We start from the raw sequence: 89863 nt of genomic DNA on the forward strand, positions 1-89863 counted from the left end.
ATTGCGGGATGGAGCAGTTGGTAGCTCGTTGGGCTCATAACCCAAAGGTCGTCAGTTCGAGTCTGGCTCCCGCTACTACAAAACCGATAGATTTAAATTCTGTCGGTTTTTTTTACCGATAAACAAGTGATTGCAAATCACTCAAAATATATTGCGGGATGGAGCAGTTGGTAGCTCGTTGGGCTCATAACCCAAAGGTCGTCAGTTCGAGTCTGGCTCCCGCTACTATTAAAGCCGAAAGATTTGTTTCTTTCGGCTTTTTTTTAACTTTGCCATCATCTTATTCACGATGATTACAATTCGATGAGCAAACCAGAAGTCAAAAAGAACTTTTTCCGGAAATTACGCAACAAGTATCGTTTGGCCATATTCAACGAGCAGACTTACGAAGAGGTATGGCAAATGCGATTGTCAAGATTAAATGTGTTTACCGTGGTGGGTTCTTCCGCGATAATATTAGTGTTGTTAATTATTCTTTTGATTGCATATACCGGCCTTAGGGAGTATATTCCGGGTTACCCTGATGGAAACCAGCGCAGGATGATGGTGCGCAACGTTAACAGGGTAGACTCGTTAATTTCGGAGATTGAAAAACGAGACCGGTTTTTTCAATCCATCAAGTCTGTTGTGCAAGGAGAAGTGCCCTATTCGGAAGAAGAAACCTTGGATGATACCGGGGGTGGGAAACCGCAAAAAGTGAGCTTTGAAAAAAGCAAAGAGGATGAAGCTTTCAGGCAGCAGGTGGAGGCCGAAGAAAAATTTAATCTATCGGTTTTGCCCGATGAAAAAAAGATCCCGGAACTGAACCAGATTTATTTTTATTCCCCATTAAAAGGTATTGTGGTCAAGAAATTTAGGGAAAGTGAAAGTCATTACGGAATCGACATCGTTTCCAAACCTGGCGAAACGGTACTGTCAATTATGGACGGAACGATTATTTTTTCCGGCTGGACGGTTGAAACGGGATATACCATGATGGTTCAGCATAGTAGCGATTTGTTATCTGTATACAAGCATAACTCAAAGTTGCTGAAAAAATCAGGCGATAAAATAGCAGCTGGTGAGGCCATTGCCAATGTGGGCAATTCGGGGGAGTTAACCACGGGGCCACACCTTCATTTTGAACTATGGTATCAAGGCAATGCCGTGGATCCTACAGAATACATAATTTTTGAATAAATATAGCCGGTAACATATGAAGAAGAGGATAGCGGTGCTGGGTTCTACCGGATCCATCGGAACACAAACCTTAGATGTAATTTCAAAACATCCAGATAAATTCGAAGTCGAAGTATTAACGGCCAATAACCGCATCGGCAAATTGGTGGAGCAGTGTCGTGCTTTTATGCCCAATACGGTTGTAATTGGCAATAAGGCTAAATATAAGCAGTTGCAGGAAGCGCTCGAGGATCTGCCCATTAAAGTATATGCGGGAGGCGATGCTATAGCTCAAGTCGTGGAAATGGGGACGGTTGATGTAGTGTTAACTGCCATGGTTGGTTTCTCTGGGCTACAACCTACCATGAACGCCATTAAAAACAGAAAACCCATAGCTTTGGCCAATAAAGAAACCTTGGTGGTGGCCGGGGATATCATCACCGAAATGGCCGCGAAAAACAAAGTGCCAATTCTTCCTGTCGACTCTGAACATTCTGCTATTTTCCAATGCTTGGTAGGGGAGTTTCAAAATCCGATCGAAAAAGTTTACCTGACTGCTTCCGGTGGGCCATTTAGGGGAAAAGATCGCCATTATTTAAGCAAAGTAACACCCGAGCAGGCTTTAAATCATCCCAATTGGGAGATGGGAAACAAAATTACCATCGATTCGGCCAGTATGATGAATAAGGGACTGGAAGTGATTGAAGCTCGATGGCTGTTTGGCTTGGAGGCAGAGCAGATTGATGTTATTGTGCATCCACAAAGTATTGTGCACAGTATGGTGCAGTTTACCGATGGTTCCATGAAATCGCAAATGGGATTGCCCGACATGCGACTGCCCATTCAGTATGCATTAACCTATCCCGAAAGATTCGAGGTGGATTTTCCGAGGTTTAATTTTATGGACTATCCAAATTTAAGTTTCGAAAAACCGGACCTGGAATCGTTTAGGAATTTGGCGATTGCCTATGAGGCATTGCGCAAAGGCGGTAACATGCCATGCATAATAAATGCGGCCAACGAAATTGTGGTAGATGGCTTCCTGGAAAAGAAGATCGGTTTTTTAGAAATGTCGGATGTCATCGAAAAAACGATGGCAAGGGCTAGCTTTATTCAAAAACCAACTGTGGATGATTATTTCGAAACGGATGCCGAGGCCAGAAAAATAGCACAATCATTAATCAGTTGTTGATATGGTCAAATAAAAATGTAAGATAAAGGTTGTTAGGAGATTGCATTTTCATAATTAAACTTGAATCTTGTGTTTGGATACTTAATACAAAATAATAGCAAAAAAGGAATATATTTGTAGCTCAAAAAAATGAAAATAATTTAGATGGATATTGTTATAAAAGCAGGGCAATTGTTACTAAGCCTTTCGATATTAGTTATACTGCACGAGTTTGGCCATTTTTTCTTTGCCAAACTTTTTAAAACCAGAGTCGAGAAATTTTACCTTTTCTTCGATCCTTGGTTTTCGTTGTTTAAGGTAAAAAAAGGTGAAACGGAGTACGGTATCGGTTGGCTTCCATTAGGGGGATATGTAAAAATATCCGGAATGATTGATGAGTCAATGGATAAGGAGGCCATGAAGGAAGAGCCTAAACCATACGAGTTTCGCTCAAAACCAACGTATCAGCGTTTGTTGATTATGATTGGCGGGGTATTGGTTAACTTTTTATTGGCGTTTTTTATTTTTTGGATGGTTCTTTTCAAGTGGGGAGAATCCTATATTCATGTCGAGGATGCCAAATTTGGCCTAACATATCATGAACTGGCTCATGATATAGGGTTGCAGGATGGTGATGTGGTTACTTCTGTGGATACTTTCACGGTAAAATCAGCTTCTGATATTTTGTCGTTTATTTTATTGGAAGAAGCTAAGGAACTAACAGTTAAAAGGGAAGATTCAATCTTTGTACTACCCATTCCTTCCGATTTTGGGAAAACGGTCCTTGATCAGGAAGTAAAAAGCCTGGCGGCTATCCGAATGCCTTTCTTGGTGGATTCTGTGCTTATGGGAAGTAACGCATTTGAGGCCGGAATCAAGACCGGAGATAAGGTGATTTCTGTCAATGGGCAAGAAGCCGAGTATTATAGGCAGATCACCAAGTTATTAGGCGAAAATAAAGAACAGAGAGTTACTTTGGGAATTGTTAGAGACGGGCAGACCGAAAGTATTAGGTGCTTGGTTTCTAAAAAAGGGACCATTGGTGTGTATGCTAAACTGCCAAGCACATTTTTCAATGTTACCAAATTAACCTATGGATTTTGGGAAGCACTGCCGGCAGGCGTTTCAAAAGGTATTAATACGTTGATTGGTTATGTGAAACAACTAAAGCTGGTATTCTCGAAAGAAGGCGTTAAACAAATAGGCGGTTTCGGGGCTATTGGCGGATTGTTTCCGGCAACATGGAACTGGTCCGCGTTTTGGGAATTGACGGGTTTTCTATCGGTCATTCTGGCCTTTATGAATATCTTACCAATTCCGGCCTTGGACGGTGGCCATGTGTTGTTCTTGTTGTACGAAATGGTATCGGGTCGTAAACCTAGCGATAAATTCCTGGAATATGCAACGATCGTCGGTATGGTTATTTTGTTCAGTTTGCTTATATTCGCCAACGGGAACGATATATTTAGGGCATTTTTTAAATAAGTCCTGATTAATTGTTATTTTTGAAAAAAAAGAATTTGTTATGGAACTTAATGCAATATATATCTGCGGCTTCATGGGAGGCTATGAGTGGATTTTAATCATTTTAGCCATTGTGCTTTTGTTTGGTGGTCGTAAGATTCCTGAGCTGATGAAAGGGTTAGGACAGGGTATGAAGGAATTTAAAAATGCCCGTAACGAAAACCAAGCGGATGAAAAAACTGAAGATAAAAAAACTGAAGATAAAAAATAGGGATATTAACACTCTTTCCACTATTGTAAATAAACAAGGCCGTTTCCTTTATGGGAAACGGTTTTTTTTTGTTTGATTTTAAGCAGGAAATTCACTAACTTATAGGTTCTGTTGAACTTAAAGCTTTTTGTTATGAAAAATATTTTGGTTGCAGTGGATCTAAAAGAAGGAACAGATAAAATTCTGGATAATGCATTTGAACAGGCCCAAAATTTTAAGGCTAGATTATGGATCGTTCACATTAGCGCACCGGAACCCGAATTTGTGGGGTACGAAGCCGGCCCGCAGTATATTCGGGATATGAGAGCTACGGAATTAAAGAAGGAGCACCATGAGTTAAAACGGTTGTCCGATAATGTTAATTTTAAAGGGGTAGAAGCAGAGAGTTTATTGATTAATGGGGGTACAGTGGAAATGCTGGCTGCAGAGATAGATAAATTACATGTCGATTTGGTAGTGATTGGGCATCATAAGCATGGTTTTCTGCACAATGCTTTCTTTGGAAGGACAGATGTTTCTTTATTAGACAACAGTAAGGTGCCTGTGTTGGTTATTCCGACTTGATGAAATTTGTATCCTTATTTCATAAGTCACGCATATTATTGTTCTTTTGTGGCAACTACTTTGCCGTTTTTATATTGGGTAACAGACACTAAGTTACCTTCCTCATCGTAATGGTGTTTTTCACCGTTGAATAAGTTTCCTTTAACAAAGAAGCCTTTCTTGTCGATCTTACCATTGAGGTGTACAACCGTATGAAAACCAGTCTGGGTAAACCGGACGCTACTGTTGTTTTGCTCGTTTTGTGCCGGTTCTTCAATTTTTGCAATTTGCCCGTTGTTGTATGTTTTTTCCAGAACAAGTTGCCCGGAATCGTTGTATACTTTTAGCGTACCATCGGTCTTTCCGTTTTCCCATTTGCCCTGGTACATTTTTTTACCATTGGCATGGTAGTAGACTTGTTCGCCTTCGCGCTTACCGTTTTCATTGTAATACCAGTCGTATGATAATTCCCCCGATTCGAAGTAGTATTGATAACTTCCTTCCCAGTGATCTAGCTGCCAATTGCCTGATTCGCGAAGTGTTCCATTTTTGTAATAAAAACGTGCCGTACCTTTTGCTTCTCCATTTATAAAATTTATTTCATGTTTTAAATTTCGGTTTTGGTAATATGCTTTCCAAATACCTTGTTTCAGATCATCAACATATACCCCTTCTTCAACAACCAATTCATTTTCGGTAATAACCCAGCGACCTTGTTTCAAACCGGCCGCATCTACCTGATTTAAATTATTTTTGGAGGTCTGTCCCATTAAGTTAATAGAAGCACAGTTTCCCATGTGAAATGAGAATACCAAACAACAGAATATGTTTTTTAGTATATTTAGCATAGTGTAATTGCAGCAGCTCCTGTTGCAAAGGAGTACGTTCGAAATAATAACTTTTATACTCTTTTTGCTAAATAAGGTTATAGGTAAACGGTAATATTTTATCAATATTTTTTTTTAATGATAAAGGTGTAATGCACCTTAAGTATACTTTAGCCTGTAATTCCTGTAGTTTGTAAACGTGTATGGTGAATTAAGTATTATTTTGAAATAAATCAGCAAATAACAATTCAAAAATCGCTACTTTGCGATTAATAAAAAAAAGATGCCCATGGGTGGTAAGAAGAAGACTAAAAAGAGAAGTAGAGGATTAAAAAAAAATCAAATAGTAGGCCTTGTTCAAGGTATATTTACAAATAACCCAAAACATACGTACAACTACAAGCAGATATCGGAACTGTTAGGCTTAAAAAAGATGACTTTGAGGCAAACAATTGTGGAGGTTTTGTACGAATTGTTGGAAAGTGGATTTTTAACCGAGGTTGCCAAAGGTAAATTTAAGTTATTGTCGCGCGGCGCCTTTGTGGTAGGTACAGTAGATGCTACCAGTTCTGGAGCGGCATACATTGTTCCGCAAGACGGCATTGGAGATGATGTTTTTGTGAGCCAACAAAACCTGCGGAATGCTATAAACGGTGATTTGGTGAAAGTGCATACTTTCGCTAAGCGACGAAGAAAGTCATTGGAGGGTGAAGTGGTTGAGGTGATAGAGCGTAAGCGTAATACCTTCGTCGGGACAGTGGAAATATCAAAGAACTTTGCCTTTTTGGTGACCGATAAAAAGGTCATGTTCAAGGATTTGTTTATTCCAATGGGTAAACTAAAGGGAGCGAAACATGGTCAACTGGCCGTGGGTAGAATTACCGACTGGGATGATTATACCAAGAACCCATTTGGCGAAATAGTTGATGTCCTGGGTGATGCGGGAGAAAATAATGCGGAGATACACGCAATATTGGCTGAATTCAACTTGCCATATGAATATCCTCAAAAGGTCATTGAAGCAGCCGAAAAAATCGACGAGAATATAAGCAACGAAGAAATAAAACTGCGTCGCGACTTCAGAAAAGTAACCACTTTTACAATTGACCCTAAGGATGCCAAGGACTTTGACGATGCCTTGTCGTTGCAGAAACTGCCCAACGGTAACTGGGAGGTAGGCGTGCATATTGCAGATGTTACCCATTACGTAAAGCCCAAAACAATTATTGACAAAGAGGGCTATGAACGTGGCACGTCGGTTTACCTGGTGGACAGGGTGGTGCCTATGTTGCCGGAAAGCTTAAGTAATGGTATATGCTCGTTGAGGCCCAATGAGGAAAAGCTGTGTTTCTCGGTGGTGTTTGAATTGGATGATCAGTCTAACTTGATTGATACCTGGTATGGGAAAACCATAATTTTTAGCGATAGGCGGTTTACCTACGAAGAAGCACAGGAAATTATAGAAACAGGAGAGGGCGATTTTAAAGAGGAGGTTTTAATTCTGGATAAACTGGCCAAAGGACTGAGGGAACAGCGTTTTGCCAATGGAGCTATTTCCTTTGAACGAATAGAAGTTAAATTTGACATCGATAAGGATGGAAAACCTTTGAGTGTGTTTTTTAAAGAATCAAAGGATGCCAATAAATTGATTGAAGAGTTTATGCTGCTGGCCAACAAAAGGGTGGCTGAATTTATCGGGAAGAAAGAAATATCCAAAGGAAAGGGGGTAAAGCCCAAGACTTTTGTTTATAGGGTGCACGACAATCCAGATCCCGATAAATTCGAGAACTTTGCCCGATTTGTGCGTAAATTCGGATATGAGGCCATGCCTATGGGGGAGGAGCGTATCAGTAGTTCTATCAATCGCTTGCTAAAGCAGGTAGAAGGAAAGAAAGAACAGAATATTATTGAAACTTTGGCTATTCGTACCATGGCCAAAGCATCTTATTCAACGCATAACGTAGGGCATTACGGGCTAGCTTTCAGGCATTATTCTCACTTTACATCGCCAATACGCCGATATCCCGACATGATGGTTCATCGCTTGTTGGAATCATATATGGAAGGAGGTAGATCGGCCAATGTAGAAAAAACAGAGGATCAATGTAAACATTGTTCTATGATGGAAATGACGGCAGCCGAGGCTGAACGAGCCTCCATAAAGTTTAAGCAGGTAGAATTTATGAAGGAGCACGTGGGCAATGAGTTTTCCGGTGTTATTTCAGGAGTTACCGAATGGGGGTTTTATGTTGAACTTGACGAGAACAAATGTGAAGGTATGGTTTCCATCAGAAACCTGGATGATGATTTTTATCGCTTCGATGAGGAAAACTACTGCATCGTTGGCCGAAAGTTCAGAAAGAAATATCAATTGGGCGACCCCGTTACGGTTCTGGTGGCCAAAGCCAATCTGATTAAAAAGCAGTTGGATTTCGAACTGGTATCGCAATAAAAGGCGGTGTTTTGCGATTGCAATCGCAAAACACCGATTTAATGATTGATCAGGCGTATCCTAACCATACATTTGAGGTTATCCATCCAATATATTTTGCGGATTTTATTTGTGAAGGAATGCAGATCCGTATGCACGTATTAACTTCTGAACTATCGACTTATTGTGTCGCTGGCCTTTTGTTTGGTTCTGGCATTGAGTTTTGTTTCGACCGAGAGCAAAAAAATTACACTACCGAAGTATATTAAGAGGTGAATGTCTTTTAAGTACAGCTGAAAATTCGTACATTTGTATAGAAATGTTAAAATCCCAATACGCCGTATGACAACTGAAAACCTTAATTACAACGAATCTGTAAGAGTTTCGATATTAGAAGCTGCACAGGGCTTGTTTGCTAAGTTTGGCTACAAGAAAACAACGATGGAAGATATTGCCCTTGAGCTACATAAGGGGAAGAGTTCTTTGTATTATTACTTCAAAAACAAAGAAGAAATCTTTCAAGCGGTTATTGATAAGGAACAAGGAGAATTAATCTCTAACCTAAGGGTCGTGGTGGAGTCCGATAAGAATCCCCAAGAGAAGTTGAACGATTATGTCCTGACACGAATGAAGACCATCAGTGAGCAAGATAACTATTTTAAAGCGCTCACGGATGAAAGATTTGGGGGGATTGAGTTTGTTAAGGCCGTAAAAGAAAGTACCGAAAAAGCCGAAGTTGAAATGATAGAGACTATCATTAACGAGGGGGTGGCTGATGGATCGTTTCAGATGAAGAACGTGCACATGGGCGCCATGGCCATTGCTCTTGCCCTTAAGGGTATTGAAATACCTATGTTTAAGGCCACCAATAAATATGAAGATATGGTGGAGCAGGTGCAAAATACACTCAACATTTTATTCTTTGGATTGATAAAAAGGTAAAATGTCATTGTTAATAAAGAAATAAGGCCGTATTTTACGGCCTTTGTTGTTTAAAAAAATTAAAGTATGCCTATAAAAATCCCGGATAAGTTACCGGCACGTAATGTCCTGGAAAGCGAAAATGTTTTCGTGATGGACGAATCGCGTGCAAGCCATCAGGATATTCGTCCTCTAAAAATAGTTGTTTTTAACCTGATGCCTTTAAAAATCACTACCGAGGCTCAGATTATGCGCGTACTTTCAAATACACCATTGCAGGTGGAAGTAGATCTCTTAATGACCAGCACGCACGCTCCCAAATCGACACCCAAAGAACATCTGGTCAACTTTTACAAGACCTTCGAGGAGGTAAAGGGGGATAAGTATGATGGTATGATTATTACCGGGGCGCCTGTTGAACATTTGGAGTTTGATGAGGTGACATACTGGGAGGAGCTAAAGGAAATTATGGAATGGAGCAGGCGAAATGTGACCAGCACCTTGCATATTTGCTGGGGAGCTCAGGCGGGCTTGTACTATCATTACGGGGTTCCAAAATACCAGCTCAACGAAAAACTCTTTGGGGTGTTCGAACATAAGGTGAAGGATAGGAAGGAGCCGCTTATGAGAGGTTTCGATGATGTATTTTATGCGCCACATTCCCGATTTACCGGTGTTCGCGCAAAAGATATCGATAAAATTCCGGGTATTAAAATCCTGGCGGAATCGGATGAGGCAGGAGTTCATATTGTTGTTTCGCCGGATAAGCGATTGATTTTCGTTACAGGCCATGCAGAGTACGATCCGTTTACTTTGCGCGAAGAGTATTTCAGGGATCTGGAAAAAGGGGATAATATTTCTATTCCTAAAAACTATTTCCCTAACGACGATACGTCCAATGATCCCATTGTTCGATGGAGAAGCCATGCCAGCCTGATGTTTACCAATTGGTTAAACTATTACGTGTACCAGGAAACCCCTTATAAACTGGATGAAATTCACTGATTAATCAGAGGTGAATAGTCGATGGTTAGCGGTCAAAGTGCACTGAATGTTAAGTGTGGACTTTTAAACAAGAGACAAGGATATAGTGATGGTAACTAACGGATATTTTTATGTTTATGGTTTGGTTTACGAACGACCAAAAGCTGGTGACCAATGATCAAAGTATGACATTTGCCATAAATTGCAATAGTATTTTGTTTTAATTTTGATACTCATAATTTAAAAAAGCAGACAAATGAATGTTCCTGAAAATTTAAAGTATACAAAAGATCACGAGTGGATTTTAATTGAAGGCGATAAGGCAACTGTTGGAATCACTGATTTTGCGCAAGGCGAGCTGGGTGATATCGTTTTTGTTGAAATTGAAACCGAAGGAGAGGAATTAGATAAAGAAGAGGTTTTTGGTACCATTGAGGCCGTTAAAACTGTTTCGGACCTTTATATGCCGGTCAAAGGTACCGTGCTCGAAGTGAACCCTGAATTGGAAGATCAACCGGACCTAGTAAATAAAGCACCATACGAAGGTGGTTGGATGGTAAAAGTGCAAGCTGAGGATGCAGCCGATTTTGATGCGCTTTTAACGGCAGATCAATATAAAGAACTGATTGGGTAGAAACTCCAATTAACAAAGATATTTGAGCCCGGAGATTTTTCTTCGGGCTTTTTTGTCTGCGAATTTTACGAATTAACACGAATTGTTGTTGCATGACCTTGGGGATATGTTTTGGGGCTCGTAGCCAAACGTCAATTACATTCTCTAATGCTGATAACCTAAAAAAAATCCCTGCTCAAACCAACGAACAGGGATATTATTTAATTATGAGAGGTAAGTTATTCCACTACTATTTTTTCGGTAAATTCCTGACCGGCATATATAACTTGGATAAAATAGATACCAGTTCTTAAATCAGAAATATTTATGGTATTGGTAAGTTCTTTAGATTGATAAACTTTTACCTTGCTCATTGAATTGTTAAAAAAGTTAATAGTAACTCTTTCTTCAATTACATTATTAGCCATAATATTTATAGTTAAATACCAAACATATTAATGAATTAGTTTTATGAGGTTTATCAGTTTTGTGGTTTTGGTGTTGTTTGTTATATATTTTTAAAGTGGTACAGAACTGGTAGTTTTTGATAACCTGACAGCGCCTTGGACCTGACAGCATTAAATCAATAGCACAAAAAAATCCCTGCTCAAATAAATGAACAGGGATTGAATATTATAAGTCTATTCCCGCCAAAAATAAATTTTAGGTGGCAGGATGTCGCTTCACTCTAAATCTATAAGTCTTACAATGTTCTTGAAACCTCAACTTCTTCAAAGGCTTCAATAAAGTCACCAACTTTAATATCGTTGTAGTTAGCAATGCTCACACCACACTCGTAACCCGAGGCAACTTCTTTCACATCGTCTTTAAAGCGTTTCAGTGCTGCCAAGTCACCGGTATAGATAACGATTCCTTCACGAATCAAGCGGACTTTGGCATTCCGCCTTATTTTGCCTTCCTTAACCATACAACCTGCAATGGTACCTACTTTGGTGATTTTAAATGTCTCGCGCACTTCAAGTGTAGAAACAACCTGCTCCTTGATTTCCGGAGAAAGCATACCTTCCATGGCCGATTTAAGCTCCTCGATAGCGTCGTAGATGATAGAATACAGACGGATGTCTATTTCTTCCTTCTCGGCAATCTTTCTGGCGGCCAATGACGGACGAACCTGGAAACCGATGACAATGGCGTTGGAAGCTGTGGCCAGCATGATATCCGATTCCGATATCTGACCCACGGCCTTGTGAATCACGTTCACTTGAATTTCATCGGTCGAAAGCTTGATCAACGAATCTGAAAGTGCTTCGATAGATCCATCCACGTCACCCTTAACAATAACGTTCAATTCCTGGAAGTTACCGATAGCGATACGACGGCCGATCTCGTCAAGCGTAATATGCTTCTTGGTCCTCATTCCCTGCTCACGCTGCAACTGCGTACGTTTGTTAGTGATTTCCTTGGCTTCGCGCTCGCTTTCCATCACGTTAAACTTTTCGCCGGCTTGTGCTGCACCGTTCAACCCGAGCATTAGCACCGGTTCCGAAGGACGGGCAACCTCAACTCTTTGGTTACGTTCATTGAACATCGCTTTAACGTGTCCCATATAACTGCCAGCCAAAATAATATCTCCTACCCGCAAGCTGCCTGATTGCACAAGTAACGTGGTTACGTAACCACGACCTTTATCCAGTGATGATTCAATTACCGAACCAACAGCTCTTTTCTCTTTAACTGCTTTAAGCTCTAATAAGTCCGCTTCCAACAACACTTTTTCCAAAAGTTCGTCGATGTTAACACCGTTCTTAGCAGAAATTTCCTGGCACTGGTATTTACCGCCCCAGTCTTCCACCAGATAGTTCATATTAGCAAGCTCTTCTTTAATCTTATCAGGATTGGCTCCCGGCTTATCAATTTTGTTGATGGCAAATACGATGGGTACACCAGCCGCAGAGGCATGGTTGATGGCCTCTATGGTCTGAGGCATCACGTTATCGTCCGCAGCAACAATAATGATGGCAATATCAGTTACCTGAGCACCTCGAGCACGCATTGCCGTAAAGGCCTCGTGACCCGGAGTATCCAGGAAGGTGATTTTTCTGCCTGAATCCAGAGATACGGAATATGCGCCGATGTGCTGCGTAATACCCCCGGCTTCACCTTGAATCACATTAGCTTTACGGATGTGGTCAAGTAACGAAGTTTTACCGTGGTCAACGTGTCCCATCACAGTTACGATAGGAGAACGTTCTTCCAACAGGCTTTCATCTACCTCTTCTTCCTCTTCAATAGCTGCGGCTACCTCAACGCTAATAAACTCAACGGTATAGTCAAATTCTTCTGCTACAAGCGAAATAGTCTCGGCATCCAAACGCTGGTTGATAGATACAAATAATCCCAGACTCATACATGATGCAATAATCTGGTTCACTTGCACATCCATCATCGAAGCCAACTCGGCCACCGTAACAAATTCTGTGACCTGGATCACATTTTTTTCCTGGTGTGCCAATTCTTCCTCTGCCATTTGCTTCTGGCTGACGGCATCGCGTTTGTCTCTACGGTGACGGGAAGCTTTTGATTTACCTTTGTTGGCCGTTAACCTGGCCAATGTATCTTTAATTTGCTTTTGTACATCTTCCTCGCTAATCTCAGCTTTAACAGGACGACGATGTGCCGGTTTGCCCCTGCGAGGTCCTTTGTTATTCTGATTGCGATTATCTTGGTGGCGTTGTCCTCCCTGGCTGCCTTGTCCTCGGTTTGGCTTGCTGCCGCCTGGTCCACCAGAGCCTTGCTGTGCGCCTTGTCCTGGTTTTCTTTGTCCCTGTGGCCTTTGACCACCTTGCTGGTTGGACTTTTCGTTTATATTTACGCGTTCTTTGTCCTTGCGGATTCGTTTACGCTTTTTCTTCTTTTTATCGGCGTTGTTATCCGATTTAGTAGGGACAGTCGGTAATTTAATTTTCCCAACCACCGTTGGTCCGGAAAGTTTTTTGACAAGGGTAGGTTTAAATACGGAAGCGCCCTCTGTAGTTTCTTCTTTACTACCCGCTTCTTTTTTGGCCGGTTTTTCTTCTGTTGGTGTAATATCCGTTGGTTTATCTACCTCAGCCTTTGGCTCAGTTTTCGGTTTTTCTTCCACAACAGAATCCTTCGCCTTTGCTTCTTCTTTTGAAGTTTCAGGTTTTGTGGTTTCCGGTTTTTCCTGTGTTGGCGTAGCTTTTTTCTTTTTACTTAAAGAATCTATATCGATTTTCCCGACCACTTTAGGCTCCTCAATATTTTGTTTGGCAGTTGATATATGAGGCGTTTCCACTGGCTTCTTATCTTCTTTCTTTACTTCCGGTTTTTTTGCCTCCACAGGCTTCTCCTCGGTTTTTTCATCGGGAGTAGCAGGAACGACAGGCGTATCAACAGGAGTTTCCGTTTTCGGTTCTTCCTTCTTCGGCTCCTCCGCTGTAGTTTTGGCCACCGTTTTTTTCTTGCTGAACTGGTCCAGGTCAATTTTGCCCAATACCTTCGGCTCCTCCGTTTTAGGAGTCTCAACCTTTTCAACTTTCGGTTCTTTCTTAGCTCTTTCCTGTTCCGGTTCCGGAGTTGGGGCTAAGTCCTTTCTTACATCTTCAATGGAGATGGTCTCTTTGTGAGACTTTTGTTTGCTAAGCTCTTCCGATCTTTTACGAACATTAAGGTCGGTGTTATATTCGTTTTGAATATGATTGTACATTTCATCCGACACCTTCGTGTTAGGGTTCGTTTCAACGTCGAACCCTTTTTTATGAAGGAATTCAACAATGGTGTGAATCCCTACGTTAAATTCTCGGGCTACTTTACTTAGTCTATTTGATTTGCCAACTGCCATATTGGGAATTAATGATTTACTCTAAATTCTTTACCTAAACTATTGAACTTGCAAAAATAATAGATTTATTCAAATTCTGCGCTCAATATCTTTATTACATCTTTAATGGTTTCTTCCTCAAGATCTGTTCTTTTAACCAAATCTTCAATGCTAAGGTCTAATACCGATTTGGCGGTATCGCAACCGATGGCTTTGATTTCGTCAAGAATCCATCCTTCTATCTCATCCGTAAACTCGTCCAAGCTTACATCTTCGTCGTCCACTTCCATTTCGCGGTAAACATCAATTTCGTAGCCTGTTAATTGGCTCGCTAATTTAATGTTTAAACCTCCCTTACCAATGGCAAGGCTTACTTCGTCGGGACGTAAATATACTTGTGCTCTTTTGTCTTCTTCAAAAAGTTTGATGTTGTTAATTTTAGCGGGGTTCAGCGAACGTTGTATAAACAGCTGAACATTGGTTGTGTAATTAATAACGTCAATGTTCTCGTTACGCAACTCTCGAACAATACCGTGTATCCTCGACCCCTTCATTCCAACACATGCTCCTACCGGGTCTATTCGTTCATCATACGATTCTACCGCAACCTTGGCTCTTTCGCCTGGAACACGAACAATCTTTTTTATGGTGATTAATCCGTCAAAAATTTCAGGTACTTCTAATTCGAATAATCTTTCAAGGAATACAGGGGAAGTACGCGAAACGATAATTAACGGGTTGTTGTTCCTGATCTCTACTTTAACCACTACAGCCCTTAGGTTATCCCCCTTGCGAAAAAAATCAGAAGGGATTTGCTCTGCTTTTGGCAAGATCAATTCGTTACCTTCGTCATCCTGAATAAGAATCTCTCTCTTCCAAATTTGGTATACCTCTCCGGTAATAATATCACCAATCCTATCTTTGTATTTATGATAGATATTATCTTTTTCAAGTTCTAAAATACGGGCAGATAAATTCTGACGAAGACTTAAAATTGCCCTTCGCCCAAAATCAATAAAACGAACCTCGTCGGTAACTTCTTCTCCCACTTCGTAATCTTCGTCGATCTTTTTGGCGTCCGTTAATGAAATCTGCAGGTTGTCGTCCTCTAACTCATCATCAGCAACAATTTCACGGTTACGCCATATCTCAAAGTCTCCCTTGTCCGTGTTGATAATAACATCGAAATTTTCGTCAGTCCCAAAACGCTTAATCAAAACGCTTCTAAAAGAGTCTTCGAGCACTCTGATCATAGTTGCTCGGTCAATGCTCTTCAGTTCTTTAAACTCCGAAAAAGTATCAATTAAATTAATGTTTTCCATGACTTTTTATTTGCCGGCTTGTTAAAACGAAACAATTATTTTTACCGATTTAACCTCGTCGAACTTATAGTTGTGATTAAATAACTTCAATTCTTTTTTCTTTTTCCCTTCAATTTTAACCTTTTTCTCTTCTTCAACCGAAAAATGATCTTCGTACACCTGGGTAAGTTTCCCTTTGAAAGGAGCGCTTTCAAAAGGTGTGACTTCCACTTCCCGTCCAATGTTTTTTTTGTACTGGTTTAAGACCTTTAGCGGTTGTCCCAATCCTGGTGTCGAAACTTCCAGTTCAAAATCTTCTTCTTCGCGGTCGAACGACGATTCAATCAAACGGCTTATCTGAATGCAGTAGTCAATATTAATCCCATCCATACTGTCAATCAACACCATTATCTTGTTCGTGGCAGAAACTTTTACTTCAACAATAAAACAACCATCCGCCTCGATCTTTTCCGTTATAATTTCAAGAATCTGTTCCTTTGTAATCATCGCCTATTGGTAATAAAATAGGGGACATCCGCCCCCTATCCTTAAGATATTTAGTTAAAACCGCTGCAAAGATAGTTATTATGCAGTTAATATGCAACATGTGATAAAAGCTAATGCGATATCAAGGGTTAAAATATGACTTGTACTATTTCTTTTGTTGGTTATGAGGTTGATTTAATTCCTGTTTTTCCCCATAAAATTCTATATTGCGGACATATCATTAATCATTGTTCTTTGTGGAAAGAGATTATCCATTTAATAAACTGAAAATCATAAACGATCCGGTTTATGGTTTTGTAAAGATTCCTTTTGATTTTATTTATGACCTTTTGCAACATAGATATTTCCAGCGGCTTAGGGGAATTAAGCAATTGGGGCTTACCTCTATGGTGTACCCGGGAGCCATGCACAATAGGTTTCAGCATGCGGTTGGGGCCATGCATTTGATGACTCAGGCAGTGGGTGTGCTACAGTCAAAAGGCATTGAAATAACAGAGGAAGAATCTCAGGCAGTTCATATGGCCATTTTACTACATGACATAGGGCACGGACCTTTTTCTCATGTTTTGGAACACTCCCTGGTGGAAGGAATTACCCACGAAGAGATTTCCCTGATGTTTATGGAGCGGTTGAATAAGGAGTTTGAGAACCAATTAGGCCTGGCTATCGAAATATTTAAGGATAATTACGTTAAAAAATTCTTGCACCAATTGGTGAGTAGCCAATTGGATATGGACAGGCTGGACTATTTAAGGCGGGATAGTTTTTTTACAGGGGTTACAGAAGGGGTAATCGGTTCGGATAGAATAATTAAAATGCTACATGTGCATAACGACCAGCTGGTTGTGGAATCGAAGGGGATTTATTCCATAGAAAAATTTTTAATTGCCAGAAGGTTGATGTACTGGCAGGTTTACCTGCATAAAACTGCCGTGGTAGCCGAAAGTATGTTGGTGAATGTTTTGAGACGTGCCAAATATCTCATGCACAACGGTATTGGCATGTTTGCGACGCCCCATCTGCAATATTTTATGGCATCCGATGTAACATTTGACATCTTTATGAAAGACGAAACAGTATTGGAAAAATTCTCTTTGCTGGATGATGGCGATATTATGTCGGCCATTAAAATATGGACGCAACATGAAGACTTTGTATTGTCATCTTTGTCTAAAGCAATTGTAAATCGCGATTTATTGCATATTGAGTTACAAAATAAACCCTTCAATAAACAAAGAATAAAACGCATTAAGGAAAAAATAGGAGAAGAGTTTAATTTAAGTAAGGATGAAGTTGGGTATTTTGTGACTACGGATGTTATAGAAAACCATGCCTATAGCTTGACCGATGAAAAAATTAACATTTTATTTTCAGGGGGTTCTTTAAAAGATGTTTCCACTGCATCGGATATTTTAAATTTATCGGTGTTAAGTAAGAATGTAAGAAAAAACGTCCTGATTTATCCCAAATCGGTTCGGAATTGGGCCAGCAAATTATAATTAAACGGTATGGTCGAATGGTTTTAATTAAGCTTAGCTTTTTAGCCGGGTTTGAAAAATAGCCCGTGCAATGGGGTTTAATGAAGATAATATTATTAGATTTGCAGCAAATTTTTTAAAATGGAATTCTCAGCTAAGCAAATTGCAGAATTAATTAACGGGAAAGTTGTTGGAAACCCGGAAGTTACGATTTGTAACGTTTCGAAGATCGAAGATGGTAAACCCGGAACCATTTCCTTCTTAGCCAACCCAAAATATACAAAGTACATATATGATACCAAAGCCTCCGTGGTTTTGGTAAACAACTCTTTTATACCAGAAAGGGAGGTGCAAGCCACCATGATTAAAGTGGAGGATGCATATACTTCTGTTGCCAGGTTAATGCAGATGTATGCTGAAATGAAGCCGCGTAATACGGGTATCGAAGAACCATCGTTTATTTCAGAATCCGCTACCTTGGGAGATTTCCCATACGTAGGTGCTTTTGCTTATATAGGAGATAATGCAAAAATTGGTAACAATGTGAGTATTTATCCCAATGTGTATATAGGCGACAATGTTACAGTAGGTGATAATTGTATTTTATATCCTGGAGCTAAAATATATCACGAATGTGTAGTTGGTAATAACTGTATTTTGCATGCAGGATCGGTTGTGGGTTCAGATGGATTTGGTTTTGCACCTCAAGCGGATGGTGAATTCACCAAGATTCCTCAGCTTGGAAATGTGGTGCTGGAGGATGATTGTGAAATTGGAGCAAATACAGCTTTAGATAGGGCTACGATAGGCTCAACCGTTTTGAAGAAAGGTGTTAAGTTGGATAACTTTGTTCAAATTGCACATAATGTAGAAGTGGGCGAGAATACGGTAATTGCCGCAATGTCGGGGGTGGCGGGTTCAACGGTAATTGGAAAAAACTGTATGTTTGGCGGACACTCGGGCGTTGTGGGACATTTGAAAGTGGCTGATGGAGTTAAGATGGGTGCTTATACCGGTATTGCCGGTAACGTAAAAGAAGAAGGTGCGGTACTCAGAGGTACGCCGGCTTTTGAGGCCAAAGCTTTTGCGCGGTCCTGGGTAGCCTTAAAAGGCCTTCCGGATCTGGTGAAGGAGGTACGCGAGCTAAAACAAGAAATAAAAAAATTAAAAGGCGAAGAATAAACTATTCAAATACGAGTAGTTGTTTGGCGATGAAATTTTTAATATGGTAGAAAATCAGAATACACTGGCAAATAAAGCTACCCTTAAAGGTACGGGGTTGCATACAGGAGCAATGGTAACTATGGTGCTTAACCCTGCGCCTGAAAATCACGGGTTTAAGTTTAAAAGAACCGATCTTGAAGATAAACCCATCATAGATGCATATGCCGAGAACGTTACTTATACACAAAGAGGGACGGTACTGCAAAAGAAAGATGCCTCGGTAAGTACGATTGAGCATTGTTTAGCGGCATTGCGCGGTTTAGGGGTAGATAACTGTTTGATAGAGGTCGACGGACCTGAGATTCCTATATTGGATGGTAGCGCAAAACATTTTGTGGCAGCTATCAAAGAGGTAGGAATTCAACCCCAACAAGCGGAAAGAAAATATTTTGTGGTGAAAGAAAAAATGGTTTTCGAAGATAAAGAAAAGGGCATCAAGCTGGTTGCCATGCCTGATGATTCTTTTAATATCGACACCATGATTTCATTTGATAACTCAGTGTTTCTGGGAAGCCAGTTCGCGTCGCTATCTTCGTTAAAAGATTTTGAGGAAGAGGTTAGTGCCTGCCGTACTTTTGTTTTTCTGCACGAGGTTGAAATGCTAATGCAACATAACCTGATTAAAGGAGGTGATCTTAAAAATGCAATTGTAATTATAGATAGAGATGTAACACAAGAGGAACTGGATCGGTTGGCTGACTTATTTCATCAACCCAGAGTGGAGGTTAAACCCATAGGGATCTTAAATAACCTGGAGCTGGAACATCATAACGAACCTGCCCGCCACAAACTGCTGGATGTGATCGGGGATTTGTGTTTGGCGGGCTTACCCATCAAGGGTAAGATCATAGCCACCCGTCCGGGACATCAGTCCAATGTGGAATTTGCCAAACTAATTCGCACCGAAATCAGGAAGCAAGCCAACAAACCGGAAGTGCCCCATTACGATCCCAACAAAGAACCTATTTGCGATATCAATAAAATAACCAGTATGTTACCACATCGCTATCCATTCTTGCTAGTGGATAAGATCATCGACATACAGGAAGATTTTGTGGTGGGAGTTAAAAATGTGACGTTGAACGAACCATTTTTTCAAGGGCATTTTCCAACAGAACCCGTTATGCCGGGTGTATTGTTGGTAGAAGCTATGGCGCAGTGCGGAGGAATATTTGTGTTAAACCAAGTAGAGGATCCTGAAAATTATTCCACCTATTTCATGAAGCTGGATAACATTAAGTTTCGTAAGAAAGTGGTGCCGGGCGATACGGTTATTTTTAAACTGGTATTGCTAACACCGATGAGACGGGGTGTGGCTAATATGAAAGGTACCGCGTTTGTCGGTGATTCGGTGGTTGCGGAAGGTGAATTTATGGCCAATGTAGCACGCAACAAAGTTTGAAAGAGCTAAGGTACTGGAATGATAGAAAAGTCGATTCCCGTTATTTCCGTATTTAAATCAAGTATATATCAATTCGTTAAGCATTACGGGCAATTAATAGCTTATTATTTTTTTTATTAGGATTCTTCGATTATTTTCGCAGCTGGAAAAATTGGGAAAGCGTATAAAACTTAGGTACTAAAACCTAAATATGAACGACATTATTGAATTAGGAGAGAAACCAACAGCTCAGTTGGAGCGCGAACAGTTGGAGAAAAGTAAAACGAAACACATGAAACAACCATTGGCATACATCCACCCTGAGGCAAAAATAGCGCCTAACGTGGTAATTGAACCCTTTGTTACCATCGACAAAAACGTGGTCATTGAGGAAGGAACCAGAATTGGTTCCAACGTTACTATTTTAGAGGGGGCAAGAATTGGTAAAAACTGTAATATATTTCCGGGAGCGGTTATTTCAGCAATTCCTCAGGACTTGAAATTTGCCGGTGAAGATTCTGTAGCTATTATTGGCGACAATACTACCATTAGAGAATGTGTTACCGTTAACCGGGGAACCGCTTCAAGGGGAAAGACCGTGGTAGGAAGTAATTGTTTGTTAATGGCGTATGTACACATTGCCCACGATGTTATAGTTGGAAATAATGTGATAATAGCCAATGCCACCCAGGTGGCAGGGGAAGTTCGAATAGATGACTATGCCATTGTGGGCGGTTCTTCAGCCGTGCATCAGTTTGTTCATATTGGGGCGCACGTAATGATACAGGGTGGTGCCTTGTTAAGCAAGGATGTGCCTCCTTACGTAAAAGTGGGTAACACCAAAATGTCATATGGTGGTATCAACTCTATCGGATTGCGAAGAAGGAGCTACACCAATGAACAAATTACAGGAATCCAGAATATTTATCGGGTTCTGTACCAAAGCGGATTGAACAACTCGGATGCCATAGATAAAATTGAGGCTGAATTACCAGCCTCCAAAGAGCGCGACGAAATTGTTTTGTTCGTGAAAAACTCGCAAAGAGGAATTATCAAAGGGTATGCGTCAGTTTCTGAAAGATAGAATAAACCTTAGTTAAAGATATTAAAAACCGGTCTGATGAAAATTAGATCGGTTTTTTTTATGGAATAATATGAACGTGGGCATCCTTCATACAGAACAAACTTTTAAAATATTAAGTTATGAAGACAACGTTATTATTATTCGGTTTTTTGGGCCTGTTTATAGGGGCGCACGCAGCAAAAGTGATTTCAGGTATTGTGTACGATGAAACTAAAACTCCCTTACCTGGCGTTTCAATTGTTGAAAAGGGCACAACAAATGGAACCACCACTAATATGGATGGTGAGTTTACTTTATCGGTAAGAAGCGAGAATGCGATTGTAAGTTTTATGTTTATTGGGTGTCAAACACAGGAAATAGCCGTTAAAGGAAAAGATAAACTTGAGGTTGTTTTAAAAGCTGATATGGTTTCAATGGATGAAGTGGCAGTGGTTGGATTTGGTAAACAGAGCAAAAAAGATATAACAGGTGCCTTAAGCGGCAGGGTTGCTGGTGTTAGTGTGAATGAATCAAGAGAAAGCGGACAAGCGATTAGGATAAGAGGATATTCTTCTGTATCGAAGAGCAAAACAGCTTATTGTCTCCCTCCGCAACCATATCCGGTTTCAACCGAGGATTATGCCTCGTTTAACGAAAATAAATTTTTGGATCCCAAGGCAGAACCGCTTTCTACTTTCTCGGTAGATGTGGACCGGGCATCATATTCAAATGTACGCAGGTTTATTAATCAAGGTTCGTTGCCGCCAGTCGATGCGGTGCGTATTGAGGAGATGATCAACTACTTTAACTACAACTATGCCGGCCCTAAAGATAATCACCCATTTGCCATTCATCAAGAAGTTGCTGCGTGTCCTTGGAACGAGCAGCACTACCTAATGAAAGTGGCACTTCAGGGCAAGCGCATGGAGAAAGAAAACCTACCACCTTCGAACCTGGTATTTTTATTGGATGTGTCCGGCTCCATGCGGGCGGCCAATAAATTGCCATTGTTAAAATCCGCCCTCAAAATGTTGGTCAACGAACTCAGAGACGAAGATAAGGTGTCGATAGTGGTTTATGCCGGAGCTGCAGGCGTAGTTTTGGAGCCAACATCCGGTAACGAAAAAAGAAAGATTATTGAAGCACTGGATAAATTAAATGCAGGTGGCTCAACGGCAGGTGGAGCCGGACTTAAACTGGCTTACAAAATGGCGCACAAAAATTTATTGGAAGAGAGCAACAACAGAATAATTCTGACGACCGATGGTGATTTTAACGTAGGCGTGAGCAGTAACTCCGAAATGGAAAAACTGATTGAAGGTGAGCGTGATAATGGAATATTTATAACGGTTGCCGGATTTGGAATGGGCAATTATAAAGACAGTAAAATGGAGATTATTGCCGATAAAGGAAACGGAAATTATTTTTATATCGATAATATTCAGGAAGCCCGTAAAGCATTGGTAGAAGAGTTTGGCGGTACTTTGTATACGATTGCCAAGGATGTGAAATTTCAACTTGAATTCAACCCAATGCATGTGGCAGGCTATCGTTTAATTGGTTACGAAAACCGCTTGTTAAACAAAGAGGACTTTAACGACGACAAGAAAGATGCTGGCGAAATCGGAGCAGGCCACACAGTGACTGCGTTATACGAGATTATTCCTTTAGGAGCGGAGGATATCAAGGATTATGTGCCCGGTGTGGATGCCTTGAAGTATCAGGCCTCTAAGAAAAAGGAAATCCAGGGAAATAATACATATTCCGATGAATTGCTCACCTTAAAGTTGCGCTATAAGCAACCCGATGCCCCAAAAAGTACGCTGTTGGTTGAAACCGTTAAAAACAAAGTGCTTTCGTACCAAAAATCTAGTTCCGATTTTAAATTTACGGCTTCGGTTGCTGCCTGGGGAATGAAACTCCGCAATTCCGACTACATTGAAAACGTAAACTATGATGATATAATAAAGTGGGCCAAAGCTTCCCGTTCGGAGGATAAAGAAGGATATCGGGCCGAAATGATCAGGTTAATGGAATCGGCGCAGGTACTCGCTGACGCCGTAAGTTTACGATAGATTACCGCTATTATATGGGTAGATGACTTAAAATTTGATGTATATTAATAACCTTTACCAAAGTTTAAAACTTTGGTAAAGGTTATGTAAGTAATTGACTAATTAAAAAAATAGCCTTAAATTTCGAGCTTAAGTAAATTGTTGATAATTAACTTGAACCAAAATTTTTAATCGAACCAAACTTTTAAAACCATGAACTCATCAACTAAAGTGTTTATAACTGCTGTTATATTGCTATTTGGAACCAGCATCTATGGTCAGTACGGAATCACTTATTACTCCTTTCACAACTTATCATTTCACACCTATCTTACGAAGATTAAAACCAACGATTTAACGGGGGAAATAAAGATCGGAACCAACAGGGAGTTTGAAGATATTACCGCAGAGTTGGATTGCTTTTTAAGGTTCGAAGAAAAAGAATATCACCGATTTTCAGTAGGCATGGGTTTTTTGATAGAGCCATTCACCAAATACGATTCCGATTTTGGATTTGTCTTTCCTGGTTCTGTCGAGGTTTTTCCGTTTCAGGGATTTAAGAAAGTATCATTTTTAATAGAAGCCGCACCTTTATTTTATACTGATGGTGAAACAAACTTAAGAAGTATGATAGGGGTGAGGTATTGTTTTTACTAATAAAGAACCGTAAATAGCTACATTACACAACGTTTTTTAAGAGGAGGAGAGTTGTAAGAATGGCATGTATAGTTTAAGTTGTAAGAATCAAGCAACCTTTATAATTATTCTGCGTCTACGACATAACAAATCATCAAATTTTCCATAATCATGAAGACAATCATTCTTCTAGCGCTATTATTTGTAGGCTTTGCGTTGCAAGCTCAAGAGGCTATAACAAAATCAAGAAAGTCCCAGATCGGTTTCATCTACTCTTCCTTAGGAGACAATGTTGTTTCGGGTGACGCATTAATAGGTGGACCTAGCTACGATGGGGATGGGTTTTTTACTATAGGAATTAGCTACCTTAAGCCTTTAAGCAATTGGTTGGATTTAGAAACTGGAATAGATTATTCTGAACACAAGATTTCTGTTAGTAATGCTCCAATGCCCGGGAAAGTATATAACTCTCGAAGAGAAATGTCTTTAATTCATGTTCCTGTTGCCCTAAGAGCCATTTTTTTAAAGTACTTTTATGTAAATGGAGGTATGCTATTAGGAATGGATATAAGCGATAATAGTCCAATTGATTCGCAAGGTGGTATTGGTGCTTTATTTGGATTGGGAGCAAAATATGATTTTAATAATGGGTTAGGAGTTTTTGTAAATCCTTATACAAAATTCCATGCCTTGTTGGGATTTGGTCTGGATAATAACCGAAAAAGAATTAATGAGTCGGGATTTAGATTTGGGGTAGTTTTTTGAAAATAAAAGCAATCCCAATTAATTTAAACTAATTTGCAACCATCTTTATTTTTAGTTGTCGTTGAACCGTAATAAAACTGATAATTGAATTTAATCTTTTGAACCAGAGAAAAGATGGACACTATAAAAATACTTATCCTCTTAATAGGTATCACATTTCTTTTTGAGAATAAAGCAAGGGGTGATAACGAATCGCCTACCGACAAAGACTTGGTTGTGTTGAGCGGACATATAAAAGATGGAGCCACTGGTGAGTTGCTGATTGCGGCCACCGTATATTTCAAAAACCTGAAAACGGGTACCGTATCTAATCTTTACGGTTTTTACTCGTTTAGCGTATCTGCCGGAACATATGAAGTTGAATTTATATATCTGGGATATAAAGCGGTTGCCAAGACCATAGAAATAACCGGTAATACCACCTTAGATATCGAGCTTTTTGCAGATACGGAGACCATTGAAGAAGTGGTGGTGACCTCAAAAAAGGCCGATGCCCATGTGCGCGATCCGCAAATGAGTGTTCAGAAATTGCAAAACAAAGATATAAGGGCGGTACCTGCCTTGATGGGCGAGGTAGATGTAATAAAAGTGCTGCAGTTGATGCCCGGGGTTCAGGCAACCAGTGAAGGCTCGAGCGGTTTTAGTGTGCGGGGAGGTAATCCCGATCAAAACCTGATATTGCTGGATGAAGCTATTGTTTACAATGCAGGTCATATGTTAGGGTTTTTCTCGGTTTTTAATAACGATGCCATCAAGGATGTGCAACTTTACAAAGGAGATATTCCTGCACGGTATGGCGGACGTTTGTCTTCGTTGGTGGATGTGCGGATGAACGATGGCAATAATAAATATTGGGAAGGCAACGGAGGTATTGGTGTCATTTCATCCAGGTTAACGCTTCAAGGGCCTGTTGTTAAAGATAAAACATCGGTTATTTTAAGCGCACGACGTACTTATGCCGATATGTTTTTGCCATTGTTCGGAAACGAGGACAATAGGGACAACAAGATATTTTTTTACGATATCAATGCCAAGATAAAACATGTGATCAACAACAATAATCGGGTGTATCTGAGCTTTTACACCGGGCGCGATGTATTCAAAGAAACACGCTCCAGTATCGATTACGGTAACCAAACTTTTACACTTAGGTGGAACCACGTTTACAACCCTAAGTTGTTTTCGAATATTACGCTGGTAAACAGCAACTACGATTATCACCTGGAAGCCAATGACGAGACTTCCGGTTTTAGGTGGGACAGTAAACTGACCGATTATAGTTTGAAGATTGATTTTAACTATTATCTGAATCCCAACAATACCCTTAGTTTCGGGGGGCAGAGCATTTATCATGGGATGGAACCGGCAACGGCCATGGGAACAGGAGATAATGCCTTGATGAACAGAATTGAAGTTCCGGATGCCAATGCGCTGGAACATGCTTTGTACATCGGCAATTCGCAGAGTATAGGGCGATGGGGCTTAAGATACGGATTGCGATTTTCAGGCTTGCAGAATATTGGTCGTGGTACCGTCTATGCATTTGACGAAAACTACGAGGAGATCGACAAAAAAGAATACGAATCAGGCGATGTTTATAACAGTTACTGGGGATTGGAGCCGCGGTTTGGATTGTCGTATATGCTCAATCACGTTACTTCGTTAAAAGGAAGCTATGCCCGCACCCGTCAATACCTGCACCTGGCCAGTAATTCCACTTCCGGAACCCCGCTGGACGTTTGGTTTATGTCGTCACCAAACATTGAGCCGCAGATAAGTGATCAGTTCTCGGTAGGGTATTTTAAAAACCTGTCGGGCAATACTATTGAAACATCGGTTGAGCTCTTTTATAAGGACATGCAAAATACCATCGATTTTAAGGATCATCCGGACTTGCTCCTGAACGAAAAAATGGAAGGAGAATTAAGGATTGGTAAGTCATGGGCTTATGGAGCCGAGCTGTTGGTAAAGGTAAAAAAGGAAAAGTATAATGGTTGGATTGGCTATACCTGGAGTAGGTCGTGGAGGGAGATTCCGGAAATAAACGAAGGCAACAAATATCTTTCACCATATAGCCGAAACCATGATATCTCGGTTGTGCTTAACCGAAAGGTAGGTAAACGGGGTCACCTGGGGATGAACTGGATATATACCAGCGGTTCTCCAATGACAGCACCAACAGGTAGAATGTTTGTGGGGGGCGATATTATCCCCATTTATTCGTCACGAAACGAAGAAAATATGCCCGATTATCACCGGATGGATATTTCGTATACGCTTAAAGCCAAAAACAAAAAGAACAGAAAATGGCAGGGGGAATGGAATTTCTCTCTGTACAACGTATATGGGCGTAAAAACGCCTGGTCTATTTACTATGAGCAGGATGATGACAACCCTTATGAAATCAAGGCGCAGAAAACCTATCTTTTTCAATATGTTCCATCTGTTACCTATAACTTCAAATTTTAAGTCATGAGCAAGATACTTTATCTTACAGTTATATTCCTGGTAATATCCATGCTTGGGTCCTGTACCGAAGAAATTGAGATGGATTTTAAAACGGATAGGCCGCAGTTGGTGGTAGATGGTTTTTTTACCGATCAGGCGCAGGAGCACTTTGTTAAACTGTCGATTACTTCCGAGTTTCAACGCGATAAGCCGAGCCCGCCGGTATCAGGGGCTGTGGTTACTTTAACGGATGGGCAAAACGAAATTACCTTAAGCGAGCTTTCAGGGGTGCAGGGGACTTATGTAATTCCCAGATATTACATTGGGGTTTATGGCAAAACTTACACCCTGAATATTTCAAATGTGGATGTGAACAATGATGGTGTTACAGAAGAATATGAGGCCAGTAACGCGATGAACCCCATTGCCCCAATTGATTCTATATTTCTGGATTGGACCACCACGCAAGGGCAAAAGCAATGGCAAATACTCTTGTTTACTCAGGAACCTGAAGAAACAAAAGAGTACTATGCTTTTACGGCTTATTTGAATAATGAACTGATCACACCTCAATTATCGGAAATAGAGTATGCCGACGATAAGTTTTTTAACGGGAATGATGTGAATGGCGTATGGGTACAGAGCGTTGTAGAGGAAGATAATGACGGCGACCTAACCGGTAATTTCCTGAAGGAAGGTGATTGGGTAAAACTGGAGATGCAGAGCATCAACAAGGATTACTACGATTTTTTACTGGCTGTGGATGAAGAAACAGGGATACAGGTGCCATTGTTTAGTGGGCCGCCAGCAAATGTCCCTACCAATGTGAGCAACGATGGCAGAGGTTTTTTTAGGGTGTATTCGTTGGTACAGGACTCTATTCGGGTTACCGAGGACATATTGGCCAGAAGAAAATGATAATAAGAAAACTACTTTGGCTGTTAAATTAGTTTAACCAGATTAATTTCTAAGTTTTCGTGATGGGAACGCAAAATGCATAGAGAAAAAATGAAGCGTAAATTTTTAGTTCGCAGTAATAGTGATCTATTTCGAGAACTATAAATTCAGCATTTATCTTTTATCACGGTAAATTGTGTTCGTAATAGAATTTCTAATGCATATTGCGGGATTAATCACAATTGCACGGCTTTATTAAATGCGAGGGGTGTTTGATAAGGAAATCTTTCAAAACGCCTACCCTTAGGTCTAAAAATCAATATAGTTTATTTTTTTGTGGTTTATGTCTAGTTTATGTTGGGTGCAAAAATAGGCCTGTCGTGTTTTTATTCAACAGCTCAGGTTAATTGAAACCCTTGATTTGCCTATACTTGTATTCATAACAACATTGAATATTTTTAAATCAAGACAGAATGAAAAAACTACACTACTTGTTTTTGGTTCTAACAGTTGCTTTTATGGCTTGCCAGAATCAACACAACAAATTCGAGAGAGAAACAGACTTTAATTTTGGGTGGAAGTTCGCCTTACAAAACGATACTGCTATACCTTCCCAGATTCCAATGGCCGATGCGGATTGGAGAGAGGTGCGTTTGCCGCACGATTGGAGTGTGGAAGCCTCCTTTGATTCAACACTTGAAGGCTGTACCGGTTATCTGCCCGGAGGGGTGGGGGTTTATCAAAAACATTTTGCCACTCCCGGCCATAAGGATGAGAAAAGCACCTTTGTTTTATTTGATGGTGTGTATAACAACGCCACTTTTTGGTTGAATGGAAAGCGTCTTGGAGAAAATCCTTACGGTTACTCCCCGGTATATTTCGATTTAACCGACCACCTAACTACCGATGGAAAAGATAATGTACTTACAGTACATGTTGATCATTCACGTTATGCCGATAGCCGTTGGTACACAGGAAGCGGCATCTATCGTCATGTAAAGTTATTGGCCCTGGATAAACTGCACATTCCTGTTTGGGGTACTTACTTAACTACGCCGGAAGTGGCAGCCGATAAAGCAACGGTAAGGCTGGAGGTGACCGTTGAAAACGATTTGGATAAAGAAAGCGCATTTATTCTTTCCACCTCGTTGGTGGATGCAAGTGGTGCCGCTGTTGCCAGTGCCAATACGGATTGCAGCCTAAAAGGAAGCAACAAAAATGCTTTCATTCAAAATTTCGTGGTAAAAAATCCTGCCCTGTGGTCACCGGAAACACCTTACATGTATAAAGCCATTACCAAAGTGATAAAAGATGGTGCTGTTGTAGATGAATATGACACCCCATTCGGAATCAGAAATGTTCGTTTCGAAGCGAAGAAAGGTTTCTTCCTAAATGGAAAATTTACAGATGTGAAAGGGGTTTGTCTTCACCACGATGGAGGATTGGTTGGGGCAGCCGTTCCCCGGGGAGTGTGGGTTCGCCGGCTGAAAGAACTCAAAGCGTGTGGCGTTAATGCCATCCGTACCGCGCATAATCCATATTCTAAGGAGTTTTTGGATTTATGTGATGAAATGGGTTTTTTGGTGCAAAATGAAATCTTCGATGAATTTGATTATGCCAAAGATAAACGTCAGAACTACCACGATCGTCACGACGACTATATAACCCGAGGTTATGTGGAGCATTTTCAGAAATGGGCCAAGAGCGATTTGACGCGTCAGGTACTTCGCGACCGTAATCACCCCAGTGTATTTATGTGGAGCATAGGCAACGAGATTGAGTGGACTTATTTACACTATCGCTATGTTACCGGTTTTTGGAAAGATCCAAACGATCCGCAGAACTCAGGTGCATACTGGGGAAGCGAACCAATGTTTTCCCCGGAAGAAATGAAGAAACGTTACGATGAATCGGAAAAGGGAGAATATATTTTGACCGAAACAGCCGAGAGACTCAATAAGTGGGTAAAAGAGCTGGATCCAAGTCGAACAACCACGGCTAATTTAGTGGTGCCGCAAACCAGTATGGTCAGCGGATATGCCGATGCTGTGGACGTAGTAGGTTTTAGCTACAGGAACAAGGATATCGCCTGGGCTCAAAAGCACTTTCCGAATAAGCAGGTTACTATTAACGAAAATCCGGGTACCTGGGACGATTGGAAACAAGTGCTGGAAAACCCGGGGGTATTCAGTAATTTTATGTGGACGGGTATTGGTTATATCGGAGAGCGTCATGGCGACTGGCCTTCGAAAAGTGGATGGTCCGATCTGTTGGATATCGCAGGTTTTAAAGTTCAGGGATGGAACTATTTTAAGAGTATATGGATCAATAAGCCACATATTTCTATTGGCACCCTGCCATTAAAGGAGTCGGGATTTAAAATTTCGGGGTTCTCGGCACAACAGCTTCCTAATAACAATGGATCGTACCGTTGGAGGGATTCAAGAATGCATTGGAATTACAAAAAGGGGGAAAAGGTAATGGTGGAAGTTTGTTCTAACCATTCTATTGTTGAGCTATTAATAAATGGTCGCACCTTGGGGCGCAAGAGTATGTCCGAGTGCCCTGACCGCATATATCGTTGGACCGTTCCGTTTGAAGAAGGTACACTAACGGCAAAAGCCGGTTTTGACGGAGAAGAGATTATTGCAGAACTTCATACGACTTCTGAGCCTGTTGGCATAACATTAACTGCCGACAAAACTAACTTGCAGGCCGATGCCTACGACGTAGCGCATTTAGTTGTTCAGTTGGTGGATGCAGAAGGACGTGCAATAAAAACAGAAAATGTAAAGGTAGATTTTGAAATTGAGGGAGATGTGCGATTATTAGGTGTGGATACCGGAGCCGACGATAATATTCAGGATTTTCAATCGAACACTATTGTAACCAATAAAGGTAGGTGTTTGGCGATTGTTCAATCGAATAAAACAAAAGGTAATGTAACAGTAAAGGCTAAAGCAAATGGCTTTGAAACACGGGCAGTAGTGATAAATATTCGGTAAACTTTATTATACGGCATAAGCGACAAAGAAAAGCCAGATGGATCTTATTGTTCATCTGGCTTTTTAATTATTATCTCGATACTTACTTGTCGTAGTTTATAGTGTATTTCAATGATTAATTCACTAATAAAATTTATGGTTTATAACTTTTTAAATTTCCTGCAAATGCAACCTGCCCCAGGCATTAAGAAAAACTCCTCCCCGTGATTAATCTGAACGACATAAAAAGAAAAGAATGTTTACATCAATGCGTCAAATATGTTGTTTTTTAAATAGGTAGTGAGTGGTGCATGAAGAAGATGCTGCAATGGCTAAGGAAGACGTGGAAATAAATGAGGTGCGAAGCGGAGCGATTATAGCTTGAATTACGTTTGAAAAAGCTTTAACTTTAATAGGATAAACGTTATTCAGCTAAAAAAATTATGCCATGAAATTGTTTACATCATTTCTTTTAATGTTTGGTGCCATGTTGCTAAATGTTAGCTTATTGGGCCAGGTGAAATTATTTTATATGAATGGGTATGATTACCTACCTAATAGTGGAACGATTTATTCTTGTTTGAGTGATGGAACAAATCAAGAGGTTTGCTTTAATGGGGTTGACCATCTAACGGATATAGCCGTGGACTATTCGGTAAATCCCCAAAGAATATATTATATCGAAAACGGCGCTAACCGCATCAGGTCGGCCAATTTAGATGGAGGTAACATTCAGGATGTGATTACGGATATTGCAGGACTCACAAGCATTCCAGATCTTTTCGTTACAACCAGTTTAACCATTGATGCTGCGAACCGTAAGGTTTATTTTACGATTAACAGTGGCAAGGATGATCGGATATATGAGGCAGATATGGATGGAACGAACCAATCCATCGTGATGATAAAACAATATGTTAGTTTTGAATCCACCAATGAGGATTTACGTTCAATCACTTATTATGGAAACAAACTGTATTATATAAGAAGTAATAATATTAATTTCGACATTATTTACTATTGCAATACCGACGGTACTGATCACAACATTTTTGTTTGGACAATGACTCCGGGTATCAGCATGTCAAATCCCTACGACATGGCTGTAGGCAGCGGATATGTATACTGGACAGACTCGGGATCAGATGTTATTTACCGAATAAATATCGACAAAACCAGTCCGGTACAAATTGCCACAGGAGTTACTGCCCGGGATATCGCTGTCGATACCGAGGAATCAAAAATTTATTGGACAGAGAACATTACCGCAGGAAGCAGCAAAATAGTGCAGGCTAACCTGGATGGTAGCAGTAATGTTGATGTGATTACAATGGGCATCTTTACGCTGGCGGGTTTAGTCGCAAACCCGGAAGGAACAGTGTCTGTCGAACAATTAAACACAACAATCAGAATTAAGGCACGATGTTACCCTAATCCTGTAACGTCAAATGCAATAATAGAATATACTCTCGTTAATCCTTCCGATGTAAAAGTGTCGGTTTACAACATTTCCGGCAAAGAAGTTACAGTGTTGATCAACAAAAGGCAACCTGCAGGTGTGCACCTGGCACAGATGAATACGGAAAAACTGCCTTCGGGTATTTATTTTTGTAATATTGAGGTGAATGGCAACAGAAAAGTGATTAAGCTAGTGGTAAGCAGATAAACACAAATTTATCAATGCTATTTAACCCGGATTATGTATTGGAGGTTCGTCATGAGCATTGCAAGTACAATAAAACAAGGCATTACTGAAACGAGGCATAACATCGTTCTGGTGAGTTGAAGTGATGCAACGAAGTGCCTTGTTTTAAAGTAATTTCAATGTGTAATAGAATTTCTAATGCATATTGCGGGTTTAACCCACTCTGTTGCTTTAACTGGTTATAAGACAGGGGAAGCACTGTTTCGCCGATGTCGGGATGGGGGTATGATGATTATATAGCAGTTAATTCTGTCGTCACACGGTTAATGCAACTTACCCGAGATAATATTAAAGAACTCCTCCCGTGTAGCAATATTTTTTAGGAATGCGCCGGTAAAATCCGATGTTGTCGTAACCGAATGTTGCTTTTGCACCCCTCTCATCTGCATACACATATGTTGCGCCTCAATAACAACAGCTACCCCTAACGGTTTTAGGGTGTTTTGGATGGCATCCTTGATTTGGGTGGTCAACCTTTCCTGAACCTGCAACCGGCGGGCAAAGGCTTCGGCCACCCGGGCTATCTTACTCAATCCGGTAATGTGGTGGCGGGGTATATAGGCTATGTGCGCTTTTCCAAAAAAAGGTAGCATATGGTGTTCGCACATGGAGTATATCTCTATATCTTTTACCACAACCATCTGCTGGTAATCCTCCTTGAACATGGCCGACTTAATAATTTCTTCAGGATCCATTTGGTAGCCCTGAGTCAAAAATTGCATGGCCTTGGCTACTCTTAAGGGGGTTTTTTCCAGACCTTCGCGGTTTACATCTTCACCCAATAATTTTAAAATCTCGCTATAATGAGAAGATAAGCTTTCTGTAGTGCCATCGTCGTAGCTTTCAACCTTGCTATATCCACCCTCTCCATTTAAAGTAAATTCCATGTGTAGTACTTTGTTATGCGCTAATTTAACCAGAAGGCAAAATTCATAAAAAAAATCAGGAATACATCTGGTTTATTCAAATTTCTTTTTCATCTTTTCGTTATAGCTGGATATCAGATATTCCCATTCTGCCTGGGTGATGTAAGGCCGCCTTGGTTTTTGCAGGTTTTTGAGTTTGGAGCGGTCAATTTGCTTAGATAGAGCCGTGTTGCTCACTCCTGCCATATGACCGGGTTGCACCTGTGTTTGGTAGGCGATATCGTTTGATCGGGCCTGTATAAAGTTCTTCTGGTTCATTTCTGCGTCCCATTTGGTAACAGGTTGTGTTTTGGCCTGATAGGTTGACATGGCCACATTGTTTTGCGCCGCCACATCGTCTGCCGTACTTAACAAAGGCATATTGCGTGCCGCCGCATTAGGGTTGATGATTTGGGGAATAATCACTACCTCCGATAATTTAATGGTATCGCGACTCAAGAAAATCCCCATTAAGTAATTCTCGTTTGCCAGAGAGTCATTTACCTGAACGTTAAGCGGTTTAAATCCTACATACGAAAAATGGACAATGTCCCCCGCTTTGGCCCAAAAAGAGAATTGACCGGATTCATTGGCCGTATATCTGATTTTTTTGTTCACGGTGTATTTGGCATAGGGAAGCGAGAACAAACTGTCACCTTCCATTATAACACCCCTAAACAACAACGAATCAAGGTTGACTTGTGCTCCGGCCAACATAGTAAATACCAAAAAAATAAAGGTCAATTTTCTTTTAGGACTCATGGCGGACAAATTTTGTTGTTCTTAAAATCAGTACATCTATCTTGTAAAACAAATAAACGGGAAAATGTTTTACTCAAGAATAGGTATAAAAGTCAATAGGTTCCTTTAAATTGATCGTTTGGTAATGCTAAAAAAACTGACGACACGTATAATATACTTTACCTATTTAAAAGGAATCATAATTATAGTTTTACTATAATATCTTGGAGGCTGCGTTTAGGTACGTGATGCACTTCTTTCATATCGCGCCAATACTTATGATCCTTGTTAAACTCCTCGATTACGACTTCTTCCTTAGGAACCCCTAATGCAATAACCTGTACAATCTTTAAGTGGGCAGGTATCTCCAGTTCTCGTTGCAATTGAAGGCGCTCAACAGATCCGATGATGCACCCGCCATATCCTTTTTCAACAGCTCCCAGTAAAATACTTTGGGATGCAATACCATTGTCGCTAAAGAAGTTGGATGATATAGCGGTGTCGTTCACCATGATAATGTACGCCGACGGGCGCTCTCCTTCTTCAGGTCCATGCCATTCCGTTAAATACCCGGCCCACGACAAATGCTTGAAAATAATGCTGTTTTTTTCAGGGGTATTGGACAAAACGTATTTAAGCGGTTGGGCATTTCTGGCCGAAGGCGATAGGCGAGCTAAATCAACAAGTTCGCTAAGTATTTCTTCACTTATACTTTTGTCCTGATAAAATCGTCGGTAGCTTCGGTTTTTTAGTATTAGATCTTTTAACATATTAAGGATATTTTTGTGAATTAATCCAGATTTATTTTTCAGTATAGAGTTTAGCCTAATGTAATAATTTATTTTAAAAAAAACGCAGAACGGTTCTGAATAAACATCATGTTATCCAGAACCGTTCTTTAAGATATATAGAATCTAACTTTATGTTAGTGTTGCGTCATGTCTGAAAGGACGGCTATACTTACTTTTTCTCCTTTTGAAAAATGCAATAATAAATGTAACTAACCCGAAGTTCTATACATGACTTGATACTAGAGTCTTGCTCCAACAACGTCCCAGTCAATTAATTCCCAAAAATTGGCAATGTAATCCGGACGTTTGTTCTGGTAGTCTAGATAATAGGCATGTTCCCAGACATCGCAGGTTAATATTGGTGTTAAACCTTCAGTCATAGGGTTGCCTGCGTTACTTGTTTGAACTATTTTTAGTTCTCCGTTCGCATCTTTTACCAGCCATGCCCATCCCGAACCAAATAAGGTGGCAGCAGCCTTTCCGAAGGCAACTTTAAAAGCATCGAAACTTCCGAATGTTTTGATGATAGCTGTTGACAGGGGGCCGGAAGGTACTCCTCCTCCGTTGGGCGAAAATGAAGTAAAATAAAATGTGTGGTTCCATACCTGAGCGGCATTGTTGAAAATCCCGCCATCAGCTTTTTTGATGATAGTTTCCAGGTCGGCGTTTTCAAAAGCAGTACCGCCAATTAGATTGTTAAGGTTGTTTACGTAGGCCTGGTGGTGTTTTCCATAATGGAATTCAATGGTTTTTCTGCTAATGGTTGGCTCAAGAGCGTCTGCGCTGTAAGGTAGTGTAGGTAATTCAAATTTCATGACCGTTTGTTTTATGTAATTTGTCTTTAGTAAAAATGTGTTTTAACCCGAAAAAAGGTTTAGCAAAACACCATTAACAAATTTATAAAAACCAATATGAAATCCTAAGGATATTGTAGGAAATTGAAGAATTAAAGCTTTGCCTCTTTCTAATAGTAAAAAAATGAACGTTGGAATAATTTACGAGTATGTTTCTATACAAATCATAAAATTTTTACATTTGTTCCGAAATGAATCCTCACTATGCATAAAACCTTTGCCGTCATCGCATTCGTGGTGCTTACTTTCATTAGTGCCAATGCTCAGTACGAAGTCGCATTTAGCAATAGTTACCCTCCCTATCAATTTATGAATGAAGAAGGAGAGTTGGTTGGGTTTAATATCGATATTTTAAACGCCATTAAAGATCTTTATAAGTCAGATATTCATATTTCCGGAGGAGCATGGGAGGCTATAAATCAGGCACTTGAAAATAGCGGGACGCAGGCCGTTGGTGGTGTTAACTACCCTGGGAGTCCGGATAATGACTACATATATACGAGGTCTACGATAAATACTTCTCACAGTTTTTTATATAATACTCAATTTCATAGCAGATTCTCACTTGAACGATTCAGATCATTGAAAGAACCGCTTGTGGCTTTGTGGGAACATGACGTGTTGATTCATTACGTACGATCCATCAATCCATCGGTTAAATTTTTATTTGTAACGGATTATGAACAATTGAGTGCCGCCCTCGATAGAGCCGATGTTACTTGTGCCTTTGCACAAAGGGTAGCGGGTATTTACCAGGCCAAAATACAGGCTAAAGATTACGTAAGTGCCTTGGATCATCACATTTTGGAACGTGGCATGGGATTTAAAGTTTTAAAGACAGCTCCTGAATTAGCTGCGCTTTTGAATAATGGATTAGAGGTTATATTGGCAAACGGGGAATATCAAAAGATTTATGACAAGTGGATCACGGAATATGATCAAAGCCATAACGAATGGCAGAAATATTATAAATACACCGTGATTGCCAGTACCATCATTTTAATCCTTTTTCTGCTTTTGCTAATTGTAAACCGGATTTTAAAAGCAAGGGTCCGAAGCAGGACCAAGGACTTGCAGTATCAACTGGATCTGAATTCTCAAATAATGAAAGAGTTAAAGCGGCAAAAGATCAGAGCTGAGGAAAGTGAAAAAATGAAGACGGCATTCCTGGCGAATATGAGTCACGAAATAAGAACACCAATGAACGGTATTCTCGGATTTACCGAGCTTTTAAAAACAGATGAATATTTGTCAGAGGAACAATTGCATTTTATTAATGTGATAGAGCAAAGTGGCAACCGGATGCTGGGGACGATCAATAATATCATCGACGTTTCAAAACTAGAATCAGGTGTTGAAGAACCGAGTTACAATGCGGTTAATATCAAAGGGATATTAATGCAGCTTCAGTCTTTTTTTACACAGGAAACAAAAGTCAAGGGAATAAAGCTAAACGTAGCAGAAAAGGGGGTGATTTCAACCAAAGGCTTTGTTACCGATGAATATAAACTTAATTCAATACTCACCAATCTAATAAAAAATGGTATTAAGTTTACCAGACAAGGATACGTTGCAGTCACATATTCGGTAAATCAGGAATGTGCCGAATTTTGGGTGGAAGATACCGGTATAGGAATAGCGTTAAGCCAACAAGCCGATATTTTTGATCAGTTTGTGCAAGCGGACACTTCCTATTCCAGAAATTTTGAAGGTTCAGGCTTGGGGTTGTCTATTACTAAAGGATACGTCAAATTGTTGGGTGGTGAAATAACCATAGAATCCGAACCTAAAAAAGGAACAACTTTTTACGTTCGTATTCCCAATCATAAGTTGTAAGGTACTCAAATATTACTGCGCGATACACGCTGTTCTGCCCTTGCGTCGTGTTTGTCGCCACATTGCGTTGCTGAGACATGACACTAGGCACAACTTACCTGACCGCTGTTTTTAAACTGTTTCACTGTCATGCCATAAACCTTCTTAAACGATTTGGACAAGTGACTGCTATCGGTAAAATTGAGTTGGAATGCTATTTCTTTCAAAGAAAGGTCCGTATGTAAAACCTTGGTCTCAACAATCCTTAGCTTCGACTTTATGATGTAATCCGCTAAGCTCACACCGGCCTGTTTTTTAAAGTACTGCGAGAAATACGATTTTGAGATACCAAATTTGTCAGCCAAAAAGGGTACCCTAAGTTTGTCGCTGTTAAAGATGTTGGTGTTGATGAACCTCAAAATTTCACCAAAACGGTTATCTATTTCGTTGGCCTGGTCCACATATCTTTTTTCTATACTACGCGCCAGTATATTAAGGATGGATGCTACGGAGCCGGCAATTATCGAATCCGAATAATTATCGGAAGCCAGATATTCCTGATAAATGGATTTTATATTGTCAATAATGAAATTCCGTTCCCTTTCGGTAGGGATAATATCTCCGGGTACCTTATTGTAGTTTGCTGTGATGTATGCAATTTTATCGAACCACTCATTGTAATTCGTCAACCCATCATCTTTTAAAAAGAAATTATCGGTAAAACGTACAAAGTAAAATCTTGAAGGCTCATTGATTTTAAACGAGTGGCAATCTAAGGGAGGAAGTAAAAAGATATTTCCTTCTTTATATTCAAACTCATGCTGATTGATGCATTGAAAACCTGAACCTTTATCAACATATACTATTTCAAAGAAATTATGCTTATGAGGTCTTTTCTCCCATGAGGATAGTTCTTCGATATGAATTTCAAATAATTTTTTGGAGAATTCTGTAAACATGGTAATAAAATTGGTTTTATTGTGCGAATATAGGTAATAGATGACAAATATGATGTTATTGTGATGTTAAGGAAGCTTAATCCTGATTTATACCAATATTAATACAATGTTCTGAAAGTTAAATACAACATTGTTATTTAAACATAAAACAGCTATAGATACAATTTTTTCCGTGAAAAGTACAATACTGAAGTATCATCTTCATGTAATTTTGCTGACGCAGATAAGATATAAAGACAATTTAGGAACTAATATCAAAAAGGGGGAATATGAAGAAGTTAACTGTAAGTGATGTAATTAATATTATTCTGGCGGCAGTTGTCATCATTTTATTACTGACAAAATAAAGAAGATGAGGACAAGCAAAGGAATAATTCAAAAGGTTTATGCCACCTTGGTTATTGTGTTATTAGTGGGTGTTTTGGCAATGCAAAACGAAAAGGTTTTTGGGATTGAAATTTTTGCCGATAAAACGGAGGGAAAACAAACGGGAGGTTAAGGATATTTCTTTATCAACAACTACAAAAAAAGAAGCTATACTCTCGGTAATTCACAGTCGTAAAAGCGTAGGGAGTTATACCGATAAGCAGTTTCCAAGGAGGATTGAACTACGATTTTAAAGGCGTGTATGGGAACCCCAACAGGAGTTGAACAACCAAAGGATAAGTTCGATGCCAATAACATCCATTGGGGAAAGTAGTAACAAATAGATCGTTAGATTGTTATGTGATAGAATTTAGAGCTGATTTACATGCATCTAATACATCCAATTCAATTTCATAACTGATAGTTACAAAAAACAAAAAAAACATAAAAATATGAGAACATTATTATTACTTGCATGTGTTAGCCTTATGGCCTCATGCACAAACTCAAAAGTAGCAACGGGAAAGAAAACCGCTCAACAAAATACAAAAGCAAGCTATGAACTTGTACTGGCATCGGAAGTAAAGTGGGACCACCTGAATCCTAAACGAGGTGATTTAGCTCCAAAAGCAGGCACACTTTGGGGAGATAGAAAAGGGAATGAGCCAACCGGCTTTCTATTGAAACCAACAGATGGTTTTTCGTCACCGCCACATATACACAATATTTCTTACCGGGGAATTGTAATTGAAGGCTTAATTCATAACGACGATCCGGAAGCTGCAAATATGTGGATGCCTGCTGGTTCTTTCTGGACACAGCCTAAGGGCGAGGTGCATATTACTTCTGCAAAAGGGACTACTTCATTGGCCTATATCGAGATTGAGGAAGGACCTTATTTGGTACTTCCTGCCGATGAACATTTCGATAGTGGGGAGAGGCCTGTTAACGTGGACAGGTCAAACATTGTGTGGTTAGATGCATCGGATGTTAAATGGATCGACCAACCAGAAACAGCTGCCATGTCTAATGGGCCAAAAGTTGCCTTTCTATGGGGTAAGCCTCAAGTCGATGAGTTGAATGGAACGCTTATAAAATTACCTGCCGGATTTAGCGGAAAGATAGTAAGCCACGGTTCAAGCTTTCGCTCAGTATTGATTAAAGGTGAGCCGCAATATCAGGTTGGCGGAAAAAACGACGTTAAGATACTTGAACTAGGTAGTTATTTTGCATCTACGGGTGGTGGAGTTCACCAAATTACTTCAAGCGCTACAAGTGAATGTGTATTTTATGTACGTGCGAATGGAGCGTGCGAAATTATTCCTGCAAGGTAGTCAGTTTAATTCTTAAAATTGAACCACGAAGTCACCGAGCGTGCAAAGTATCATTTGTTTTTTACATGCTTGGTGTCCTTGTGTTAACAGAAAGCATCCTACTGGAAATTGAAGGTATGGGATTAAGAAAAAAAGTACAGAGCTAAAAAGCATTAGGAGATCCTGGTGCTTTTTCTTTCTTTTTGATAGAGGCACGGTTTGTTGACGATTGAAATGCAGGTGCTAATTCAGCCTGTGTAAGCAGTTAAAAAGGTATTTGTTGTTTATCCAATAAATGTACAATTATAACCCTTTCGCATACAACGGTTGATAGTGGTAAGCAAAGTAAATTTGTATGGTAAATTAACCAGCGGAACTCAGCGAATTCATCGGTGTTAATTTGCGAGAACTTGAAAAAAATAAAAATACTATTATGAGTAAATTAACTATTGTAGCAAGAATTTTAGCCAAACCGGAAAAACAAGAATTAGTAAAACATGAACTGCTAAAACTTATTGATATCACCAGGGCCGAAGAGGGATGTATCAATTACGACTTGCATCAGGACAATGAAAACAAAAATTTATTCCTGTTTTTCGAAAACTGGGAAAACCGTGATTCTTTGGAAAAACATGCCAGTAATACACACTTTGTTGCCTTTCAGGAAGCAACAAAAGGTGCTATTGAAGAATTTATTGTAAACGAGATGACGCATATTGCTTAATTATGTCCGCATTTTATGGTATACATTAACAAAATAATCCAATGAAAAATATATTAATCACAGGAAGCACCGACGGTATTGGTAAGCTGGTTGCCATTAAACTGGCAAGTGAAGGTCATTCGGTTTATGTGCATGGCAGAAACGAAGGCAAAGTCGAAAAAACAGTTGCAGAAATAAAATTTTCGACTAAAAACGAAAATGTAGATGGTTTTGTGGCTGACCTGTCTGATTTAGATGCCGTGAAAAGGATGGCTGAAGAAGTGAATGCAAAATTATCACATATTGATATTTTAATTAACAATGCAGGTATTTTCAAAACTGCTGAAATATTGAATAAAGACGGATTGGATCTGAGGTTTGTGGTTAACTATGTTGCTCCTTATATGCTAACCAAAGAATTACTGCCGTTGCTGGAAAAAGGAACTGATGCACGTATCATCAATTTAAGTTCTGCAGCACAGTCGGATATTTCCTATGCTGCTATGATTGGTAAGCAGCGTGTCTCGTTAAACGCTTCGTATGCCATGAGCAAACTGGCACTGACCATGTGGAGTTTTCGTTTGGCCAAAGAATTGGAAAAGGTCGCGGTAATTGCAGTGAACCCCGGTTCGTTACTGAATACAAAAATGGCTAACGAAGCTTACGGTCAACATTGGTCGCCTGCCGAAAAAGGTGCAGATATTCTATACGACTTGGCAGTTGATGAGGCCCATAAGGGTGTAACAGGGAAATATTTTGATAATGACAGGGGAGGGTATGCCAATGCACACCAAGATGCCTACAACGAGGATGCCATCAATCAATTGATAGATTTTACAAACAAACTTTTGAGAAACTAGAGCGCAAAGAAATTCGGATAGGATTGAAAAGATTAATATGATTGAATGTTTAACGTAAAGATAACTTGTAAATCCTGTTAATCCTGTCCAAAAATAAATTAAAATGAATTATACAGGACCAGTATATAGACCTCCTTACGAGTCGAACACACTATTGCTACAAGTAACCGTAGGATGTGCGCATAATCAATGTACGTTTTGTACCATGTACCGCGATGTGAACTTCTCGGTAGATAAAATAGATCAGGTAGAGAGGGACCTGAAAGAAGCCAAGCAGTTATACCCAAACGTAAAGCGGGTGTTTTTGGTTAACGGAGATGCCTTTGTGCTTTCAGCGAGGCGTTTAAAAGTGATTGCCGAAAAAATACATGATTACCTGCCTCAGGTTGAGGTAATAACAATGTACGCTTCCATCAATAATATTATGGGTAAAACAGATGAAGAGCTGGCTGAGTTGGCCAAATTGGGTATTGGTGACCTATGGATCGGGGTAGAAACCGGGCATGCCGAAGCACTCAAATATCTTAACAAAGGTGCTACGCTTGAGGATGCGGAAATTCAGCTGGAGCGTTTGAATAAGGTGGGGATGACCTTCTTTTATGGCTTTATGTTTGGTGCTGCCGGCAAAGGAAAAGGTATTGAAAACGCTCAAGCCAATGCAAGACTGATCAATAAGGTAAAACCTGTAGGAATTGTTCCAACTACATTAAGCCCCAACGAAGGAACCATACTGGCTAAAGATATAGCCGATGGAAAGTTTGAATTGGCTACCGAACGAGAAGTGCTCGAAGAGCAAATTAAAACATTAGAGTTGGTGGATGTGCCAACCTACTACATGGGGATACATATCATAAACACCGTGAGCTTCGATGCAAAACTGCCCGGTGACAAACAGGGAGCCATTGACAGGATTAAAAATGCCATTTCCGATATGGAAGAGGCCCTTTTGGAAAGTGTGCCCGAGCGTCATTCAATTTAATAAGAGGGAACGGGAAAGCATTGGAGTAATCTTAAATGGCTTTAATTACACATTGTGTTTACAACAAGAAATTGATTAATAACCAGAAAAACATAAAGAATGGATGCAATTGAAATGATTAAAGAGCGCCGTAGCGTTCGTAAATTCAAGGATGAAAAGGTAGGTCATGAAACCATGAAAGAGATTGTTGAGCTGGCCAGATGGGCTCCTTCCTGGGGAAACTTTCAGGTAGCAAGATATACCTTGGTGGATAACAGAACGGTAATCGAAAAACTGGCAGCGGATGGGGTTGATGGTTTTGTTTATAACGTGAACACGTTAAAAGAAGCCAAAGGGGTTGCCGTATTGAGTTTTGTAAAAGGTAAAAGTGGCAAACTCGATAAAGACGAGTATGTTACCTCTAAAGCCAATGTATGGGAAGTGTTTGATGCGGGTATTGCTTGTCAAACATTCTGTTTAGCAGCTCACGCAAAAGGTGTGGGTACTTGTGTTATGGGAGTGATTAATGATGAGAAAATATCAGGAATTGTTGGGCTGCCCGAAGAAGAAACTGTGGCCGCACTTATTGTTTACGGTTACGAAGAAGGTGAACACCCAAAGCCTACTCCTCGTAAATCAGTTGAGGAAATTATGCGCTTTGTGTAAACAGAATATGGTTTGTTGGGGGAAGTGACATCCCGTGGCCAAAGGTATAATGGCAAGGGCTCTTCCCTCAGCTGTGAGCTCAGGGAAGCACTCTCCTAAGTTGGAGGGATGAGGGTAAATATTCACATAGTAATATCGCTACGCCTTTTTGCGTGTCGCTGAAGCTGTAGCGGACTGCCGTCGGCTATGGCCTTTGGCATCGGACGAGGAGCAATGCCTAGGCGTTCATCTTCTATTATTTAAAATCTCTTATCTTTGCAGCCAATAAAAAAATAGGATCATGGAGATAGATATGATATGTTATTGCCGCAATGTAAGCAGGGCAACGGTTCAAGCGGCCATTGAAAAAGGCGCCAAGTCGTTGGAAGATATTCGTTGGAGTACCGATGCCTGTAAGGATAACCAATGCGAAAAAATGCACCCCAAGGGCATTTGTTGCGAAGAAGAAGTGAAGCAAATGATTATTGACCATCATGGTCATATCGAGGGACCTAAGTGTACTTGTGGCTGCTCTTAAGGATGAAGTTACCACTCGCAATACCAATTGTTAATAAATAATGTCCCAAACAACATTCCTGAACCCGGAAATTTCGGTGGATTTTGGGAATGAAAGGAAGAAGTGAAATTGGCATCTGTTAGGAGGTCATAACAATAAGTGTTGTGATTTACAATGTGAGATCGTAAATGTAGATTAATATCTCAGTAAGTGCATCAGTGGGCTATTTGCTCGCTGGTCAACTGTTGGATTATTATCTGTTACTTATCAATAAATATTAACTATAGTATTTGTAGTTTTCGCTTAAACGGTGTTTAAAATCAAACATTAAACATTTGGTATTGCCATCAATTCTGTAGTTTCTTTTGCAGTAACTTCAACTCCTATAATTTTAAATAATACCATATTGTTCATTGACAAATGACTGATTGACCAATGACTAACAACAAACACCTCAGGAATATTCTGGAATTGAATATAGCCATTGTTTTTATGAGCACTTCTGGTGCTTTGGCCAGGTATATTGAATTGCCCGTTCCTGTAATGATAGCATCCAGGGCTTTATTAGGAGGTGTTTTTATATACCTGTTTTGCAGATGGAAAAAGTTCGATTTAAAAATTCGGAAACAGGATAGAGGGGTACTTGTATTAAGCGGTGTGCTGATGGGCTTACATTGGGTCACCTATTTTTACTCGCTGGTGTTATCGAGCGTTGCGATGGGTATGATATCGCTGTTTACCTTTCCGGTAATCACCTCGCTATTGGAACCGCTTATTTTAAAAAAGAGATTTCAAAATGCGCAGATCCTGTTAGGGTTGATGACCTTGGTGGGTGTCTATTTCCTGGTACCTGAGTTCGACTTAAAGAACGATTATTTTAAAGCCTTATGTGTAGGTGTTCTTTCTGCAGTATTTTATTCACTTAGAAATATTATTACCAAATCAAAAGTTCAATCTTATAATGGATCGGTAGTGATGATGTATCAACTGATAGTTATTGCAGTTGTGTTTTCTCCCGTATTTTTAATTTGCAAAGATTTTAAACTTGCAGACCAATTGCCTGGCATATTATTGCTTTCGTTATTGACCACAGCCATTGGGCATACACTGTTTTTGTACAGCCTAAAAAACTTTTCGGTTACTTCAATTAGTTTAATGAGTAGTTCCCAGCTATTATACGGGGTTTTGATAGGTATCATATTTTTAAGTGAATATCCAAGGTCGAGCTCCATAATAGGGGGGATTATTATATTTGCCACTGTAGTACTGGAAAGCTTGAGGACCTATAAAAAACAACCATCCAATTAAACACAGCGCTATGATTCAAGATATTCACCCACATCAGTTTGACAATAGATTTGTGGCTAAGATGGAATTCAATGAGAACGATTATGTTTTCTGTTTTAAGGGGAATGCTTTAATGATGAAGCAAAGCGGAGAGTCGCTTGAAATTCCTACAAAAAAGGATATGAACGGATGTGCTTCCGATGGGGTTTTTCTTTTTACTTTTAAAAATACGCCTTGTTTTTTGGTGCGGGATTGCACAGCACAGCATGAAGAACGGTTTGTATTTCACGACATTCACTTTCGAAATCCCTTTTCGGAAAAGGAGCTCGATTGGGTTACCAGCGTTGCATTGCAGTTAAAAAACTGGTACGACCAGCATAAATATTGCGGTCAATGCGGAACTTTGACAGAACCAAGATTAGACGAGAGAGCCGTTGTGTGTCCTTCGTGTCAAAATACTAAATACCCTACTATTTCTCCGGCCATTATTGTGGCGATTATTTGTAACGATAAAATTTTGTTGGCCAGAGGAGCACATTTTCCCGAAGGGTTTTATTCGTTGGTGGCCGGATATGTAGATGTGGGAGAATCCATCGAGGATGCTGTTGTCCGTGAGGTGCAGGAAGAGGTGGGGGTGGAAATAAAAAATATACGCTATTACAAAAGCCAGCCCTGGCCGTTTTCCGGGTCTGTGATGATCGGTTTTGTTGCGGAAGCAGCGGAAGAACAGACTATCCGGGTGGATAATAGAGAAATTTTAGAAGCCGATTGGTATGATCGAAATGATCTTCCCAACTATCCCTCCAATCGAAGTATTGCCGGCGAAATCATCGATAAGTTTAATATCGGAGAATTGTAATACGCTTCCCATTAGTGTATAACGTGTTTTATTTCCCTTGACTTACTTCCTTGTAAATAGTAATTTTGCTATAAATAGATTTGTATCTGTTTAATCCGCAATATGCATTAGAAAATCTATTACACATTGAAATTGTTTCAAAACAAGACACACCGCTGCTTCACTTCAACTCACCATAACGATGCTATGCCTCGTTTCAGTAAAGCCTTGTTTTATTGCACTTTCAATGTTCACGACGAAGTTCTATGCATAATCCGGGTTTAAGTATGTCTTCGTCAGGCAAATGGTACTGACAAGGCGAAGCAGTGTAAATGCCATGTGATGTAACCATCCGATAACAAAAGTCTAATTTCAGAAACCGGGTAAAAGTTGATGATAAAACGTGATTGGTGGAAGAACTGTGATATTGGGCAAAAAAGCGATTCCGAGATTGTAAATATTGATCGTTTGGAGGACCAGATTGCCCCGTTGGCTGAGAATGTATTGAAAACCCGAGAACTGATTAGCTGTTTGGAAATGTGCCACCACAAGGCAGAAAGATGGGTCCACAACATACTTGAAGCAATAGGGACAGAACAGGCAAATAAAGGATTAGGCACACGGACCCCAGGCCAAATTCATCCAAAAGAAACACTGTCGAAGCGAGTTTCTGGTGCCTTATCGGTATGGGGTGCCGGATGTCCCATTTCATCGATCGATTGGCCCATTGATTCTATACAGGCATCTGTGATTCATACTTGTTTGGAAAAACGTACCCCTTTAAAAGAATGGCAGGTCCAGCGTGTCATCGAAAAAATACGCAGTTGGACCGGCTGGCCAGGGTCAGAACAAGATCCAAGTACCCAATATGCATGGTTGGTGGTTGGCCAGAACAACTGTCCGGAATACTATAGGGAACATGAAGATTTTTGGCGACACACCATTGAAACCATGCCTTTTGACGACCTAAAAGGATTAGATGGAGGAAGTTTCTCATTGGGTTTGGCTATCTACCTTCTTTGGACTTGCCACTGGAAGTTTGTAGAAAACCTGCAGATTATACTTGAGGTTATAGGTGGAAACCTTAAGCCCCAAAGGCCTTTTGCAGCTTGTGCATGGAATATATCCTTATCGCCACTTCGACCTCGTATGGAAGTTGTCTGTAACAGTCTGAAGATTTTTTGTGGCGAACAAGGGTCTGACAAAAAAAATAGACACAGATGTGTTGTCAATACTGGGTGAACCAACGTATGAAATGAAATGGTTGGCCGCTTCCGTAGAAAAAACAATACGGCTTCAATTGAAACTATCAAACGATTAAAGAAAATAACAAATACTGCAAGCAATACCATGTCGTTCATTAAAAAACTGCCCATACATGGTTGGATTGGATTCGCATTAATCGCAACCTTCTGGAGCCTGAATTGGTTCCTTTCTGGTCTGCGCGCGCACTTGATGTTTTTTCCATTGTGGTTTGGCTATTGCCTAGCAGTCGACGGCCTTACTGTTGTCCGAAGGGGAAACTCCATTTTTACGCGGGACCGTTTGTTGTTTTGGGAAATGTTTTTGATCTCCATACCCGTTTGGTGGTTGTTTGAGTTACTTAATATTCGCGCCCAGAACTGGTTTTACGATGGACGTCAGTTTTTTACTGATTTACAATATGCTATTCTGGCCTCATTAAGTTTTTCAACAGTTATACCTGCCGTTTTTTGCACGGCCAACCTGATTACCACTTTTAAATGGCATTCAAAAATCAAGACCGGATTTCGGATTATTCCGACCCCTAAAAAGATGCTTAGCATTTTTATGCTGGGCTGGCTCATGTTAGCCTTATTACTCATCTTTCCAAGATACTTTTTCCCGCTTATGTGGTTGTCGGTTTATTTTATTATTGAGCCGGTCAATGTTTGGTTAAAGCATAAATCATTGTTCGACCATCTTGCCCGGGGCGACTGGCGGCCGTTGATTGCATTATCCGTTGGATGCCTGACTTGTGGCTTGTTTTGGGAAATGTGGAATTTTTATTCCTATCCCAAATGGCTCTATAAAATACCGTTTGTCGATTTTTTACATATTTTTGAAATGCCATTGTTAGGGTATCTGGGGTATTTATCTTTCCCATTGGAACTGTACGCGTTTTATAATTTGGTAACCGGATTTCTGAAAAGAAAAGAAAGCTGGAGTTTGTAAACATAATTCCCGGAGACTTATACTTCATGGAACTTCACGAAGTAAGATACTGTCACTAACAATTTAATGTCCTGTCATTAAACAGACCCGACCATATTACCATAACTATTTATAAATCATCCGGTGACAAATATTAGCTACATGGGTAAACGAAAATCTATCTGTCGGCACCTATGACTTTTTATTTTATAACCAAAACATAGTATCCGGAACTTATTTATACAAACTTACAACCGGTTCCGGGTACACTCAGATCAGAGAAATGCAGATAAAATGAAAAAAATTATTTTTGGAACATTACTTTCTTTTTCCATTTTATTGGGATGTAACAGAGACGTTGCTTTTGTTAAGCATGATGTTGCGATATCCGGTGATACTGAACGAATCGCGTATAACGTATATGGAACCGGGGAAACTGCGTTGATTTTTGTTCACGGTTGGAGCTGTGATAGTCGATACTGGAAGAATCAGACATCTGTGTTCTCAAAAGATTATAAAGTGATTGCAATCGACCTTGCTGGACATGGTAATTCTTCAACAAATCGAGTTGACTGTACCATGTTGTCATTCGCTAAGGATATTAAAGCAGTAATCGATAGGGAGAAAATAAATAGAGCTATTTTGATCGGTCACTCAATGGGTGGAAGTGTGGTAGCAAAAGCCGCGCAACTGATACCCCAAAAAGTAATTTCTATTATTGGTATTGACACCTTTCAAAACGTTGCTGAGCAATTACCTCAACATGCTTTTGATGAAATGGTAAAGCCTTTTGAAGATAATTTTGTGACTGCTGCACAAAGTTTTGTCCTGGCCATGTTTCCTCAGGAAACTGACAAAGAATTAGTTCGTTGGATTAAAGAAGACATGTCTTCTGCCCCTAAAAGCATTGCCTTAAGTGCTTTTCGCAATTATATAGAGCAATATGTAAACAGCGAAGCCATTCAGGTTTTTGAAAGTATAACGATTCCTGTCGTATCGATTAACGCTCGGCTATGGCCAACGAATACACAGGAAAATAAACGACATATCAAAAACTATAAGCTTTTTTACATAGAAGAAACCGGACATTTTCCAATGATGGAAAAACCCGAAGAATTCAATAAGCTTTTAACAGAAGCGCTTCAATATATCAGGCTAGAACTATTACAAGAATAAACAGATGAAACTGGCATGGCCAGGGCAAATAATTGGGCACACAGGAGCATGATTGAAATTTGCACTGGTTATCAGAGTTTTGCTAATCTTTAAACATATGAAAGCAATGGTGTTAAAGAAGCTTTGCAGGCTTCGAGAGAATCCGACCCCGCTGGAGTTGACCGAGCTGCCTGATCCTGTACCTGCAAAGAACGAGATTCTGGTAAAAGTATCGGCTTGCGGTGTTTGCCATACCGAATTGGACGAGATTGAGGGACGCACACCACCGCCTCATTTGCCTATTGTTCTTGGTCATCAGGTGGTAGGGCGGGTCGAAGCTGTCGGTAGTAACACCAAAATCTTCAAAATCGGTGACCGGGTGGGCATCGCATGGATTTATGCTGCTTGCGGAACCTGCAAGTTCTGCCTGTCAGGCAATGAGAATTTGTGCGAACACTTTAGGGCAACAGGCAGGGATGTTAATGGTGGCTATGCCGGGTATATGACTGTCCGGGAAGGCTTTGCCCATCACCTTCCCGATAGTTTTGAGGATTGTGAGGCCGCCCCATTGTTGTGTGCCGGAGCCATTGGTTACCGCTCTTTGAGATTGACGGGGATCAGGAATGGGCAAAATCTGGGCCTGACCGGATTTGGGGCTTCCGCTCACCTTGTCTTGAAAATGGTAAGGCATCGATATCCGGATGTAAAAGTCTTTGTTTTTACAAGGAGCGAAAAGGAGAGGGAATTTGCCAAAGAGCTTGGCGCAGTCTGGGCAGGCCAAGCTATGGAGGAATCTCCGGAAAAACTGGATTGCATTATTGACACCACACCGGCTTGGAAACCAGTGGTTGAAGCATTGAAAAATCTGAAACCCGGCGGAAGGTTGGTCATTAACGCGATCCGTAAGGAAAAAGCAGACATAGATTATCTTTTAAAGTTAGACTACCCTACACACCTTTGGCTCGAGAAGGAAATTAAGAGCGTAGCCAACGTCAGCCGAAAAGATGTAAGCGAGTTTCTGGCACTTGCGGCGGAAATGCATATCAAACCCGAGGTTCAGGAATTTGCGTTAGAAGATGCCAACAAAGCATTGGTTGAACTCAAAACCAGAAAGATCCGTGGAGCAAAAGTGTTGAGAATGGATTGAATCCACTTTGTCGGCCATTGACAGGAAGAAGTGCAAAGAATGTTGTTCAACCCGGATTAGAGGTGCGTAATGAGCATTTATATTACCATAAAACAAGGCATTGCTAAAACGAGGCATTACTTGTCCCGATTACTTTCGGGAGCATTGCTACAGTGAGTTGAGGCAACTCAGTGAAACGCCTTGTTTTGAGGTAGTTTAATTGCATAACACGAGTATAAATGCATATTGCGGGTTAAAGCCAACCAGGTTTTCGAGTTAATTAAAATTGCGGGCATCCTAAACTCACAAAAGACTTAAATAGCTATCTGGATGTTCAAAGGGAGAAATGTACTATTCTGGATCGGGGGCTTGAAGGCATGATTGGGGAATTAAAAAAATCGTCATGAAAATATTCTCAGAAATAAAAATGAATCTTGGCAAACTGGCAATAATTAGTATTCTATACACTGTGTTCAGCAGTTTCATCGTATTGTATGAAAATGCCATTCTAACGTCGCCTTATAGTATGGGTGCGAGCCAGCTATATAAGGCAAATACACAATTATTAATAAATATTTTGATTGGACTATTTGCTGGTATATTTGGCGGTTCATTATTGATATTTGTTAATAGTAAATATTTCAGGAGAAAGTCGTTTAAGCATACAATGTTAACCACGGCAGTGGGGTATATTTTAATTTTTGTGATCATCACTTTGGGTATAACTGCCGTAATTTCCTGGAATATATCTTCAAACCATAGGGAATATTTTGAAACCTTAAAGCGTAGCTTAGAATTTATTGTTACACCTAACCTATTTATTTATTTTATCATGTGGGGAACAATCACCCTTTTTACACTCTTTATGTTGCAGGTGAATGACAAATTTGGCCCAGGCATATTACTGAAATTTATAAGGGGCAAATACCACCACCCCAAAAAAGAACAAAGAATTTTTCTGTTCTCAGATATGCGATCATCTACCACAATAGCTGAAAAATTGGGAAATGAAAAATATTTTAATTTGTTGAACGATGTTTACTCTGATATAACAGAGGCAATACTAGTAAACAAAGGTGAAATCTATCAATATGTAGGCGACGAAATAGTAATTACCTGGCCATTGATAAGGGGTGTTCAGGATGGCAATTGTATTAATTGCTTCCTGGAAATCCAACAAAAACTTATTGATATGGGATCAATTTACATGGACAAATATGGGCTGATACCAGAAATGAAAGCAGGGATTCACCATGGTCAGGTGATGGCCGGTGAGATAGGGATGGTAAAAAAGGAGATTATCTATTCCGGTGATGTTTTAAATACCACCGCACGTATTCAGGAATCATGTAATAAATACAATGTGGATATGCTGATCTCTAAGGAAACTTTTGATTTGATTCAAAATCCCGAAATCTATGAGTTGAAAACTTTAGGCAGTATTGAATTAAGGGGAAAAGAAAGGAAAGTGGATCTGAATACGATTAAAATGACATGATCTCCTACGAGACCACACTTCCATAAAATAAAACTGAAATTTTCTATGCTTTTAATAGACAATGGCTTTTGTGCTGCTTTCGCTATTCCCCTCATTCTTGTTGTAGCAGCAGGAAGTCTATTTTCTATTGCAAATAAGCGGATGAAAGAGGGTGCATTTTGGGGCTCTACATTCATGATTACCTCTTTTGTGCTTCATTATGGATTAATTTTTATTGTATTCCTTGCTAATATTTTTCTTGTTACCAGAATAGATTTCTGGCTTTTATCAGTAATTTTAAAATGGATCGCAATTCTATTGTTTTCTTATTATTTAGTTGGCTCTATAATCGAGGGTTTTTAGCAATTCAATAAACGTAAAGCTGATAGCCTTGGGAAAAGGCTAATTTCAGGTATAGGTATGACCGTTGGTAACTTCTTCGCCTGCATTTATGTCATAGGTGAGGTTACATTTTATTTAATTCCTGTTTTGGATATTTATATTATTATTAAAATATTTTTTGCTTCCACAAGTAATATAGGATCAACATCTATACCTTTTCGGGTATATTATTCCCTAACAACGATAGAGTTATACCCGATAAGTTATAATAAGTAGTGTTCCATTTATGGCATACCCCCCTTTAAAACTACTATTTCTAATTGAGAGAACTTTAATTATTTACGTAAGGTTTTTATGACACATGACCAGTTCTAATGCAGGGTATTAGAACTCCATATATCGACAACAAGTTTCCATGAACCGTCTGCATGTTTCCTGTAAATTGAAATATCCTTCCCTTTCTCAACATGGGGTGCGTTTTCCCCATCACCTAACACAATCTCATAGGCATACCAAATATAGGCCATATCGGCATCCTCCGATACAATAACTGAATATGGATCATGAGATATTTGCAACTTCGGAAATTTAAGAAATTCACCAAGCATCTGTCTGATTGCATCTTTACCTTCCACAGCTGGTGCATTTGGAGGCATCATTTTAGCATCATTACTAAGAAAGCTCAACCAGGTCTCCACGTCACGTTCATTTATAGCTGCAACTAACATACTGTCAACTTTGTAGATGGCAGCTTCTTCTAATGCTAAATCCACCTTTTGTGTACATCCAACAATTGTAAATAACTGTACTACAATCGAAATTACAAACACTATACACAAGTTTGTTTTCAAAATCCGGAAAAGGCGGAAATGCTTTTTATTAAAGCCAGAAAAGTCTTCTGACAATTTAGGTGATGTTACTGAATTTTTCATGGCGGCTTGCTTATTAAGTCAGAGAATGGTTACATTGCTTTGAAAGATAATAATACAAAGTTAAGATATTATCTACCTAATATCAAGAAGGATAGCACTATGAATTAGCCTTCTCCGTCGCCAGGACTTTTGAGCGTGAACATAACCGCCAGATATGACTTCAGAACAAAGGATATTCATCGTTCATTACTTTTGTTTCATCGGAGTAATTTTATTTCTATATACAAAACGAATGTAAAGCTTGTCAATATTTACTCTAAATATTCGTAATATATGGAGGATAGGATACATAGGGCATGCATTCAGTTCCCTCTCTCTCCGCTGAAAGGATAAAGCCCGCTTCCATTGTGGAGATCGAGGCTTGTTGTTTTAATGGGGACCTCCAAGCGGAACGCCTGAGTAAAGCAATTAAAAACACAAAACCGAAACCACTGACCGGAGGCGAGGTGAATGGAATAATCTTTGCAAAACAAGCAGATGGCATACATCATTTCTGGACCTTTAGCTCAAAATCATAATCTCGTGCAAATCCTTGAACCTTCAGTTACAGATTGTCAGGAATCTAATTTAGTGGATATTATTATTACTGATGAGTGTAAAAATTCAGCAACAATAGACAGTCAATTGCAGAGTCTTGCCGAGCGATTGATTCATTTATCAGTAAAGGGATATATCAAACCGCAAAATTTTCTTGGCATTGGGGGACATAAAATTTTCAGAGACAATGTATGGGGCAGGCTTAGACCACTTTGGCAAGCAGATCATAGATACTATAAGAAAAATGGGTGGTATGATTTCCCACAGAGAGATATCAAATTGAGATTTATAACTACTAATGATGGTGGCAACCAAAATACCATTGTAAGAAAAAAATACTACGCAAATATAATGAAATTTCCTGCTCAAAGATATGGAAAGATAATTGAAAAGATTACTCAGCCATAATAAGGGGGATTTAAATGAAATCCAATATGATAAACAAGTTAGACTTCTTACTTGGCAATTGGAAGATGATATATAATATTCCTAAAAGTTCGTTTGGGGAGGCATCTACAAGTGTTGGAACCGGAATTTTCAAACGGGCTTTAAATGACAAGTATGTTTATTTTGATTACTCTTCTGCCATTGAAAGTGATACAGATGAAGCGCATGCGATATTTGCCTGGGATGAGAAAGCAAAGCTGTTTCGGTTATGGTGGTTTGAAAATTCAGGAAATTTTTCAATCGCAACAGGTGAATTTATTAATGACGAGACTTTATTTCTAAACTGACACGATAGTCTATTAGCACAAACTTTCAGAAAAATTGATCCTGATAAAATAGAATTAAGAATGCAAAATCCAGATTCTTATGGTAATTGGGAATTAATAATGGAAGTAACATTCACCAGAAAATAGCATTAACTCTGATATTAAATTTTAGAAAGGAGAAAAACCATGAAAACGGATCAACCAAGAATTAAAGAACTGGACACAAGGGAAGTTGCATGTGTTTCATTTGTAGGTGATTTCGTAGGGAAACAGGAAATCTTTTCTGACCTATTTAATAAGCTTTGCGGATGGGCCGGAACCAAAGGGTTAATTTCGGAAACATCTGTATTCTTAGTATCCTATGAAAACTGCTCGAAAACGACCCCGCCCGAAGAATTTAAATTAGACATCTGTATGAGCATTCCTCAAGATATAGAAGCTGAGGGTGAAATTCAAAGAAAGTCTTTGCCTGGCGGACAATATGCAGTGCAGCATTGTGAATTAGCCGGACCTAAGGAATACGAAACTGTTTGGAACAAATTAGAAGATTGGGCCGATAAAAACAATTTTGAGATGGATATGTCCAGACCAAGCTATGAAATTTATCTAAACAATTCTGACGAACATCCAGAGAAACAACAAATTCTTGATATTTGTCTTAGCGTAAAACTAAAAGGATAAAAAAACTATAACAACTCATTCCGCCCGACTTCTTACTTGCTAACTAAATTGGCTTCGTATTACAAAAGTGTTTATCTTATTGAATAAATAGTATAAACTGATGAAAGCAAGATATATTGATTTTGGAGAAATCGAGATTAATGGTAAGGTATACGATTATGATGTAATCATAGAAAACGGCAAGGTTAGTAAACGCAAAAAAAAAGCTTCCAGGCCATTCCGGGACAGGTTTGGTCATACTCCGCTCTCTGTTGATGAAAACATACCCTTGGAAGGCAAACAGTTGATTGTCGGCACTGGTATATATGGCCGTTTACCTGTCATGGGAGAGGTGCTCAAAAAAGCCGAACAGCGAGGTGTTGAAATCAAATGCATACCAACAGATGAAGCTTGTAAACTTATTTCACAAAAGGAGGATAAGGAAATTCATGCGATATTGCATGTAACTTGCTAATAAGTGCCTGAGTTTAAACGTATGCATGGTTAAATGAAAATTAATAATCTCATGAAAGCATTTGTTTGTAATAAATACGGACCGCCCGAAGTTTTAAAGGTCAAAGAAATGCCAAAACCAGTTCCGAAGGATAATGAGGTATGTATAAAAAACTTTGCGACAGCAGTAACCGGAAGTGATGTGTTGATTCGGGGTGCTGATATGCCTTTTTTTATAAGGCTGATGTTTCAAGTGATGATAGGTTTTAAAAAACCGCGAAAGCCTATACCTGGACTTGTTTTTGCCGGGGAAATCGAATCAGTTGGTAAAGCGGTGAAACGATTTAATAAAGGAGATCAGGTTTATGGATTTACCGGTTATAGTTTTGGAGCTTATGCGGAATATATATGTATTTCGGAAGAGGATTCGAAGCTGGGGTGTATTGAGATTAAGCATCCTGGGATGAGTTATGAGGAAGCGGCAGCAGCCGTTTATGCAGGTGTTTTAGCTCCGTATTTTTTGGAGAAAGGCAATATACAAAAAGGACAAAAGGTTCTGGTCTATGGTGCTTCGGGAGCTATAGGGACTGCTTCAGTGCAACTTGCAAAGAACCTTGGCGCCGAAGTTACCGGTATATGCAGTACAAGAAATATTGAACTGGTGAAATCTCTTGGGGCTGATCAAGTAATTGATTATACAAAAGAGGATGTTGCCAACAGTAAAGAACGGTACGATTTTATACTGGATGCTGTGCCTTATGGCAAGATTGACAGGAAAAAGCTAAAGGCTCAGTGTAAAAACGCACTCTCCCCCAATGGAAAACACGTATCAATTGATGATGGATCTCCAAAATTAAAGGCTGAATACCTGGAGCAACTCAATTCATTATTTGAGACGGGAAAATTTAAGGTTGTAATAGATAGGAAATATCCCTTAGAGCAAATTGTTGAGGCACATAGGTATGTTGATACAGGACGTAAAAAGGGGAATGTTGTAATAACTGTGCAACATGACAAAACCTAACAAGCCAGTTCGGCGTACCATGCATGTGCCCGGCCACTGTCTTTAATGTTGTAGGAGTCGATGTTTGTAAATTTGCAGGCAAAGTTCGATTGGGTTTTGGATGTGCTTATGTATGATGCCGATAATCTACTCAAGGTATTCAGTTGCCATAAACAATCAAAGTCTAAAAAACGATAGAATATATCTTATTAAAAAGCCGGCCCGAAAAATTTCGAACCGGCTTTATCTGGTTTCAGACATCGAATATATTTGTCAAATGTCTCTTATCTCTTCCCGTCAAATATAAATTTGGCGGCAGGATTTTAATAAGGTGCAATCCGGCTACCTTTTATTTATTTTACTTCGGAATCGTTTTGCGCCATATCTATGGGTATGGCAGCGAATTGTCAATGTTTAATGGCTGTTACATCATTCCGGGCATACCTCCGCCCATTCCGCCCATACCTCCGGCAGGCATTGCAGGCTCATCCTCTGGAATGTCTACAATTACACACTCGGTAGTTAGGAACATACCGGCGATAGAAGCAGCGTTTTCAAGAGCAATACGGGTTACTTTAGCAGGGTCAATAACACCGGTAGCAAAAAAGTTCTGGTACTCATGGATACGGGCATTGTAACCAAAGTCACCTTTTCCATCTTTTACCTTCTGAACAATTACTGCACCTTCTTTACCGGCATTCGTAACGATCTGACGTAGTGGCTCCTCGATAGCTCTTTTTACGATTTCGATGCCGGTGTTTTCATCTTCGGTCTCGCCTTTGATACCTTCCAGCGCATCAATAGCACGAACAAAAGCAACCCCACCCCCGGGTACAATTCCTTCTTCAACCGCAGCACGTGTTGCACTTAAGGCATCATCAACGCGGTCTTTCTTCTCCTTCATTTCCATTTCAGAAGCAGCACCAACATACAATACGGCAACACCACCGGCTAATTTTGCCAAACGCTCCTGTAATTTCTCTCTGTCGTATTCAGAAGTAGTGTTGGCAATTTGTGACTTGATCTGCTCGGTTCTTTCACCAATTACTTCTTTGGCACCGGCACCGTTAACAATAGTCGTGTTTTCTTTATCAAGCGTTGCTTTTTCAGCTTCACCCAGCATCTCTATGGTAGCCTGCTCAAGGGATAAACCAACTTCTTCAGTAATTAAAGTACCGTTGGTTAGAACAGCGATATCTTGCAAAATCTCCTTTCTTCTGTCGCCAAAACCGGGCGCTTTAACTGCAGCCACTTTTAACGAGCCACGTAAGCGGTTTACCACTAAGGTAGCCAACGCTTCACCGTCAATATCTTCGGCAATAATTAACAAAGGACGACCTGTTTGAGCGGTTGCTTCCAATACAGGAAGAAGGTCCTTCATAGTGGAGATTTTCTTGTCGTGGATCAAGATATAAGGATTCTCCAACTCGGCTTCCATCTTTTCGGTGTTGGTAACAAAGTAAGGAGAAATATATCCTCTGTCGAACTGCATACCCTCAACCACCTCAACAGTAGTTTCAATACCTTTGGCTTCTTCAACGGTGATAACTCCTTCCTGACCTACTTTTTCCATTGCCTCGGCAATCAAACGGCCGATTTCTGCATCGTTGTTTGCAGAAATTTTAGCCACCTGCTCAATTTTCTCCGTATGGTCACCAATTTCTTGCGACTGAGCTGCAATACTTTCTTTAACAGCCTTTACAGCCTTGTCGATACCCGCTTTCAGTTCCATTGGGTTGGCACCGGCAGTTACGTTCTTTAAACCAACACTTACAATCGACTGAGCCAAAACGGTAGCCGTTGTTGTTCCGTCACCTGCGTTGTCAGCAGTTTTCGAAGCCACCTCTTTTACCATTTGCGCACCCATGTTGGCATAAGGGTCCTTCAACTCAATTTCCTTAGCCACAGAAACACCATCTTTGGTGATAGATGGAGCACCAAATTTTTTATCGATGATTACGTTTCTCCCTTTAGGCCCTAAGGTTACTTTTACTGCGTTTGCTAACTCGTCAATTCCGCCTTTTAATAGATCGCGAGCTTCAATATTGAATTTAATTTCTTTAGCCATTTTGTTTTAAGCTTTAACTAGTTACTTAATTATTTAATGAATAATACGTCTGATTGAGAAATCAAAAGGTAGTCGGTACCTTCGATGTTCAATTCTGTTCCGGCATATTTTCCGTAAAGAACAACATCGCCCACGGCAACTTCCATTTTCTCATCTGCTTTTTCAGCACCTACCAAAATAACCTCACCTTGAAGAGGCTTTTCTTTAGCTGAATCAGGAATAATGATTCCACTTGCTGTCTTTGTTTCTGCCGCCTGGGGCTTAACCAAAATTTTTCCGGCTAGAATCTTTCCTTGTACTTGTGACATATTGTAAATGATTTAAAAGTTAAACTGTTTTTTTATTGCGTTTTGTTTTTTTCATAAACTGTGCCAATTGAGTTTTGAGCCTTTTTTACAGCATCAGACTGACATAATTGCATAATCGCACTGACAAGGGCTGACATCCCACACGCGGGATGACACCATTAGTTGACTTTCTGCAAGACATAAAGTGTTGTAATATGGGTCGCCTGGTGAATCGTATTTTTATGGCCGTTACCCTTTGCAATACAACTTTACTTGAGAATGCATTCGTTCCTGTCGGATGGGGCTTCAGCAAGTTTGCGGAACAGGTTATCCTTATTACTCCTCGGGCAGAGTTCAGATTATGAAATTATTTCACCACACAATTCTTTTCAAAGTTTTGCAAAAAAACAGCGTCGTAACCTGCGATGTATCCGCTTCAATTGTTAACGGAGTTCTTTGTGTAACCGCATTTCTAATGCATATTGCGGGTTGAATGAGGTAAACATTGTTGAAAAAGAAAATATGGGGTTGATATTGTTACGGTGAATTATTAATGTAACCTCAATTTATTCAAACCATATTTGCTATTTAAAATAGGGAAGCTTCAATTCAAAAGGCATAGGAACATGAACTGCTTAAGTGCATTACAGGTGCCTTACAGGCTATGGGACAAAAATATTGGCAATAAACGGGACAGAAAACCATATTCATTTGTTTTATGGGAGGATGAATAATACGGATTGAATCCTGAATCAACAGTACAACATGGTCCCAAACCCTGTCAAGGGGTGCATGCGATATAACAAAAAAATGCCGATATGACATTTGCATACCGGCACTTAAATATCTTTTGCTAAACTCGGCTTACTCTTGCGAACCGTTGTTTTCTTCCGTAGTTGCTGCATCGTTTCCTGCAGCAGGGAAGCTAGGTAGCTCTGTCTGCGTTGGCGCTATCTGATTTAGTTTCTCGTCTAATTCGCTATCGCCGGAAGCAACGCCCGGTTCTTTAATAACCATTACGGCTACAAGCGATAAAACCAAAAGTCCACCTGCCAAATACCAAGTTGCTTTTCCTAAAAAGTCGGTGGTTTTTCTTACTCCCATAATTTGGTTCGATGCGGAAAAGTTAGATGCTAAACCTCCACCTTTAGAATCCTGAACCAAAACAATAAGTATTAATAATATACTTACCACAATCACTAGCACAGATACAACTGGATACATATCTTATTTGTTATTTAAAATTTAATTTTCTTTTAACTCCTTAATTCGACGTGCAAAGTAAACACTTTTTTCAGGATATTTCAAGCGTAATTTTTCGAAAATTGCAATCGCTTTGTTTTTGTTTCCCTGTTTGATATGAATTTCGGCCAGCGTTTCCGTTAAAATATCATCCTGAGTGTGGGTGCTATCCTCTCCCAGATCCACATTTTTCGGTTTTTTTGCGGGATCCGGAATTATTTGAGGGTTGGAATTCAAAAAGTTGTCGATTAAATCCATGCCTCTATTCTTTGGTCTAGGTTTTTCTTCCTTTTGGGGAGAGGTCGAGTAATGCATGATGTGCAACCAATCCGAAAAGGAGCGGTTGTCTCCGGAATCGACTTCTTCAACATCTTTCAGATCAGGCAACGAATAACTAGACGAAGAAGTCATTTCGTAATCCAACAGGTCCGCGGCAGGAAGAACAATATCTTGAATTTCGTTTTCTTTTTCTTCCTGAAGCTTCAGCTTGGGAGCAAAATCATAGATAGAACTTTCGTCGTCAGATAAATCATCCGACGCGTTCAAGTAATTATCCGTAACGGTTACCGACGTTTTATGTTCCTCAACATTCACTTTCGCCTCTTCGGCAGTTTCCTGAATAGGAGACTCTTGATCGGAGGTGTTCTCCACTGTTTCCGAATGGGGCGCTTCCGGAATGGGCTTGCCTATATTATTTATAAGCTGAAAAAGTTTGGTACGGTCTGCAATGTATGCCGCCGAGATTTTTAATTCGCTGTTATATTTAATCTTATCCAGCTTGTGCAGGTTTTTTAACCACAACATTCTACCTATCTGAAAAAAGGGATATTCTTCAATAATCTCCCTAATTCCCGCAAGAGTATCCTCGGACAGGGACTCGGGATTCTTTAATATTTCAGCAAATTGGGTTTTGTTCATGTGTTAACACTTTCAATAGTTCACGAAAGTTTATTTTTTTCTACCAGTCAGAAAAAGCTTTGTTAAAAATATCCTCTGTTATTTGCTCAATAATCAACGCAACCAATTCGTCTTCAATGTCGGTGATGTTTTGGTCGCTCGAATAATCCTCGTAGGCTTTAAACTGCGATTCCCAGTTGTCCTTAGGGTCTTTAAAGTTTCTATATCTTACCTTAACGGTCACGGTTAGTCGGGTTTCTGCCGAAACAGCATCTGCCTGAATGGCCATCGGGCGAATGCTGTAACCTGTAATCTCCCCTGAAAAATCAATATCCCCGTTTTGCGATTCCAACACCAATCTCGATTCGCTCGTGATTCTGTCTTTCAATTCTTCGGTAAAAGTCTGGCTTAGCGTCGGGTTAATCAAAGGAGCCCTGTTCTCGAAATATTGAACCGTAAAGGTTTTTAGGTTATCAGGCACCGACGCCCCGTTTAATGTGAGGTTTACGGAACATGCCGAAAGCCCCAAAAACAATACTAAATACGTTATAATATGTTTCATTTTTGACTGGAGTTTTTTATTTAACGAATAATAGTTGTGTAAATGCCAATTAGCCAAGTTGTTTTCACAAAAATGCATGAATGGGCAATACCGGTTAGTTGGTAATGTTATATTCTTTTATTTTACGATAAAGTGTACGTTCCGATATCCCCAATTCTTGTGCCGCATATTTGCGCTTGCCATTATATTTATCCAACGCTTTCTTTATAAGTTCTATTTCTTTGTCTTCCAGCGATAATGATTCTTCAACAAATTCTTCGGTATCTTCAATCCCTTCGTGAATATTGCCGGTCTGGGAAGGTTTTTTAATGATTACCGGAGTTTCGGGTCGAGAAGCCGGGGTGTTTGCAAAGTCAGAATCCTGATCGTATAATTTTTTGATGATGTGTGCATGTTCACCCTGAACGTTAATAGTTCCATCTTGCTGTATTACCTCAAGAACGAGTTTTTTTAAATCACCCATATCCTTTTTCATGTCAAAGAGAACTTTGTAAAGAATCTCTCTTTCATTGGCAAAAGATGCATCGCCACCCGCGGGAGAATCCATCACGGCAGGCAAGTTGTCTCCACTGTTGTAGGGGATATAATTGCGCATGGTATCACCGTTTATTTCCCTGTTTTCCTCAATCACGGAGATCTGTTCGGTAATGTTCTTTAACTGGCGGATATTTCCGGGCCAACGGTATCGGCTAATGATTTCTCGTGCTTCAGGTTGAAGCTTGATGGCTGGCATACGGTATCTGTCCGCAAAATCGTGGGCAAACTTACGGAATAATAAATTAATATCATCAGACCTCTCTCTGAGCGGAGGAATGGTAATGGGCACGCTGCTTAAGCGATAAAACAAGTCTTCGCGGAATTTATCTTCCCGAATCGCTTTCTCCATCATTACATTGGTGGCTGCTACCACGCGAACATTGGTTTTTAATACCTTGGATGAGCCTACCTTCATGAACTCGCCGGCTTCCAACACCCTTAGTAATCGTACTTGAGTGGCCAAGGGTAACTCGCCTATCTCATCTAAAAATATAGTTCCGTTGTCGGCTTCTTCAAAATATCCTTTCCTATCCGACAAAGCACCTGTAAAGGCTCCTTTTTCGTGGCCAAAAAGTTCTGAATCGATTGTCCCTTCCGGGATAGCACCGCAGTTAACGGCAAAATAAGGGCCATGCTTCCTTGAGCTGAATTGATGAATTATTTTAGGGAAGACTTCCTTGCCTGTTCCACTTTCCCCTGTTATCAGGACTGATAAATCGGTAGGTGCCACTTGTACAGCAATATCAATGGCACGGTTTAAGCCAAAAGAATTCCCAATAATTCCAAATCGTTGTTTTATTTGCTGTATATCCATGTTTTATGTGTTACTGGTTCTAGTATGGGCTTGGTAAATCATTGTTTACTAATGTGATGCATGCGATATTCTAATGCGGGCATGAAATTTTTTCAGTATACCCTGACAAAGTTACAATTCTCAAAACAAAAATTGAGGTTAATAAACCATCAAATTTTCTAAAATTATAGATGGTATGCCAAATACTGTTGCTATATTAGTATCTAACAAATAAGTTTTAGCATAAAACTGGCATAAAACGATTTGTTTAATAGGGATGTCAGCTAATGATTGTCGCAAATAAGCGAAAGACTTTCCAAATATTTAGATCCATTTTCAAAAACAAGAAACTATACCTTATCATTTTAATATGGAAACACCAATTTTTGTAAAAAACGACCCTTGGTTACAACCATTTGAAGAACCAATTAAAGGTAGGATTTCCCATTATCGGAATAAACTTAATTATTTAAACGGCATATTTGGCGATTTGTATCAGATGGCCGGAGGGTTTGATTATTATGGCTTGCACCCCGAAGGAGATACCTACCGTTTGCGGGAATGGGCGCCCAACGCTACCCAAATATTTTTGATTGGTGATTTTAGCCAGTGGAACTGTGATGACAGATATCGGTTTGAGAAAAAGGATAATGGCAATTGGGAAATTTATATCCCTAAATCAGTGTTAAAGCACGGCGATTTGTTCAAGCTTCATGTTTTTTGGGAAGGAGGTAACGGACTGCGTTTGCCTTCGCATATACAGCGGGTAGTTCAGGATGATCAAACTAAAATATTCAGCGCCCAGGTCTGGCAGCCCGAGGAAGAATTTAAATGGGAGGACGGGGATTTCAAACCTCAGGTAAATCCTTTGCTGATATACGAGGGGCATGTGGGCATGTCATCGGAAGAAGAAAAGGTAAGTTCATATACAGAGTTCAAAAATAATGTGTTGCCAAAAATTATCAAGGCCGGATATACCACCATTCAGCTAATGGCCATTCAGGAGCATCCGTATTATGGTAGTTTTGGTTACCACGTATCCAACTTTTTTGCGGTTTCTTCTCGCTTTGGAACGCCGGAAGAACTTAAGGATTTAATCAATGAGGCACACAAAAACGGTATTGCTGTTATTATGGACATTGTGCATTCTCACGCCGTAAAAAACGAGGTGGAGGGATTAGGTCGTTTCGATGGAACCGTATATCAATATTTCCACGATGGAGGCAAAGGAGAGCATCCGGCTTGGGACAGTAAGTGTTTTAATTACGGTAAAACGGAGGTGCTTCAGTTTTTGCTTTCCAACTGTCGTTACTGGATTGAGGAATTCCATTTTGATGGATTCCGTTTTGATGGCGTAACCAGTATGTTGTACGTTCATCATGGGCTGGAATATGCTTTTTCGTCCTATGCCGATTATTATAATGGAACCGAGGATATGGACGCGATTACCTATCTTACACTAGCCAACCAATTGATTCATCATATTAACCCCAATGCCATTACGGTTGCCGAAGATATGAGCGGCATGCCCGGTTTGGCCGATACTATTGAAAACGGAGGTTTGGGTTTTAATTATCGGCTGTCGATGGGAGTGCCCGATTTCTGGATTAAGATGATCAAAGAAAAGAGTGACGAGCATTGGAATGTGGGACAGATATTCCACGAATTGTCCCAGCATCGTTTCGGCGAAAAAACTGTTTCGTATGCCGAATCGCACGATCAGGCTTTGGTGGGGGATAAAACCATTATCTTCCGCCTGGTTGATAAGGAAATGTATGACAAGATGAACCTGGCCTCGGAAAGCTTGGTTATTGACCGGGGACTGGCATTGCATAAAATGATTCGCTTGGCAACCCTGTCGACTGCATATGGAGGATACCTGAATTTTATGGGTAATGAGTTCGGCCATCCCGAGTGGATCGACTTTCCAAGAGAAGGCAATGGATGGTCCCACAAGTATGCCCGTCGTCAGTGGGGATTGATGGAGAATCCCGATCTCAAGTTCAAATTTTTATCTAATTTCGATAAGGCCATGATAGATAAGGCCAAGTCAGGCTACCTGGTAAACAATGAGCCTTGTTATGGGATAAACATTAACGAAGCAGATCAGCTGATGTGCTTTAAAAGGGGGGGCTTTTATTTTATTTTCAATTTCTCTCCCACAAACTCATATACCGATTACGGAATTTTTACGGATGCCGGTAAATACAAGATTGTACTCAGTACCGACAATCCCGAGTTTGGCGGATATGGAAATGTGGATGAGTCCCTGACTTATTTTGCGCATCGCATGCCATATAATCAGGATCAATATCAATTGAAATTATATATTCCGGCTCGCACTGCATTTGTGATGGAGCGTATCCCGCCAAAGCGGGTTCATTAATCCACGAATTGGCACGAATAAACACGAATATTGACGAATTAAAAAAATTGTCGACAGAGAGGATTGCCATTATATAAAAATTAAATATTCAATTGTTAATTCTTAAACGAAGCCTGGCCGATTTATGCGGTTGGGCTTTGTTTTTTATTAGAAAATTCAAGTGAAATAGTGAATGCACGCAACCTTTTGACATTTTAATGGTCTAATTATCGTAGCTTATCATCAAACGTCATGCAACATACCATATTCAAAATCTTGTCTTTTTTGCTGTTGCCTGTTTTAATGGGAGCAGGTTGTCAAAAGGAATACCTGGAAGAAGACGTATTAATACCTGCTGAGTTTTACAAGTTTGCCGACTTTGGTTGTGAGCATCACATATGGCACTTGAAGATGGGGCACACCAACAATTATTATATCATAAACTCACAAGAAGAACTGGAAAAATATATTACTACTGATTGCCTGCCTCAAATCGATTTTTCTGAATATATCATAATTCTGGGAAGCAAAAGTTTTGCTGCGGGAGCATCTTTGTTACATGAAAAAGTGGAGGCAAACAATGAAGAACTTGTTTACACGGTGACCTTTTTAACTGATAATTCTACGGTAGCCGCAGGTGCGAAATACCATATTGTTGTTCCGATGCCGTATAACAAGGATATCAAGGTGGTTGAAGTCATAAAAGATGACAATGAACATCGTCGATAACATAGGTTGATCTAGCTTCATTGTACCTAAGACATACGCAAAAAATTAATACAATATGGAACAAGCAACAAAAACTATAAAATTGATACTTGTTCTGGCAAGTCTTGTTGGACTAAATTGCTGTGGAAACGATTCTGGTGATTTGGAGTAGGTTGAGCAATTTGTAATTGGAACAGGGAACTTATAAGGAAATGGCAGTGAAATGATTTCTTAAGTTAACCTGGTTATTCATAATTCAAACGAATGGGAAAATCTTTTAGATAAGATTAATACTACCAATAATGTAAGTGAACGTTTTTCTGAGATAGAAATAGACTTTACTAAATATGTTGTGCTTGCTGTTATTGAAGAAATTAAAGTAACCGGAGGTTATACAATTAACGTTGAACGATTAGTTGAAACCAATAATTCCATTGAAGCAATAATAAAGATAGATTCTCCCAAAAGAGTCGCTCCCACGGTCATAACCCAGCCATTTTTCATCTCAAAAATTAATAGCACAGATAAAGAGATAGTCTTCAACGGGTAATCCCGATTCGTCTATGATGTTAGCGTTAGATTTATTTCATATTTAACGCTATTGTTAATCGATCGGCATTGTCCCAAGTGTTAATTTCATAGGGAAACAGGAATAACTTGTAGTATTCATCACTGAAGTTGAAAGATGCTCCACATCCATCCATTTTTGCATTAATTGGAGGATCTTAAACCCATAATTCTAATTTTTTCATAGTCTGTAAAAGGTGGCGTTAATAGATTAGAGTTAACTTAGCTAAAAGCCCAACCGATATTATCGGTTGGGCATATTTTTACATTAGTCACAACATTTACGCCATTTATTGGTCTAATTATCTGTCATCGCTTACGACATACCAACAGAAATAGATTTCATGCGTCGGAATGTCGCTTTGTTCCAGCTGACCAATGACCAATGAACCGATTTGTTAGATCCATCTTACACAGCACATATCAGTTTGAACGGACAATTCTTTATTGACCGGGAACATTCGGATACCGTAGTTGTATACACCCGGTATATTCAATTTGTGGTTCAAAGAATAATAAAGCAATGAACCTTCGGTCTTTTCAAGCACAAACTGCTCTAAGCTCAACATCTTGGCTGTCCCATCATCGTTTACATCCGCAAAAATTGCTTGTACCGACAAATCAATTCCTTCAAGGGATTTTAAGTCAATCACCAGGTTGATTTGATAGGTATCGCCTATTCCCAATTGACGCTCATAGATATCGGGCATCTCAATTTTTACCACTTCAACTTCGTTCCAGTTGGATTTTACCTTTCGTTTCCAATTGGTAACATCATGAACTTTCTTACAATTATCAGATACAAGTTCTTTGAGGTGGCTGTCCATCTTCAAATAGAAACGATCCAGATAATCGTCCATCATACGCTTGGTAGTATATGTTGGCGCTATTTCCGAAATGGAGTTTTTGATGTACTGAACCCATTCCGTGGAGATTCCATATTCGTTTTTGTCGTAGAATAGAGGAACAATCTCGTTCTCTAACATACTGTAGATAGTGGCGGCATCCAGCTCATCCTGAAAGTTCTGGTTGTCATAGACTCTTTTGTCGGAAAGGGCCCATCCGGCACCTTCACGGTAACCTTCGTACCACCATCCGTCCAATACACTAAAGTTAAGCACCCCGTTCATCTCTGCTTTTTCGCCACTGGTACCGGAAGCCTCAAGAGGTCGGGTAGGGGTGTTCAGCCAAATATCTACACCACTAACCAGTCTTTTGGCCAATTCCATGTCATAATTTTCAAGAAAAATAATCTTGCCCAGGAATTCGGGTTTTTTAGATATCTCAACAATATGTTTAATCAAGGACTGACCACCGCCATCGGCTGGGTGCGCTTTTCCGGCAAAGATAAATTGAACCGGTTTTTCGGGGTTGTTCACAATCTCAGCTAAACGCTTTTCGTCGGTAAACAACAGGTGTGCGCGTTTGTAAGTAGCAAACCTTCTGGCAAAACCAATGGTTAAGGCGTTGTTGTCCATGGAATCCAGAACTTCGAGAATATGAGACGGGTCGGCATGACTGCTCGACATATTTTTCTCCATCCGGTTTTTAACAAAGTCGATTAGCTTGGTGCGAAGGCCGGTCCTAACTTTCCAGATATCCTCGTCAGCTACATTTTGAATTTGTCGCCAATAATCTTTATTAGATAGGTCAGATTTGAATTTGTTGTCAAAGTTTTTCTCGTACAACCTTTGCCAATCGCTCGAGGTCCATGTTCCGAAGTGAACTCCGTTGGTTACATGTCCAATGGGCACCTCTTCGGGGAAGAATCCCTTCCAAAGGTTTTGGAACATGTTTCTGGAAACTTCTCCGTGCAACCAGCTAACCCCGTTTATTTGCTGCGATGTTTTTACGGCCAATACACTCATCGAGAATTTCTCATGCTCATCGTTGGGGTTTTCCCTACCCAGTGCCATAAACTCTTCCCACGAAATTTGTAACCTTTCAGGAATATGACGGAAATATACCCTGATTAAATCCTCGTCGAACTTATCATGTCCTGCAGGAACAGGCGTATGGGTTGTAAACAAGGTAGAGGCTCTAACCAATTCCATGGCTTCAGGGAATGAGTATTTAGCTTTGATGTATTTCATCAGGCGCGAAACATTGATTAATGCTGCGTGTCCCTCGTTACAATGGAAAAGATTGGTTTTAATGCCTAATGTATCCAACAATTGAATACCGCCTATTCCTAATAATATTTCCTGTTTCAACCGGTTTTCCCAATCCCCGCCATATAAACTATGGGTAACATTACGATCGCCCTCACTGTTTGACTCGTGGTCGGTATCGAGCAAGTACAGCGGGATTTTACCCACATCGGCGCGCCAAACACGAGCATAAACAGTTCTGCCGGGAGCAGACATCTTTAGTACCAAAGGGGTTCCGTCTTCATTTTTTACTTCGGTCAACGGAAGGGTCGAAAATTCCTGCTTGTCGAAATTGGCTTGTTGGTCGCCATGAACGCTAAGCGACTGGCGGAAATATCCATACCTGTACAATAGACCAATGGCAGTCATGTTGACGTTAGAGTCACTGGCTTCTTTTAAGTAGTCGCCTGCCAATACGCCTAGGCCACCCGAATAAATTTTTAGGGTGTCGTTGATTCCATACTCCATGCTGAAGTAGGCAATTGATGGATCTGTTTTCTCCGGCCTGTCCATATATTGGCGGAACATCGCATACACGTTATCCAGCTCTTCAACAAAGTCGGTTTTTTCGGAAAGTTCCAACAAATAATCGTAACTAACGCGCTCCAGTAATTTAATGGGGTCTTTGCCACAGTTCAGCCATACCTCCCTATCAATAGATTCAAACAACTCCGTTGCCTGGTAATTCCAGGTCCACCATAAATTTTGGGACAGTTCACTTAACGTCTGAATTCTTTCAGGCAGCCTGGATTTTACAAGCAGCTTTTTCCAAACCGGGAGCGACGATTTCTCGGGTTTTATGCGGATACGCTTTTCTTGTTTGATTTCACCAATCTGATCCTGACGGTTTTTGACAGCGTTCAGGGCCAAATCATAGGACTTTAAATAGTATTCCATTAAAATATCCCAATCAACTTTTGAAGAGATATCTTTTGCTTTCTGCCTGATTTGCTCTACTTCAGTTTCCGATTTAGCGGCAAATTCAGCAATGGTACTGGCTATCTCATGAGCAGCTTCCTCTGTGTTGTGGTCGTTACGTTCAATTACGGCTACACCATCTTTTATTTTGCTGGAATATTGTGTGGCCCAAATTCCAAATCCGGCCAGGTTAGTTGTGATGGTAGGTATACTAAAAGCCAGACTTTCCAGTGGTGTATAGCCCCAAGGTTCGTAGTACGACGGGAATACTGTTAGGTCCATCCCGATAAGGATGTCGTAATAGGGCAAATTGAAAATGCCATCGTTGCCTTTCAGGTATGAGGGTACAAAAATTAACTTAACCGTATCATCCTTTTCGTTATTAAGGTGTATGTCTTGTAATTTGTTGATGATAGGGTCGTAGCCCAGGTCGTTAAGGCCATGGGTTAAAAATGGGTTTTCGAGCTCTTCGGTACTTTCACCGTTGAGTTTGGCAATTAAGTCCTTACGTGCACCGTAGTTGTTGGCAGGGATCAAAATAAAAACAACTTTTTCGCGATGGACACCGTCCTTTTCGTTCAGGTGTTTTAAGCCATCCAGGAAAACGTCGATACCTTTGTTTCTGTATTCATACCTTCCGCTATTGGCGATAAAAAGGGCATTGTCGGACAGTTTGTATCCAAGCAATGCTTCCGATACTTTTCTCAATTGCTTGCGGGCATTCGCTCGCTTTTTATCAAATTCTTCTTTGGGAGGAACAAAATCTTTTTCGAAGCCATTGGGGGTAACAACATCTACTTTCCGTTCCATAAATTGGGCACATTCTTTGGCCGTAATGTCAGATACTGTTGTAAAACAGTCAACGTTTTGTGCGGATTTTTTTTCAACCGAATGCTTGGCCGCAACCCCAAGATCATGCGAGCATATGTCTGCATTAAAGGTGTGCAGGTGATCATATAATTGCGCTCCGTTTCCTGCCAAAGAACGTCCAACAACCGTTGCATGTGTGGTAAAAACTGTAGCCACCTGGGGAAGTGCATTCTTTAAATATAGCGCTCCACTTCCTGTCATCCATTCGTTAAAATGAGCGATAACTTTATGGTTAATGTTCAGGTAGCATTTGTAAAAGCTTTCGATAACTTTACCCACAGCATATCCGAACAGCGTTGATTCGATATATTCCCACTGTCCGGAAATTGAGTCCACTTTGTACAGCTCCCAAAATCGGGCCAGGATATCGTTTTTTTGTGGTATAAAGGTACTAAAGTCGATTAAGAGTGCTATTGGGCGGCCTACGACCTTCCATCTTCCCGTTCTGACGCGCAGACCTTCCTTGGTTAAAATTTCTTTCCATTCAGGAAAAAGCGAGTCGTCCGCTTCAAACTCTTTGTTTTGTGGGCCTCCTAAAAAATCGGGGCCAATGAAGATCATATTGTCCCCGAAGTGCTCAATCAAGGTTAAGGCTTTGGTTGATAAAACGGTATGAATACCGCCCATTTTATTACACACTTCCCAGCTCGTTTCAAAAACATAGTCGGGTTTTAAATAGTTGTTACTCATTTCTGCAATAGATAAAATAGTAATTGTGGTTTCAAACCGTATAAAAAAAATAGAGGTTACCCCTTCGATAGCCATTTAAAGGGGTATCCTCTTTAGCAATAATTAATACATTACAGTTGTAATAAACTGTTTTTTTCCGAGTCGCCAATGCCGGCATCGATAAAACCATCGGCTTGGTCATCGTTTAACCAAAAGCTGTCGTTCACCAAATAACGGAATTGCACCTGCGAACCACTGTTAAGGTTAATGGTTTGCGTAAAATCACCCGATTTCAATGGTTTCATGGGTTCTGTGTTTTTGTCCCAATTATTAAAATCTCCAACAACTTTTACAGACTCTGGAGTAAGGTCTGGTTTTTTCTCGAATTTAAATGTAACCTTACATTCAGGTTTACTTTTTAAAAACTGCTTTTTGATGCTCATAATTTCTCGATTTAATCGATTACTAATAATTTTTACAGGTATTTTTATTTTTTCTTTTTCTTGGCGCGTAGTTTTTTCAGACTGGCCTCAAGTTGTGCAATCTTGTCCTCTTTTTCTTTTAGGATACTGGTGAGGTGCGAAATGGATTCTTCCTGTGAATTTTCGGGTACTTCCGCATTCAGCCTTAGGGTAAAATCGCTCAATACATTCATGTAATTGATAAATGCCTGATAAGGGGATTCATACGGGTTGAAATAAGCGTGCACATCCCCATCGGAGAAGTACTTGGTACACATGTAATAGAAGTGATCACTTGCCTGAAGGTAAATCCAGTCGTCATTCAGTTTTGCGTCATCGCATTTCTTAATTTTAGGAAGCAAATCATATAACTTATTAAACGCTTCTTCCTGCATTTCGTTTCCTAACCAGGCAGTAAGATCGCGTTCTTCGTCGGCCCACGAAATAGGGTACGGGACGTTAATCGCCGAAACCGGTTGCAGGTTGTCCGCCACTTCCGAAGGTGTAGAGAAAGATAATTCTTTGTGTTTAAGAATCTCTTCGGGCAATCCTTCCAGAAATTCAAAAATACCGGTTTCTTTCCATTGGTGCTCACCAAAGGTTTCGTAATCCATAAACAAATTGATTACTTCGGCTTTGGGATCAACATCCTTCAGCCATTGGGTATACTTTTGGGGCGTTAAGGGCCATTCGTTCCAGTCTTTGTTTCCGAAACGGAATGCAATATCATCGCTAAGTACAAAGTTTTTAAGCAAAACTTTTAGTTTTGGATTGATGCTGTTGCAATATAGGTAGTTAGGGCTTTTCCATCCTAACACATGCTTGGCTCCTTCGGTAAGCATGGCCTTGTAACCCATTTTGTATACCATGTCGCCCATGTCGTCGGAGTAGATTAACTCTGTGTTCCTAAAAACGGTAGGTTTCTGGCCAAAAAGCTCTTTGATCATGTCGCCATGCTGTTTTACCTGGCGCTCAAATTCCTTTTTGTCCTTCAGGGCAACCAGTGAGTGGCAATAGGTTTCGGCCAAAAATTCCACTTGGCCGGTGGCAGCCAGTTTTTGGAAACTCTCAATAACCTCCGGGGCATATAATTGAAATTGCTTGATGGCAATCCCCGACAGCGAAAAGGCCACTTTAAACTTGTCTTTATTTGCCTTAATAAGTTTAAGTAGTAACTCATTGGTTGGCAGGTAGCTTTTTTCGGCTATCTTCAGTAGGATGCTCTCGTTTGAATAGTCATCATAATAATAATGGTCGTTACCTATATCAAAAAATCTATAGCGACGGAAACGAAATGGCTGATGAACCTGGAAATATAAACAGATAGTTTTCATATTATGTGTAGATTTTTAGGTTAGTTAACTTCTGTTTGGGCAACAGAGTCATATACTTCTTTCACTTTAAGAGCCGAATCTTCCCATTTTAAGGATTCAACTTCGCTTTTGCCATGATGGATAAACATCTTGGACAGTGATGGGTATTTTAATACACCGTACATGGCATCGGCCATGGCGTCAATGTCCCAGAAATTTGTTTTTATCGCATGGTTTAATATTTCGGCCACTCCCGATTGGTATGAGATGAGTACCGGCACATTGCTTTGCATGGCCTCCAGTGGTGAAATACCAAATGGTTCAGAAACCGAAGGCATAACATACAGGTCGCTCATGCGCAACATGGTAAAAACATCTTCCCCTTTCAGGAATCCTGTAAAGTGAAATTTATCGGTAATTTTAAGTTCTGCTGCCCTACGGATCATCTTTTCCATCATGTCTCCACTGCCTGCCATGACAAACCGCACATTGTCCATTTTTTGAAGGACACGGTAAGCTGCCTCGATAAAATATTCAGGGCCTTTTTGCATGGTGATTCTACCTAAAAAAGTAACTACCTTTTCACCTTTGTTCTTTTTAAACGGTAATTCCGTTTCCATATCTTTGGGTTCGACGGCATTGTACACGGTTACTACCTTGTCAGGATTGATACCATATTTTTCGATTACCGTGGTTCTCGTGAGGTTACTTACCGTAATTATGCGGTCGGCAGCATCTAACCCTCTTTTTTCAATTTCGAAAACCGTCGGGTTCACACTTCCTCCGCTTCGGTCAAAGTCGGTAGCATGCACATGCACCACCAGGGGTTTGCCCGAAGCCTCTTTTGCCGCTATTCCGGCCGGATAGGCCAGCCAATCATGGGCGTGTATCACATCAAACTCATTCTCCTGCGCAATCACGCTGGAAACCAGCGCATAGTTAGAGATCTCGTGCAACAGGTCTGCACCATACTTACCCGAGAAATCAATCTTGCCCTCTTCGTTCGTTTGTACTATTTTCTTTTCGCCTTCAACTTTCAGTTTTGTCAGTTTCCAGTATTCTTCAGGGTCTACATAAGGTATGATGTGCGTATCCACCTCGATGTAGTCCATTTCTTTTTCAAATTTTTTCAGATCGATTTTTCTCTGACGGATAGATACATTATTGGCACCCATTAGTTTAATGGCGCTTTGATCTTCGTCGCCATAGGCCTTAGGTACCACAAATAAAACATCTAAATCCTTCACGTGAGACAAACCTCTTGTTAAACCATAACAAGCTGTGCCGAGTCCACCTGTAATATGAGGAGGAAACTCCCAGCCAAACATTAATACCCTCATATTAGCTATATTTTTCGATTAGTTTAAGAATTTTAAGAACTCCGGCCACGTTCCAGGCCATACTTACTGCACCTTTACCCATATGCGGAGGGTTGCCGTCGTAATACTCGGATAAAGTGCCTATGCAGTGATTCACCATTTCTTCTTCGAAATTGTCAACCAAAAGTTTGATATGGCTGATTCCCCCTTGTTTATGAAGTTTCAGATATCCTTCCGCATAGAAAGAGGCCAGCCACGGCCATACTGCACCTTGGTGAATACCAAACTCACGTATATTGGCAAAGCCATCTGTTACTCCCATGTATGCAGGATTCTGGGGGGACAGGGTTCTTAGTCCTTTAGGTGTAACCAATTGATGTTTTGCAACATCAAGAACGCACTTTTTCTGTTCGTTACTCAAAGGCGAATAGGCAAATGCGGTTGTAAAAACCTGGTTGGGCCTTACAGAAGAGTCCTTGCTGTCTCCGTTTACTACATCGTACAGATATTGCTCGTCATCGTTCCAAAAAGTAGCTATAAAAGATTCTTTAACTTGTTCGGCAAGCGGTTCAAGTTCACTGGCCAGCTTATTGTCTTTACTTGTTTTGGCCAATTGCACGGTCATGCACAGGGCATTGTACCATAGGGCATTCACTTCCACGCACATTCCGTTGCGCGGTGTCACAGGCTTTCCGTCGCACATTCCGTTCATCCAGGTAAGCGGATGTTTATCGTCGGACGAATAGATGAGCCCATTTTCGAGCATTGTTACATTGTCGTATCTATCTTTTTTGTACGCATTAATAATAGATACTAACAGATCTTTGTATTTGTTCCAAAGATCTTTGATACACGATTTGCCCCAACACTGTTGAAGGGTCCAGAAAAACCACAGCGGAGTATCCGCTTCCTTGATGTCAGTTAGGGATTTATCCGTGATGCTTGCTTTAATCTCCTTAGCTGAAGAAGCCAGCACTTTTTCAAATAATTCGTCATCTTCCAAGGCCTGCGTTAAAAGCGGGGCTGAGATTAATGTGTCGCGCAATCTCTTTTTGTACCAGTGATATCCTGCTACCATTGTCGTCACATTTCCTTTGTCCACAAAAAACTGGGAAGCAGAATTTAAGAGGTTGTTGTACATTCCGTCGCGGGGTATACGCCTTTCAACTTCCTTGTTGAACTTAGCTTTAAAACCACCCGTTTTTTGTTCGTTGGTAGAAGCTGAAATAATTACACTTTCACCTTTTTTGATTTCAACTTCGAAATAGCCCGGTACATAAAGGTCTTCTTTATAGTCGTAACCGCGCCTTTCTTCTTTAAAGTACTCTATGCCGCGAAACCAATCCGGAATCGGCACGAATTCATTTTCCTTGGATAGCTGAATAGACAACTTAGGCAGGTTAGGGTACATCTGTATGCTAATGCCGTTTTGAATTTTTTCGTATTTGGTATTGGCTTGCAGGTTTTGCCGGGTTAGTTCGTGAACACTTCGGTTGGCCAAAAAAGGTTTTAGCTTCAGGGTTGTTTCCGAATGGGCTTCTAACAAGGTGTATTTAACCAACACTTGCTCCTCCTTTGCCACCAGCACTTCCTCAACTGCCAGCACAACACCACCTACGCGGTATACCTTGCGGGGAATGATATCGAAATCGAGTTCTCGAATATATTTATGCCCCTTAGGCTCGTAATGACTCCCATGGTATTTTCTAATACCAAGATTGAACTCCTTTTCGTGCTGCACAACGGTAGCGTCAATGGAACTCACTAGCACATGCCGGGTCATTTCAAATTCAGGAATCGGGCATACCAACAGCCCGTGATATTTTCTGGTGTTACAACCAACAATACTTGAGCTGGAATAAGAACCGGCTCGGTTGGTTCTGAGTATCTCCTTGAAAAGGGATTGCTCAAGGTTAATCAATTTGGATTTTTCAAATGCTAAATAGGACATTAGTTGTTTTGGTTTATTGCATTAGAATTAAGTTTAATAAAACAGGGGTGTTAAATAAAATAGTAATATGTTTGGGTATTATATTAACTAGTTATTAACGATGTTCCAATATATGAACAAATGGTGTTAAAAAGAACATTTACAGGTTAAAAGGTTTTAATTTTATATTAATTATCGATTTGTTATAATAATTTAAATAATTTCAGTACGTAATACATTCAAATCGTTACCAAAATCAGTTTTTGGGTATGTTATCATAAGTTTTTCAATTTTTTCGATTTGTTTTTTAAGAAAACGCTGGTGCTGGTCTGTGGCTGGGTTCAAAGCACGGTGCTTAACTGCCTTTTCTAAATTAAGCATCTCATTTTTATAATGCAAGGTACTTGTGGAAAAAAAAGATATTTCGAACTTTTCCCAAATATATTCCACTGCAGTACTGTTAGGGTGCAACATGTCCCCGGCATAAAACCTGTAATCCCTTAAGTCGTCCATAAGTATTTCGTAAGCAGGGAAATAAGAGCAGCTTTCAAACATCTCGCATAGGTTATTGATCGCTATCATTAAAGTTGATTTGCTAATTTGGTTGCCATGCGCTCCATCTTTCCAATGTCGCACAGGACTCACCGTAAATACAATTTTTAAATCGGGATTAAATACCAGTAATTCTGTCAATAATAATTTGTAAGTGTTTACTATTTCCTCAATGTTAAGCAAATAGCGATTAAAACATCTGGCAGCATACTTATGACAGTTAGATACTATTTGGTTGGTTTCTTTTAACTGATACACCCAAGCGGTGCCAAAGGTGATAAAAATAAACCGACTTCGCTTTAAATATTCGTACGAAATTTGACATTTGTCATTGATTAATCTTAAAGTCTCGTTTTTATCTGGTTTTGAGAAAGAACCATGATGATCAAAACTCAACCATAAATCGTTATGGTATCGCAATTCCGATTCGGTATATGTTTTATTTCTTATTACTGATCTTAAAGTGTTGGCAACACTCAAGGGATTGTATATAACACCAAAAGGATTTGTTAATACAGGCAGTCTATATTCTTTGAATTTATTGCCCATGTTATCAGAAAAGCATGATCCCAGGAACATCACTTGCGAATCGTATTCAATTTTGTGAACAGATTCATCAACTTTTATTTCAGTCCTGAAGTTGTTCATGGGCTACTAAAATTTTATCTATATGTCTTTGTGCTTCAATGTAAACTGTGTTGTTTTCTTCAAACGGAACTGCATGGGTGTAAAAATCCAGGGTAACCAATTTGCACGAAAGGCAATGTTTGCCGCACAATTCCTGACTGGCTGCATAATCGGTAACAGGGTCGTTTTTGCTATGCAGCACTAACGTTGGAAGATAACAATCTGCTTTTTCCAATAATTGATTTCCCAATTTGTGCATCTCCATTAACAATCGGGCTGTTATTTGTTTGTGGATAAGTTCGTCGGATTCTTCTGTCATTTGATGTTCGTTCTCAGTTAAAATTTGCCCCGGTTTAACCTTTGAAGAAAATGTATAAGTGGGGACTATTTTATCGAGGATGCCCATGACAGACATTTTGGCCTTGGTGATTGGGCTGGTTAGTCTTATCCATGGTGCGGTTAATATAAGGCCCGAAAACATATTTTTATGTTTAATGCCGTAATGAAGTGCTATGGCTCCGCCCATGCTGTTTCCCATTATTAGTTTAGGTAGCTGATCGGAAAAAAGCCTGGAGCTATAATTCACGCAAGCGTCAATGTCTTCCATGTATTTTTCGAGGCTATCGGTATGGCCTCTTTTCCCTTCCGAACGTCCATTGCCTCTCAAATCAATGCCAATGGAAGCGATATTTTTTTTGGCAAATAAAGATGCAGGTTGAAGAAACCGCCCAGAATGTCCGCCAAGCCCATGGATAAAATAAATAACGGCAACGGCATCTGTGCAAGGCATTAGATAATGTCCGTGCAATTGGGTTCCATCTTTTGAATGCGTTGTGAAGGTTGTGAATGTGTTGTTGTGCATAAAACATCAAAAATCAGGTATTCCAGATACCAAATGTAATATATTCGGTATAAAGGTATTGTCGTTATTTTTGTTTTTTTGACAGGAGAAAATCTATATTTCTCTTTAAACCTGTGTACTTCGCTCTTTTAATCGCTGATTTTCTGAATGTTTCGCTGAATGTGTCAGGGTTTAGTGTTTGCCACTCTTCTTTGGTGAGTTCTAGTATTTTGGTGACAGGTTGCAGGTTTTCGTTCGTGTGCGGACGCGATTTCCATGTCCAGGGACACACTTCCTGGCAGATATCGCAACCGAAAACGCGGTTTTCCATCTTGCCGACAAATTCTTCCGGTATATCTTCCTTGTTTTCAATGGTAAGATAGGATATACATTTACGTGCGTCGAGTGTTTTTGGTGCAATCAACGCCTGGGTGGGGCAGGCATCGATACAACGGGTACATCCACCGCAGGCGTCCTTGATGGGCTCCGATGCCGGAAGCTCGAGATTAATGATGAGCTCCGAAATAAAAACATAACTGCCGAGTTTTTTATGGATAAGGTTTGTGTTTTTACCTATCCAGCCCAATCCGGCCTTCACCCCTAAGCTGCGTTCCAGCACGGGAGCTGAATCCACAAAATAACGCCCTTCAAGTTCAGGGTATATTTCTTCCTGGATATAGGAAAACAGAAGCTTGAGTTTATCTTTAATTACATGATGATAATCTTGCCCGTAGGCATAACGGGCAATAATGGGAGCATCAGGATCGGTTTGTTTTTTTTGCGGGGTATAGTTGGTCAATAGCACAATAACGGACTTTGCGCCTTCAACCAACATTGAGGGATCCACTCTTTTTTCGAAGTGGTTGGCCATATATTGCATATTGCCATGCCTATTATTATCCAACCAACCCCTTAAAATCTCCTTTTCCTCAGTTAACGCTTCTGCCTTGGTAAAACCGCATGCATCAAAGCCCAATGCTTTGGCTTTGTCCTTAATTAATTTGCTATATGCCTCCTTTATTACGTCCACATTAATATTATATGTGAAATCCGAAACCTCTAAAGAAGTCCAAGTTCCAATAAGGCTTCTTCCGAAAGCATGTCTTTTGTCCAGGGAGGATCAAAGGTCAAATTTACGTCGACATGTGTGATACCGTCCAGGTCGCTGACCTTATCAAATACCTCCTCGGGCATTGATTCTGCAACAGGGCAGTTGGGCGAGGTCAAGGTCATCACAATGTTTGCTTTGCCCTCCTCGTTAACATTTACTTCATAAATAAGCCCCAAGTCATAGATGTTCACCGGAATCTCCGGATCGAATATGGTTTTTAGTGTGTTAACTATCTCTTCTTCTTTTGATAAAAATTCATTGTCCATAGTGTAAAGATTTTTAGATGAAGGATTAGCGATAAACTCGTGTTATATTATCTTGTTGCCTATCATCTGTTTTAATGAATAGATTGGGATATTATAAAAGAACGAATATGGCTCAGGTTAATTTTTCTCTTTTTGAAAAATTCAATAATCATGGCAACTTACACGAAATTCCATGCCTGACATAACACGAGTGTTATTTATTTTCCATAAAACGGATTGTTCTATTATCTCTAATCTAATGTCTCTAATCTATAAGAGAACAGTCTTGCAAAATGTTTTGTTTAAGCCTGCTGAGCTTTAAATGCTATGGCAAAGAGGCGCATTTGTTTGATCATAGCCACTAATCCGTTCGATCGGGTTGGAGAAAGGTGTTCTTTTAAACCAATTACATCCACAAACGAAAGGTCGCTATTGATAATGTCCTGAGGGCTTTGACCGGATAACGCTCTTATCATCAAAGCCACAATTCCTTTTACGATGATGGCGTCGCTGTCGCCCATATAATACACCTTACCATCTTCCATCCATGCGTGCAACCAAACCTTGGATTGACATCCTTCCAAAATATTTTGTTCCACCCGGTATTGATCATCATAGGGTTCTAAATCGTTACCCAGCTCAATCAAGTATGCGTATTTGTCCATCCACTCATCAAACGAGCTAAACTCTTCAACTATTTCGTCTTGTATCTCTTTAATTGTCATTTTATATGGTCTCTTATTTATAAACAAAAGAAAGTCTGTGCAAAGATGGGAAAAATAAATTATACCACTTATAATAATTAGTGCATCTAAGAAAACTCTCTATTCTATAAATTCTCCTTAGTGAAACCCTCTGACTCTCCCGAATACGTATTCGGGAGAGTCAGAGGGTTTTGAAAGAGAATTGTTGCCTTTTCTTATAGCCATTAATTAAGTTAGCATATGGATACCGATCGATCAATGATAGCGTTAAAGACGAGATGAATTGAACGCCAATGTCATTAACGGATGGGTGTTATCCGAACATCTTGGCAATTTTTGTGATGCCTTCAACCAAACGGTCTATTTCTTCTTTTGTGTTGTATACGGCAAAGGATGCCCGTAGTGTTCCGGGAATACCAAAAAAATCCATAATGGGTTGCGCGCAATGGTGTCCTGTTCGCACTGCCAAGCCCATTTTGTCGAGCATGGTACCCATGTCAAACGGATGTATGTCGTTTACCAGAAACGAGATTACGCTGGCTTTTTTGCTTGCTGTGCCAATAATTCTCATGCCCGGAATTTTGATGAATTGTTCCGTAGCATATCTCAGCAATTCATCCTCGTATTCATAAATGTTTTCGACACCTAACTCCGAAACAAAATCGATTGCCTCTCCCAAGCCGATTGCTCCCGCGATATTAGGTGTACCCGCTTCAAATTTAAACGGTAGCTCATTGTACGTTGTCTCCTCAAACGAAACCGTCTTAATCATTTCACCACCCCCTTGCCAGGGTTCCATCTCGTTCAGTAGTTTTTCCTTTCCGTACAGTACGCCTGTACCTGTTGGACCGTAGATTTTATGTCCCGAAAAAACCATAAAATCGGTGTCCATGGCCTGCACGTCAACTTTTAAATGCTGCACGGCCTGGGATGCATCCACCATAATTAGTGAATTGTTGGCATGTGTGTTTTTTATAATTTCATCTATTGGGTTAACCGTGCCCAAAGCATTGGAAACGTAGGTTACTGCAACCAATTTGGTTTTGGGAGAAAGCAATTTTTTAAACTCGTCTATAACTAGCTCTCCATTACCATTGATGGGAATTACCTTTAATATGGCTTTTCTGCGCTTGCACATCATTTGCCAGGGAACAATGTTAGAATGGTGTTCCATGTGCGAAATGATGATCTCATCCCCTTCGGATATATAGGTTTCCCCAAAAGAATTGGCCAATAAATTAATCGCTCCTGTGGCTCCCGAGGTAAATATTACCTCATGTGAATGCGCCGCATTAATAAATGATTGTACTTTGGTGCGGGCTTCTTCATAGGCCAAAGTGGCCTGATTGCTCAGGTAATGTACTCCTCGGTGAATATTACTATTCAAGGTTTCGTAAACCTCTTTCACCTTGTTTACCACTCTATCTGGCTTGTGCGTAGTAGCGGCATTGTCGAAGTAGGCCAAAGGCTTGCCGTGAATGGTGCTGTTCAAAATCGGAAATTGTGCCCTTACCTTTTTAATATCTATATTGGTCATCAGTTATTAGTCATTTGGAGTGAAACGACATCCCGTGGCTTAAAATTTAAGTTGGACGGGAAGTCATCTGTCTTTAGTCATTGGCCAACACTATTGACTAGTGACCATGGAACAGTAACTAACTAGCAGGTTTTACATGCAAGTGTAACCAGGCTCTGCTTCCTGTCCGCATAAAACGCAAGAACTACACTTGTTAAGTTCGCCTCGGAACACATGTTCCACCAGTTCCCTGATTTGTTCCCGGACGGCTTCCACCCTTATTTTTTCAACAGCCTCATATGCAAAGGCGTACATTAATAATATACGTGCTTCGTCTTTGCTAATTCCCCTGGAGCGCAGGTAAAACATGGCTTTTTCGTCCAATTGTCCCACGGTGGCACCATGAGAACATTTCACATCATCTGCGTAGATTTCGAGCATGGGCTTGGTGTTCATTTTGGCTGTTTCGGTAAGCAGCAAGTTGTCGTTGCGTTGAAATGCGTTGGTTTTTTGTGCATCGGGACGTACCATTATTTTTCCGGCAAAAGCAGCCGTGGCCGCATCGTCCAATACTCCTTTAAACAATTCCTCGCTGTAACAGTTTGGCTTGGCATGATCGATGAACGTGAAATTATCGACGTGTTGGTTTTTATCCGAAATAAACAAACCGTACACGTGCGACTCGCAATGCTCATCATCCATATGGATGTAAATGTTGTTCCTGGTAACGCCAGTATGCAAGGTCAGGTTGTGCGTCAGTACACTGGAATGTTTTTTTTGCTTTACGAAAACCGACGAAATGTTGGTGGTCAGGTTATGCTGGTTTTGGATGTTGTATATATCGAACACGGCATTTTCGCCCACCCAGGCCTCGGTTACTCCTGAAATCAGGTATTTTTTGTCGGAAATAGTATGTTCGCAAAGCAGGATTTTAGCCTGGGCATTTTCTTCAACAATTACCAGGTTTCGCGGGAAGGCCATTAAATCTTCCCTGGCATCCATGATGTTTACAATCTGAATGGGTTTATCAATAACGGTACCCTTGGGAATGTAAATGAAAAATCCGTCTTGGGCAAAAGCCGTATTTAAGGCAACCATACTATCTTCTTCGTTTTTGGCATATTGGTTATAATGCGCTTCGAAAAGTTCGGGATGCGACTTGGAACATTCGGCCAGACTCCCAATGATAACCCCTTCGGGTAAATTGGCGGGCAGCTGATTTTTACGATAATACCATCCGTTGATAAGGTAAACGGTGGTCGCCTCCAAATCGTGCACGTTGCAGTTAAACACATCGGAAAGATCTTGTTTAAATATTTCGTGCTCGAAATCGTACCCATAATCTTCCTCGAAAAGAGGTACCATGTTGGTGTACTTGTAGTTTTCAACCCGTTTGGTAGGAATGCCTTTTTCCTCAAACAGTTGAATGGCATTTTCTCGTTGCGACGAAATGACATCGGAAACCAATAGGTTGAGTTTGCCCTTTTCTTCTGCAAAAAGAGAAGTATATTTTAGTTCTGTTTTTAAATCTGTGCTCACAATGCTCATTGTCAAACCTTTTTGTGATGTTCAAGAAATTTTGAGCTTAAATTGTCAAGTATTAGCTCCTGCGCTTACTAGCTTTAATCTTCGAATTGTTTTTTAATCCAGTCGTACCCTTTTTCTTCCAATTCGTGCGCCAGTTCCTTACCTGCCGACATTACTATTCGACCTTTATATAATACGTGCACGTAATCCGGTACAATGTGATCTAAAAGTCGTTGATAGTGGGTAATCACTATCGTAGCATTATCCTTCGACTTTAACTTGTTAACTCCATTGGCCACAATGCGTAAGGCGTCAATATCCAATCCGGAATCTGTTTCGTCCAAGATAGCCACTTTGGGTGAAAGCATGGCCATCTGAAAAATCTCGTTTTTCTTTTTTTCGCCACCGGAAAAGCCTTCGTTAACTGAGCGGTTGGTCAGGTTGGAGTCGATCTCCACCAATTTCTTTTTTTCGCGCATCAGTTTTAAAAACTCGCTGGCGGTATATGGTTTCTGTTTGTTGTACTTACGGTGTTCATTTACTGCGGTACGCATAAAGTTAACCATACTAACTCCGGGTATCTCTACCGGATACTGGAAGCTGTAAAATAACCCTTCCCGAGCTCTGTCTTCGGCCGGCATGTCCAACAAATTTTTACCATAGAAACTTGCTGACCCTTCCGATACTTCAAAAACCTCGCTACCTGCGAGAACCGACGACAATGTACTTTTCCCGGATCCATTGGGACCCATGATAGCGTGAACTTCCCCTGGTTTAACGGTTAGGTTGATTCCTCTCAATATTTCCTTGTCTTCTATTTTAGCGTGTAAGTCTTTTATTTCTAGCATTCTTTTTCCAGTTAAAAGTTTTTAAAGTTGAAGGTATGTGAAGTTTTAACGTTGAGTCTCCTGTCTCAAAAACGAATAATTACCCTACACTACCTTCTAAACTTATTTGTAATAATTTTTGAGCCTCTACGGCAAATTCCATCGGCAATTGATTGATGACTTCTTTAACATATCCGTTTACAATTAAGCCAACCGCATCTTCAGTTGAGAGTCCGCGGGTGTTGCAATAGAAGATCTGATCCTCACCAATTTTTGAAGTGGTAGCTTCGTGCTCCACCACCGCCGAGCTATTATTTATTTCGAGATAAGGGAAGGTGTGTGCCCCGCATTTATCTCCCATTAACAAAGAATCACATTGCGAGAAGTTACGTGCATTCTCAGCTTTCTTATTGACCCTCACCAACCCGCGGTAACTGTTTTGGCTTTTGCCGGCAGAAACACCTTTTGAAACGATAAGGCTTCGGGTGTTTTTACCAATATGAATCATCTTGGTGCCCGTATCGGCCTGCTGATAATTATTGGTAACTGCAACGGAGTAAAACTCTCCAACGGAATGGTCGCCCATAAGCACGCAGCTGGGATATTTCCATGTGATGGCCGAACCTGTCTCAACTTGTGTCCACATAACTTTTGAATAGTCACCTTTGCATAAAGCCCTTTTGGTAACAAAGTTATAAATACCGCCCTTTCCGTTTTTGTCGCCAGGGTACCAGTTTTGAACAGTGGAATATTTTACCTCCGCTCTTTCCATAGCAACAATCTCAACAATGGCTGCATGAAGTTGATTCTCGTCGCGCTGAGGTGCGGTGCAGCCTTCCAGATAGCTTACGTAGCTGTCTTCTTCGGCCACAATCAAGGTTCTTTCAAATTGACCAGTGTTGATCGCGTTGATCCTGAAATAAGTAGATAATTCAATAGGGCATTTAACACCTTTGGGGATGTAAACAAATGACCCGTCGCTAAATACGGCGTTGTTGAGTGCGCCGAAAAAGTTGTCGGTGTAAGGGACAACTGAGCCCATATACTTTTTAACCAGGTCGGGATACTCCTGCACTGCCTCACTGAAGCTGCAGAAAATTATACCTTTTTCGGCCAGGGTTTCTTTAAACGTGGTTTTTACCGAAACGCTATCCATTACCGCATCCACGGCTACTCCCGAAAGGATCTTCTGTTCGTCCAAAGGAATTCCAAGCTTGTCGAATGTTGCCTTTAATTCCGGGTCAACATCGTCCAAGCTATCCAGCTGCGGTTTTTGTTTTGGTGCAGCATAATAGATGATGTCCTGGAAATCTATTTCTGGAATTTTGAGCTTCGCCCATTCCGGTTTTTTCATCATTTTCCAATACTCGAAAGCTTTTAACCTATTCTCGAGCATCCATTCGGGTTCGTTTTTTTTTGCCGATATAAGGCGAACGACATCCTCGTTCAGCCCTTTGGGAATCGTTTCCGTTTCGATATCGGTAGTGAACCCGTATTTATATTCATTACCGGTTACTTCCTCTAATATTCTATCTTGATCTTCTGCCATAATCTCTCCTTTACTTGTACCCCCATAACAACTTGTAATCGTTAAGGTTCATTACCAATTAACAAGGCCAAATTAATTAAATAATAATTTTAAGAATGCGCAAAATTAACAAACTATTTAGATTAAATAAAATTAAGCTGTTCTAAATTACGGCTCTATTAATTTGCTTCATTATCAACACGATAAATTAAGTACTCTAAATGCTTAATAAATAAGGATGCCAAAAATGATGAATGATGTTCTCAAATGGCAATTGTTCGAAAAGTCACACTAAATCCATAGCACATCGTTACAGATGTTAAAGTAAAAGAAGGGAGAGCATGAAATTTGGAACCTTATTCGTTTAATAAGTGGTATATGGATTGTAAAAATAGAAAATTGTACAGAAATACATGAAAGTTAAGCGGTGTGCACTTGAATATTTATATTTTTTTAAGATAGGATATTGTTTTTTTTCCTTTTGTCAATTAAAATGTGAAGATCTGCAACGGCGTTGGACAAACAATACATGTATAATAGAATATTTGTAAATCGTATTCCATAAAATGGATGAATTAATCAGATTGGGAGAACAATTTTCAGCGATGTTTTATACATTTATCCACAATTCTAAAATACAATGCGATCCATTTTTAGTAAAAATATAAAAACCTCCGATGAGGCGATCATTAAAAAGTATAAGGACACAAACGACCTGGATATTTTGGGGGAATTGTATGGTCGCTATATGGATCTGATTTATGGTGTGTGCCTAAAGTATCTAAAAAACAAGGATGATGCACAGGATGCAGTCATACAACTTTTTGAAAAGATATCCGTTTCCTTGAAAAATGGGGAAGTAGATAGTTTTAAACCTTGGTTATATGTGGTGACAAAAAATTATTGCCTGATGCAATTGCGCAAAACCAAACATAAAGCGCTTTCGATAGATGAGAGCAATTTTTGGGCGGGTAAAATTATGGAATCGGAGTTTATGGTGCATCCTATTGATAAGGAAGAGGAAGAAAGAAATGAGGAAGCGCTAAGAGCGTGCATCGAAAAATTAAAAGAAGCACAAAAACAAAGCATCGAACTTTTTTATTTTCAACAGTTGACCTATCAGCAAATTTCCGATAAAATGCAGATAGAAGTAAAAAAGGTGAAGAGTTATATTCAAAACGCAAAGAGGAATTTAAAACTGTGCCTGGAAAATAATGGAAAATAACGATCGTCATATCGAAGAGATATTAAAATATCTTGGTCGTAAAATGACTGAGGAGGATCGTTATGCTTTTGAGCGCAGGATGGAGGCTGACCCGTTTTTGATGGATGCTGTTGAAGGTTATCAGGGTAAGAGCATGGAGGAAGTGGAAACGGAGTTGAAGGTGTTGCATGCTAGTTTGAGAAACAGTAAAAAAGCAAGACTTGTTCCGGTGTGGATGAGGGTTGCCGCCGGGCTTCTGCTTCTGGTTGGGGCCACAACGTTGTACATGATTCATAGGGAAGCGCAAAAGACTCATTTGGTGAGTGATAACATAGAGCTTCAGGAGGAGGTTAAAACGGAAGATTCCATGCTGTTGAAACCAGCCTCCGCACCCACGCAAACAAAGTTAGCCAGGAACGAAGAAGAACTGCAGACAAAACCAGTAGGTGAATTAAAGGAGGCATCTTTTTCGCATAAGAAAACTGAAGGGCCAGAGCAAGAAATACCAATATCGACCAAGGCATTGGCAAAGCTTGATGTGGTGGACACCGGATTGCAACCGGAAGTAAATATGGCATTACGTTATGAAGATTCGGCCGTGAAGGCTGAACGCGCGTTGGTAGGCAGATTAGCTGGTGTGGATGTAAGTGCGGTTGAAGGCGAAGGGGACCGTGAATTTCGTGATATTAGAATTAGAGGAATAGCAAGTACCTATCCAGATACTGTTTTGGCTTCTTTCAGGGGCAGGGTAGTGGATGAGCAAGGAATGCCGTTGCCCGGGGTTACGGTAATGTATTCAAAGGTTGGAGATGCAGTCTCGGAGTCGCTACGAAACGAAGGTGTAGTTACCGATTTGGAGGGGAACTTTGAAATTTCGGCACCTAAAAGCGGAGCTGTGTTAGAACTTAAATACATAGGCTTCAAGGATAAGTTGGCCGTTGTCAAAGATGATAGTGTCGGCGAGCTGGTGATGCAATCCCAGAACCTGGCCATGGACGAAGTTGTTGTGACTGGTTACGGGAGCCAGAAGAAAAAGGAAGTTTCGGGAGCAGCCGGGCGTGCTAAAGCCAGGTTAGGTTCAGATAGTGCTGTAAAGGATAATATGCTACTGCCGGAGCCGGAAGGTGGGATGAAAAAACTCGTTAAAAAAATGGAACGCAGTTTAACTTATCCAACCATAGAAAAGAAAATGGCAGTTCAGGTTAAAGTTTTTGTGTCATCTGAAGGTGAGGTGGTTAAAGTGGATGCTGACCTATCGATAGATGCCGATTTTGCTTTAAAGCTCAAAGAAAAATTAAAAGCCACTAAATGGATTGCTCCCAAGATAAACGGGATGCCAATTGAGAGTTCCAGAGAAGTTAGCTTTGAGTTTTCGGGAAGTAAATAAACTGGGGAAGTGAACGCAGACGCATTTTTCCCCAATATGGTTACCTCTTTAAAATTTCAACAACCTCTTTAACGCTCATTCTTTTTTTGTAGTCCTCATCGAAGAAAGAGCCTTTGATAATACCGTTTTTATCAATGATGTACGTGGCTGGAACGGGTAAGGCATAATCGCTATTGCCGCTGGCCTTATTGATGTCTATACCCCAGGCTTTATACTTGGCGTGCTTGGTTTTTGGAAGCTTAAAGGTCACCTTGTATTTATCCATGATTTTATGGTTCTCATCGTAAATAATATCAAATGATGCACCTGTTTTTTCAATGGTTTTTTCGACTTCTTCCGGTTTTTCGGGCGTGATGGCAATGACCCTAGCGCCTAAGTTGGTAATAAAATCCAAAGAATCCTGTAGTTCGCTCATTTGTTTGTTGCAATACGGGCACCATTGGCCTCGGTAGAAAAAGAGAACGATTTGTTGCTGCCTGGTGATTTCCGATAAATCAATAACATCTCCGTGGTTAGTAGTTGCTTTAAAATTGGGAGCTTTGCTATTGGTTGGCAATACTTGCTGCGCTTCGGTTGTAGTAATTGCCATTAAAAGTAAAGTAATAAATAGTAAATTCTTCATGTTAATTATTTTTTTTTGTTCGGAGGAATGGTCGCATTCAGTTAAAATCCTGACTGGGCAAGTGCTATTCATATACAATATTGGGCATAAAAAGTTAGAATTCATAATCGTGTCCATCCAATAGCACAAGGTTGCCGGATGAATACTGAAGTAACCATTGTATCAATGGTTCCCAATCCATAGTTTATGGGTCATACGCCATCCATGGGTCGGCATGGCCAAAGTCTTGTTTCGTATTTATTTCCGGACCTGGATCGTCAACGAGGATTTGTTATATGCCAGAGCTAATGCTAAGGTTGGCTGTGTAATCCTCGCTGGGATCACCTCCACCTCTACCTTCGGTACGCATAAATAAGATAGAGAAATTGATGTCCTTTAGATGATGGTCAGAACTGACATCTTTATCAGGACATGGAGAAGCAGCTATCTCATAAAACATCATTCAAGGTATATGAGGTGCCAAATTGAAACATAAACGTGCCAATCGCATGAGGTATGTATAATTACCTTCGAAAGGTAGACCTTCCGGAATGTGGTATCCGGCAGTATGACTGCTTGCAATGGCGTTTGTCACTTGTAGCTTGGTTCAACCCGCCATATGCATTAGAAATTCTATTACACATTGAAATTACTTTAAACAAGGCACTTCGTTGTATCACTTCAACTCACCAGAACGATGCTCCCGAAATTAATCAACGATTTTATTTAGCAAGAATACATTACACTATTTAAATCTAAAGTCAAGTTTGTAGTTGTAGAGCCATGG

Annotated in this window: 78 protein-coding genes and 2 tRNA genes; 47 read left to right on the plus strand and 33 right to left on the minus strand. The window is 40.2% G+C overall.

Features of this window, described 5'->3' with window-relative positions; all coding sequences use genetic code 11:
- Positions 1-2 precede the first annotated feature (2 nt).
- The 7 genes from ACRD64_RS12670 to ACRD64_RS12700 all read left to right on the plus strand — a co-directional run bounded on the left by ACRD64_RS12670 (position 3) and on the right by ACRD64_RS12700 (position 4628).
- Positions 3-75, plus strand: a tRNA-Met gene (locus ACRD64_RS12670).
- Positions 76-152: 77 nt separating this feature from the next.
- Positions 153-225 (plus strand) — tRNA-Met (locus ACRD64_RS12675).
- Positions 226-303: 78 nt separating this feature from the next.
- A complete protein-coding gene (locus ACRD64_RS12680) occupies positions 304-1179 on the plus strand; it encodes a M23 family metallopeptidase (protein ID WP_430933746.1) in 876 nt (291 codons plus the stop codon).
- A gap of 16 nt (positions 1180-1195) precedes the next feature.
- Positions 1196-2350 carry a 1-deoxy-D-xylulose-5-phosphate reductoisomerase gene (locus tag ACRD64_RS12685; protein ID WP_430933747.1) on the plus strand — a complete coding sequence of 385 codons (1155 nt, stop codon included), beginning with the start codon at positions 1196-1198 and terminating at the stop codon, positions 2348-2350.
- Between the two features lie 144 nt (positions 2351-2494).
- A complete protein-coding gene (gene rseP, locus ACRD64_RS12690) occupies positions 2495-3814 on the plus strand; it encodes an RIP metalloprotease RseP (RefSeq protein ID WP_430933748.1) in 1320 nt (439 codons plus the stop codon).
- A 40-nt stretch (positions 3815-3854) separates the two neighbouring features.
- On the plus strand, positions 3855-4064 hold the full coding sequence (locus ACRD64_RS12695; protein ID WP_430933749.1) for a Sec-independent protein translocase subunit TatA/TatB: 210 nt from the start codon (positions 3855-3857) through the stop codon (positions 4062-4064).
- A gap of 132 nt (positions 4065-4196) precedes the next feature.
- Entirely contained in the window at positions 4197-4628 is a 432-nt protein-coding gene (locus tag ACRD64_RS12700) for a universal stress protein (RefSeq protein WP_430933751.1), read from the plus strand.
- A 35-nt stretch (positions 4629-4663) separates the two neighbouring features.
- On the opposite strand, the gene ACRD64_RS12705 is transcribed toward ACRD64_RS12700, so the two are convergent.
- Positions 4664-5404: a toxin-antitoxin system YwqK family antitoxin gene (locus ACRD64_RS12705; RefSeq protein ID WP_430933752.1), complete on the minus strand. Its 741-nt coding sequence runs from the start codon at positions 5402-5404 to the stop codon at positions 4664-4666.
- A 319-nt stretch (positions 5405-5723) separates the two neighbouring features.
- On the opposite strand from ACRD64_RS12705, the gene rnr reads away from it, so the two are divergent.
- The 4 genes from rnr (at position 5724) to gcvH (ending at position 10404) form a co-directional block, all read left to right on the plus strand.
- Entirely contained in the window at positions 5724-7886 is a 2163-nt protein-coding gene (gene rnr, locus ACRD64_RS12710) for a ribonuclease R (RefSeq protein ID WP_430933753.1), read from the plus strand.
- A gap of 321 nt (positions 7887-8207) precedes the next feature.
- Positions 8208-8807: a TetR/AcrR family transcriptional regulator gene (locus ACRD64_RS12715; RefSeq protein ID WP_430933754.1), complete on the plus strand. Its 600-nt coding sequence runs from the start codon at positions 8208-8210 to the stop codon at positions 8805-8807.
- A gap of 66 nt (positions 8808-8873) precedes the next feature.
- Complete coding sequence (gene metA, locus ACRD64_RS12720) at positions 8874-9791, plus strand: homoserine O-acetyltransferase MetA (RefSeq protein ID WP_430933755.1); 918 nt, start codon at positions 8874-8876, stop codon at positions 9789-9791.
- A 235-nt stretch (positions 9792-10026) separates the two neighbouring features.
- Positions 10027-10404: a glycine cleavage system protein GcvH gene (gene gcvH, locus ACRD64_RS12725; RefSeq protein WP_430933756.1), complete on the plus strand. Its 378-nt coding sequence runs from the start codon at positions 10027-10029 to the stop codon at positions 10402-10404.
- A 218-nt stretch (positions 10405-10622) separates the two neighbouring features.
- Here gcvH and ACRD64_RS12730 read toward each other — a convergent pair whose 3' ends face one another.
- The 4 genes from ACRD64_RS12730 to rimP all read right to left on the minus strand — a co-directional run bounded on the left by ACRD64_RS12730 (position 10623) and on the right by rimP (position 15993).
- Positions 10623-10811 (minus strand): T9SS type A sorting domain-containing protein, encoded by a 189-nt coding sequence (locus ACRD64_RS12730; protein WP_430933757.1) that lies wholly within the window; start codon positions 10809-10811, stop codon positions 10623-10625.
- 275 nt (positions 10812-11086) lie between these two features.
- Entirely contained in the window at positions 11087-14206 is a 3120-nt protein-coding gene (gene infB, locus ACRD64_RS12735) for a translation initiation factor IF-2 (protein ID WP_430933758.1), read from the minus strand.
- Positions 14207-14271: 65 nt separating this feature from the next.
- The gene (gene nusA, locus ACRD64_RS12740) at positions 14272-15507 is read right to left on the minus strand and encodes a transcription termination factor NusA (protein ID WP_430933760.1); all 1236 of its coding nucleotides are present in this window, start codon (positions 15505-15507) and stop codon (positions 14272-14274) included.
- A 21-nt stretch (positions 15508-15528) separates the two neighbouring features.
- Complete coding sequence (gene rimP, locus ACRD64_RS12745; protein WP_430933761.1) at positions 15529-15993, minus strand: ribosome assembly cofactor RimP; 465 nt, start codon at positions 15991-15993, stop codon at positions 15529-15531.
- A 236-nt stretch (positions 15994-16229) separates the two neighbouring features.
- Between rimP and ACRD64_RS12750 the strand changes: the two genes are divergently transcribed.
- The 11 genes from ACRD64_RS12750 (at position 16230) to ACRD64_RS12800 (ending at position 32589) form a co-directional block, all read left to right on the plus strand.
- Positions 16230-17492, plus strand: a complete 1263-nt coding sequence (locus tag ACRD64_RS12750) for an HD domain-containing protein (RefSeq protein WP_430933762.1) — start codon at positions 16230-16232, stop codon at positions 17490-17492.
- A gap of 120 nt (positions 17493-17612) precedes the next feature.
- Positions 17613-18653, plus strand: coding sequence for a UDP-3-O-(3-hydroxymyristoyl)glucosamine N-acyltransferase (gene lpxD / locus ACRD64_RS12755; protein ID WP_430933763.1), 1041 nt, complete (start codon positions 17613-17615; stop codon positions 18651-18653).
- Between the two features lie 43 nt (positions 18654-18696).
- Positions 18697-20097, plus strand: a complete 1401-nt coding sequence (locus tag ACRD64_RS12760; RefSeq protein WP_430933764.1) for a bifunctional UDP-3-O-[3-hydroxymyristoyl] N-acetylglucosamine deacetylase/3-hydroxyacyl-ACP dehydratase — start codon at positions 18697-18699, stop codon at positions 20095-20097.
- A 271-nt stretch (positions 20098-20368) separates the two neighbouring features.
- Positions 20369-21160 (plus strand): acyl-ACP--UDP-N-acetylglucosamine O-acyltransferase, encoded by a 792-nt coding sequence (lpxA, locus tag ACRD64_RS12765; RefSeq protein ID WP_430933826.1) that lies wholly within the window; start codon positions 20369-20371, stop codon positions 21158-21160.
- 119 nt (positions 21161-21279) lie between these two features.
- Positions 21280-23214 carry a YfbK domain-containing protein gene (locus ACRD64_RS12770; RefSeq protein WP_430933765.1) on the plus strand — a complete coding sequence of 645 codons (1935 nt, stop codon included), beginning with the start codon at positions 21280-21282 and terminating at the stop codon, positions 23212-23214.
- Positions 23215-23406: 192 nt separating this feature from the next.
- Entirely contained in the window at positions 23407-23850 is a 444-nt protein-coding gene (locus tag ACRD64_RS12775) for a hypothetical protein (RefSeq protein WP_430933766.1), read from the plus strand.
- Positions 23851-24000: 150 nt separating this feature from the next.
- A complete protein-coding gene (locus tag ACRD64_RS12780) occupies positions 24001-24594 on the plus strand; it encodes a hypothetical protein (RefSeq protein ID WP_430933767.1) in 594 nt (197 codons plus the stop codon).
- Positions 24595-24708: 114 nt separating this feature from the next.
- On the plus strand, positions 24709-27063 hold the full coding sequence (locus ACRD64_RS12785; protein WP_430933768.1) for a TonB-dependent receptor: 2355 nt from the start codon (positions 24709-24711) through the stop codon (positions 27061-27063).
- Positions 27064-27066: 3 nt separating this feature from the next.
- A complete protein-coding gene (locus ACRD64_RS12790; protein WP_430933769.1) occupies positions 27067-27960 on the plus strand; it encodes a DUF4249 family protein in 894 nt (297 codons plus the stop codon).
- Between the two features lie 452 nt (positions 27961-28412).
- Positions 28413-30944, plus strand: coding sequence for a glycoside hydrolase family 2 TIM barrel-domain containing protein (locus ACRD64_RS12795; RefSeq protein WP_430933770.1), 2532 nt, complete (start codon positions 28413-28415; stop codon positions 30942-30944).
- Between the two features lie 427 nt (positions 30945-31371).
- Positions 31372-32589 (plus strand): T9SS type A sorting domain-containing protein, encoded by a 1218-nt coding sequence (locus ACRD64_RS12800; RefSeq protein WP_430933771.1) that lies wholly within the window; start codon positions 31372-31374, stop codon positions 32587-32589.
- A 302-nt stretch (positions 32590-32891) separates the two neighbouring features.
- On the opposite strand, the gene folE is transcribed toward ACRD64_RS12800, so the two are convergent.
- The 4 genes from folE to ACRD64_RS12820 form a co-directional block, all read right to left on the minus strand.
- Complete coding sequence (folE, locus tag ACRD64_RS12805) at positions 32892-33515, minus strand: GTP cyclohydrolase I FolE (RefSeq protein ID WP_430933772.1); 624 nt, start codon at positions 33513-33515, stop codon at positions 32892-32894.
- A 72-nt stretch (positions 33516-33587) separates the two neighbouring features.
- Positions 33588-34295: a hypothetical protein gene (locus ACRD64_RS12810; RefSeq protein WP_430933773.1), complete on the minus strand. Its 708-nt coding sequence runs from the start codon at positions 34293-34295 to the stop codon at positions 33588-33590.
- A 182-nt stretch (positions 34296-34477) separates the two neighbouring features.
- Positions 34478-35044 carry a nitroreductase family protein gene (locus ACRD64_RS12815; protein ID WP_430933774.1) on the minus strand — a complete coding sequence of 189 codons (567 nt, stop codon included), beginning with the start codon at positions 35042-35044 and terminating at the stop codon, positions 34478-34480.
- Between the two features lie 260 nt (positions 35045-35304).
- Positions 35305-35880 (minus strand): superoxide dismutase, encoded by a 576-nt coding sequence (locus tag ACRD64_RS12820; RefSeq protein ID WP_430933775.1) that lies wholly within the window; start codon positions 35878-35880, stop codon positions 35305-35307.
- Positions 35881-36123: 243 nt separating this feature from the next.
- Here ACRD64_RS12820 and ACRD64_RS12825 point away from each other — a divergent pair, with 243 nt between their 5' ends.
- Positions 36124-37755, plus strand: coding sequence for an ATP-binding protein (locus tag ACRD64_RS12825; RefSeq protein ID WP_430933776.1), 1632 nt, complete (start codon positions 36124-36126; stop codon positions 37753-37755).
- Between the two features lie 83 nt (positions 37756-37838).
- On the opposite strand, the gene ACRD64_RS12830 is transcribed toward ACRD64_RS12825, so the two are convergent.
- Complete coding sequence (locus tag ACRD64_RS12830) at positions 37839-38693, minus strand: AraC family transcriptional regulator (protein WP_430933777.1); 855 nt, start codon at positions 38691-38693, stop codon at positions 37839-37841.
- A 352-nt stretch (positions 38694-39045) separates the two neighbouring features.
- On the opposite strand from ACRD64_RS12830, the gene ACRD64_RS12835 reads away from it, so the two are divergent.
- The 15 genes from ACRD64_RS12835 to ACRD64_RS12905 all read left to right on the plus strand — a co-directional run bounded on the left by ACRD64_RS12835 (position 39046) and on the right by ACRD64_RS12905 (position 52473).
- The gene (locus ACRD64_RS12835; protein ID WP_430933779.1) at positions 39046-39192 is read left to right on the plus strand and encodes a hypothetical protein; all 147 of its coding nucleotides are present in this window, start codon (positions 39046-39048) and stop codon (positions 39190-39192) included.
- Between the two features lie 319 nt (positions 39193-39511).
- Positions 39512-40393 (plus strand): DUF4437 domain-containing protein, encoded by an 882-nt coding sequence (locus tag ACRD64_RS12840; RefSeq protein ID WP_430933780.1) that lies wholly within the window; start codon positions 39512-39514, stop codon positions 40391-40393.
- 412 nt (positions 40394-40805) lie between these two features.
- Entirely contained in the window at positions 40806-41096 is a 291-nt protein-coding gene (locus ACRD64_RS12845; protein WP_430933781.1) for a putative quinol monooxygenase, read from the plus strand.
- 41 nt (positions 41097-41137) lie between these two features.
- Complete coding sequence (locus tag ACRD64_RS12850; RefSeq protein WP_430933782.1) at positions 41138-41935, plus strand: SDR family NAD(P)-dependent oxidoreductase; 798 nt, start codon at positions 41138-41140, stop codon at positions 41933-41935.
- Between the two features lie 103 nt (positions 41936-42038).
- Positions 42039-42914, plus strand: a complete 876-nt coding sequence (locus ACRD64_RS12855; protein ID WP_430933783.1) for a radical SAM protein — start codon at positions 42039-42041, stop codon at positions 42912-42914.
- A 99-nt stretch (positions 42915-43013) separates the two neighbouring features.
- The gene (locus ACRD64_RS12860) at positions 43014-43559 is read left to right on the plus strand and encodes a nitroreductase family protein (protein WP_430933784.1); all 546 of its coding nucleotides are present in this window, start codon (positions 43014-43016) and stop codon (positions 43557-43559) included.
- 280 nt (positions 43560-43839) lie between these two features.
- Complete coding sequence (locus ACRD64_RS12865; RefSeq protein WP_430933785.1) at positions 43840-44076, plus strand: (2Fe-2S)-binding protein; 237 nt, start codon at positions 43840-43842, stop codon at positions 44074-44076.
- A gap of 414 nt (positions 44077-44490) precedes the next feature.
- Positions 44491-45363 carry a DMT family transporter gene (locus ACRD64_RS12870; RefSeq protein ID WP_430933786.1) on the plus strand — a complete coding sequence of 291 codons (873 nt, stop codon included), beginning with the start codon at positions 44491-44493 and terminating at the stop codon, positions 45361-45363.
- Positions 45364-45373: 10 nt separating this feature from the next.
- Complete coding sequence (gene nudC, locus ACRD64_RS12875) at positions 45374-46201, plus strand: NAD(+) diphosphatase (protein ID WP_430933787.1); 828 nt, start codon at positions 45374-45376, stop codon at positions 46199-46201.
- Between the two features lie 372 nt (positions 46202-46573).
- Complete coding sequence (locus ACRD64_RS12880) at positions 46574-47422, plus strand: hypothetical protein (protein ID WP_430933788.1); 849 nt, start codon at positions 46574-46576, stop codon at positions 47420-47422.
- A 108-nt stretch (positions 47423-47530) separates the two neighbouring features.
- Positions 47531-48373, plus strand: coding sequence for a hypothetical protein (locus tag ACRD64_RS12885; RefSeq protein WP_430933789.1), 843 nt, complete (start codon positions 47531-47533; stop codon positions 48371-48373).
- Between the two features lie 273 nt (positions 48374-48646).
- Positions 48647-49528 carry an alpha/beta fold hydrolase gene (locus tag ACRD64_RS12890; RefSeq protein ID WP_430933790.1) on the plus strand — a complete coding sequence of 294 codons (882 nt, stop codon included), beginning with the start codon at positions 48647-48649 and terminating at the stop codon, positions 49526-49528.
- Between the two features lie 97 nt (positions 49529-49625).
- A complete protein-coding gene (locus tag ACRD64_RS12895) occupies positions 49626-50654 on the plus strand; it encodes a zinc-dependent alcohol dehydrogenase family protein (RefSeq protein WP_430933791.1) in 1029 nt (342 codons plus the stop codon).
- A gap of 382 nt (positions 50655-51036) precedes the next feature.
- On the plus strand, positions 51037-52131 hold the full coding sequence (locus tag ACRD64_RS12900) for an adenylate/guanylate cyclase domain-containing protein (protein ID WP_430933792.1): 1095 nt from the start codon (positions 51037-51039) through the stop codon (positions 52129-52131).
- A gap of 45 nt (positions 52132-52176) precedes the next feature.
- A complete protein-coding gene (locus ACRD64_RS12905) occupies positions 52177-52473 on the plus strand; it encodes a hypothetical protein (protein WP_430933793.1) in 297 nt (98 codons plus the stop codon).
- 350 nt (positions 52474-52823) lie between these two features.
- Here the strand turns inward: ACRD64_RS12905 and ACRD64_RS12910 are convergent, their stop codons facing one another.
- Entirely contained in the window at positions 52824-53384 is a 561-nt protein-coding gene (locus ACRD64_RS12910; protein ID WP_430933794.1) for a YybH family protein, read from the minus strand.
- A 477-nt stretch (positions 53385-53861) separates the two neighbouring features.
- Here ACRD64_RS12910 and ACRD64_RS12915 point away from each other — a divergent pair, with 477 nt between their 5' ends.
- The 5 genes from ACRD64_RS12915 to ACRD64_RS12935 all read left to right on the plus strand — a co-directional run bounded on the left by ACRD64_RS12915 (position 53862) and on the right by ACRD64_RS12935 (position 56771).
- Positions 53862-54329 carry a hypothetical protein gene (locus tag ACRD64_RS12915; RefSeq protein WP_430933795.1) on the plus strand — a complete coding sequence of 156 codons (468 nt, stop codon included), beginning with the start codon at positions 53862-53864 and terminating at the stop codon, positions 54327-54329.
- Between the two features lie 26 nt (positions 54330-54355).
- A complete protein-coding gene (locus ACRD64_RS12920; protein ID WP_430933796.1) occupies positions 54356-54655 on the plus strand; it encodes a hypothetical protein in 300 nt (99 codons plus the stop codon).
- A gap of 165 nt (positions 54656-54820) precedes the next feature.
- Positions 54821-55315, plus strand: coding sequence for an AraC family transcriptional regulator (locus ACRD64_RS12925; RefSeq protein ID WP_430933797.1), 495 nt, complete (start codon positions 54821-54823; stop codon positions 55313-55315).
- A 100-nt stretch (positions 55316-55415) separates the two neighbouring features.
- Positions 55416-55769, plus strand: a complete 354-nt coding sequence (locus tag ACRD64_RS12930; protein WP_430933798.1) for an MTH938/NDUFAF3 family protein — start codon at positions 55416-55418, stop codon at positions 55767-55769.
- Positions 55770-55820: 51 nt separating this feature from the next.
- The gene (locus tag ACRD64_RS12935; RefSeq protein ID WP_430933799.1) at positions 55821-56771 is read left to right on the plus strand and encodes an NAD(P)-dependent alcohol dehydrogenase; all 951 of its coding nucleotides are present in this window, start codon (positions 55821-55823) and stop codon (positions 56769-56771) included.
- Positions 56772-57174: 403 nt separating this feature from the next.
- Here ACRD64_RS12935 and groL read toward each other — a convergent pair whose 3' ends face one another.
- From groL to ACRD64_RS12965, 6 genes are all read right to left on the minus strand, one after another.
- Positions 57175-58818, minus strand: a complete 1644-nt coding sequence (gene groL / locus ACRD64_RS12940; RefSeq protein ID WP_430933800.1) for a chaperonin GroEL — start codon at positions 58816-58818, stop codon at positions 57175-57177.
- Between the two features lie 29 nt (positions 58819-58847).
- Positions 58848-59126 (minus strand): co-chaperone GroES, encoded by a 279-nt coding sequence (locus tag ACRD64_RS12945; RefSeq protein ID WP_430933801.1) that lies wholly within the window; start codon positions 59124-59126, stop codon positions 58848-58850.
- 843 nt (positions 59127-59969) lie between these two features.
- Entirely contained in the window at positions 59970-60329 is a 360-nt protein-coding gene (gene secG / locus ACRD64_RS12950; protein ID WP_430933802.1) for a preprotein translocase subunit SecG, read from the minus strand.
- Between the two features lie 21 nt (positions 60330-60350).
- Positions 60351-61265 (minus strand): tetratricopeptide repeat protein, encoded by a 915-nt coding sequence (locus ACRD64_RS12955; RefSeq protein ID WP_430933803.1) that lies wholly within the window; start codon positions 61263-61265, stop codon positions 60351-60353.
- A gap of 40 nt (positions 61266-61305) precedes the next feature.
- Entirely contained in the window at positions 61306-61806 is a 501-nt protein-coding gene (locus tag ACRD64_RS12960) for an LptE family protein (RefSeq protein WP_430933804.1), read from the minus strand.
- Positions 61807-61900: 94 nt separating this feature from the next.
- Positions 61901-63157, minus strand: a complete 1257-nt coding sequence (locus ACRD64_RS12965; RefSeq protein WP_430933805.1) for a sigma-54 interaction domain-containing protein — start codon at positions 63155-63157, stop codon at positions 61901-61903.
- A 349-nt stretch (positions 63158-63506) separates the two neighbouring features.
- Here ACRD64_RS12965 and ACRD64_RS12970 point away from each other — a divergent pair, with 349 nt between their 5' ends.
- Together ACRD64_RS12970 and ACRD64_RS12975 are read left to right on the plus strand one after the other, a co-directional pair.
- A complete protein-coding gene (locus tag ACRD64_RS12970) occupies positions 63507-65522 on the plus strand; it encodes an alpha-amylase family glycosyl hydrolase (RefSeq protein WP_430933806.1) in 2016 nt (671 codons plus the stop codon).
- A gap of 231 nt (positions 65523-65753) precedes the next feature.
- Entirely contained in the window at positions 65754-66230 is a 477-nt protein-coding gene (locus tag ACRD64_RS12975) for a hypothetical protein (protein ID WP_430933807.1), read from the plus strand.
- A 944-nt stretch (positions 66231-67174) separates the two neighbouring features.
- Here ACRD64_RS12975 and glgP read toward each other — a convergent pair.
- From glgP to sufB, 14 genes are all read right to left on the minus strand, one after another.
- On the minus strand, positions 67175-71404 hold the full coding sequence (glgP, locus tag ACRD64_RS12980) for an alpha-glucan family phosphorylase (RefSeq protein WP_430933808.1): 4230 nt from the start codon (positions 71402-71404) through the stop codon (positions 67175-67177).
- Positions 71405-71514: 110 nt separating this feature from the next.
- Complete coding sequence (locus ACRD64_RS12985) at positions 71515-71826, minus strand: isoamylase early set domain-containing protein (RefSeq protein ID WP_430933809.1); 312 nt, start codon at positions 71824-71826, stop codon at positions 71515-71517.
- A 44-nt stretch (positions 71827-71870) separates the two neighbouring features.
- Entirely contained in the window at positions 71871-73178 is a 1308-nt protein-coding gene (locus ACRD64_RS12990) for a glycoside hydrolase family 57 protein (protein WP_430933810.1), read from the minus strand.
- A 20-nt stretch (positions 73179-73198) separates the two neighbouring features.
- The gene (locus ACRD64_RS12995; protein WP_430933811.1) at positions 73199-74497 is read right to left on the minus strand and encodes a glycosyltransferase family 4 protein; all 1299 of its coding nucleotides are present in this window, start codon (positions 74495-74497) and stop codon (positions 73199-73201) included.
- Between the two features lies 1 nt (position 74498).
- The gene (locus ACRD64_RS13000) at positions 74499-76427 is read right to left on the minus strand and encodes a glycogen debranching enzyme N-terminal domain-containing protein (RefSeq protein ID WP_430933812.1); all 1929 of its coding nucleotides are present in this window, start codon (positions 76425-76427) and stop codon (positions 74499-74501) included.
- Positions 76428-76619: 192 nt separating this feature from the next.
- Positions 76620-77606, minus strand: coding sequence for a GSCFA domain-containing protein (locus tag ACRD64_RS13005; protein WP_430933813.1), 987 nt, complete (start codon positions 77604-77606; stop codon positions 76620-76622).
- The gene (locus ACRD64_RS13010) at positions 77587-78447 is read right to left on the minus strand and encodes an alpha/beta fold hydrolase (protein WP_430933814.1); all 861 of its coding nucleotides are present in this window, start codon (positions 78445-78447) and stop codon (positions 77587-77589) included. The genes ACRD64_RS13005 and ACRD64_RS13010 overlap by 20 nt, the downstream gene beginning before the upstream one ends.
- 64 nt (positions 78448-78511) lie before the next feature.
- A complete protein-coding gene (queG, locus tag ACRD64_RS13015; protein ID WP_430933815.1) occupies positions 78512-79456 on the minus strand; it encodes a tRNA epoxyqueuosine(34) reductase QueG in 945 nt (314 codons plus the stop codon).
- 29 nt (positions 79457-79485) lie between these two features.
- Positions 79486-79803: an iron-sulfur cluster assembly protein gene (locus ACRD64_RS13020; RefSeq protein WP_430933816.1), complete on the minus strand. Its 318-nt coding sequence runs from the start codon at positions 79801-79803 to the stop codon at positions 79486-79488.
- A 281-nt stretch (positions 79804-80084) separates the two neighbouring features.
- A complete protein-coding gene (locus ACRD64_RS13025) occupies positions 80085-80507 on the minus strand; it encodes a SufE family protein (protein ID WP_430933817.1) in 423 nt (140 codons plus the stop codon).
- A 292-nt stretch (positions 80508-80799) separates the two neighbouring features.
- Positions 80800-82023 carry an aminotransferase class V-fold PLP-dependent enzyme gene (locus tag ACRD64_RS13030; protein WP_430933818.1) on the minus strand — a complete coding sequence of 408 codons (1224 nt, stop codon included), beginning with the start codon at positions 82021-82023 and terminating at the stop codon, positions 80800-80802.
- A 132-nt stretch (positions 82024-82155) separates the two neighbouring features.
- Positions 82156-83550 carry a Fe-S cluster assembly protein SufD gene (gene sufD, locus ACRD64_RS13035; RefSeq protein WP_430933819.1) on the minus strand — a complete coding sequence of 465 codons (1395 nt, stop codon included), beginning with the start codon at positions 83548-83550 and terminating at the stop codon, positions 82156-82158.
- 74 nt (positions 83551-83624) lie between these two features.
- Positions 83625-84377 (minus strand): Fe-S cluster assembly ATPase SufC, encoded by a 753-nt coding sequence (sufC, locus tag ACRD64_RS13040; protein ID WP_430933820.1) that lies wholly within the window; start codon positions 84375-84377, stop codon positions 83625-83627.
- A 79-nt stretch (positions 84378-84456) separates the two neighbouring features.
- Positions 84457-85905: a Fe-S cluster assembly protein SufB gene (gene sufB, locus ACRD64_RS13045; protein ID WP_430933821.1), complete on the minus strand. Its 1449-nt coding sequence runs from the start codon at positions 85903-85905 to the stop codon at positions 84457-84459.
- 619 nt (positions 85906-86524) lie between these two features.
- Here sufB and ACRD64_RS13050 point away from each other — a divergent pair.
- Complete coding sequence (locus tag ACRD64_RS13050) at positions 86525-87109, plus strand: RNA polymerase sigma factor (RefSeq protein ID WP_430933822.1); 585 nt, start codon at positions 86525-86527, stop codon at positions 87107-87109.
- On the plus strand, positions 87099-88475 hold the full coding sequence (locus tag ACRD64_RS13055) for a carboxypeptidase-like regulatory domain-containing protein (RefSeq protein ID WP_430933823.1): 1377 nt from the start codon (positions 87099-87101) through the stop codon (positions 88473-88475). Before ACRD64_RS13050 ends, ACRD64_RS13055 begins: the two co-directional genes overlap by 11 nt.
- Before the next feature lie 40 nt (positions 88476-88515).
- Here the strand turns inward: ACRD64_RS13055 and ACRD64_RS13060 are convergent, their stop codons facing one another.
- Positions 88516-89097, minus strand: coding sequence for a peroxiredoxin family protein (locus ACRD64_RS13060; protein ID WP_430933824.1), 582 nt, complete (start codon positions 89095-89097; stop codon positions 88516-88518).
- A gap of 271 nt (positions 89098-89368) precedes the next feature.
- Positions 89369-89539, minus strand: a complete 171-nt coding sequence (locus ACRD64_RS13065) for a hypothetical protein (protein ID WP_430933825.1) — start codon at positions 89537-89539, stop codon at positions 89369-89371.
- Positions 89540-89863: the final 324 nt, after the last annotated feature.

Source organism: Saccharicrinis sp. 156 (genome assembly GCF_050589685.1).
Classification (GTDB): domain Bacteria; phylum Bacteroidota; class Bacteroidia; order Bacteroidales; family Marinilabiliaceae; genus Saccharicrinis.

Bases quoted from the DNA above. Each gene is read 5' to 3' on its own strand.
- ACRD64_RS12680 (WP_430933746.1), top strand. From the start codon at position 304: ATGAGCAAACCAGAAGTCAAAAAGAACTTTTTCCGGAAATTACGCAAC.
- ACRD64_RS12685 (WP_430933747.1), top strand. From the start codon at position 1,196: ATGAAGAAGAGGATAGCGGTGCTGGGTTCTACCGGATCCATCGGAACA.
- rseP (WP_430933748.1), top strand. From the start codon at position 2,495: ATGGATATTGTTATAAAAGCAGGGCAATTGTTACTAAGCCTTTCGATA.
- ACRD64_RS12695 (WP_430933749.1), top strand. From the start codon at position 3,855: ATGGAACTTAATGCAATATATATCTGCGGCTTCATGGGAGGCTATGAG.
- ACRD64_RS12700 (WP_430933751.1), top strand. From the start codon at position 4,197: ATGAAAAATATTTTGGTTGCAGTGGATCTAAAAGAAGGAACAGATAAA.
- ACRD64_RS12705 (WP_430933752.1), bottom strand. From the start codon at position 5,404: ATGGGAAACTGTGCTTCTATTAACTTAATGGGACAGACCTCCAAAAAT.
- rnr (WP_430933753.1), top strand. From the start codon at position 5,724: ATGGGTGGTAAGAAGAAGACTAAAAAGAGAAGTAGAGGATTAAAAAAA.
- ACRD64_RS12715 (WP_430933754.1), top strand. From the start codon at position 8,208: ATGACAACTGAAAACCTTAATTACAACGAATCTGTAAGAGTTTCGATA.
- metA (WP_430933755.1), top strand. From the start codon at position 8,874: ATGCCTATAAAAATCCCGGATAAGTTACCGGCACGTAATGTCCTGGAA.
- gcvH (WP_430933756.1), top strand. From the start codon at position 10,027: ATGAATGTTCCTGAAAATTTAAAGTATACAAAAGATCACGAGTGGATT.
- ACRD64_RS12730 (WP_430933757.1), bottom strand. From the start codon at position 10,811: ATGGCTAATAATGTAATTGAAGAAAGAGTTACTATTAACTTTTTTAAC.
- infB (WP_430933758.1), bottom strand. From the start codon at position 14,206: ATGGCAGTTGGCAAATCAAATAGACTAAGTAAAGTAGCCCGAGAATTT.
- nusA (WP_430933760.1), bottom strand. From the start codon at position 15,507: ATGGAAAACATTAATTTAATTGATACTTTTTCGGAGTTTAAAGAACTG.
- rimP (WP_430933761.1), bottom strand. From the start codon at position 15,993: ATGATTACAAAGGAACAGATTCTTGAAATTATAACGGAAAAGATCGAG.
- lpxD (WP_430933763.1), top strand. From the start codon at position 17,613: ATGGAATTCTCAGCTAAGCAAATTGCAGAATTAATTAACGGGAAAGTT.
- ACRD64_RS12760 (WP_430933764.1), top strand. From the start codon at position 18,697: ATGGTAGAAAATCAGAATACACTGGCAAATAAAGCTACCCTTAAAGGT.
- lpxA (WP_430933826.1), top strand. From the start codon at position 20,369: ATGAAACAACCATTGGCATACATCCACCCTGAGGCAAAAATAGCGCCT.
- ACRD64_RS12770 (WP_430933765.1), top strand. From the start codon at position 21,280: ATGAAGACAACGTTATTATTATTCGGTTTTTTGGGCCTGTTTATAGGG.
- ACRD64_RS12775 (WP_430933766.1), top strand. From the start codon at position 23,407: ATGAACTCATCAACTAAAGTGTTTATAACTGCTGTTATATTGCTATTT.
- ACRD64_RS12780 (WP_430933767.1), top strand. From the start codon at position 24,001: ATGAAGACAATCATTCTTCTAGCGCTATTATTTGTAGGCTTTGCGTTG.
- ACRD64_RS12785 (WP_430933768.1), top strand. From the start codon at position 24,709: ATGGACACTATAAAAATACTTATCCTCTTAATAGGTATCACATTTCTT.
- ACRD64_RS12790 (WP_430933769.1), top strand. From the start codon at position 27,067: ATGAGCAAGATACTTTATCTTACAGTTATATTCCTGGTAATATCCATG.
- ACRD64_RS12795 (WP_430933770.1), top strand. From the start codon at position 28,413: ATGAAAAAACTACACTACTTGTTTTTGGTTCTAACAGTTGCTTTTATG.
- ACRD64_RS12800 (WP_430933771.1), top strand. From the start codon at position 31,372: ATGAAATTGTTTACATCATTTCTTTTAATGTTTGGTGCCATGTTGCTA.
- folE (WP_430933772.1), bottom strand. From the start codon at position 33,515: ATGGAATTTACTTTAAATGGAGAGGGTGGATATAGCAAGGTTGAAAGC.
- ACRD64_RS12810 (WP_430933773.1), bottom strand. From the start codon at position 34,295: ATGAGTCCTAAAAGAAAATTGACCTTTATTTTTTTGGTATTTACTATG.
- ACRD64_RS12815 (WP_430933774.1), bottom strand. From the start codon at position 35,044: ATGTTAAAAGATCTAATACTAAAAAACCGAAGCTACCGACGATTTTAT.
- ACRD64_RS12820 (WP_430933775.1), bottom strand. From the start codon at position 35,880: ATGAAATTTGAATTACCTACACTACCTTACAGCGCAGACGCTCTTGAG.
- ACRD64_RS12825 (WP_430933776.1), top strand. From the start codon at position 36,124: ATGCATAAAACCTTTGCCGTCATCGCATTCGTGGTGCTTACTTTCATT.
- ACRD64_RS12830 (WP_430933777.1), bottom strand. From the start codon at position 38,693: ATGTTTACAGAATTCTCCAAAAAATTATTTGAAATTCATATCGAAGAA.
- ACRD64_RS12835 (WP_430933779.1), top strand. From the start codon at position 39,046: ATGAGGACAAGCAAAGGAATAATTCAAAAGGTTTATGCCACCTTGGTT.
- ACRD64_RS12840 (WP_430933780.1), top strand. From the start codon at position 39,512: ATGAGAACATTATTATTACTTGCATGTGTTAGCCTTATGGCCTCATGC.
- ACRD64_RS12845 (WP_430933781.1), top strand. From the start codon at position 40,806: ATGAGTAAATTAACTATTGTAGCAAGAATTTTAGCCAAACCGGAAAAA.
- ACRD64_RS12850 (WP_430933782.1), top strand. From the start codon at position 41,138: ATGAAAAATATATTAATCACAGGAAGCACCGACGGTATTGGTAAGCTG.
- ACRD64_RS12855 (WP_430933783.1), top strand. From the start codon at position 42,039: ATGAATTATACAGGACCAGTATATAGACCTCCTTACGAGTCGAACACA.
- ACRD64_RS12860 (WP_430933784.1), top strand. From the start codon at position 43,014: ATGGATGCAATTGAAATGATTAAAGAGCGCCGTAGCGTTCGTAAATTC.
- ACRD64_RS12865 (WP_430933785.1), top strand. From the start codon at position 43,840: ATGGAGATAGATATGATATGTTATTGCCGCAATGTAAGCAGGGCAACG.
- ACRD64_RS12870 (WP_430933786.1), top strand. From the start codon at position 44,491: ATGACTAACAACAAACACCTCAGGAATATTCTGGAATTGAATATAGCC.
- nudC (WP_430933787.1), top strand. From the start codon at position 45,374: ATGATTCAAGATATTCACCCACATCAGTTTGACAATAGATTTGTGGCT.
- ACRD64_RS12880 (WP_430933788.1), top strand. From the start codon at position 46,574: ATGATAAAACGTGATTGGTGGAAGAACTGTGATATTGGGCAAAAAAGC.
- ACRD64_RS12885 (WP_430933789.1), top strand. From the start codon at position 47,531: ATGTCGTTCATTAAAAAACTGCCCATACATGGTTGGATTGGATTCGCA.
- ACRD64_RS12890 (WP_430933790.1), top strand. From the start codon at position 48,647: ATGAAAAAAATTATTTTTGGAACATTACTTTCTTTTTCCATTTTATTG.
- ACRD64_RS12895 (WP_430933791.1), top strand. From the start codon at position 49,626: ATGAAAGCAATGGTGTTAAAGAAGCTTTGCAGGCTTCGAGAGAATCCG.
- ACRD64_RS12900 (WP_430933792.1), top strand. From the start codon at position 51,037: ATGAAAATATTCTCAGAAATAAAAATGAATCTTGGCAAACTGGCAATA.
- ACRD64_RS12905 (WP_430933793.1), top strand. From the start codon at position 52,177: ATGCTTTTAATAGACAATGGCTTTTGTGCTGCTTTCGCTATTCCCCTC.
- ACRD64_RS12910 (WP_430933794.1), bottom strand. From the start codon at position 53,384: ATGAAAAATTCAGTAACATCACCTAAATTGTCAGAAGACTTTTCTGGC.
- ACRD64_RS12915 (WP_430933795.1), top strand. From the start codon at position 53,862: ATGGCATACATCATTTCTGGACCTTTAGCTCAAAATCATAATCTCGTG.
- ACRD64_RS12920 (WP_430933796.1), top strand. From the start codon at position 54,356: ATGATAAACAAGTTAGACTTCTTACTTGGCAATTGGAAGATGATATAT.
- ACRD64_RS12925 (WP_430933797.1), top strand. From the start codon at position 54,821: ATGAAAACGGATCAACCAAGAATTAAAGAACTGGACACAAGGGAAGTT.
- ACRD64_RS12930 (WP_430933798.1), top strand. From the start codon at position 55,416: ATGAAAGCAAGATATATTGATTTTGGAGAAATCGAGATTAATGGTAAG.
- ACRD64_RS12935 (WP_430933799.1), top strand. From the start codon at position 55,821: ATGAAAGCATTTGTTTGTAATAAATACGGACCGCCCGAAGTTTTAAAG.
- groL (WP_430933800.1), bottom strand. From the start codon at position 58,818: ATGGCTAAAGAAATTAAATTCAATATTGAAGCTCGCGATCTATTAAAA.
- ACRD64_RS12945 (WP_430933801.1), bottom strand. From the start codon at position 59,126: ATGTCACAAGTACAAGGAAAGATTCTAGCCGGAAAAATTTTGGTTAAG.
- secG (WP_430933802.1), bottom strand. From the start codon at position 60,329: ATGTATCCAGTTGTATCTGTGCTAGTGATTGTGGTAAGTATATTATTA.
- ACRD64_RS12955 (WP_430933803.1), bottom strand. From the start codon at position 61,265: ATGAACAAAACCCAATTTGCTGAAATATTAAAGAATCCCGAGTCCCTG.
- ACRD64_RS12960 (WP_430933804.1), bottom strand. From the start codon at position 61,806: ATGAAACATATTATAACGTATTTAGTATTGTTTTTGGGGCTTTCGGCA.
- ACRD64_RS12965 (WP_430933805.1), bottom strand. From the start codon at position 63,157: ATGGATATACAGCAAATAAAACAACGATTTGGAATTATTGGGAATTCT.
- ACRD64_RS12970 (WP_430933806.1), top strand. From the start codon at position 63,507: ATGGAAACACCAATTTTTGTAAAAAACGACCCTTGGTTACAACCATTT.
- ACRD64_RS12975 (WP_430933807.1), top strand. From the start codon at position 65,754: ATGCAACATACCATATTCAAAATCTTGTCTTTTTTGCTGTTGCCTGTT.
- glgP (WP_430933808.1), bottom strand. From the start codon at position 71,404: ATGAGTAACAACTATTTAAAACCCGACTATGTTTTTGAAACGAGCTGG.
- ACRD64_RS12985 (WP_430933809.1), bottom strand. From the start codon at position 71,826: ATGAGCATCAAAAAGCAGTTTTTAAAAAGTAAACCTGAATGTAAGGTT.
- ACRD64_RS12990 (WP_430933810.1), bottom strand. From the start codon at position 73,178: ATGAAAACTATCTGTTTATATTTCCAGGTTCATCAGCCATTTCGTTTC.
- ACRD64_RS12995 (WP_430933811.1), bottom strand. From the start codon at position 74,497: ATGAGGGTATTAATGTTTGGCTGGGAGTTTCCTCCTCATATTACAGGT.
- ACRD64_RS13000 (WP_430933812.1), bottom strand. From the start codon at position 76,427: ATGTCCTATTTAGCATTTGAAAAATCCAAATTGATTAACCTTGAGCAA.
- ACRD64_RS13005 (WP_430933813.1), bottom strand. From the start codon at position 77,606: ATGAACAACTTCAGGACTGAAATAAAAGTTGATGAATCTGTTCACAAA.
- ACRD64_RS13010 (WP_430933814.1), bottom strand. From the start codon at position 78,447: ATGCACAACAACACATTCACAACCTTCACAACGCATTCAAAAGATGGA.
- ACRD64_RS13020 (WP_430933816.1), bottom strand. From the start codon at position 79,803: ATGGACAATGAATTTTTATCAAAAGAAGAAGAGATAGTTAACACACTA.
- ACRD64_RS13025 (WP_430933817.1), bottom strand. From the start codon at position 80,507: ATGACAATTAAAGAGATACAAGACGAAATAGTTGAAGAGTTTAGCTCG.
- ACRD64_RS13030 (WP_430933818.1), bottom strand. From the start codon at position 82,023: ATGACCAATATAGATATTAAAAAGGTAAGGGCACAATTTCCGATTTTG.
- sufD (WP_430933819.1), bottom strand. From the start codon at position 83,550: ATGAGCATTGTGAGCACAGATTTAAAAACAGAACTAAAATATACTTCT.
- sufC (WP_430933820.1), bottom strand. From the start codon at position 84,377: ATGCTAGAAATAAAAGACTTACACGCTAAAATAGAAGACAAGGAAATA.
- sufB (WP_430933821.1), bottom strand. From the start codon at position 85,905: ATGGCAGAAGATCAAGATAGAATATTAGAGGAAGTAACCGGTAATGAA.
- ACRD64_RS13050 (WP_430933822.1), top strand. From the start codon at position 86,525: ATGCGATCCATTTTTAGTAAAAATATAAAAACCTCCGATGAGGCGATC.
- ACRD64_RS13055 (WP_430933823.1), top strand. From the start codon at position 87,099: ATGGAAAATAACGATCGTCATATCGAAGAGATATTAAAATATCTTGGT.
- ACRD64_RS13060 (WP_430933824.1), bottom strand. From the start codon at position 89,097: ATGAAGAATTTACTATTTATTACTTTACTTTTAATGGCAATTACTACA.
- ACRD64_RS13065 (WP_430933825.1), bottom strand. From the start codon at position 89,539: ATGATGTTTTATGAGATAGCTGCTTCTCCATGTCCTGATAAAGATGTC.